The organism is Paraburkholderia bannensis NBRC 103871, assembly GCF_000685015.1.
GTDB lineage: Bacteria > Pseudomonadota > Gammaproteobacteria > Burkholderiales > Burkholderiaceae > Paraburkholderia > Paraburkholderia bannensis.
Genome location: NZ_BAYA01000005.1, coordinates 453,528 through 551,665, shown reverse-complemented (window position 1 = coordinate 551,665; position 98,138 = coordinate 453,528). Strand labels below are relative to the sequence as shown.

The following is a 98,138-nucleotide window of genomic DNA, read 5'->3' as shown; positions in this document are numbered from 1 at the left end:
TGCTGCCTTGATAACGAGCGCGCCGAGGTCGGGCGCCGCCACCTTCGCCAGCGAGCCGCCGAACTTACCCACCGCCGTGCGTGCGGCCGAAACGATCACAATGTCAGTCATTTTCCATTCCTGCATTAAAGAAACTTACTGGGGAAGCTGCATCGAAAAAGCTGAAGCGCGTGCGCATGAACGTCACGCTCGCGACACACTAATTAGCGTGTCTGCATACCGTTACACACAGATGACAAAACAGGGAACATACGCGGAGAACCTGCGTCATGACGATGCGACGATGCGCGTTGATTTGGCACGGGCTTTTAAATCGAAGCTGAAATAGGCGCGGCGCAACGCGTGACGATGCGACCGCGCTTTTGTTCCTGAATGTCCTGGAGGACAAATGCAATAACGATTATTTCGCGGCTTGAGTCGTTGCAGCTTCCTGCGTGGCTGGCTGCTGAATCGCTTTAGCAGTGATTGAATCGACTTGATTGCGTGCCGTTTCAATAGTTTGTTGCGTCAGATTACGGAACGTTTCGGCTGCATTGCCAAAAGCCGCAAAGGTCGAATTGAACGCCGAGAAATACGGTGCAGCGCCTGCGGGCGAGTTCTGCGAAACGCGTTCCGCAAAAGCCTTGGCTCGCTCCTGCTGTGCTTCGGCTTGCGCCTGTGCGGCCTGGGTGAAATCTGCCTGAGCGTGCGTCGCGATATCGAAAAGCTGGCGACCGTACGACAGGGCCTTCGCGGCGGCTTGCTGCGAAGCGCTCACATGCTGCGTGAAAAGCTCAACGGGACTGGCGGTTTGCAGCGCGCTCTTGAGGGTCGCTTCGTTTTCGGCCAGCACCGCGCGGGTGGCCTGAAGGTTCAGCGCGACAAGAGCTTCGACGCTCTTGAAGGCGGGTTGCGTCAATGCAAAGAATGCCGCGATGCCGGACTGGTAATGGGCCCGGAGATGATCGGTTGCGAAATCGTTCGTGGACTCGGTCATCGACTATGCCTCATGGTTAGAAATGCTAAATAGATTGACTGGATTCAATCGCGATCCGACGCGACTCACCAGCAGACACACAGCACTCATTCCGACATTGCTCACCACACTCACACTATCGTGGCAAAGCAATTAGAGACTTGATTCTAAGCCATGAATTTAACAATCTTATGCAACGTACAATTAGGTGAAAACCCTGAGTCGCGACAATTCGATTCGGAACGGGTTTATTTCTTGCAGTTGTCAGGCAAGCCAGCTGCACGATAGTGCATTGCGTGGTGCGTATGCGGGGTCGGGAGCGTTACCGCATGCGCAGGCCTCTCGGCTTCAACATGCGTGAATTAGCGCAATGCGAAAGAGCATTGGTTTTTGTGCAGACGAAATATCCGCCGCGACAGGAATATTCGCGAAATCGAATTGAGCTTGAGACTCAATTGATGCGAATTGGGATTGAAACGGCCCACCGTGGATGAAAGATGGGCTGCGCATACCTAAAAGGGCCGCCGGGATACTGTGCGTGCGTGAATCGCTAGCGTGCGTTGACAACGCCATTATCGAATTTCAACGCCTGCCAGTTTCCGCCACCGGGTTGCGTCGAACCGCCATCCGACGAGAAATACGTATTGGCCGCGGGAGCGTACTTATCGACGTGCGAATTAGCACGACCTGCCAGCCAGTTCGAAAAGACATCATTCGCGCCACCAGGTACAGCGGCGCGACGATGATATTTTGTTCAGGCGCCATTCGATACAGAGTCGATCGCGTCGCGCCGCACCTTGTCGATGTATTTCCCCATCGCTGCTGCCGACAACAAACCAACGGCAAACGTAATGGCGAAAGCAGCGAGATGTTCGAGCGGCGAGCTATTGTTCAGCATGGTGTGAGGCTCCGTAGTCTTATGAGCGTGGCTTCGACGGACACAATACGTGCGCGTCGGAAGCCACTCTAAAGGGACGTCCGGACATTCCGTGTCTCAAGCGCTCATCAAACGAATTCCTGCGATCAGGACATGAATTGTCCGGACGCGTCGGCACCATGCGGGCATCGTCACTGCCCACATGGAGAACATGAGCGAATCGAACTCAAGCCGCCGCACACCGGCCGACATGAACGTGCGCGAGCTCGCCAGCCTGCGCCTGCTCAACGACCGCCTCGCGAAAACGGAGCGCTGGATTCTTGAACGCGCGCTTTCACACCTCATGCACTACCGTCGCCGTCGCACGCAAAGCGTGGTGCATACCCGCTTGCAGGATCTTGCGACGAACGAAGACATCGAAGTGCAAGCGCAGATTCTCTGCATCGCCACTCGCCAGGAAGCGACGCAGGAACAGGTGATTGCGCTACTCGACGGTCGCGTCCTGCTTGATCGCCGGCCCGAATACCATCAGGATGCCGAACTAAATAAAGCACCCGTTCCCCATCCTCTTGCCGATCTGCACGCTTGCCGCCTCTTCGACGAACTGCGCCTGAAGCATCTTGCCGACGACTGGAGCCGGATGCTCGCCATCGACGCGATCCGCGTCGAATTCTCCGTCGTGCAACGGCGCGCCGAGCACTGGACGGCATGAGCGCGGCGCGCTTGCCCGCCCAGGCGCCGCAACACGCGAGCCCCTATGCGGTGCGCGATCTCGACGCCGCCATCGCGCACCTGGAAATCGCCGTCAAGGCCGACGCACGCGCGGGCGTCTTCGGTGCGCGTTACTGGCTCGAACGCGTGCGCCAGGCCAGGGCGACCCCAGGCATTGTCATCGCACAGGCACGCAGGCTGGAGCGCCTGCAAAAACAGCTAGGCGAGCGCCTGACAATGTGCGCCAAGACCGTTCACGGACTGCCGAGCACGTGACCATTCACGGTCGTGCCATACATCGAATAAGGCGTGTCGTGATACTTCGCGCGCGTTTGCGCAACCGATCCCGTGTAGCGCGGATCCTGCGGGCGCTCGTGGCTGTCCATGAAGGTCGCGACGTCCCATGCCTCCTGGTCGGTCAACGTCCCACCCAGACCCAGCGGCATGTTCGCCTTGATGAATCCCGCCGCATTCTGGACTTCGTGCATACCCGCGCCCCAGTTGAACGACTGCGCGCCCCATAGCGGCGGGAACACGGTCTGCCCGTTGCTGCGCTGCCCCTGGCCGTTCTCAGCGTGACAGACGGCGCAGTGCTGTGCATAGACCGCGCCGCCGCGCGCGTAATCGGCCTTTTGCGCAGGTGCGGGCAGCTTCGGATAGCCGCGTCCTGCGAGCTTGCCGCCCACCGGCGCACCCGTCGAAAGCCAGTAAGCGTAGCTTTCGAGCGCGACCAATACCGGGTCGCCAAGCGGCGGCGCCTTACCGTTCATGCTGTAGTTGAAGCAGCCTTGCAGGCGCTCCGCGAAAGTATTCACGTGGCCGTTCTTGCTGCGATACGCGGGATAGGAAATATAGGCGCCCCACAGCGGGCCTGCGTCGGCTTTGCGGCCCGCGTCGAGATGGCAGTTTGCGCAGGTCAACGTGTTGCCCACATATCGCGCGGCGAACTGGCCCGTATGCATAAAGATCTGTTCGCCGAGTTTCACCTGTTTGCCGAAATCGCCTTCGGGAAAGCTGTTTTCGGCGGGCGGCTCGAACGGCGCGGCGTACGCATTCACTGCGCAGAATAGCGCGGCGATCGCCGCTGGTTTCAAAGCGTTCAGGACGAAGCGTTTCATTGTGTTCTCCCGCGCTATTTCATTGCCTGCTGCGCGTAGTACTGCGCGACAGCCTGAATATCGGTATCGCTGAGTTTGCTCGCAATCGCCGGCATCAGGGCGAGCGGCCCTGGCGCGCGCTTGCCGTTTTTCCAGGCGTTGAGTTGCGCTTCGATATAAGCGGCCGGCTGCCCCGCCAGCGGCGGAAACGCCGTGCCGACGCCCGCACCGCCTGGCCCATGACATTGCACGCAGGCGGGCAGATCCTGCTGCCAGCGTCCGCGTGTGGCGAGCCACGCCCCCGTGTCGGTGGTGGCGGCGTCGGCGGTGTCGTGCGTGCGGATATCCTTCGGCGCGGGCAGGCTGCTGAAATACTGCGCCACGGCCTCGCGACCTTCGAGCGCCATGGTCTTCGCGAACGGCTGCATGATGCTGTTTTCGCGCGTGCCGTCGGCGAAGGCGGCAAGTTGCGCCGCCAGATACGTCTCGCTCAAGCCTGCCAGGCGTGGAAAGCCCGCCGCCGCGTTGCCTTCGCCATTCGCGCCGTGGCAGCTGATGCAAGCGGGAATGCCTTTGGCGGTGCCTTGCGTCGCAATCGTGCGGCCCAAGGGCGAGATCGACGGCGTCTCCGGCTGCGCGCCCGTCGCTGCGCTCGCGGCCATCGCCAGCATCGCGGCCAGCACGATCGGGCGCGCGAAACGTTTCGCGTCCATGGCGTCTCCTCGTTGGTGTCGTTAATGTCGTTGCAGCCTTGTGGGTGCCTGCATTATCGCTTGCCGCGCGGCGTTACAATTACAAAAGCAATCGCAATTGCCGAAAACAGCCCTGCATTGAAACCGCGCTTAACGTTATCGTGACCGAGCCTCAACCCGGCCTGACGCCGGGCTTCATCCTGACCCGCCACTGGCGCGACACGCCCACGCATACCGAAGTCGACTTCTGGCTCGCGACGCCCGACGGCCCGCGCCAGTTGCGCCTGCGTGCACAAACGTCGGTGGCCTTCGTGCCCGCCGCGCAAGGCGATGCCACGCAGCGTGCGCTCGAACGCGAAAAAGGCGTCGAGCTGCGCCCGCTCGAACTCAAGGATTTTCGTCAGCGTCCCATTGTCGGCCTGTATGCGCCGCAATACCGCCAGCTTTCCGGCGCAGCGAAACGCCTGACGAAGGCGGGCATCGACGTCTATGAAGCCGATATCCAGCCGCCCGAGCGTTACATGATGGAGCGCTTCATCACTGCGCCCGTGCTGTTTCGCGGCACGCCGGATCCAACCGGCCTGCTGGTCGACGGCGAGATGAAGCCCCATGGCGACTACCGTCCGTCGCTGCGGCTGGTATCCCTCGATATCGAAACGAGTGCACAGGGCGAGCTTTATTCGATCGCGCTGGAAGGCTGCGGCCAGCGCCAGGTCTATATGCTCGCGCCGCAAAATGGCGACGCCGTTGCGCTCGATTTCGACCTCGAATACTGCGAGAGCCGCGCGCAGATGCTCGAATGTCTCAACGCGTGGATGGCGCGCCACGATCCCGATGCGATCATCGGCTGGAATCTCGTGCAATTCGATCTGCGCGTGCTGCACGCGCATTCGCAGCAATATGGCGTGCCACTGCGGCTCGGACGCGGCGGCGCGGTCATGGAATGGCGCGAGCACAGCATCAACCAGAATCACTATTTCGCGGCGGCAGCGGGACGGCTCATCATCGACGGCATCGAAGCGTTGCGCTCGGCGACCTGGAGCTTCCCGTCGTTCAGCCTCGAATACGTGTCGCAAACGCTGCTCGGCGAAGGCAAGGCGGTCGACAATCCCTATCAGCGCATGGACGAAATCCAGCGCCGCTTCGACGAGGACAAGCCCGCGCTCGCGCGCTACAACCTCAAGGATTGCGAACTGGTCACGCGCGTCTTCGAGAAAACCGAGTTGATGGCGTTCTTGCTGGAACGCGCTTGCGTCACGGGTTTGCCCGTCGACCGCAGCGGCGGATCGGTGGCGGCGTTCACGCACCTGTATCTGCCGCGCATGCATCGGCTCGGCTATGTTGCGCCCAATCTTGGCGACGTGGTGGGCGAGAACAGCCCCGGCGGCTTCGTGATGGATTCCCGGCCCGGGCTTTACGATTCGGTGCTGGTGCTCGACTACAAGAGCCTGTATCCGTCGATTATCCGCACGTTCCTGATCGATCCGGCCGGATTGATCGAAGGCTTGCGCGCGCCCGACGACGAACATTCAGTGCCTGGTTTTCTGGGCGCGCGTTTCTCGCGCACGATGCACTGCCTGCCGGAAATCGTGCGCCAGGTGTGGGAGGGGCGCGAAGCCGCAAAGCGGCAAAAGAATGCGCCGCTTTCGCAGGCCTTGAAGATCATCATGAACGCGTTCTATGGCGTGCTCGGATCGACCGGTTGCCGCTTTTTCGATCCGCGCCTGGCCTCGTCGATCACCATGCGCGGCCACGACATCATGCGCCGGACACGCACGCTGATCGAGGCGCAAGGCTACGATGTCATTTACGGCGATACCGATTCGACCTTTGTCTGGCTCAAACGCGCGCATTCGGAAGAAGACGCGACGCGCACGGGCCGCGAACTCGTCGCGCATGTGAACGCGTGGTGGAAGGAAGAATTGCAAAAGCAATTCGGACTCCAGAGCGCGCTCGAACTGCAGTTCGAGCGCCATTACACGCGCTTTCTCATGCCCACCGTGCGCGGCGCGGAAGAAGGCAGCAAAAAGCGCTATGCGGGCCTGTCGCTGGCGAAGGACGGCAGCGAAGAAGTCGTATTCAAGGGCCTCGAAACGGTTCGCACCGACTGGACGCCGCTCGCGCAGCAGTTCCAGCGCGAGCTCTACCGCCGCGTATTCATGCGCGAGCCGCATGCGGACTATGTGCGCGACTACGTGCGCCGCACGCTCGCCGGGGAATTCGACGATCAGCTTGTGTTTCGCAAGCGCCTGCGCCGCCCCTTGAGCGACTATCAGCGCAACGTCCCGCCGCACGTGCGCGCCGCGCGCGTCGCCGACGAATACAACCGCGCAAAAGGCCGCCCCTTGCAGTACCAGAACGGCGGCTGGATCAGCTACGTGATGACCGCCGCTGGGCCGGAACCGCTTGAAACGCTGAGCGCGCCACCCGATTACACGTTCTATCTGACGCGCCAGTTGCAGCCGGTCGCCGATGCGATCCTGCCGTTCCTGCGCGAAGCATTCGAGACGCTGGTTTCGGGGCAGGCAAGCCTGTTTTAAAGCGCCTTTAAGCGAGCCTCAAGCTTCTCGCGCACGTCCGGCCATTCATCGTCGATGATGCTAAAGCGCACCGAATTGCGTTTGCGCCCATCGGGCATGATGCGCTCGTGCCGCACAATGCCTTCCTGTTTCGCGCCCAGGCGCAGGATCGCCGCGCGCGACTTCTCGTTCAGTTCATCGGTGGTGAATTGCACGCGTACGCAGTCGAGCGTTTCGAAGGCATAGGTCAGCAGCAGGAACTTCGCCTCGGTGTTGATCGACGAACGTTGCGCCGACGCCGCCAGCCACGTATGGCCGATTTCCAGCTTGCGGTTGGCGCGGTCTACTTTCCAGAAGCGCGTGCTGCCCACCACCCGTCCCGTTGCGCGCGCAACGATCACGAACGGCATGACCGTGCCCGCACGTTCGCCTTCGAGCGCCCTGGCGATATAGGCGGCCACCGCCGCCGGGCCCGGCACCACCGTGACTTTCAGGTTCCAGAGTTCGCCGTCGGCGGCGGCTTCGATCAGTGCCGGTGCATCGGTTTCGCGTAGCGGGCGCAGTTCGACCGTCGTGCCGGTCAGCGTGGGGGTGGTGTTCATCGAATACGAATTGAGGAAGTGTCAGCGGGCGCGCCATCGTCGCGGCGCAGCAGGCGTCCGGCGTTGGCGATCACGACGAGCGTGCCCACGTTATGGAGGATCGCGGTGGCCACCGCGCTCAGCGCGCCGAGCGCCGCGAGCGCGATCACGGCCACCGTCCAGCCCAGGCCAATCGCGGCATTGGTCGTCGCAATGCAGCGGCATGCACGGCCCAGACGGATGCAATCGGGCAGGCGCCGCAGGTCGTCGGCGAGCAGCACGACATCGGCGGAGGCCACGGCGATATCGACGCCGCGCTCGCCCATCGCCACGCTGGTCGAGCCGGCCTTGATCGCCAGCACGTCGTTCAGGCCGTCGCCGACCACGAGCGGATGGTGGCCCGCGTCGATCTCGGCGAGCACATAGTCCAGCTTGTCGTGCGGCAGCGCCTGCGCCACCACCGTCTCGATGCCAACTTCGCCCGCGAGCCGCCGCGCGACGCTTTCGCGGTCGCCCGTCACCAGCGCTTCGCGCGCGATGCCGAGCGCGCGCAGATCGTCGAGCGCGGCGCGCGCCTCGGGGCGCAGCGTATCGGCGAAACCGAACCACGCGAGCAGGCGGCCATCGAGCGCGAGACCCGCGCAAGGGCCGTCGATTTCGGCGGGCGCGGCGGGCAGCACGTTCACATGCTGCGCGAGCAGATCCGCACGGCCGAGCACCGCGACGCCTGCGGATGTCTGCGCAATCACGCCAAGGCCGCGCAATTCGCGCGCTTCGTCCAACGGCGTGGCGTTGACGGCGGCTTCACGCACCAGCGCGCGGCAGACCGGATGCGCGCTGCTCATCGCCAGGCGCGCCGCCAGTTCGCGCGCCTGCGCTTCATCGACGCCCGGCTGCCATATGGCGCGCGTCAGGCGCAATTCACCGTGCGTGAGCGTGCCGGTCTTGTCGATCACGAGCGAATCGATTTCGGCGATCTTGTCGAGAAACGCCGTGTTGCGAAACAGGATGCCGCGCCGCGCGCCCGCCGCGATCCCCGCGATGGCCGTCGAGGGCGCCGCCAGCACCAGCGCGCACGGGCAGGCCGCGACGATCACCGCCAGCATCGCCTGCGCATTGGCGCTCGTGAACCAGACAATCGCCGCGATCAGCAGCACCAGCGCGAGATAGACGTCCATGTAGCGTTCGAGCGCCTGCGTGATGGGCGGCTTGGCGGCCTCCGCGCGCTGCATCAGCTCGATCACCTTGCCGAGCGTCGACGCCTTGCCGACCTGCGTGATCTCGATGCGCAGCGGGCCGTCCAGGTTGATCGCGCCGCCGTAGACGCTCGCGCCCTCGCCCGCGTCCTGCGGCAGCGATTCGCCGGTGATGGGGCCGTTGTCGATGCTGGAGCGTCCCTGGCGCACCACGCCGTCCGCGGGAATGCGCGCGCCCGGCAGCACATCGACGAGATCGCCTTCGCGGATCGAGTCGTAGGCCACCTCCTCGATCGCGCCCGTCGCGCTCACGCGGCGCACCTTGCCCGACGTCAGGCGGCCAAGCGCGCGGATCGCTTCCTGCGAGCCGAGCACGCTGCGCTCTTCCAGCGCGTGGCCGAAGGTCATGACGATGGGCAGCAGCGCCGCCGTCGTCATGTCGCCGACGGCCCACGCGCCCAGCATCGCGAGCGCGATCAGGCGGTCGGTCACGCCGTGCAGGCTCGGCGACTTGAGGCTGTGCCACGCGCCCGCGAACACGGGCGGCGCGACGACCAGCGAGGCCGCCGCCGCGAGCAGTTGCGCGAGCGTCGCGTCGCCACGCGCGCCCGCAGGCGAGAGCCACGGCCACGCGAGCGAGAGCAGCAGCAAGCCGCCCGCGAGCAAGGCAAGCAGCGTGTGGCGCGTGATCGCGCGGCGTTCGGCGGCGGATAGCGCGAGTGCGGAGACATCCTGCTGGTCGGGCGCGTCGTGAGGTGCGCCGTCCAGATCCACGCTATCGACGCGCTGCCCGAGCGGTTCGTACGGTGTCGTCATGGTGCGTGCCCCGGCAGGACGAGACTCGACGCATCGTTCGGATCCAGCGTCGTCACGCGCGCCGCCTTCGCCAGCACGGCCTGCACGCGGTCGCGATAGGCGCGCGCCACCAGCCCCGGATCGTGGTTTTCCGCCAGCGCGGCTTCGAGCTGCGCAATCGTCGAGGTCTCGGACTGCGCCTTCGCCACGCGTTCGGCGGCGCTCGCCTGGGCGTCCTGGACGACGCGGTCGGCGTTCTGCTGCGCGCCCTGGCGCGTCCTTTCGGCGACGGTGCGCGCGCGTGCGACGTCGCGCTCGGCGTTCTGCATCGAGTTCAGGACGGCATTGAACGCATCGATAGCCGAGGCGGGAAACGCGGTCTGCACATCGACGCGCGCCACTTCGATGCCGAGCCCCGCGTGCGCGGCGGCGAGCGCGTCCAGATGGTGCTGGATCGCGCGCGCCAGGTCGCCGCGCAACTGCTCGCGGCGCACGGCCATTTGCTGGTCGGCGGCCACCATTTCCGGGCGCGCGACCAGGATCGCGTCGAGGTCGCGCTGCGCCGCCGTTTCCACCACGGCGGCGGACACCACGCGCTCGATGGCGGCGTCGAGATGTTCGAGCTGCAAGGCGTAGGCGTACGGGTCGCTCACGCGGTAGAACAGCGTCGCGCTCAGTTGCACGACGCCGTTGTCGCCGGTCAGCACGTAGCCGGAACCGGCTTCGGCGTCGCTGTCGAGGCCCAGCGTCGCCGGTGCGCCCGGGTCGCGGTCGAGCGACGTCACGCGATGCTCCACCACGCGCTGGCTGCCCGGCACGAGCTGCACGTCTTCGAACGGGCGCGGCCAGGCGACCAGCAGCCCCGCGCCCTGCTCGCGCACATAGGCGCCGAAGCGCGTCACGACCGCGCTGCTATCGGCGGGAATGCGGCGCACGTTCGAGCACGCCCAGACGAGCGCGGCCACCACCGCCAGCACCGCGACGAACCAGAACGACAGGCGCACCGTCTGCGCGCCCGGGCCGAGCGTGGGCTGAAGTTCGGGCGCGCTCATCGGCTTTGTCCGTGGCTTTGTTCGTGGCTGCGAGCGGGCGGCGCCGGCGTGGCAGCGTTGCCCGCCGGCGCGCCCATGCCCGGCGGCCCCTGCACGAGCGCGCGGAACGGCGCGGCGTCGGTGCGCAGGATCAGGTTGGTGTTCGTGTTGACGACCGTGCCGAGCGTGTCGAGCGAGCGCAGCATCGTATAGAGCTGCGGATCGGCCGCGTAGCTCTTGCCGTAGATGGCCGCCGCGTCCTTGCGCGACTGCGCCTCGATATCGGCGGCTTTCACGTTGGCGTCGGCGATCAGCACGCGCGCGTCGCGGTCGGCGTCCGAGCGGATCTGCGCGGCCTGGCGGTTGCCTTCGGCGGTGCGCTGCGCGGCCACGGTTTCGCGTTCGGCGCGCATGCGCTCGACCGTTGCCGCGAGCGTCACGGCGGGCAGCGTCAGGCGCTCCAGCCCGACCTGCACCACGTGCACGCCATACGCGGCGTAGACCTGGGCGTCGACCTGGCGGCGCAGCGCCTCCTCGAATGCGCCGATGCGCACCTGGCCGGGATCGGTATTGACGAGCGAAGCGAGATCGAAGCCCGCCGAAGTCGTCTGCAACGCCGAGCCGACCAGCGAGCGGATCTGCCGCGCGGCTTCGTCGGGTTCGTTGCGCACCGCGCGCACGAAGCGGCCGATGTCGCTGGCGTTGGCGGGCACGCGCCACGCCACGTAGGCCTGCACGATGATGCGCAGGCCGTCGCGGGTGCCGACGTCCTGCAGGCCGCTCGACGTGGTGTGCAAGCGAAGATCGACAGGCACGGCTGCTTCGATGGGCGCGGGCAGGCGCCACGCGAGCCCCGGTTGCAGCAGCACGCGCACCGGGTCGCCAAAGCGCGTGACCACGGCCGCCTCGCCCTCGCGCACCTGCACGAAGCTCGCGACCACCAGCGCGACGACCACGCACAGGGTCGCGAGCGCCACGCGCAGCGCAAAGCGCGGACGGTTCACCGGCGCGCCGGGCTGGCCGTGCGAATGGCCGTGGTGATGATGGTGGTGGTGGCCATCGTGCCCGTCGTGCCCGTCGTGCTTGCCGCCGTGTGTGTGCATGAAACCCACGTTCAGATCACCTTGCTCAAGATTGATTGCTTTCAATGCCGCGCTCGCGCGTCATCGCTTACCACGCGGGCTGCACGCCTTTGCCCGTCACGGGCGTAAGCGGGCGCAAGTCGAAAGTCGCGCGATTGCCGCTCGCGAGCCGATCGTCGATGACGGTCAGGTTCGCGTTACGCAGGCCCTTTTGCAGCGCATGCAGGTAGTACTCGAAGGCGAACGCGGGGCCGCCCAGGCCCTGCGCGATCACATCGGCGTCGAAACCGGCCTGCTGCACGCGCGCGGCCGCCAGCGAGTCGGCGCCGTTCGCGCTGCCTTGTGCGATGGCCTCGATCGCCTCGCGCTGCGCGCCGCCCACGGTGGCCGCCGCAAAGCCGCGCGCCTCGACCACGCTCGCGTCGGCGCGAATCTGCGCGGCCTGCACACCGTGATAGGCGGCCGCCGCGCCTGCCGGGGGATGCACGCTCTCGATCACCACGGCGACGACTTCGATGCCGCCAATCGCGCGGTCGAGCTCGTGCTGCACGACGCCGCGCAAGGTCGCGGCCATCGCGGTCTGCGGCGTGTCGAGCAGCGCGGGCAGCGTGCGCGAGGCGAGATAGCGCACGACTTCGCGGTTCGCGATCGCGCGCACGGTCTGGTCGAGATCGACAGCGCGATAGAGCGCGGCGCGCGCCGCCGCGTCGGACAGACCGATGCGGTAGTCGAGGCGCACATCGGCGCTGACAATCTGGAAAGCCTGCTGGTCATTGCTCGTGCCCGCGATCACCTGGGTGGTTTCCCACGGATGCGCGACGTCCCAGAGGCGGTCGAGCTGCGGCGGCGTGCGGCCATCGGCGGGAATGGTCGCCGAGGTCGCCGAGGCGGCTGAGGTCGCGATTGCGGGCGCGGCACGCTGGCCCGAAGTGGAATCGCCTCCTGCGCTCCCGGAAACGATCAGTTGATGGATCGCGCCGTTGTCGATCACGCGCGCACGGCCGAACGGCCAGGGCAGGCCCACATGCAGGCCCGGCTGCCAGACCGCCGCCGGTGCGCCGAAGCGCTCGTACACGGCGCGCTGGTCAGGGCCAAGAATCGTCACGCCGCCGAGCAGCCAGCCCGCCAGCACCATCACCCCAAGCGTCAGCGGCAGGAGGCGCGCGAAACTTTGCAGCGCCCAGTTCTGGCGCAGATCGATGCCGTAGCGCGCGCGCAATTGCTCGTCGAGCGCTGCAAGCGGGCGGGCGTGCGGACGCAAGGCCTGCGCAATCGTGCTGGCGAGCGTCCATGTTTCATCGGGCTGCGGCACCGGCGCCGAGAACCACGCCCAGGCGGCGCGAGCGGCCAGTTCGATCGCGACCGCGCCGCTCAATGCGGCGACCAAGCGCACGAGCCACGTCGGGGACATCGCGGCGTAAGCCGTCAGCGCTACCGAGGCCGCCGCGCCCAGCGCCGCGACCAGCAGCACGCGCAGCAACGCCGTCAGAGCCAGCGCCGAAGCCGAACGCTTGCCCTCGTGCGTGTAGATGCGCTCGACGAGCAGCACGCCGAACGCCAGCGCCAATGAGCCAGCGCCCGCCACGAACTGCGGCGCCTGCGCAGGGGAGGCCATGCCCTCGAAGGCAGGACGCAACCACGCAAGCGCCACGAAAGCGAGCGAAGCGAGCGCCAGCAGCGGCACGGCACAAGGCCGCCAGGGCAAGGCGCGCAGGAGCGTGTGAACATCGGCTTGATTGGCTTGCGTGTCTTCAGTGGCTTCGGCTTCCTGCTCTGCGCCTTCACCCTTGCGCTTGCGACCGTCATGCTGAAAAGCCAGCCGGGCCAGTCCAAGCAGCGTTTTCGAAAGCGGTGCGCGTTCGGCAGGAGCCGCTTCGATACGCTCGGCATAAAGCCGCGTGCCGAGCACGGCCATCAGGATATCGAGGTTCGCGCTCGCCAGCACGGCACACCAGCGCCCATCGAAAGGCAGAGCCGGCACCAGCGCCAGTACGCCGAACACCACGGCCAGCCCCAACGCACACGCACCGAGCCGGGTCTCACCCTCGCGTGCGGCGAACCACCCGTGAGCTTCACGATTCTCGCGCGCTGCGTGCTGCACCATCAGGGCTCCTTACAGGGAATTTACGACGATTGCATTTGCATAAAGCGCTTGACGTTGCTTGGCCCAGGCGCGCCCCAATGTATCGCGCTCGATTCGGAAACTCAACCGTGGCGCGCGCGAGCGGCCTGTCCGGCGGGCCTGTCGCGGTCATACGGCACAGCCGCACCTATGCGCCAGGAATCGGCGCACAATACGCCGGATAAGTCGAAAACACCGAATACGTCGAATACTTCGCATACGTTGAATACGCCGATCCATCGTGCGGTTGATGACGACGGAACGGCCACGCGCGGCGGCACACGAATCGCCACCTGCCCACAACGACAACGACGCATAACAGGACGCACGCTACTCATGGACGGCTTGCTGATCGCACCGGCGACACGCAGGCAGGCGCTCATTGCCAGTGCCTGCGCGCTCGCGATACTGCTTACGCTCGCACTGGCCGCGCCGCGCGCGCACGAGGCGCTGCCCGCTGTCGCCCCGTTCATGCCGATGTGCGCGCTCACTGTGTTCACTACGTCGGGTATTGCGGCATTTCTGCTCGGGGCGCGCTTCGCCGCCACGCGCGTGCCGATGCTGGGCGCGCTCGGCGGCGCCTATGCGTTCACGGCGATTGCCGTCGCGCTGCAGTTACTGATGTTTCCTGGCGTTTTTACGCGCAACGGTTTGCTGGGCGCTGGCCCGCACAGCGCTGCCTGGATGTGGATTTTCTGGCACGCGGGCTTCCCGCTGCTGGTGATCGTCGCCGAACTGGTGCGCACGCGCGCGGCCGCCGACGCGGCGCCAACCGTCGCGCCCCGGGCGAGCGCGACGCGCGGCTGGCTGCTGATCGCCGCCCCCGCTGCGGTGGCTGCGCTGCTCGGCGTGCTGGTGACGCAAATCGATCTGGTCGAACCATGGCGCGCATCCACGGCCGCACCGCTGTTGCAGCAGCCGTCCAGCCTGGCCACGCCACTAAGCTCATCTTCAGGCTCATCACCAGGCTCCCCTCTGGGCGCGCACCTGATCGCGAACCTGGCGGGCCTCGCGATCTGCGCGCTCAACGTTGCCGCCATCGCCGTGGTGCTGCTCAAGGGGCGGCTGCGCCTCGTGCTCGATTTGTGGATCGTGGTGGCGCTGCTGGCGTCGTTCGTCGATGCCGCGCTCAATACCTTGAGCATCGAGCGCTTCACGCTCGGCTGGTACGTCGCGCGGATATTCAGCATGCTCGCGCCGGGCGTGCTGGTATGCGTGCTGGTCTGGGAAGTCACGGCGCTCTACCGGCAGCTTGCGGAGGTGCACGCATCGCTCGTGCGTACCTCGGCGCGCGATGCGCTCACGCGCGTCTACAACCGCAGTTACTTCGACACACAGTTCCTGCTGACCTGCGAGCGCGCGGCCCAGAACGCGCAGCCGCTCTCGCTGGTGATGATCGACGTCGATCACTTCAAGCGCTACAACGACGCCTACGGCCATCTGCAAGGCGATGCCTGTCTCGCCGCCGTGGCCGGTGCGCTCGCACGCGCGCTGCGCCCCGGCGACTTCGTCGCGCGCTACGGCGGCGAGGAGTTCACGCTGGTATTGCCGGATACGGATGCGGCGGAAGCAGGCGTCATCGCGGAACGCGCACGCGCGGCCGTCGTCGAGCTGATGATTCCCACGCCTGCGGCCAGCGGCCAGATCACGGTCAGCGCAGGCTGCGCGACGAGCGGCCTGGCGGACATCGAGGTCACGCCGACCGCCTTGATCGAAGCCGCCGACACGGCGCTCTATGCGGCCAAGCGCGCGGGCCGCAATCGCGTCGCCTTCGCTCATGCGAATGGGGCGTCGCTGGCGTCGCCGCTTTCTGGCTGACGACGCCCAGCGCATTTGAGCCTGAAAAGCTCCGCTGGGTTTCGCTGGGCTTTATTGCGCGACCGGGCCCGATCCCGGCGGCAGATGCGCGAGCGGATCGACCGCATGGGTGCCCTCGCGCATTTCGAATTGCAGCAGCGCCTGGCCGCCGCTGCGCGTGCCCATTTCGGCGATGGTCATGCCCTGCGTGACCGCATCGCCTTCGCGCACGAGGATCTTGCGGTTGTTGCCGTAGGCGGTGACGTAGCCGTCGTCGTGCTTGACGATGACCATGAGGCCATAGGACTTGATGCCGCTGCCCGCGTAGACCACGCGCCCTGCCGCGACAGCCTTGATCGGCATGCCCGCGCGTCCGGCGATCTCGATGCCGCGCGAGCCGTCCACGCCAAACTCCTGCACCACCATGCCGCTGACGGGCCAGATAAACGGCGCGGCGTGTGCCGTCGCCTGCGCCTGCGTCTGTGCACCCGACGCAGACGCAGCGCCCGGCGCGTTGCGCTGCAACGCACTCCAGTCCGGCGGCGCCACGCGCAGCAGTCTTGCCACCTGCAAGGTCGCACCGGCTGCGAGACCATTCCAGTGCGCGATGTCCTCCGGCTTGCGCCCGAAGCCATAGGCGACGCTGTTGAGCGTATCGCCGGGTTGCACGCAGTAATAGCCTGCGACCGCGTTGCTGCAACTGGCCGTGAAGAGTGTCGTATCCGCGTCGCCCTGGAACGCCGCGCACCCCGACAGCGCCGCGCTCGCGACGAGCAATCCTCCCCATGCCGCCAGGCCCCATCGCGTACTCGTGCTCGATCTCATTAATTCGTCATCCTGCATGCTTGATTGAGCCGGGCATTATGGAAGAAGCGCGCCAGTTTCTATCCTGGTAACAGGCGCGCTCCTTGATGGCGCGCATGCAAATCACGGCTTGAAGTCGGCGGACTCAAGCGGCTGGGCGCGGTCGGCCACAGAGTCATTGTTGTGCTGCGGCTGGGCTTTCGTGTAGGCGTGGTGAGTGGTGCGAGCGGTGTGGTGATGCTTGCCGCTGTGATGACGATGATGCGTGGGCGCCGAGGTTTCCTGCGCAAACGCAGCCGTGCAGGCGAACAAGGCAAAGCTGGCGAAAAGAATGCGTTTCATAGCGGTTCCTGCCGTTAGAAGGTTGAAGCCGACCCTTCTTCGATGGGCCGACTTCCGCATAAACGCCAGCACGACGTCAGAGTTGACGATGTCACGTCGCCCCTGACAATGCTTTACAACACTGCCTAAAAACCGATCAGAACACGCCGAGCACCAACCCCGCCGCGAGGCCCGCGCCGAGTTCCGCGCAACGCGCAAGATCGTCTGCGCCGATGGTCTTGGGCGCGAGAATGCGCTCGGGCGTCTGTGCATGGGTGCAGACGATCAGGCCATCGGCGACGGACTTCAGCCGCCAGCCCGTGGCGATGCGATCGATCTGGCGCAGGGCGTTCTGGCCGTCGCTGCCCGCGCAGACCATGACCGCGTAAGGACGGCCGTTGACGCGATCGAGTGCCGCGTAATAGCAGCGGTCGAAGAAGTCCTTCATGAGGCCGGAGATGGCCGCGAGGTTTTCGGGCGTGGCGAAGAGATAGCCGTCCGCGACAAGCACGTCGGCGGGTTGTGTTTCGTGGGCGCGTTGCAGCCGGATGGCCAGTTGATGTTCGTCGGCCTGCTCGCGTGCCGCGGCGGCAGCGGCCTCGGCCATCTGCTGCGTGCCTCCGGTCATCGTGTGATAGACGATCAGCAGCGTCTTCATGGTTACAGGCTCATCGATCCGCCAGCAAGCCGGGTTGGCAGGCCGCGCGCAGCGATGATACCGCGCGGCTCGTGCAAGCCGCTTCTGCAAGCCGCTCATGCAAGCCGCTTCTGCAAGCCGCTCATGCAATCGCGTACCATGCGCCCATGCCTACCTATATCGCTCTCTTGCGTGCCGTGAATGTTGGCGGCACCGGCAAACTGCCCATGCCCGAGCTGCGCGCGATGTGCGAGGCGCTCGGCTTCACGAACGTGCGCACCTATATCGCGAGCGGCAACGTGGTGTTCGAAAGCCGGCTCGCGGCGGCAAGCGTTAAAAAGCGGCTCGAACAAAGCCTGGAAGAGTACGCAGGCAAACCTGTGGGCGTACTCCTGCGCAACGCCGATGAAATGGCCGCGGTACTCGCCGATAACCCCTTCGCCGACGCGCCGCCCGAACGCACTGTCGCGATCTTCCTGGACGCCGCACCGCCCGCCGATGCGCTCGACAGGCTCAGCGGCCACGGCACCGAGCAGCTTGCGCTGGGCAAGCGCGAAATCTACGTCTATTACCCCGACGGCATCGGCCGCTCGAAGCTCAAGATTGTCTCGGGCAAGGACGGCACGGCGCGCAACATGAACACCGTGGCCACGCTCGCGCAATGGGCATCGGAATGATGCGGATCCAGGCAGATCGCGGCGGATCGAGGTGGATTCACCCGCGCCGCATCGCACGCAGCATAACTGTCACGCAACGCGCCTACGATGGCTCGTTTCTCTAATGGAGACGTGAAAGATGTCGCTTCCTTACGGCTATGCGAAGGGCAAGATCGTGAGCGCGCCGCAGCTCAAGTCCATGCGGCGGCCTCATGAAGTGCAGTACCACCTGCACTTCGGCGTCTCGGTTGCGGGCGCGCAATGGGACGTCGCGGTGAACGTCGGCACGACCGACGCGGACGACCTGCTCAAATACAAGCTGCTGTTCGACTTCCGCCATGAGGTGCTGGCGACGCTGAAGGAGGCCGCTTCGGGCTCGCAGGATCTGACAGGCCAGAGCGCGCTGCCCGCCATCGATTTCGAGCGCAGCGATTTTCTCGCCAACACCGGCAACTGGCGCGACAGCGACGTGATGGACGGCACCGAAACCGTCGAGCCCGTCGCCACGCTCAAGCGTCTGCTGGAGCGCGCGCAGCAGGCGGGCAACGACGTCTACGTGTTCGGCCGCTTCTATAGCGAGGGCGACGGCGTGCACGACGTCCACATGAACCAGGGGTCGAAGGGCTCGTTCATCCATCGTCCCGGCGACGACAGCAACGATCACAACGACATCTGGCAGGACGGCGCGCTGCTCGTCGATCTGGGCGAGCCGCAATGGGCGCTTTATGTCGCCGCGTTCGACCAGCAATGGGTGCCCACCGACAATCTGGGCAACCCCACGGCGGATTCGAAGCCGATTTCGTAACCGCGCTGCCGAGTCAACGCGCGCTCAGTCGATATTCGCGAGCGCGCGTTTGAGCGCCTGCACGGCGCTCGCGCTCGTCGCGCCCTGGCGTGCCGGGAAAAAACCCAGTTCGACACCTTTGCTGTCATCCGTCGTGAACGCTTCGCGGCACGACGCATGCACCTCGCTCGCGCCAACGGCTTGAACGATGCGCGCAACATTGGCCGCCGATACCCCGCTTCCCGGCATGATGCCGATGCGGGCCGCCGCCTGGCGCTCCAGTGCGACGAGATGCGCGAGGCCGTCTTCCGCGCGTACCGCGCCGCCTGACGTGAGGATGCGCTCGAAGCCCAGCGCGACGGCTGCTTCGAGCGCGGCCGCCGGATCGGGCACGAGGTCGAACACGCGATGCAGCGTCGCGCCAAGTCCCAGTGCGCGCGCCCGCAATGTTCCCAGCAACGTCACGTCGAGCGCGCCATCGGGAAGCGCCGCGCCGAGCACGACGCCCGCGAGGCCCGCAGCGCGCACGGCGTCGATTTCGGCTTGCATCGCCGTAGCGTCGGCGGGCGTCCAGGCAAACGAGCGCGCGTGCGGACGGATCATCGCGTAGACCGGAACCGGCGCGCGCGCGGCTGCCGCGATCAGCCCCGGCGTGGGCGTAAGGCCGCCCAGGTCGAGCGCGGAACACAGTTCGATGCGATCCGCGCCGCCAGCAATCGCGGCTTCGAGACCCTCGGGGCTATCGACGCAGACTTCGAGCAATACAGGCATTTTGATCCTCGTTTTCCAGCGTATTTACGATTGCCGCGCGAGCCACGCCGCGCCGGTCAAGCCGCCCTCGTCGCGATAACGGCCCGGCACGACGAGCGGCTGTTCGCGCCGGATCAGCACGCGCGCGCGTACGGCCAGATCGAGCTTCTCGATCAGCGCGCCCGCCGAAGCAAGCCCGCCGCCCACGGTCACCACGGAAGCGCCCGTGACGTTCACGACCGCCGCGAGCGGGTCTGCAACCAGTTCGCGCCAGACGTCGAGCGTGCGCGTCGCGGCGGCATCGCCTTGCTGCCACGCTTCGAGGATCGCATGACTGCTTTTCGTTGCGCCATGCAGGTGCGCGTGCAGGCGTTCGATGCCGCGTGCGCCGCCGATGGTATCGACGCAGCCGGTTTGCCCGCAGCCGCACGCAAAACGCGGCACCGCCAGCGTTTCGCCGTCGATCGTACATTGCGTGTTCACGATCGGCCCGTGGCCCCACTCGCCCGTCACGCCGCCCGCGCCGCGGATCAAGCGGCCATCCGCGACCAGGCCGCCGCCCACGCCCGTACCCAGCACCGCGCTGAACACCACGCGATGTCCCGCGCCCGCGCCTGAAACGGCTTCGGCGAGCGCGAGGCAATCGGCGTCATTGGCGGCGTACACGGCGCGATCCAGACGCGCTGCCAGTTCGCTCGCCAGCGCGCGGCCCGTGATGCAGGGAAGATTGGCGGAGAACGCCACGCCGTCTAGCGGATCGATCAACCCGGCGATGGACAGCGCAAGCGGCGCGCGCTGGCGCACGGTGTCGAGATGCGCGTGCGCGGCGAGCATCGCGGCCAGCGCATCGGCGAATTGCGGCCAGTCGCGCGCGGGCGTCGGCTGCTTCGCGAGTGGCGTGAGCGAACCGTCGGGCGCACAGGCCGCGAGGCGCATGAAGGAACCGCCAATATCGGCGGCGTAGAGGGGGGCTTCGTTCGAGGAAGTGACGGTGTCGGGCATCGGGCGCTCATCGGTCGCGAAGGACAGCAAAGCGCCCGCGCAAAATGCACGCGCCGCCGGAAGACCTCCAGGCGGCGCGGCAATTTACGCGGGCGCTGACTCGCCCCGTACTCTACGCGTCCTTACGCGGTGGCGCGAGGCGCGCATTGCGCGACCACTGCGCGAATGCAAGCAATCGCGTGATCGACGTCCTGCGCCGTGGTGTAACGGCCCAGGCTGAAGCGCAGCGTGCGGCTGGCCGCTTCGGCGCTCAGGCCGATTGCGCTCAGCACATGCGAAGGCGCGCCCGAAGCCGAGTTACACGCCGAAGTCGACGACACGGCCAGGTCGGCGGCCAGCATGAACGGGAAGAAGCCGTTCGAGTCGAGGGTGAGGCTCAGCGTGTGGGGGATGCGGCGCGCGTTGCGCGCGTTCTGCGTGACGATCTCCAGGTCGCGCACGCCGTCGAGCAACTGCTGCGCAAGCTGCGCGATGCGCTGCGTGTCGGCGTCCATCAGTTCCTTCGCCAGCGCGCAGGCCGTGCCCATGCCGACGATCTGGTGCGTCGCCAGCGTGCCCGAGCGCAGGCCGCGCTCGTGGCCGCCGCCGTGCATCTGCGGCGCGATGCGCGCAGCGGCTTCGCGGCTCACGTAGAGCGCGCCAATGCCCTTGGGCCCATACACCTTGTGCGCCGACATCGACAGCAGGTCGATGCCCATCGCCTTCACGTCGATCGGCGTCTTGCCCAGCGCCTGCGCCGCGTCCACGTGCAGCAGCGCGCCCGCTTCATGCACCAGCGGCGCAATGGCCGCGATATCGGTGAGCGTGCCGATTTCGTTGTTCACCAGCATCAGCGAAACGAGGCCGGTGTCCGGGCGCAGAGCGGCCTTTACGGCAGCGGCGGTGATATTGCCGTCGGCGTCCGGGCGCAGATAGCTCGCCTGCATGCCACGCTGTTCGAGGCTCGCCATGGTGTCGAGAATCGCCTTGTGTTCGAGGCAACTCGTGACGAGATGGCGGCGCGTGGCCGTTTCGGCGAACCCCTTGAGGGCGAGATTGTTCGATTCGGTGGCGCCCGACGTCCAGACGATCTCGTCGGCCGATGCGCCGATCAGCGCCGCGACCTGCGCACGGCCCTGCTCCACGAGCGCGCGCGCCTTCACGCCCGCCGCGTGCGAGCTGGAGGCCGGATTGCCGAACGCGCCGTCCATGCCGAGGCACTCGCACATGGCCGCGATCACGCGCGGGTCGGCCGGCGTCGTCGCCGCGTAGTCGAAGTAATGCAGGTTGTCGCCCATTCTGTTTGCCCGTATTCGTCTGGATTGCGTCTGAATGCGTCTTGAAATTACGTCTGGAATGGGGATCTATGCTACGTGGCACCTTGTAGAAAGTGGTTCCAAATTAGGGGCCGCTTTCGCACTGGCGAAGAATTATTTTCTCTTCGCCACGCTACAGCGAAAAAACGGCTGCTGCGGCGTACCCGTTATGACGTCGCTGCCTGCTGTGCAGCTTCGCCCAGGTGTTCCGTATGCATCGTGTTCAGGCGCGACAGCAGGATGCCGTAGCCGGTCAGGTGGCCCAGATAAACGCTCGTGTAGACGCCCGCCGCAGGCAGGGCTTCGACCAGCGCATGAAGCGACGACATCGGCAGCGGCCGCATCGTCAGGCCGGGGCGCTCGACGCGCAGATCGGCGACTTCCGCAAGCTGGCGATGCGCTTCGACGAGGCGCCCGAGTCCCTGGCGGAAATCCGCTTTCCATTGCGCATTCAAGGTCTCGAATTGCGCGTTGAAGGTATCGAAGGTCTCCAGGAAGTTGACCACCGAATCGAACAGTTCGTGATAGCACCAGAACAGCGGCGTGCGCGCACGATTGCGTTGCAGATGCGGCGAGACCCACGATTGAGCGAGATCGGCCTTGAGCAGGTCGTGCGCTTCTTTCAGGTTGCTGCTCGATTTGCGCAGCGCGGCCGTGGCCGTGCGCAACTGCGAGCGGTCGAGCGTGCCGCTGGCAATCCCGTCGAGCAGCGCGAGCGCGCGCTCATTGCCTTCGTTGACGAGCGTATTGGCCCAGTAGCCGTGATCGGGCGGAAACACGATCTGCTGGATGATGAAGCCGAGCAGCATGCCCAGCACCACGCCGATCAACCGCTGCTCCAGCAGCGGAATATGTTCGCCGGTATAGAGCACGAGCGTCATCGGCACGGTGATGCTGGTCATCTGGAACACCGACGGCCTCACGCGCACGATCGCGAAAATCACGATCGGCAGCAGCAATACGCCGAGCCAGAGATGCGGCGCGGTCAGCCAGATCAGCAATGTGCCGATGGGCATGGCCACCAGGTTCGAGGTGACGCGCTTATAGAAATAGCCGCGCGCGGCGGAAATCGAACTCCCCAGCGCCAGCGTGAGCATGGTCGAACCGGCCAGCGCGACGGCGGCATCGGGATAGCCGTAGTGATAAGGAATCGCGAAACCGATCCACATGCCGAGCGTGAGCTTGGTGTATTTCGCCATTTCGGACAGGGAGAAACGCGCGAGCGCGCGGCGAAATGGCGTGAGCGGTTTATGAACGTAGGAGTTGGGCGTCATGGCGGCAAACGGAGTCATCCGGCACTGGCGTGGCAAGGCCGTGCTTTAAAACCGACATGCTAATCGACCCGCAAACGTTCCTGCGAACTTGCGTGCAGTTTTGCGCAGCCTTAAACGCGATTCATTGTTAGTAAATGGCAAGGTGCGTGTCAGCATTGAAACATCTACTTACTCTTTAAATTGTCAGACGATTCGGTTTAAATTCCTTTTAAATCAGCGTTTTCCCGCATTCGAATAGCTTGCGATTTATTTTCAATTTCTTTCGAGTTTTTATCCCTTACCGTCATGCCAACTGTTTGACGTTCGCAATGCGAACTGCTTTTGCGAACCTTTATCAGGCAATTTTGAGTTGGGGTAGGCCCATGACGATAACAACGCGCGTCTCTATCTGTCTGCCCACGTGCGATCGCCCGGATCTGCTGATCCGCTGCATTGAGTCGTGTCTTGCGCAGACGCATTTGAATATTGAAATCGTGATCGGCGACGATTCGCCCGACACCCACACCGGGCAATTGATCGCCCGGCGCTTCGCGGGCGATGCACGCATTGTGTACCGGCGCAATGTGCCCGCGCTCGGCCAGGCGCGCAATGTCGCGAGCCTGTTCGAGCGCGCGACGGGCGACAAGATCCTGTTGATCCACGACGACGATTTTCTGCTCGACCACTGTATCGAGCGGCTGCTGGCGCAATGGACGCTGCATCCCGGCATCGAAGTCGCGTTCGGCAATCAATATGAAACCGATGCGGATGGCCGCATCGATTACGCGTCGAGCCGGCGCATGAATCACGCGTATCACCGCACGCCGCAAGCCGCTGGCGTGCAGCCGCTCGCGGGACGCACGGGCATCGTGCAGATGTTTCCGAACAACGGCTGGCTTGCGGACGCCGCGCTCGTCAAGCGCGTCGGCTACGGCGACGGCGACAACCAGCAATTCGCGGTGTGCTGCGATTTCGTCTTTGGCGTGCGTCTATGTCTGGCCGCGCGCGGCGTCTGTTTTGTCGACGACTATGTCTCGTGTTATCGCAAGACCGAGTTCTCAGTGTCAGCGGCAACACGTCAGACGCCCAGCGCTTCGTCGCTCGCCGCCTGGCATTTTCTCGAAGCGCTGGCCTTGCCGCCCGAACTCGAACCGGCGCGGCGACTCGCCCTGCGCCGTCTCGCGCCTATCGTGGTTTCGCTGCTCGCGCGCAACCGCCAGGCGCGCGCCGGTCTCAATCTCGCGCTGACGCATCTGTATGCGTACCGGTTCGGCTTGAGCATGCGGCTCTACTATCACCTGCTGATGATCTGGAAAGGCGCATGGCTCGCGCGACGGCCCGCGCCCTTGCCTGTCCCCCTGTTCGACGGCGAGGAACAGGTCGTCGATGTCACGCGCACCCGCATTCCGTGATGCGCTGGCAGTGCTTCGGTTCCGCGACATTCGAGCGTACATTTGATCGAATCACGGTGCGGCATTCAGCTTAAGCGCAGCTTTCGTGCATTCCCGCTAGTATGTCGATCCGATGTCTTGATCGCGGCCGCGTCTGAACCCGGCGCCACCCTGATCGGATCAGGACTAAAACCAGGAGCACGATAAATGTCTTTTCGCATGACGATGTTGGCGGCCGCTGTTATCGCCGCAGGTGTAGCCAGCGCGAGCGCGCAAGCCCAGGTCGCGGGCGCACAACCGCTGAGCGTGACGGTCGAGCAATCGCAGGCGCTGCTCGAAGGCTGGAGCGTGAAGAAGAGCGTGCTCGGCAAGGCCGTCTATAACGACGACAACGCGAAGATCGGCACGGTGCGCGACCTGATCGTCGCGCCGGACGGTTCGGTGTCGGCGGCGATTGTCTCGGCGGGCGGTTTCCTCGGCGTCGGCGTGCATGATGTCGCCGTGCCGATCGCGGCGCTCGACGTACGCAACGGCAATCTGTACCTGCCGGGCGCCACCAAGGAAGCGCTCAAGGCCACGCCGGCGTTCCAGTACGCGAAGATCGATTCGCCGCCCAAGCCCAAGCGCGTCGACAGCAACACGAAGCCCGCGCAGTAAGCCTGCTGTTCATGAAGCGTTGCGCTCGCTCGGGCGCAACGCTTCACTCACTTCACCCCGCTTCACCCCGCATCACATCACGTCACCTCACCCCGCCGCAATTCCCTCCTCGCGCAGTTCGATCCCCGTCCATACGCCCGTCGCGGACAGCTCCTCGATCAGGTCGCAGATCGTGCGCCGCACCGCCAGCGAAGCCGAACTCACTGGCAACGCATTCGGCCAGCAGATGCTCGCCGGCCGCCGGATCACCGGATCGACGATACGCCGCGTTTTAGGCCGTTCCGCGCTCGCGCGCAAAGCTAGCGCCGACGACGGCAGGATCGTGCACGCCGCGCCCGATTGCGCCGCCGACAGCAGCATCGGCAGCGAATCGATATCGGCGATGATGTTCAGCGGCACCTGTTCGCGCGCGAAGGTACGCTCCAGCAGCAGCCGCAAGCCGTTCGACACGCCGGGCGCGACCATCGGCACGTCGGCGAGCGACGCGAGCGTGCAGGTGCGCGCACGCGCAGGCACGCCCGGCTCGCCCATCAAATACAGTTCTTCGTCCAGCACCGGCAACGCCGAGATGCCAGGCGTCGCCGTATCGCGAAACAGAATGGCCAGGTCGAGCCGGCCGTTCGCGAGCAACTCGTTCAGGTAGCCGCTCATGCTTTCGAAGAATTGCAGGCGAATGCCGGGAAAGCGCTCGCGCACGCGCCTGAACACCGGCATGGCGAGCACCGACGCCATCGTCGTCGGCAGCCCGATGGCGACCGTGCCCGATTCCGCGCCCACGCCCTCACGCACTTCCTGGCGCAACTGCTCCATCTGGTGCAGCACGAGCCGCGCGTGGCGATACAACGCCTGCCCGGCCGCCGTAGGCTTCACGCCCTGCGGGCTGCGCACGAGCAGCGGCACGCCCAGGTCGTCCTCCAGTTTGGCGACCTGCTGGCTCAGCGACGGCTGCGCCACGAAGAGCTTTTCCGCGGCCTTGCCAAGGCTGCCGTAGTCGACGATGTTGACGAAATAACGAAGCTGACGAACGTCCATGGGCCCGGCTCTCGATGCGAGGGTCATAGGATACCCTTATGACCGGCACATTCAATCCATATTTCCGCGTGCCGGAGCATTCGCATACAGTCGCCTCATTCAGATTCGAACCATTCGAACTATTCGATGCGCCGCCTCAAGGGCGCAGGAGACGGCTATGCAAACATCCACGACCGAGTCGGCCCTGTCCGTCAGCGACACCATTTCCCCTGCTCCCGCCGCCGCCCTGGCCGCCACGCTCGATTGCAGCAGCGCGCCGGGCAAAGGCGACGCCCTCCCGCCGCTCTGGCACTGGCTCTACTTCTGGTCAACCGCGCCGCAAGCCGATCTTGGCCCCGACGGTCATCCGCAAAAAGGCGGCTTTCTGCCCGACCTGGGCCTGCCGCGCCGCATGGCGGCGGGCGGGCGCATCACGTTCAACGCGCCGCTGACGATCGGTGCACAGGCCGAACGCGTCTCGCGCGTGCTGTCGATCGAGCACAAGGAGGGCCGCAGCGGCCGCCTGGCGTTCGTGACCGTCGAGCACGAAATCAAGGCCGACGGCGTGACCGCGATCCGCGAGGAACAGGACATCGTGTATCGCGAGGCCGCGCAACCTGGCCAGGGCGGCCAGGCCCAGGCGAAGCCCGTACCGGCGCCGGCCGACGCCGACTGGCGCCGCGCGATCACGCCCAGTGAAGTCCTGCTGTTCCGCTATTCGGCGCTGACCTTCAACGGCCATCGCATTCACTACGACCGCGATTACGCGCGCAACGCCGAAGGCTATCCCGACCTGGTCGTGCATGGCCCGCTGATCGCCACCTTGCTGCTCGATTCGCTCGCGCGCGCCCTGCCCGGCGCCGTGGTGCGCGAATACCGCTTCAAGGCCGTGCGGCCGACCTTTCTCGGCCACGGCTTCAGCGTGTGCGGCCGCCGCAGCGACGACGGCAAACACATCGAACTCTGGGCCCAGGATCACGAAGGCTGGCTGACGATGTCGGCGCAAGCCGTGCTGGCCTGAATCCCTCGCAAGTCTTCACCGAATCTTCAAAGCATCTGGACGGAACACCCGCAATGACCGAAACGAACGATCAATACCAGGATATCCGCGACGCCGTGCGCGATCTGTGCAGCCAGTTTCCGGACGAGTATTTCCGCAAGATCGACGAGACGCGCGGCTACCCCGAAGCATTCGTCGACGCGCTCACGCAGGCAGGCTGGCTCGCCGCGCTGATTCCGCAGGAATACGGCGGCTCGGGCCTGGGCCTCACCGAAGCCTCGATCATCATGGAGGAGATCAACCGCAGCGGCGGCAATTCCGGCGCGTGCCACGGCCAGATGTACAACATGGGCACGCTGCTGCGTCACGGTTCGGAGGCGCAGAAGCGCCACTATTTGCCGAAGATCGCGTCGGGCGAGTTGCGCCTGCAGTCGATGGGGGTGACCGAGCCGACCACCGGCACCGACACCACGAAGATCAAGACCACGGCCGTGCGCAAAGGCGACCGCTACGTGATCAACGGCCAGAAGGTGTGGATCTCGCGCGTGCAGCACTCAGACCTGATGATCCTGCTTGCGCGCACCACGCCGCTTTCGGACGTGACGAAGAAAAGCGAAGGCATGTCGATTTTCCTCGTCGACCTGCGCGACGCCATCGGCAAGGGGCTCACGGTTCAGCCGATCCTCAACATGGTCAATCACGAGACCAATGAGCTGTTCTTCGACAACCTCGAAATCCCGGCGGAAAACCTGATCGGCGAGGAAGGCAAGGGCTTCAAATATATTCTCGACGGCCTGAACGCCGAGCGCACGCTGATCGCCGCCGAATGCATCGGCGACGGTTACTGGTTCATCGACCGCGTGACGAAATATGTGAAGGATCGCCAGGTATTTGGCCGCCCGATCGGCCAGAACCAGGGCGTGCAGTTCCCGATCGCGCGCGCGTTCGTCAACATCGAAGCCGCCAACCTGATGCGCTTCGACGCCGCGCGCCGCTTCGACGCCCACGAGGCTTGCGGCGCGCAGGCCAATATGGCGAAGATGCTGGCCGCCGACGCTTCATGGGAAGCCGCGAATGCGTGCCTGCAGTTCCACGGCGGCTTTGGTTTCGCGTGCGAATACGACGTGGAGCGCAAGTTCCGCGAGACGCGTCTTTATCAGGTCGCGCCGATCTCGACCAACCTGATTCTTTCGTACGTCGCCGAACACATGCTCGGCCTGCCGCGTTCGTTCTGACCGTTTCGAGGAGACACTCATGCGCCCTCTCGAAGGCATCAAGGTCATCACGTTCGAACACGCGATCGCGGCGCCGTTCTGCACGCGCCAGCTCGCCGATCTGGGCGCGCGCGTCATCAAGATCGAGCGTCCCGGCGTAGGCGATTTCGCGCGCGGTTACGACGAGCGCGTGCACGGGCTCGCCTCGCATTTCGTCTGGACGAACCGCTCGAAGGAAAGTCTCACGCTCGACGTGAAGCGCGGCGAGGCGCAGGAGATCGTGCACAGCCTGCTCGCCGACGCCGACGTGTTCGTGCAGAACCTCGCGCCTGGCGCGACGCAGCGTCTCGGGCTGGACTACGAGGCACTGCGCGAACGCTATCCGCGCCTGATCGTCTGCGATATTTCGGGCTATGGCAGCGACGGCCCGTATCGCGACAAGAAAGCCTATGACCTGCTGATCCAGAGCGAATCGGGCTTCCTGAGCGTCACCGGCACGCCAGATGAGCCCGCCAAGGCCGGCTGTTCCATCGCCGACATTTCGGCGGGCATGTACGCCTATTCGAGCATTCTTGCGGCGCTGATCGAACGCGGCAAGACCGGTCGCGGCAAGTGCATCGACGTGTCGATGCTCGAAAGCATGGTCGAGTGGATGAGCTTTCCGCTCTACTACGCGTTCGACGGCCAGACGCCGCCGCAACCCAACGGCGCGGCGCACGCGACGATCTATCCATATGGGCCGTTCAAGGCGGGCGACGGCAAGTCGGTGATGCTCGGCCTGCAGAACGAGCGCGAATGGAAGCAGTTCTGCGACACCGTGCTGCGCCAGCCCGAACTGGCCGCCGACGAACGCTTCAGCACCAATAGCCGCCGCGTCGCGCATCGCGAAGCGCTAGGCAAGCTGATCGAGGACGAGTTCGCGCGTCTTACGGCGCATGACGTGGTCGAGCGGCTGGAAGCCGCGAAGATCGCCAACGCGCATATCAACGACATGCAGGCCGTATGGGCGCACGAACAACTCGCGGCGCGGCAGCGCTGGACGCAAGTTGGCACGCCTGCGGGTAAGATTCCGGCGCTGTTGCCACCCGGCATGACGCAAGCCGACGATCCGCGTATGGATCCTGTCCCCGCGCTTGGCGAACACACCGATGCGATCCTCAAGGAACTCGGCTACGACGAGGCGCACATTCGCGCATTGCACGAAGCAGGCGCAGTCTGAACACGCAATAGAAACCGCTGTAAATAGCGCTGCAACCCGCGCTGCAAACCACGCTGCAAACAAGACGTAAAAGAATACGCAACAGAAAGCCGTCATCGCCGAACCCGAGCCGCGCACAGAAGCAAAAACACATTCGCGGCCGCAACGTAGCAGGCACCTGCGCGCTCTTTCCGGGCGCGCAGGCGGCATCACAAAGGAGACACCTTCATGCAGCACTCGGTCAATGCCGCCGGTCGCCTCGACCGGTTACCCATTTCGCGGTTTCATTGGAAGATACTCGGCCTCATTGCGGGCGGCGCGTTTCTCGACGCCTTCGACATCTATCTTGCCAACGGCTCGGTCGCCTCGATGGTCAAGGAAGGCTTCACCGACCTGCATCATGGCGCGATGTTCGTCTCGTCCACCTTTGTCGGCATGATGCTGGGCGCGTTTATCGCGGGCTGGCTCGGCGACCGGCTGGGGCGGCGCTATTCGTATCAGCTCAATCTCGCAGTGTTCGGCCTCGCCTCGATTGCCGCGTGCTTCGCGCCCAATATCGAATGGCTCATCGCGCTGCGCTTCATCATGGGCCTGGGACTGGGCGCCGAACTCGTCGTCGCGGCGGGCACGCTCGCGGAATTCGTGCCGCCCGCCACGCGCGGCAAATGGGTGTCGCTGCTGGCGATCATCACCAATAGCGGCCTCTTTGCGGCGCTCGCGGCGGGCTACTGGATCATTCCGCATCTGGGCTGGCGCTATATGTTCGCGGTAGCGGGCGTGGGCGCGCTCGTGGTGTGGTTCCTGCGCCATCGCATGCCGGAGTCGCCGCGCTGGCTCGAATCGGTCGGCCGCCTGGATGAAGCCGAAGCGACGCTCGCGGCCATCGAGCGCGAAGTAAGCGCACAGGTCGGCGAATTGCCGCCCGTGCAGCGCGCCGTCGACCTCCATAAGGGCAAGGTGCCGATCAGCGCGCTGTTCGTGCGCGGCATGCGCAGCCGCACGTTTGTGGCCGCGATCACGGCCATTGGCGTGAACGTGGGCCTCTATGGCTTTATCGCGTGGCTGCCGACCTTCTTCGTCGCGCAAGGGCTGTCGATCGTGAAGTCGCTGGGCTTTGTGTTCGTGATGTCGGTGGGCTCGCCGGTGGGCGGCTTGATCGGCTATGCGATCGCAGACCGCGTCGGGCGCGCGCGCGGGATCCTGATTGCGTCGGTCGTGAGCGTCGTGCTGGGCTGGATCTACGTGACGCTGCGCGAGCCGGCCGCCATCATGCTGGTGGGCTTCTGCCTCGTGAGTGCGATCTACACGATCTGCACGCTCGGCCTGTTCGGCTATATCCCCGAGCTGTTCCCGACCGAAGTGCGCCTGCGCGGCACGGGCGTAGCGGGCACCTGCGGACGCGCTTCGTCGATCGTCACCCCCTGGCTCGCGCTGATGCTGTATGAGCGCTTTGGCGTGTCGGGCGTGATCGCCATGGTGAGCGTGGTGCTCGCGGCGCTGTGCGTGGCGATTCTCGCGCTGCGGGTGGAAACCAGTCGCGCGGCGCTGGAAGATATCCAGCCCGAAGCCGATGCCGAAGCCTTCGCAAGCGGAGCAACCGGTGTTACGGTCGCCGGTGGAGCGAAGGCGCCTTGAGCGCGTAGCGTGTAGCGCATCGCTCGACGCGCGTGTCCGAAGGAATGCCGCTTCGTTTCGACGAAGCGGCATTTTTCATTTATAGCGCGCTGTTTATAGCGCCTCGCGTGCTCATGCGAGCGTGGGCGGCAGCTTCTGCAACTGCGCCTCCAGCACCTTGACGAAGTGGCCCGCCAGCAGCGACGGCGCACTCTGCGACGACGTCGCAAGACTCACCGTCACACTGACCGCCGGCACGAACGGCTTGATGAGCACCTTTTGGGCGAACGTGCCGGCGACGAACGGCGTGACCACGCCTACGCCGTTGCCGCTCGCCACCATCGCGCAGACCGTGATCGACGACGATGTTTCGATCGCGAAACCCGTTTCGATTCCGTTTGCCTCCAGCAGCGCCTTGAGAGTGAGCGTGATCGCATCGCTGCTTGCCAGCGATATCAGCCGCTCGCCGCGCAGCATCCCGATATCCACGACGGCTTCGTTTGCAAGACGATGGCCATGCGGCAACACGCAGACAGCCGGCAGGGTCTTCATCGCCATGACGTCGAAATCGCCCTCCACGAGCGTGCCGGTCGTGAGAATGAAATCGAACAGCTCCTGACGCAGCAATTCCATCAGGCGCGGCGTTGCGTGCGTATTGATGATGAGGTGCGCGTCGGCAAATCGCTCGCAAAAAACTTCGACGACGTCGGGCAGCACGCCCAGCGCCAGCACCGGCGTGCAGCCGATACGCAACGTCCCCGCTCCCGAGCGACGCAACATCGCAATGACGGTTTCAATCTGCTCAAGCCCTTCGAAATGCTTCTGGATGGTGCGATAAAGGAGCATGCCTTCGCGCGTCGGCCGCAAGCGGCCCTGGTGTTTTTCGAGCAGGTTGAGGCCGGAGAAGTTCTGCAGTTCCGCAAGCCGTCGGCTGATCGACGGCTGGGTCGTGTTCAGCATGGCCGCCGCGCCGATGGTCGTGCCCGTTTGCATGACCGCGCGAAACGCCTGGAGCTGCGGAAAGTTGAGCGGTCTGGTCATAGCGTTGGGACGCCGTCCCCGATGGATGTCTTCCAGAACGAACAGGCGCTGTATATCGGAATTGAATAGCCCATCGACAAAGAAGAATTATGCGAAACCGCCCTGCCTGGCCATGATTCTCGCTCTGACGGATAAAGACGGTTCTTTTCAATGCCTATGGCAATTAGAAGGCTTTGTTACGCGACTCCTCAATTGACGATCCCGATTGGCGCTCCCGTGTTCTCAGCAGTTCATAGCAAAGTCCGCACGGCGCCAGCGGCGAAGCGTTCTTGCCGGCTCTATAGCTTATTAACATTTCTCCGATTGTTTGCAGGATTTCGGCTCGCTAATGTGCCGTCTTGAATGCCTGATTAGAAAAAACTCATCGATCGGCATGCCAGTTTCTCAACTATTTCATTTGCGATTTATTCGCATTCAAATCAGAAAAAACGTAAAGCACATGAATGGTCGGACTATAAAAAAACCATTCTTTCGATTAGCTTCCTGAAAGGCTCGACCCATGGAAATCAACGAATCGAAACCATCGAGGCTTCATCTCGCCACGCGTCTCGATATGAGTGCGTTCGCCGATCGCCCCGCCACGCACATTGGCCTGTTCGAACGTGCCGGGCTGCATGGCGATTTCCTGCGTGACGTGCTCACGAGCGCCGCTTATACCTGCATCGAAATCAGGACTATCGATGAACTCGCAGCGATGCTGCAACGTGGCGCGCTCGACCTGCTCATCGTGACCGGGTTCGAGCGCGACGGCTACGGCATCGAAGCGCTGAACTGGATGCGCGGACACGTCGCGCCTGAACTACCGGTATTGATCGTCGGCGAGCCGGGCGAAGCAGATACCGAATCCATGGCGCTCAACGCCGGCGCTGACGATTTCGTCTTGCGCTCGCGATCGTCCGAGGTGCTGGTCGCGCGCATCGGCTCGCTGTTGCGTCGCTCGCATCGTCCCAGGCCGATCCAGCTTGAACGCTACGGAGCCTACGAGTTCGATGCGGGCCGCGGCGTTGTCACGCTGCATGGCAGTGCGGTCACGCTCACGCAGCGCGAGTTCGACCTGGCCAGGCTGCTGTTTCGCCATCAGGATGCGCCGCTGTCGCGCGCGCAGATTTTCGAATCGGTGTGGCACCAGTCTTTCGGCGTGTCCTCGCGCACCGTGGATACACACATCTGCTGGCTGCGCTCGAAGCTGAAATTGAACCCGGGCAACGGCTACGTCGTCACCTCAGTGCATGGCTACGGTTACCGGCTCGAATGCGTGCTGGACGCGTCATAACGTCGGCACACACGCCCTCACGCCCTCACGCTCTCACGCTCTCACGCCCGCGTACGTAGCGGGCGTGCCCCGCACACTCAAAGGCGGTCGAGCCGATAGCCGCGTCCATGCACTGAAGTCAACCGGTAGCCGCTTTCGGGCACGAGATGGAGCTTCGCGCGCAGGCGGCTGATCTGCGTATCGACGCTACGCATATTGACGTCGAGTTCGCCCTGCCAGATCAGGTCGAGAATATGCTCGCGCGAGAGCGTCGTACCGATGTGCTGATAGAACAGCAGCGCGAGCCTGAACTGGCGCACGGTCAGGTGTATCAACGTGCCATTGCGCGAAACGCTGCACGCAACGGGATCGAACTCGAACGCGTCGGTGCTCGCGTCGGCATGGTCGAGTTGCAGCATGCGGGCACGGCGCAACACCGAAGCCACGCGCGCACACAGCACGACAGCTTCCACCGGACGGTTCAGGCAGGTGTCCGCGCCGGCATTCAAGGCGCTGACTTCGTCGCGTTCGGCGGCAAGCGAGGTCACGTAGAGAACCGGAACCTGCGTGGAGACGATGGCGCGAACCGTGCTGAGCACGCGGATCCCCGTCATGTCCGGCAACGCGTGATCGATCACCAGCAGGTCGAAGGTCTCGCGGCGCAACGCACTCAGCAACGCGCTACCCAGCGCAAAGTGATGGCACACGCAGCCAGCGCGAGGCAAGGTGCGCGAAGCGAGTTCCACGAATTCGGAATCGGCGGTCAGTATGGCAAGTCTCATCAGTCAAGCTCTTCTTTTTTACCTGGAGTCACCTGTTCACTGCTGAAAAAAAAGCCAGTCGGATACGCGCATCCAGACTGGCAAATGAAGTTGGTCATAGGTGAGGGGGAGCACCAGAATCCACGACCAACTTCGGGCTTCGTGAGTCCGCGCGTACGCTCCCGGCAAGCGCAGTGACCTCCAATATTCAGCTGCATTGCAGCCTTGATTTGGACTGCGCACGATTGCTCCAGGAGCCGTCTTATTATTAAGCAAAGCGGCCGGATGGGTTGTTAAATCATGTCACATGGACAGGCCTGGCCGCGCCCCCGCAAGACAGGCGTGACCACGACACATATAAAGGATGACTAATTAATTCAGGAAGGCGTTTTATCGAGGAGGAATCGAGGATGACAAAACGCCTTGTTTTACCAGCGCAACAGGCGCGGGCCGAGCCACGCGCCAATCGCCGCGGGCAATAGCATGCCGATGGCGTACCAGATGCTCCAGAACGCCGGGCTCATCTCCGGGCAATGGACGCAGTACGCGATGGTGGCGAGCGCGCTCGCAAAGAGTCCCGCTGCCGCGCCCGCAAGACGTGGACGCGTGGGCGCCAGTCCCTTCGCTGCCCAGAACACCGCAACGAAGGTCGGCACCGACAGCAGCAGGATATTGAACGGACAGGTGCGCCACGACAGGCCGAGCATCAGTGGCACGCGCTCGGCGGGCGCGGCGGTGTCAAGCGTGGCCCAGCCCGCCAGCCACACGACGACGAAGGGCGCGACCACCAGCGCCCACGCGTAACCGCCCCGCACGCCGGGCCGCCCAAGGCGGCTCACGGTCAGCGCCGCCGCGATCGCCACGGCCAGAGGAAACGCGATCTTGGCCCAGAAAATAGGGGTCTGCGCGACATCCATCAGGTCGCGGCGCACGCCAAACACAATCGCCACCAGGATGAGCGAGCCTGCGAGTCCGAGCGGCAGCGCGCGCGCGAAGCGGCGCAAGGCCGCCTTGCGGTCTACACGCGTGACGCCGGTGGACAGCAGCGTGATGAGATCGTCGGTTTTCATTGCGCCCCCCGGATGCGCGCGGCAAGCGCCTTCAGGCCGCGATGAATGCCCACCTTCACCGCCGATTCGGACAGCCCCGTGAGCTTCGCGGCCTCGACCACCGAGCGCCCCTCCAGCTTGACGTGCACGATCGGCAGGCGCTGCTTGTCGGGCAACTGGTCGAGCAGCTTGCCGATGTCGCGGCGCGCCTGCGCCGGTTCGTCGTCGGCCTGCGCGAACAGGTCGGTGTGATCGTCGAGCGGGTCGTTGAGCGATTCGCGCCGGGAGCGCGAGCGAAAGAAGTCCATCAGCTTGTAGCGGGCAATCGCGTGCACCCAGGCGGTCAGCGGTTCATCGGGACGCCACGTGTGGCGCGCGTTGTGCACGGCGAGCAGGATTTCCTGCACGAGATCCTCCACATCGTCGTGCAACTGCGGGATGCGCCGGCGCAGATACGCGCGCAAATGGCGCGTGAGCTCCTGCAGAAAAGTGCGATACGCGTCGGCATCGCCTTCGAGGCCGCTCACGAACAGCGCTTTGAGACGGATTTCCGCTGGGTACAAAGGGCGTCCTGGGTCGTCGCGACGTTGGGAGGACGCGCCCGCGACGGCGTGCCTGCCGGCGTTCCCGCCGGGTCGGGGCGCGATCGGGTGAGGGTAGCCGAAGCTGTCCTGCGCCGCAATAGCGCTCACGGCGTGACCCTGCGGGCCGGAGTCGTCCGCCTGGGGCCACTGCGCTGCACGATTCGCCCAGTTCACGTTCGAATTCCCCTGTAGTGTGGCAGTGCCGATCACACACGAGACTCATGCGCGACTCATGCACCGCACGGCTTGCCCACTTAATTCGCTCGCGGCGGCCAGCGGGTTACAGGCCGGGCGAAATTCTTTCGTCTGACGATCCGACTGGTGGCTCTACCGAACTCACACTTCGTGGATCTTTCAAGGAGCCACATACCGGGTTACCTTAGTGAATCATCGGCGCAGAGGGCTGCGCCCACGCGACGTCACCGTCACACGACCGGAGCTTGTGAAGCATGGCAGCGAGAACCAACGAACATCAGCAACCCATCGGCGCGGCGCTGGACAGCTGGACGCCCCGCGAGCGCCCCGCGCGCGTGACCATCGAAGGCGAGCGTTGCCGCATCGAGCCCGTCGATGTGGAGCGGCATGCCGCCGATCTCTTCGAAGCCTATAGCGCCGCGCCCGACGGCAGCGACTGGACTTACCTCTTCGTCGGCCCGTTCACCGATTTCGAGTCGTTCCGCGCCTATCTCGCCAGGGCCGCGGCCTCGGAAGACCCGCTGCATTACGCCATCGTCGATCGTGCGAGCGACAAGGCCGTGGGCACCTTCGCGCTGATGCGCATAGAGCCCGCGCACGGCGCGATCGAAGTCGGCAGCGTGACGTTTTCGCCGCTGCTCAAGCGCACGGCGATCTCCACCGAAGCGCAATACCTGCTGATGCGCTACGTCTTCGACGAGCTTGGCTACCGCCGCTACGAGTGGAAGTGCGACAGCCTCAACGCGCCGTCGCGCAAGACCGCGCAGCGCCTGGGCTTCCAGTTCGAAGGCATTTTCCGCCAGGCCGTGGTCTATAAAGGCCGCAGCCGCGACACCGCCTGGTTCGCGATCGTCGACCAGGACTGGCCGCAGGCGAAGCGCGCGTTCGAGACCTGGCTTGCGCCCACCAACTTCGACGCCGAGGGCAACCAGCGCGCCTCGCTCGCGAGCCTGCGCGATGCATGAGCCGTTCGTGATCCGCGACCCCGCGCCCGCCGACCGCGCCGACTGGTTCCGGCTGTGGGCGGGCTACAACGCCTTTTACGCAGCGGGCGTCGCGCCCCAGATCAGCGAGCGCACCTGGCAGCGCATGCTCCACACCGATACCGGCCTGTTCGGCCGGATCGCCGAAGTCGACGGACGGGTGATGGGTTTCGCCCTGGGCGTGCTGCACGAGGGCACGTGGGTCGACGCGCCCATCTGCTATCTGGAAGACCTGTTTGTCGACCCCGACGCTCGCGGCAAGGGCATTGGCCGCGCGCTGATCGCGGATCTGGTCGCGCTGGGCAGGCAGCGCGGCTGGTCGCGGATCTACTGGCACACGCGCCAGGACAACCCGGCGCGCAAGCTCTACGACGAATTCACCCCCGCCGACGACTTCGTGCGCTACCGCCTTTCACTCTGACCCGCGTTTCACCCGTGAAACCGAGGGTTTCACCTAGCTGTCAATCAGAAAAACTGATTGCGAGCATCAATTTAATGCGTTTCCCATAAGCGTTCTGATGCGGCAAAGTGTCATCTCCGCGAATGGAGTGATCTCCTTGAACCAACGCATCGATCCGTCCCTGCTTGCCCCGCCCGACCTGTCGTTCGCGACGCTCGACTCGGGCGTCGTTCTGCCGTACCTCGAACGGGGCACCGGCGAACCGCTGCTGTTCGTCCACGGTTCGCTCTGCGATTACCGCTACTGGGCGCCGCAGCTCGACGGCCTCGAAGACGACTTCCGTTGCATCGCGCCGAGCCTGAGCCACTACTGGCCGGCCGCCGACGCCTGCATCCAGGGCGAGTTCGGCTGGGAAAGCCACCTGCACGAACTGGCCGAATTCATCGTCGCGCTGGGTCTGGAGTCGGTGCACCTCGTGGGTCACTCGCGCGGCGGCAGCATTGCCTATCACCTCGCTCGCCGTTATCCGCGTCTCGTGCGCACGCTCGTCCTTGCCGATCCGGGCGGCCCGCTGCGCCGCCTCGAAGACGACGACGACGTCCTGCCGCCGGCCACCAACGCGCTGCGCGCGCGCGCGGCCGACCTGATCGGCAACGGTCAGCTCGAAGACGGTCTGGAACTGTTTGTGGATTCGGTGAGCATGCCCGGCGCGTGGCGCAAGAGCCCGCACGGGTTCCGCGAAATGGCGATCGCCAACGCGACGACGCTGCCCAAGCAGCTCGACGATCCGCTGCCCGCCTACACGCGCCGCCCGGCCGCCGACATCAAGTGCCGTACGCTGCTGATCGACGGACAGCGCAGCCCGCTGATGTTCCGCAACAACGTCGAAGCGCTCGACGAGTGGATCGACTACGCGCAGCGCGTGACGATGAAGGGTGCGACGCACGGCATGAACGCCACGCACGCCGATCTCTTCAACACGCACGTGCGCAACTTCATCTACGAAGGCCGCTAAAGCCTGCCAGGCGCGCGCGACCTTCCAGCGCGCGCCGTCCCCCGCTTCAAGCGCTTATTTGGCAAACAGCTGCCCGATATCCTTGAACGCCTTGAATTCCAGCGCATTGCCGCACGGGTCGAACAGGAACATCGTCGCCTGCTCGCCTACCTGCCCCTGAAAACGGATATACGGTTCGATCACGAACTGCGTGCCGAACTCGCGCAGGCGCTGCGCCAGCCCCTCCCACCGCGCCCATTCCAGTACCACGCCGAAATGCGGTACCGGCACGTCATGGCCGTCCACGGCATTGGTGTGCGCGGCTTCCTGCGAAGCAGTTTTCGGATGTTCGTGAATCACGAGCTGGTGCCCGAAAAAGTCGAAATCGACCCAATGCGTGCTCGAACGCCCTTCTTCGAGGCCGAATACGCGGCCATAGAAGTCGCGTGCGGCGGCCAGGTCGTAGACCGGAATCGCCAGGTGAAACGGCGAAAGACTCATGGTGTGCTCCTCTTCGTGTGCTGAATGTGCTCGGTGCCGGGCAATCTTAGGGCGCGCGGTTGAAAAATAAAATCAATATATAATTTCTCGATTCATCAAGGATTTTTGTGAATGATCCGCGAACTGAAGACGCTGCTTGCCGTGGCAAGTGAAGGCACATTCGCCGCTGCGGGCAAGCGCATCGGGCTGACCCAGGCCGCCGTGAGCGCGCAGATGCAGCGTCTCGAAGCCGAACTGGGCTTCGCGCTGTTCGAGCGCGAGGGACGCAATGCGCGCCTGAATGCGCGGGGGCACCAACTGCTCGTGCAGGCGCAGGAGGTGTTGCAGCTCTACGGCAATCTCAGCACCGTAACCGTGGATCCTGCTGCCGTTGTGCGCGTGAATATCGGCGCGATTGCGTCAGTGCAACGCGCGTTGTTGCCTGATGCGCTCGCCGCGTTTCATCGGCAGTTTCCGGGCGCGCATACGCGGGTGATTCCGGGGCTGTCGATGGAACTCGTCAATCTCGTCGATGCGGGCGAGCTCGATCTGGCCGCGATCATTCGCCCGCCCTTCGCGCTCCAGAGCGACCTGCGCTGGAGCCCCATCACCAGCGAGCCGTTCCGCCTGATTGTGCCGCGCGCGCTGAAAGGCAGCGACTGGATGACGTTGCTCGCGCAACAACCTTTTATTCGTTACGACCGCGCGTCGTTTGGCGGCAGACAGGTCGACCGTTTTCTGCGGCGCATGCAGATCAGGGGGCAAGAGGTGTGCGAACTCGACGAACTGGAGGCCATCGTAAAGCTCGTTGGCAACGGCGTGGGCGTGGCGCTCGTTCCGCAGACCGCGACGTACCGGCGCTGGCCAACGGACGTGCGCGCCATCGATCTCGGTCACCACACGTTTCATCGCGATATCGGCATCGTGCATCGCGACGCGCTGCAATTGAGCGAGGCGGCGCGGGGGTTGCTGGGGCTGATCGTCGGTCAATCGTCCAGCCAGACGTCTTCGTAGCCCTCGTCGTCGATGATGAAGCGCACGCCCGGTGGCAGCGCAAGGTAGTCGAGCACGCGCGGCAGGCGTGCTGCCAGATGCTCGACATGCAGCGGCTGATAAAAGTCCGGTGCGTCCGAATACTCGCCGCAATGGATAAACCAGCCGATGTTGCCGCCTTCCGGCAGCGGCAGCCGCGTGCCGTACACCGGCATGCGTCCCAGCGAACCGATTGCTAGCGCAACCATCTCTTCAGGCCGTGTCCAGGTCAGTCCGTATTTTTGGCACATCGCCTGCTGGCGTTCGCGCAGGGTGCAACTGGCTTTGTCATTCATGAACAGGTGGCCCCGTCATTGTCTTCGACCGTCGGGCCGTCCCAGCCGTCGAGATACTTGATCAGCGAGTCGCTGACGTTCAGCACGCGATCACGGTAGAACAGATGCATGGTTGGCGTGCGATTCGCGGGTAGCGTGCCGTCGTGCGCGCGTGCGAGCAGGCTGTTCAACACCACCCGCATGCCAAGGCGATTGGTGCCGAATACGGTCTCGCCACATGTCGCGCAGAACGCGCGCGACATACGCTTTGTCGGGTGCTGGAACACCTTCGGCGCGCCGTGCGCCACGACGTTTTCACTTGCCCAAGCCGTGGCGGAAAGCATCGGCGTTGCATAGAAGTCGCGGCAGGTTCCGCAGTGGCAATTCGCACGCGCCGCCGGCTCTCCGATCAGATCGACTTTGATCGCGCCGCACAGGCAGGCAAGTTGGCAGGAATCGGTCATGGTGGGTCTCCGTGGATTGTGTACGCACAGTGCGCGCGATTTGACCACGTTTCACTCAATCGCCCTCCTTTGCGCGCCACGCGCCCATAAAAAAACCACGGCGCGCTTCACAGCGCAACCGTGGTTTTTGCGGTCAAACGCCGCGATGTAGCGGTGTTTCAGCCGCCCAGCGCCGGATCGCTATAGCTCGGATGACCCGTTTCGACGTGACCGGCAATGCGGCGCACAAAGGTCGAATCGCTATCGACCGTAATCGTCAGGTCGTACCAGCCATAAGCATTGCGCAGATCCAGATAGATCTGCTCGGTATCGCCGCCGCGCACCGTGTGCTGGATCTTCGTGCTGGGGTCATACGCGTTGACGATGGTGAACTGGCAACGCGAGCCGCCCACGTTCTCCAGGCGCAGTTGCAGGTTGCCGTTCGCCACGTCGTAGCCTTCGGCCACTTCAGGACGCGCCGTTTCGCCGTGACCGAACCAGCCCGTCGACGTCTGCTTGCCAGCGAAGCGGCGCAGGAAGCCATTCGGCCCATGCACGGTGAAATCGTAGGCACCGGTCGCGCCGATCGTCAGGTGGTCTTCCAGGCGCTTGCCCGCTTCGACCGTGTAGGTCAGCGGCGCATCGCTGCTGCCCGTCGAGTAGACGAGAAACACCGCGCCCGCGCGGCCCGTGTTGATGAAGTGCGCCTTGGCCTTGCCAGTCGAAGCGTTCGCGTTGAAACGCACGAACAGCTCATAAGGCAACGCGCGCGCAGGACGCACCCCGCTCTCCTGCTTCGGCACGCTGCCGACCAGCGGCGGCACCGGCACGTAGTCCGGATGGCGGTTCTTGTCGGGCGGCGCGTAGCCGGTCGTCGACGGCAGCGTCGGCAGCGCGGCGTTGGGCGTGGCGAAGTTGAACGCGGAGGTCAGGTCGCCGCACACCGTGCGACGCCACGGCGTGATGTTCGGCTCGGCGAGATCGTGATGCGCGCCAAAGCGCTTTTCGATGAAGCGGATCACCGACGTGTGATCGAAGGTCTCCGAACACACCCAGCCGCCGCGCGACCACGGCGAGACCACCAGCATCGGCACGCGCGGCCCGAGTCCATACGGGGCCGACGCGTACTTGCTGCTGCCGGGGAAAATCTCGTTGGTCGTATCGACCGTCGACAGGCCATTCGCGCTCGATGCGGGCGGGAACGGCGGCGCAATGTGATCGAAGAAACCGTCGTTCTCGTCGTAGTTCACGAGCAGCACGGTCTTGCTCCACAGATCGGGATTCGACGTGAGGATCTGGAGCACCTGGTCGACGTACCATGCGCCGTAATTCGCGGGCCAGTTCGGATGCTCCGTATAGGCTTCGGGCGCGACGATCCACGACACCTGCGGCAGGGTGTTGTTCGCCACGTCCTGCTTGAGCACGTCGAAATACGTGCCGCCCGCAAGCACGTTGGTGCCGGTGCGGGCGCGGTCATAGAGCGGGTTGCCCGGCTGCGCGTTCTGATATTGATGGAAGTACAGCAGCGAGTTGTCGCCGTAATTGCCGATGTACGGGTTGTCGCCCGTCCAGCCCCACGAGCCCTTCGCGTCCAGGCCTTCGCCGATGTCCTGATAGATCTTCCACGAGATGCCCGCGTTCTGCAGCACTTCGGGGTAGGTCGACCAGCCGTAGCCCGCCTCGGCGTTGTCGACCACCGGGCCGCCGCCGCTGCCGTCGTTGCCCACCCAGCCCGTCCACATGTAGTAGCGGTTCGGATCGGTCGAGGTCAGCGTCGAGCAGTGATACGCATCACAGATCGTGAAGGCGTCGGCGAGCTGGTAGTGGAACGGGATGTCGTCGCGCGTGAGATAGGCCATCGTGGTCGTGCCCTTGGCGGGCACCCACTGGTCGTAGCGGCCGCCGTTCCAGGCAGCATGCGTGGTCGGCCAGTCGTGCGGCAGATCCTGGATGAACTGCAGACCCAGGTTGGCGGCCGTCGGGTGGAACGGCAGCACTTCGCCCACGCCAGCAGCCAGCGGCTGGTTCCACACCGGCTTGCCGGTGGGCAGCGTGATGGCGCGCGTGTCGCCGAATCCGCGCACGCCGCGCAGCGTGCCGAAGTAATGGTCGAACGAACGGTTTTCCTGCATCAGGACGACGATGTGCTCGACGTCACGGATGCTGCCCGTGCGGTTGTTCGCGGGAATCGCGAGCGCGTTGCGGATGCCTTGCGGCAGCATCGTCAGGGCGGTGGCCGAACCGGCGCTCATCGCGGCGGTGCGGAGAAAGTCACGGCGGCTTCTCGAAGTCATGTTGTGGTTTCCATCTTCAGGTTGAGAAAGCACGCGCGACGCCGCGCCGTCACGAACAACGGCAGGCGGCGCGGGGTCGCGCGGCCGGGTGCAGTTCTTTCAATCGGCGGTGTGAATCTCGGGTGGGGCGAGCGGCGCATCGCTGGCTACATGCGCGCCGCTGGTGCTGCTGAAGCTGTCCGCGCCGCTCGCGCTGTCGGGTGCTGCTGCGCGTGCGGGCGAGCGAATGACCTGCGCGGTGATGGCGCTGCCGTTCGCACTGTCCGGGAGATTCGAGGGCGTGGAAAACGCGCCGGCAAGCGGTGCGGCGCCCGGCTGCTGGGCGGACGTTGCGCTCAGTGCGGGCATGGGTTGCGTTTGCGCGAGCTCACGCGCGGCGCTCGTGGTGAGCGCAACGCGTGCGTCGTCGCCGCGATCGCTGCATGCACTGGTTGCGCACGCAACCCATGCAGCGATCGCGCTGACGAGCAGCACGTCGGGCAGGCTCAAACGTTTGCGCGGCGCGTTCCGCAAATGCAGGCGCGCCGGCACGAATTCGACCGTCATCGAAGTCTCCGAACAATAGAGGCACAACAACGGCTCGAGGAGGCGGCCCGAGCGTCGCCTTAACGCTGGGAAAGCAGCGGTAAGGCAGCGATGAAGCATAGCGACTACGCTTTTAAGTTTTATGACGCATGACTGAAAACGCCTTTCAATAACAATGCTTTCAGAACGTAATAAAACTCAAGGCACGCCAATTGCAACCGCTAACGCGCACAATGGAAAAGCATGTCGCGAGTTTGAATACGTCAATGCAAAGGGGACGCCGATGACCAGCCACGCAGTCAGCAAAAAGAAAACTCACCAGGCGGCGAAAAGCGGCAAGCGCGGCAAGAAAGAGAGCGCGCTGATTCTCGATTCGGAAGATGCACAGCCCGCAGCAAAACGTGCAAGGAAACTACCGAAGCCCGACCAGCGCCAGGCCATTCTCACCGAGCAACGCCGCCTGAAAATGGCGCGCTCGCCGCACGCCTACGTGCGAGGCAATACCGAGCAGTTCTACGAATGGATCGTCGAGGCGAACGGCGGATCGCTGCCGCGCGGCCCCGCAATCTGGATTTGCGGCGATTGCCATACCGGCAATCTCGGCCCCATCGCGAATCAGGAAGGCAAGGTCGAAATTCATATCCGCGACCTCGACCAGACCGTGATCGGCAATCCCGCGCACGACCTCATCCGGCTCGGGCTGTCGCTGGCGACGGCGGCGCGCGGTTCGTCGCTGTCGGGGCTGACTATCGTGCACATGATGGAAGCGCTGGCCGCCGGGTATGAATCGGCATTCGAGACGAAACGCAAAAAGCCCGAATTGCCCGAGCGTCCCGAGCCCGTCCATCTGGCGATGAAGCTCGCGGTGCGTCGTTCGTGGCGCCATCTCGCCGAAGAACGCATCGAAGACCTTCGCCCCACCATCCCGCTCGGCAAACGCTTCTGGCCGCTCACGCGCGCGGAGAACAAGGCAATTGCGTCCCTCTTCGCCGATGAGGCCATCGCGAGCCTGCCCACCGGCCTGCGCGGGCGCAACGACGCCGGTGAAGTCGAGGTGCTCGACGCCGCGTATTGGGTGAAGGGTTGCAGTTCGCTCGGGCGCTTGCGCTACGCCGTGCTGCTCGACGTGGACGGCGGCGTGATCGAAGGCGACGACCTCTGCCTCATGGACATCAAGGAAGGCGTGAAGGCCGCCGCGCCGCGATACGAAGAAGCGTCGATGCCGCGCGATAACGCCGAGCGCGTGGTGGAAGGCGCACGCCATCTTTCGCCGTTCCTGGGCGAGCGTATGCGTGCGGCGCGCCTGCTCGATCGCGCGGTGGTGATACGCGAATTGCTGCCACAAGACCTCAAGCTCGAAATCGACGAACTCGACAAGGACGATGCGCGTAAGGTCGCGTTCTATCTCGCCGCCGTGGTCGGCAAGGCGCACGCGCGGCAGATGGATCCGCCCACGCGGCGCGGCTGGCTTGCGGAGCTGCGGCGCAATCGCTCGAAAACCATCGATGCGCCGCTGTGGCTCTGGAACAGCGTGGTGCAACTGGCGAGCAGTCACGAAGCCGGTTACCTGGAACACTGCCGGCGCTACGCCACCGGCGTGAACTAGGCGCGCGCCTTTTAAGCCTCGATGCGCCCGTAACCGCCGCCGCCCGGCGTTTCGACCACGAACACGTCGCCCTCGGCCATCTCCACGCTCGCGATATGGCCGAGCGCCACGACCTCGCCGCCTGCGCGCTCGACCCGGTTGCTGCCCGCACGCCCCGCGTGGCCGCCCGCAGCGCCGAACGGCGCATGGATGCGATTGTTCGAGAGGATGGAAGCGGTCATCGGCGCGAGAAAACGGATGCGTCGCACCGCGCCGTTGCCGCCGCGCCAACGTCCGCCGCCGCCCGATTGCGCGCGGATCAAATGCGATTCGAGCCGCACGGGATAGCGCCATTCGAGCACTTCAGGGTCAGTCAGGCGCGAGTTCGTCATATGCGTCTGCACGGCGTCCACGCCGCCAAACCCTTCGCCCGCACCGCTGCCACCCGCAATCGTTTCGTAATACTGATATTTTGCGTCGCCGAAGGTGAAGTTGTTCATCGTCCCCTGGCTCGACGCCACGATGCCCAGCGCGCCATAGAGCGCATTCGTGATCGCAGACGAGGTCTCCACGTTGCCCGACACCACCGCCGCCGGATAGACGGGATTGAGCATCGAGCGCTCGGGCACCGTCACGGTCAGCGGCTTCAGGCAGCCTGCGTTGAGCGGGATATCGTCGCCGACGAGCGTGCGGAACACATAGAGCACAGCCGCCATGCACACGGCTTTCGGCGCGTTGAAGTTGTTCGGCAATTGCGCCGATGTGCCGCTGAAATCGATCGACGCACTGCGCGTCCTTGCATCGACGCGAATCGCCACTTCGATCACCGCGCCATTGTCCAGTTCGTAGCGGTACGCGCCGTCCTTAAGCGCGTCGATCACGCGGCGCACCGCTTCTTCCGCGTTGTCCTGCACGTGCTGCATGAACGCGAGCACGACGTCGCGGCCGAATTGCGCGACCATGCGGCGCAACTCGTCCACGCCTTTCTGGTTGGCGGCCACCTGGGCGCGCAGGTCGGCCATATTCTGGTCGATATTGCGCGCGGGATAGCGGCCCGACGCCAGCAACACGCGCGTTTCGCGCTCGCGCAGCACGCCCGCCGACACGAGTTGCCAGTTGTCGATCAGCACGCCCTCTTCTTCGATATGCGTCGAGGCCGCGGGCATGGAACCGGGCGTGATGCCGCCGATATCCGCGTGATGGCCGCGCGAACCCACGTAAAACAGGGGCTCTGCGCAACCGTCGGCGAAGACGGGCGTGATGACCGTCACGTCCGGCAGGTGTGTGCCGCCGTGATACGGATCGTTGAGCATGAATACGTCGCCGTCGCGCATCGCACCGCGATTACGGTCGATGACGGTCTTGATGCTCTCGCCCATCGACCCCAAGTGCACGGGCATGTGCGGCGCGTTGGCGATGAGGTTGCCAACGGCGTCGAAGATCGCACACGAAAAGTCGAGACGCTCCTTGATGTTCACCGAATAAGCCGTGTTTTGCAGGCGCAACCCCATTTGCTCGGCAATCGACATGAAGAGGTTGTTGAAGATTTCCAGGCGCACGGGATCGGCCTCGGTGCCCATCGAGCGGCGCGTGGGCAACGCCTCGACGCGCGTCATCACCACATTGCCTTGCTCGGTCAGCGCAGCCTGCCAGCCTGGCTCGACAACGGTCGTGCCGTTCTTTTCCGCGATGATCGCGGGGCCGTCGAGCACGTCGCCTGCCAGCAGCGTATCGCGCTGGTAAAGCGCGGCGTCGTGCCAGCGGCCGCTCGAATAGAAGCGCACGTTTGCCGCCACGGACGGCGCGCGGCCCGCCTCGCGCGACGCGAGCGTGGCCGTGACCGCTTGCGCATCGGCGTGACCGATCGCCTCGACTGACGCCAGCTCGACGACGAGCGGCGTATCGGGCATCAGGAACGCGTAGCGTTGCCGGTAAGCGGCTTCGAAAGCCGCGCGCATCGCATCCACGCTGCCCGCATTCACCGCAAGCGCCGAATCGGTGCCCTGATAACGCAGATGCACGCGGCGCGCCGTGCTGATGCGTGCGGCGTCCACCCCCTGCTCGCGCAACGCGCTCACCGCTTCTTGCGCAAGTCCATCTAGCACGCTTTCCACGTTTGCGAGCGATGCGTCTTCCAGCACGATTTCCAGCGCACGTTCGCGCATCGCGGTCTGGTCGGCAAGTCCCATGCCGAACGCCGACAGCACGCCCGCGAAGGGATGGGCAAACACGCGGCTCATGCCCAAAGCGTCGGCCACGCCGCACGCATGCTGGCCGCCCGCGCCGCCAAAAGTCGTTAGCACGTACTGCGAAACATCATGGCCCCGCTGCACGGAGATCTTCTTGATGGCATTTGCCATGCTGCCAATGGCAATTTCCAGGTAGCCTTCGGCGATTTCTTCCGGCGTGCGCCGCTGGCCGGTCGCAGCGAAGATCGTGTCGGCCAGCGCATTGAAGCGCTCGACAACGGCCTCTCGATCGAGCGCTTCGTTCGCATGCGGGCCGAACACGCGCGGGAACCAGTCGGGCTGAATCTTGCCGAGCATGACGTTGCAGTCGGTGACGGTCAACGGGCCGCCCCGCCGATACGCGCACGGGCCGGGATTCGCGCCCGCGGAATCCGGGCCGACGCGCAGTCGCGCGCCATCGAAGCCCAGCACCGACCCGCCGCCCGCCGCGACCGTGTGAATGCTCATCATCGGCGCACGCATCCGTACGCCCGCCACCTGCGTTTCGAACACACGCTCGAATTCGCCGTTGAAATGCGAGACGTCGGTGGAGGTGCCGCCCATGTCGAAGCCGATCACGTGATCGAAACCCGCCGCCTGCGCCGCGCGCACCATCCCGACGATGCCGCCCGCCGGCCCGGAGAGAATCGCGTCCTTGCCCTGGAAGCAGTCGGCACGCGTCAGGCCGCCGCTGCTCTGCATGAATTGCAGGTTGACGCCGGGCATTTCGCTGGCGACCTGGTCGACGTAACGGCGCAGGATCGGCGAAAGATAGGCGTCGACCACCGTAGTGTCGCCACGCGACACCATCTTCATGAGCGGCGAGACTTCGTGCGAGACCGAAACCTGCGTGAAGCCGATGCGTCGCGCCAGCGCGGCGAGCGCGCTTTCGTGCGCGGTGTGGCGATAGCCGTGAATCAGGACGATCGCGAGCGCACGGATGCCCGCGTCGTAGACTTCGCGCAGCGCCGCTTCGGCGCTGTCTGGATCGAGCGGTTCGACCACTTCGCCTTGTGCGCCCACGCGCTCGTCGATCTCGACGACGCGTTCATAGAGCGCTTCCGGCAACGCGATGTCGAGATCGAACAGGCGCGGCCGGTTCTGGTACGCGATGCGCAGGACATCGCGGAAACCGCGCGTGGTCACGAGCGCAACCGGTTCGCCCTTGCGTTCGAGCAGCGCATTCGTGGCAACGGTCGTGCCCATCTTGACCATCTCGACGTCGCGCGGCGTGATCGGTTCACCGGCGGCCAGACCTAGCAGGTGACGGATGCCAGCCACGGCGGCGTCGCGATACTGCTCGGGATTCTCCGAAAGCAACTTGTGCGTCGTGAGCGTGCCGTCCGGGCGGCGCGCAACGATATCGGTGAACGTGCCTCCGCGGTCGATCCAGAACTGCCAGCGGGAAGGCGTGCATGCGTCAGGGACTTGATCGTGATTCATGGTGCGCTTTCTATAAGGATGACGAAATAATATCGATCGAAAACAGGCCCGCTCGCGGCGAGCCCTGAAATTCAGGCGGTTTCGAGTTCGCGGCCGCGCGTTTCGGGCAACGTGAGCGCTGCGACGATCAGCACGCCGTAGGCGGCGACGGCGAAGATGCCGATGCTCGTGCCCAGACCGAACTGCTTCGACAGCGAGCCGATCAGCACGGGAAACAGCGCCCCGATCGCACGGCCCACGTTGTAGCAGAAGCCCTGCCCCGAGCCGCGCACGCGGGTCGGAAAGAGTTCGGTGAGGAACGCCCCCATGCCCGAGAAAATGCCGGAAGCGAAGAAGCCGAGCGGGAAGCCGAGCCACAGCATCGACGCATTCGTGAGCGGCAGCGAGGTGTAGGCAAAAGCAATCGCCATCGACCCGACCGCGAACAGGATGAAATTAGGCTTGCGGCCAAGACGGTCGGTGAGCCACGCGCTCGACAGATAGCCGACGTAGGAGCCGACAATGATCATCGCGAGATAGCCGCCCGTGCCCATCACCGTGAGATGGCGCTCGGTCTTGAGGAAGGTCGGCAGCCAGGTCGTGATCGCGTAATAGCCGCCTTGCGCACCCGTCGTCAGCAGCGCGGCGCGCAGCGTCGTGGAGAGCAGCTTCGGCGAGAAGATTTCCGTGAAGCGCGGCGCATCGTTCGACGCCTGCTGCGCAAGCTTCGACTGCTCAAATACTTCGGGTTCCTTGACATACCGGCGGATCACCAGGACGAGCAGCGCGGGCACGAGACCGATCAGGAACAGCGCGCGCCACGCGATTTCCGGCGCCATCACCGAGAACAGCACGGCGTAGAGCAGCGCGGCAATGCCCCAGCCGATTGCCCAGCCCGACTGCACGAGGCCCACCGCCTTGCCGCGGTCGCGCGCCCGGATCACTTCGCCGATCAGCACCGCGCCCGCCGTCCACTCGCCGCCGAAGCCGAAGCCCATCAGCGCGCGGGCCGCGAGCAACTGGTGGTAGTTCTGCGCGAGACCGCACAGGCCCGTGAACAGCGCGAACCACAGCACGGTGAGCTGCAGCGTGCGCACCCGGCCGATGCGATCCGAAAGAATGCCCGCGATCCAGCCGCCTAGCGCCGACGAAAGCAGCGTCATGGTGCCGATAAATCCCGCGTCGCCGAGCGAAATGCCCCAGGTCGCGACCAGCGTGGGGATCACGAAGGACAGCATCTGCGTGTCCATGCCGTCGAGCATGTAGCCGACCTTGCAGCTCCAGAATGCGCGACGCGCACGCGGGCCTGCTTCGGCGTACCAGGAAAGCTGCGAGCCGCCGCCGTCTGCGGCCGTCTCGCCCGCGCTCGCTGCGAATGTCTTGCTGTCCATCTGTCGCTCCTGTTGATAGACGCGTGGGGAAAACCTGGCGTTGCGCGGACTAGAACACGGCCAGCGACGCGTTGGTGATGTCGGTCATCAGCATGTGACCGGGGGCGTGCGCAATCGCAAGCGGAAGCTTCGCGGCCATCAGCGCCGTTTGGGGCGTCACGCCGCACGCCCAGTAGACCGGCAGCTCGCCGGGCCGGATCGTCACCGCATCGCCAAATTCAGGCTGCGCGAGATCGGCAATGCCCAGCTCCGCCGCTTCGCCGATATGCACGGGCGCGCCGTGGACGCCGGGAAAGCGGCTGGTGATCTGCACCGCGCGGATCGCGTCGGCGCCACGCAGCGGACGCATCGACACGACCAGCTCGCCACCGAAGACACCCGCGCGGCGGTTCGCGATGTGCGTCCGGTACATCGGCACGTTGCGGCCTTCTTCGACATGACGCAGCCCGATGCCTTCCTTCGCGAGCATCTGCTCGAACGAGAACGAGCAGCCGATGGCGAACACCACGAAATCGTCCTGCCACAGGGCCTCGATCGAGTCGACGCAATCGCTTAGTACTCCGTTACGATAGACGTTGTAGGCCGGAACATCAGTGCGAATGTCGATGTCACGGCCCAGCACCGGCACGCGGAAATCGCCGGGCTCGCCAACGCCCAGCAGCGGGCACGGCTTCGGATTCGCGTGGCAGAAACGCAGGAAATCGTGGGCGAACGCTGCGGGCAGGATCGCCAGATTGGCCTGCGCGTAGTCGCCGCAATGACCAGCGGTCGGGCCTCGGAAATCGCCGTGTCGAACGGCCTGGCGGAATTCATACGGTGTCATGGGTGAGGTCAGCTTTTATCGGGTGGAAGACGATGCGTCATGAGTCGTTTGCTATAAGACACAGCTTAGAAAAGAAGAAAATTTGACGCCAACTAGTTTTTTTAGCCGTCCACGAATAGAATTTCTTAACGAAAACGCGGGTTTTCCCGGATCCCGTCGCCTTTTTTGAAGCGCTTTGTGCGCGCCCCCGTCCATGAACACACGCTTTCTGGAGACCTTCGTCACGCTGGCGAAGCTGCGCAGCTTCCGCACGACGGCCAGCGCGCTGCACGCGACCCCCGCCGCTATTTCGCAGCGGCTGAAGGCGCTCGAAGAGGAGTTGCAGACCGTGCTGGTCGATCGCGACAGCCGCGAGTTCCGGCTCACGCCGAATGGCGAATACCTGCTGGGCTATGCGAAGGCCGTGGTGGAGGCGACTCGCCAGTTGCAGGCCGCCGCGTCCAATGAAGGCGCCATGCGCGGCAAGCTGCGCCTGGGCGTCATCGAAACGGTCGTGCATAGCTGGCTCGCGGACTACATGCGGCGCCTTGCCAACGACTATCCGCAGCTTGAAGTCGAGCTTGCGGTAGACGTGAGCGTCGTGCTGCAACGGCGCTTGATGGCCGGCGAGCTCGACCTGATCGTGCGCGTGGAAGGAAGTGATGAGGAATCCGTAGTATGTGATGCGCTTGCTAACTATCCTGTGCACTGGATCGCGCGCGCGGGGCTGTTGCCGCTCTCGCGCAGCGGACTCGCCAGGCGCGTGTTGCGCCAGCCGATCCTCACTTTCGGGCGCGGAACTGCGCCGCATCGTGCGCTGGAAGATATCGTCGGCAAGCTTGCGCTCGCGAACGGCGTGCCGCTCTCCGAGACGCGGATCACCGGATCGCCGTCGATTTCGGTGATCGTGCAGCTCGTGCGCGACGGCTTCGGCGTGGCGGCGATTCCGCGCCTGTTTGTCGACGACCTGATCGCGCGCGGCGAAGTGGTCGAACTGCCCCTGCATCCCTCGCCGCCATCGATTGTCGTTTCGATGTCGCGGCGCACCGACGCCCCGCTATTCGTCCATGGCGCCGCCAACGCCGCGCGCGCCGCGTGCCACGACTATTGCGAGCACGGAGACCGGCGCTTGATCGAGCGCTTGTGAGGTGAAGCTGGCGACGGGCCAGGCAAGCGCGCTGATAAACTGGCGCGTCCGCGCGTGGAGCACGCGCATCGCCCTCCGTTCGCCGCTTTAAAGACCTTCGCATGATCGACTCGTCCGCCATCGCCCACGCACTCGCCGGAAAAGGGATCGTCGCGGACGACAGCCAGCAGCGGGCGATCGACGCACTGTGCGCCCTGCTTCACGGCAAACGCAGCGAAGCCGTCAAGCGCGAACATCGCGGCGTCTATTGTCACGGCCTGCCCGGACGCGGCAAGAGCCTGATCGTCGACACCATCTTCGCGCTCGCAACCTGCGCGAAGCGGCGCATCCATTTTCATCAGTTCATTCGCGACATCAATCGGCTGGTTGTGCAGGCGCCGCGCAGCGATGACCGGCTGGGCGATGTGTCGCGCGCATGGCTCGATGGCGTCGACCTGCTCTACTTCGACGAATTCCATGTGCACGATATCGCCGATGCATTCTTGATCGGCCGCTTCCTGGAAACCGCGCTAGAGAGCGGCACGCGCATTGTGCTGACCTCGAACTACGCGCCGCGCAACCTCCTGCCCGATCCCGAGTTTCACGAGCGTTTCGAGCCGACCATCGCGCGCATCGAGCATCATTTCGACATCGTCGCCTTTGACGGCCCGCGCGACTACCGCGAAAACCGTGTCGAGTCGACACAACTTCGGTACTTCTCGCCGCTCGACGGGACGCGCGAGGCGCTGTGGACGATCTTCGCCGACTACGAAGCGCAAGCGGCCATTCATCCGGCCGATGTTGAAGTCGCAGGGCGGTCGCTGCCGGTCACGGCGGCGGGCAAGCAAATAGTGTGGGTCGATTTCGATGCGCTGTGCGGCACGGCCCGCTCGCACCTGGACTATCTCGCGCTCGCCGAGCGCTGGCGCGGCGTGATTCTCGACCGGCTGGAGACCTCGATGCTCCAGCGCCGCGACGTGCTGCAACGCTTCGTCTGGCTGATCGACATTCTTTACGATCGCAAGCACGCGCTGTTCATCGCGTCGGATTTGCCGGTGCGCGCAGCACTCGAAGGGCTCGATGGCGCGCACGATGTGTCGCGCACCACTAGCCGGTTAGCAGAAATGCAATCGGGTGGTTACGCGATCGAGCTTGAACGCGCGCATCGGAAATCGCACCTGGCGGACGCGGCGAAGTAATCAGCTTCGCGCTCCGCTGCATTCCCCACGCGCGGGCGCGCCCCGCGCCGTTTTTTCATCTGTTGTACAGTCCCTCGAACTCTGACACGAAGGACTGACAACACGATGGACGCCCTCTCCCGCTTTAAACCTGTCGCGCTCGAACACGCGAGCCGACTCATCAATCACGGCCCGACCGTTCTGATCACGAGTTCGCATGGTGCACGTCACAACGTGATGGCTGCCGCCTGGTCGATGCCCGTCGAATTCACGCCACCGCGCATCGCCGTGGTGATCGACAAGAAAACTTTCACGCGCGAGTTGATTCACGCGAGCGGCACTTTCGGCATCTGCGTGCCTGGCGCTGCGGCGATGGATCTGACTTTCGCAGTTGGGAGCGTCAGCGGACGCGACGCGGACAAATTCAAACAGTTTGAGATCGAGGCGGTACGCGGCCCGGTACTCGGCTTGCCATTGCTTGAGCACGGTATTGCCGCGTGGATGGAATGCAAGCTGATCCCCGAGAAGCACACCGAGGACGCGTACGACACCTGCTTTTGCGAGGTCGTATCGGCGGCAGCGGATCCGCGCGTTTTCAACGGCGGGCACTGGATCTTCGACGACACGAATCGTGACCTGCATACGATCCATCATCTGGGCGCCGGCAATTTTGCGCTCGCGAGCAATGCGGTGAAGGCTGGAACGCTTGGTGGGTAAGGCTTTCGGGCGGATTTGAAGCGGCCGCGGCGGCTTGATGGCCGCTGTGGCTCGGCTGGTCGTTTATTCGATTAACTACAAAATACGTAGTGAAAGATACGAATTGGAGCGCTTTGAACCTGATTGAGGGATCTAGCCTGAGGAGGCTCGGATTTTGGGGCGGGAGAACGTGCCTCAGCGTGAAACATTTGGCAGCGAGGCAATTTTATAGGGCGCAAGACCTTGTTGCATAAGGATTTTACCGTTTTATTCGATTTCAGGCGAATGTTTCACGCCGGGTGGATTCTGGTTTGATTCGGTGCTTGAGATAGCCGGGATTGGGGAGAAATTCACGGGTTCTGAGGGTTGTTGTAGCGCTTCCCGGGTCGTGCGGGCGACGCGAAGCACCTAAAGCGCGTTGAAGGCGTGAAGCGTGGGCCGCCGCGGCGGTCTCAGTCACTATGCGGTTCGTATTCGCTTGGCTGTCCCGGTGCTAGATAGTTTTGAATTCGTGCTCATTTTATCGGTTAGTTGCGTTTATGACGTATTGATGGTTTTCTGCGATCCGGGTTGGGTACAGATGCCGTGCAGGCGTGCTCGGATATCAGCTCCATTCAATTGCGATGCGAACACAATTGCTCCTGTCGGTCAGAGCACGATCCGCCATTAGCAATGCAACTTCGGAGAGGACAGCCGCGCTTGCGCTACGGACGTCTGAGGTTGCCATGCAGGTATTGCCAGGTGCCGCGATTGCCGGCCGTAATCAGGTTCGATGCGAACTCCGGCTTCTGATTGATATACGCGACAGTCCCCAGAGAAGAGACAGGACGGGATGCCCTACTGCTTCAGTGGCGAGTTCGGGCTAAGGATATGCCGCAAGACTCACGTGGCGAGACCGTAGCTGCCTTTGCAAAGTCCAGATGAGGCGTCTCAATACCTCGATGAACCGGCCACGCCTATCAAACTCGCTGCGATAGATTTGCTTCGCAACCGCTCCTTAGCGTTTCCACTGAGGTGTTGCGCGTGCGGCGCCGCAAGGCGCGACCAGGTGGTCAAACGCTGTCCCGCCGAAGTTGTGTCGAGTCGACACACAGCCCGACGCACAATATGGAACGGCGACACTCTCGGAACGCGCTGACGTAGAGCCTGATCGCACTGCCCTACTGGCTACGCGACGTGTTCGTCTGATCAGGGGATGGCGCGATATGGTTGCCCGCGTCGCTGTTGAATCGACACCGACTTCTGCTGACGTCTGGGCAAAAGGCTTGCAGTAGCGACGAGGTAAAGGTTGATGCGCCAATCGCCGCTTGACGAGATCGCCTCTCGCTACGGAATGCAGAGCAGGGTTGAAAATCCTGAAATGTGTCGAGTCGACACATTTCGAAATCCTGGGCTCAGCTAGAGCTGCGCCGATGTCCGACGCGCTTCTCCGCCTTTTGTTGGCGCGAAGATCCCGGCACGGAGCACGCCCGCCGCAGACACTCTCCCCTCTCCTGCGAAGCGGCACAGGCGCTCGCTCGCAGCTAAGCGATCGCAGCAGGCTAGGTGACCGTACAGCCACCCAGCCGCCGCAACCGCAACGCCCTTATCAAACATCGGCTACTTGCGGGCCCTCGTAGATCTCACAGGTCGTTCGCCGTTGCTTATAGCCTGAGAAACTCCCGGGAGACTCAGGCAGGCATCGATCCAATTTCTCGCCATCGCGCTTACGTCTCAGGCATCAGCTAGTTGTCATAGGCTCGACGCCGCTGGACATCTCAATCGCACTTGTTTGCACGTCAGGCCGCCCTCGTCACCTTTGTTGCCAGCGGCGCGCACCTCCTGGCAGGCCCCTACTCCGGGCGATGTCTCTGTGTCGACTCGACACAGAGCACACCTTGTCACTTCAGCGTTCGGCAAGCGATTTTTCAAATTGGGCAACACGGACAGCGCCATGCACTGATCACCTCAAGCCGCCCCCCCTCCTCGCCCGTGACAACGAGATCCACCCGCTTATGGCTGGGAGTTCCAGCGTCGAGGATGCCAAATCGCAACGCTTCGACTTGTAGAAATTCTCGACGCGCACACCAGCCTACCCAGCCACCGATTGATTGCGTGTGTCGACTCGACACACGCAATCAACTTGCTCCACGGAGCCAGCTCGCGATTCTGTATGCGCAGGGGCAGGCAAGCTATGCAGATGGGCTTTAGTCATATCCGAAGAGGCACGCTGCGAAACCAACGGCACCACATCGCGTGGCCACCTTCAGACAGATACGATGGCCTCCATACACTAAACGGCTTCGCGCGCATTGACCGTCGAAAATCTATCGTGTGTCGACTCGACACACGAACGCGTCACTCAATTGAACATCGCCGGTGCTCACCCCCCCTGCCCCAGTGCTGCACGCCCTAATTCATCGTGCATTGCTTCGCACATCATCACGAACTCGACTCGCCGCACCGCAACAACAGTAGCCCCGAATCCCAAGCTGATTGACCGACGATCCACCAGTTGGCCCAAGCAGGAGACGCGCTGTGTCGACTCGACACACAGCGCGTCACATCCGATCCATCGACACGCATGCTCGCGGCCCCACAACCTCCGCACCCCATCGCTCGGCGCAACGATCGCTCACCCCAACGTGTGTCGACTCGACACACGACCTATGGCGAAGCCGTCTGTGTCGCCTGCTTGCTGTGTCGACTCGACCCGCGACGCGTCACACGACCCATCGAGGCGTATGCTCACGGCTCCACACTCAACCTACCCACGCTATCGCTCAGCGCAAAGATTGCCCCACCTCCACCGTGTGTCGACTCGACACACGGCCTATGGCGAAGCATTCTGAGTCTCCTGCTCGCTGTGTCGACTCAACGCACAACGCGTCACACCCGATCGCGGCGTATGCTCACGGCTCCACACTCAATCTACCCACGCCGTCGCTCGACGCAAAAATCGCAGCGCAACCGTGTGTTGACTCGACGCACAGCGCGTCACACGGCCCATCCAAGCGTACGCTCACGACTCCACAGTCAACCTAACCACGCCATCGCTCGGCGCAAAGATCGCCCCACCACCGTGTGTCGACTCGACACACGGCCTAAGGCGAGGCTTCCTGAGTCGTCTGCTCGCCGTGTCGACTCGACGTTCAATACGTCACACGCCCCATCGAAGCTTATGCTCACGGCTCCACATCCAACCTACCCACGCCGTCGCTTGACGCAAAAATCGCAACCCAACCGTGTGTCGACTCGACACACGACTTAAGGCGAAGCCCACTGTATCGCCTGCTCTCTGTGTCGACTCGACGCACAGCGCGTCACACGGCCCATCCAAACGTACGCTCGCGACTCTACAGTCAACCTAACCACGCCATTGCTCGGCGCAACGATCGCCCCACCTCCACCGCGTGTCGACTCGACGTTTAATGCGCCACACGCCCCATCGAAGCATATGCTCACGGCTCCACACCCAACCTTCCCACGCCATCGCTTCTCGCAAAGATCGCCCCCACCATGTGTCGACTCGACACACGACTCAACGCGAAGCCCACTGTGTCACCTGTTTGCCGTGTCCACTCGACACAGCCATCTCGCCCCGCGACCCGACGAAAAAAAAGCCCGCTTTCGCGGGCTTCTCCAAAAATCCAGACCTTCAACAGCGCATCTCAACCAGGCTTCACATTGAACAACTGGCTGATGAGTTCCCGAATCTGCGTCTCCTGCGCATCCGAAAGTACCCCCGTCTTAAGCTTCACCGTGAAGCTATTGGTGTCCTTCGTGATGCTGCCGGCGTGGCTCTTCCCGGAGAAAATCTTCTCGATGCTCCGCTCCGAGACGCTCTGCTCGCTCTCGCTACGGTTCGACTGTGCACCAATCGCCGCCGCCAGTTTTCCCTGATCGAGCGTGCCTGCCACCACCGCGGGCCACAGCTCACGCGCGGCGGCAAGACCAGCCGCGCCATGCTTCTTGATCGCCGAAACGATCTCATCGGCAGCCGACCCACCGAGCAGGCGCGGGTTCAGATCGAGGTCACGCCGAATAAAGTCCGGCAGTTTGTCGAACGAGAGGAAGCGATAAAGGCCCTTGCGCGACATACCCAGCGCCTCGGCCATGCGCGTGCGCGTCGGGAACTCCTGCTCAGCGCGACGCAGCGACTGACCGATTTCATAATCGGTCAGATCCTCACGCCCCACGTTCTCAACCAGCGCAAGCACCGCCATATCCTGGTCGGAGCATTCGATCACCGACGCGCGAATCTCTTCGGCATGCAGAATCACGTGCGCACGCAGACGACGCTCACCTGCAATCAACTGGTAACCATGATCCGCGCGGCGCACCACAACGGGCTCGACCAGCCCGACTTCGCGGATCGACTCCGCAAGTGAGGCCAGCCCCTCGTCACTGAAGATCTTGCGCGGTTGCCACGGATTGGGCTGAATCGCGCTCACCGGCAACAGCAGCTTGTCGCTGTTGGTTTCGAGTTCCTGGATGCGTTGCTGAGCAACGGCGAGCGCACCCAGCATCCCGGGCCCGGTCTTGAACGCGCTGCTGCGACGCGGTTCCGGTGCCGCCGGTGCAGGACGTTCGGTGGTCTGGCGCTCGGATGCAGAGCCGAGTTCGGCGGTCTTGGCCGCCATCTTGTCGCGGAACGAACTCATTTCCCGGCCCTCCATTGTTCAACGTAAAGATCATCGATCCAGCGCACGTAATCGGTGAGCGGCTGCCGGACACGCGCAACCGTCTTGTCCGCGAGATCGCCCTTGCTGATGTCGAATACCGTCGCCATGGCCAGTGCACCGTTGCTCATCGCCGAGCTCGCCGGAACCTCCACCGAACTCACCCAGTCCTTATAGGTGCGCTGCACCCACGAACGCACAACCGGCGCAGACGAGGTCTTGCCGTAGTCGACCTTCGACAGCAGCACCGAGACGAAGTCATAGGTCTTCTCGTCGCCGCGCTCCATGATCGTGTGCGCGAGATCGGAGAAAAGACTCCAGAACGAGACCGAACTGATGAAGTCGAGGCTTTCCGGCACCAGCGGCATGACCATCGCGTCGGCTGCCATCAGCGCGTTGATCGTGAGATACGACAGCGACGGCGCCGTATCCAGGATGATGTAGTCGTAGTGTTGACGCAGCGTCTGCACGCCTTCGCGCAACAGATCCCAGAACTTGAAGCCCGGGTTCTTGATCACCGTACCGGGAATATGAAATTCCGCCGAGAACAGCGTCGGGTGCGCCGGAATGACATCGAGGCCATCCCAATAAGTCGGCTGGACAAAATTCAGCAAGCCGCCTTCCATTTGCGGGTCGTAAATGTACGGCAGGACGGTGCTGTCCTCCGTCACTTCCTTTTCCGCGTAGAGACCGCAGAGCTCCGTCAGCGAGGCCTGCGGGTCAAGGTCGATCAGCAACACGCGGCGCCCGCGCAGCGTGAGACCTTGCGCAAGACACATCGTCGTCGTGGTCTTGGTCGAGCCGCCCTTGAAGTTGGCGACCAGAATGACCTTGCCATCGGCGTCGCGCACGCCCGTATGCAGTGGCGTCTGATAAATATCCGAAACCTGCTGAACCCAGACACGTGCTTCGGGCAAGGTAAACACGCGGCTGCGGCCCGAACCCTGCGCCTCGCCTTGGGGCAAGCCTTCGCGCGTCGCCAGCAGGTTATTGAGTTTGATCCGGTCGATACCGCACATCTCCGCGACCTGCGCCGAGGTAAACGTCGGCGCCATCTTGCGCGGCTTCGGTGCCAGCATCATTTCCCGAAGTTCTTCTGACAGAAGACCCGCCTCTTCCGCGAACTGCGTTACTGCCGAAAGATCAACGCGTCGGTCAATTGATGGAAATTCGATAGTCTTTGCCATTAATACGCTTTTTATCGGAATTTGGATAAAGCGTAGAATACAGGAAAAGCGTATCGAAACACACTGATTGAGACCGCTTTAAGAAAAAAATGACCTTTTTATTCGCGTTTTGACGGCCTCCCGAGGGTTTCTCCAGCCCTTGGCCTATCCCAGATAGCCAAGCCCGCCACGGGCCGTTTAGGTGCCTTTCCGTCGACCTGCCTATTTTTTAGGCAATTCGCTTGTGTATTCTGCGTGCACAAGCGTCGCGCGTCAGAAAAATGACGCCGAACGCCAGCTTCGCATTCACCGCTGGTAGCAGTACAAACCTCCTTGACTACAGAGGTCACGTTTTTTGTGCACTTTTGCTCATTGGTGTAAGCAGCCGCCTACACGATGGAAAGCCGGTAACGGATTTTGTGCCTTGCGCACTTCCGTAAGAACGGCCAGTAGAGATTGGAACACAAAAAACGTTACCCCAATCCTGGCAGCACTCCCCTACTACTGCATTTCTAAAGAAATGCACAAAAACCGTGACCGTCGATTTGTGTTTCTGCAAAAACAAACGGGAAACCGCTCAGACAGATCACTGGATTGCGCTGCGCTCGAAACGAGAGGCCCCGCGTTCGCACAAAAATCGTTACCTCATCGTCCATTCTCGATCCGAGCGCGCCTGAATCGACTAGAAGCACGCCGTGCACAAGAAACGTTACCGAGCCATTCGGCAAAGGCCCCCGCACAAAAACCACTACCGTCGACGCCTGTACACGTGCTCGCACAAAAACCGTTACCCGAGTCGCCCTGACAGCCGAAAAATATCGGCCTCAATCGAGGACAGTGGGTGCTGCACATTAACCGTTACCTTCGATCCAGGCTCATGCACACAAAACGTTGCCTTCTATTTAGCCAATCCTGCTGATCTCTCACCGAGTAAACCCTGACATGCTCAAAAACCAGGCAAATTGGCGTCCTTAGTGCTGGTTTCGTTTCGGGTCACCCCAAATTCCCCCACTCCTGCAAGCCACTCAGCGCAGCTTTTCACGCGAAGCATCTCTTTTTGTGCGGGGTTGGTTTGTTTACTTAAAAACAAAAAACCCACTAACCCACTAACGTAGGCGCTCGAAACCTTTGATTTCAAAGGCTTGGGGCTGAAAAGCAACGGTCTGTGTGCAAGAAGCATTGTTTTATGTGCACCAGAGTGCCGTTTTTTGTGCAGGTGATGCAGAGGTCTATGTGCAGTTCGGCACGTTTTTTGTGCGAGCGATTCTGTGAGGCCTGTTTGAGGTAACGTTTATTGTGTTGACTTGTGTAAACGGAGTGATAGAGTCCCCGCCAATATCGACGGAGAGCACACGAATGTCGGAGGACAGCGGACGCAGGACGACGACCCAGCAAATGTCGCTCGGGTTGTTCGAAGAGATGTCCGGGCAGCCAATCAGCGAAAGCACGCGAGAGATCGGCTTTCAGCGCAACAACGTTTTCGTTGCCATCAACGGGCTTGGCCTGTCGTCGCGGCGTTTCATCGACGCTGCGTACTTCATCGCCGCGCAGGAGCCTGTGCCGCATGAGACCTACGACGTCGACCTCAACTACTTCAAGTGGCTGATGCGCTACGAGAGCCGCAATGTGCGGCATCTCCAGAGCGTCATCAAGGAAGCGCAGCGGGTGCTGATCGAAGTCACGGACACGCCGCCGGAGCGCGCGCCCAGCGAGGACGACCAGTGGATTTCCGAGCAGTTGATGGGCAGCGTGAAGATCGGCAAGGGGCGCATCCAGTTCCGCATTCCGCCGCTGATGCTGCGCCATATCACCGGCCCGGAAAAGCACCATTGGCTGAACCTGTGCATCACGGCGGCGTTCTCGCAGACGTTCGCGCGCGCGATCTACGACTACGTGCAGCCCTACGTCGCCGCCGGCCTGACCGACTGGATCGAGCTCGACGTCATGCGCCGCTGGCCGGGCAAGCTCGGTTCGAGCGCGTCGGAGTTCAAGCACTTCCGGCCGAAGTACCTGGATCCGGCGGTCAAGCAGATCAACGAGCTGTCCGATATCGACGTGAGCTACGAGACGCGCGCCGATTCGGAGACCTCGCGCAAGATCAACAAGATCCGCTTCCGTCTCAAACGCAAGGACACGGTGGCGGCGATGCTAAGCCGTCAGCCCGATGCGCACGACCTCCTGCTCACGCTCAAGGAGGAGTTCGGCCTGAGCAACAAGCAGTTCGACGTGATCGCCGAGCATCGCGTGAACTGGACGGACGAACGCATCCAGCAGGCGATCGAATACACGCGCTTCCGCCTGAACCAGGGCAAGGTGACGAAGAGCCCTGCCGGCTACCTGATGAAGGCCCTGAGCCACAACTGGCAGGTCTCGGAGGCCGAACGCAAGATGGTTGCGATCCAGAGCGAGCTCGCCGCCGCAGTGGACGCCGAGGAAACCGCCAAGGTTGCCGTGACCACCGCCGTGAAGCAGAGCATCGCCGCGCGCGACGAAGAGGCGCGCACGCGTCGCAACGACGAAGTGCAGCGTGGTCGCGAGCACTTCGAATCCGCCGATGAGAAGACCCGCAAGGAACTCGTGCGCCTCTACATCGCCTCGCAGGCCGGCAAGCTCATGCTGCGCCGCCTGAAGCTGGAGGCGGGCGCATTGTCGGACGTGAACATCCTCAACCACTCCGATCTGTCCTGGTACTTCGGGCAGTTCGTGTACGGCAAGCTCAAGCAGACCGGCCTGTGAGCGTGTAGCAAGCGGGTGCGTTCCTGTGCCGGTTTTCACGCCGCGCGCGTGACGGTTTCGTCGCTCGCGCGGCTGCCCGGCAGCTTCAGGCCGCATCGTTTGCAGGCAAAATCACGCTGCCGATGGGCCTGGGTGAATATCGTCGCTGGATCAATGACTTGGGCGTTTCGTCCCTGAGGTTGCCAACATAGTTATCCCCGATTTCTGTGGATAACTTTTACGCTGAATCATCCCGATCTCTACCTGCTGCGCGTGTGCACCAACCCGCCGCAACAAGCCCGCGAATTACCTGGCAATCCTGATGAGTTCACGCGGCAACGACCAGCGTTTCCGTTGCGCCAGCACCCAGCATCGTGCCGCGGCAGCGCTGCGTGCCGCAGCGGCAGGCGTATTCGCGCTGCGCTTCGCTGTCCACCTGCTCGTCGATCTCCAGTGCGTAATCGATGAACAGTTCCTCGCCGGCCGCAATGTCGCGGGTCGTTTCGATAAACACGCGTCCGTCGCCCTCGACGGCCTCGCAGTTCGCCGTGCATGCGTGATTGAGCCAGCGTGCGCCATTGCCGCCGCGTCCTCCGTCGATCACGCGACCGTCCGAAAGCCCGAACAGGAACGTATGCCCCGAGACTTCGCGCCGCTCGTTCCAGCGCGCCGCCTCGCGCCATGTGGTGACCATGCCTTTGTATTCGAAGATGCGCTCTCCTGCCTGTAGCGCACAGAGCGCGAACACGCCTTTGCCATGCACCGGCGATTGCCGGACGGACACACGCTTCATGATCGCAGCACCTGGAACGAAGACGGCGACGGGAGTGGAGTCGATACGGCGCAGCCCTTGCCGCGCCTCACGTTCGCGCCGAGTATAAGTCGAGAAAATAGTCGCGAATATGACGTTTCGAATATGCCGATGCGGCGTCGTGACCGGCTTCGAGATATTCCTGCGTGCCCCTGCGCGGCAAAACTGTTTGACGCGATCGCTCTGACAGCGTTACGATGCACGCACGGTCAAGGGACAGACCCACGACCGCCAATCTCTTGAGGGAGCCTCATGAGCAAGAATACCCAGCATTTCGACGCACTGATTTTCATTGGCCGTTTCCAGCCGCCGCATCTTGGTCACCTCGATGTGCTGCGCCGCGCGCTCAGCCAGGCGACACGCGTGTGCATCCTGATCGGCTCGACTGACCGCCCCCGCACCATCAAGGATCCGTTCTCGTACGAAGAACGCCGCCAGATGATTCTCGCGCTGCTCGATGAAGACGAGCGCAAGCGCATCGTCATCGCGCCGGTGCAGGATTCGACGTACAACGACGGCGACTGGCTGCGCTGGATCCAGGACGCCGTGGCGTCCGAACTGGGCGACACGACGGGCCGCCGCATCGGTTTGATCGGCCATGAGAAGGACGCCAGCTCCTACTATCTGCGCATGTTTCCGCAGTGGGAGTTCGTGGAAACGGAGGCGACCGAGGATATTTCGGCCACCGAGATTCGCGAGCAGTTGTTTGCGGAGCGCAACAACAGCTTCGTCTCGTGGGCCGTACCGGCGCCCGTGCATGACTGGCTCGAAGGCTTTCGTACGCGGCCCGAATTCGCGCAGCTGAAGTCGGAAGCCGAATTCATCGCGGGCTATCAAAAGGCCTGGGCCGCAGCGCCGTATCCCGTGACCTTCGTCACCGTCGATGCGCTCGTGGTGCACTCCGGCCATATCCTGCTCGTGCGTCGCCGCAGCGAGCCGGGCCGCGGCCTGTGGGCGTTGCCGGGCGGCTTCGTCAACCAGGACGAGCGGCTCGAAACCGCCTGCATTCGCGAACTGCGCGAAGAAACCGGTCTCAAGCTGCCTGAGCCCGTACTGCGCGGCTCGATCAAGGATCGCCAGGTCTTCGACCATCCCCAACGCTCGCTGCGCGGGCGCACCATCACGCACGCGTTCCTGTTCCACTTCCCGGTGGGCGAGTTGCCGCGCGTGAAGGGCGGCGACGATGCCGACAAGGCGCGCTGGGTGCCGCTCAACACGTTCGCGCGCATGCGCGACGTGATGTTCGAGGATCACTTCGACATCGCCTATCACTTCCTCGGGAAGCTCTGAGCGCGCGTCCAGTCGCGCTCACGTAACTGTTTTTTCCCCGCTGGGACAGACCCGGCGGGCTCTCAACGGCATAGAGGAGCTCTAGCCATGCAAGCCCAATTCGACTCGTTCGCCTCCCTTCTCTCCAATCCGGTTATTAATACGGACTCCTACAAGGCGTCGCACTTCGTGCAGTATCCGCCTGAAGCGACGGGCATGTTTTCGTACATCGAATCGCGCGGCGGACGCTACGATCGCACCGTGTTTTTCGGCCTCCAGATGCTCGCGAAGGAATATCTGTGCCGGCCCGTCACGGCGCAGATGATCGACGAAGCGAAGTGTTTCTTCGCCGCGCACGGCGAGCCGTTCAACGAGACGGACTGGCGCTATATCGTCGAGCAATATGACGGCTACCTGCCGCTGCGCATCCGTGCCGTACCCGAAGGCTCGGTCGTGCCGACGCACAACGTGCTCATGACCGTCGAATGCGACGATCCCCGGGTGTTCTGGATTGCTTCGTACGTCGAATCAATGCTGCTGCGCCTCTGGTATCCAATCACCGTGGCGACGCAAAGCTGGCACCTGCGCAAGACGATCGGGCGCTACCTGCGCACGACCAGCGACGATCTCTCGCAATTGCCGTTCAAGCTCCACGACTTCGGCGCACGCGGCGTATCCAGCGCGGAAAGCGCCGCAATCGGCGGCGCGGCGCACCTGGTGAGCTTCATGGGCTCCGATACCGTGCTGGGCGTGATCGCCGCAAACCGCTTTTATCACGCGGAAATGGCGGCGTATTCGGTGCCCGCTGCCGAGCACAGCACGATCACGTCATGGGGCCGCGAGCGCGAAGCCGACGCCTATCGCAACATGCTCGCGCAGTTCGGCAAGCCGGGCGCGATCGTGTCGGTGGTGTCCGATTCGTACGACCTGTTCGCGGCGCTCGACATGTGGGGCGGCGAGCTGAAGCAGGCAGTGCTCGACTCGGGCGCGACGCTCGTGATCCGGCCCGACTCGGGCGAGCCCGTCGATATCGTGATGAAGACGGTACGCGCGCTCGATGCGTCGTTCGGCTCGACGCTCAATAGCCGTGGCCGCCGCGTGTTGAATACCGTGCGCGTGATCCAGGGCGACGGCGTGGACGAGGCCTCGATCGAAGCGATCCTTGCCGCGCTCGACGATGCGGGCTATGCCGCCGACAACGTCACCTTCGGCATGGGCGGCGCGCTGCTGCAGCGCGTAGACCGCGATACGCAGCGCTTCGCGATGAAGTGTTCGGCGATCCGCCTGGGCGACACGTGGACGGGCGTGCGCAAGGATCCGGTCACCGACAGCGGCAAGCGATCGAAGATGGGGCGGCTCACGCTGCTGCGCAACCGCCGCACCGGCGACTATCGCACCGCCACGCTGCCGCTCGCATGGGAAGACCGCATGCTCGAACGCGACTGGGAAGACGCGCTCGAAACCGTCTATGAAAACGGCCGCCTGTGCGTGGACGTGACGCTCGATGCGATCCGCGAGCGTGCGCACGCCGACGAAGCCTAAGCATCGACGAGGTGAAGCCTGCGCCCGGAGCCTGGCTCCAGGTGCAGGCGCAGGCGCGAAGCGCTAGGCGTCGTACTGCAAGGTCAGCAGATTGGCGTCTCTCGCGAGTTGCCAGCCTTCGCCGCTGCGCCGGAAGACGGAAAGCGCGCTGCCGCCGCGCCGCATGGCCGAGCCGCCTTCGCGCCCGACGACGCGCACATCCAGCTCGCTGCGGCACCATGCGAGGTCGCCCGACACTTCCAGTTCCTCGACCACGCCCGTCGATTCGATCCGATGCGTGGTCAACACGGCCTTGAGCGCGTGCACGAACGCGTCGCGGCCACGCATTGGCGGCTGCCCCGCCACGAGGAAGAGCACATCCTGCGTCATGAGTGCAGGCAGCGCGTCTACATCGCCTGAGTTGGTGGCGGCGTGCCATTGCGCGATTACGTCGCGGATGCGGATTTCGTCATCGGTCATGGTGCGTCTCCTGTGCATGCCAGGCCACCAGATTACCCTGCCTGCGCGCACAATGCGGTAGATTCACCGCGCGTTACACGATCAGGAGAAGCCGATGCAAGACCCTCAAGCCGATGCCCGCGCGTTGCCGCGGGCATTGCTCGCCGCGCTGGACGGCGATCATCTCGACGAACATGCGGACGAAGCGATCCGGGTTTCGACCGTTGGCGCGGACGGCTGGCCGCATGGCGCGCAACTGAGCGTCGGCGAAGTGCTCGCGCTCGACGCCCACACGCTGCTCGTGGCGATGTGGCCCAACTCGAATACGGCGCAGAACATGCGCCGCGACGGACGTCTCACGCTTTCCCTTGTCCACGATGGCGCACTGCTGGAGATCCGTGCGCGCGCGAGTCTCGTCGCCGAACAGCAGACCGCGCTGGCCCTGAGCGTATTCCGCCTGCAGATCGACAAGGTGGACGTCCATCGCGCGAAATATGCCGAGGTGCTGAGCGGCGTGACGTTCCGCCTGTTTGAGCGCGATAGTGTCATCGCACGCTGGCGCGAGCAGATCGGGATGCTGCGCACGCACGTCTAGCCCGTTGCAAATCCGGTGCTATGCAGCCGTGCAGGATGCACAAATAACGTTACCTTCAGCGCCTTACCCGCCTCGCGCCGCTGCGCATCTGGCGCGTTGAAAACATCACATTACTGCGATGCCCGCAATGCACTAGTGCGTACCTTTGCATTTATCGTAAAGCGCCGGGTCATTATGATTTGCCGGCGTTGTTCAGGCGATGAACAACGCTGGTCTCCAAACCGACTTCGACCTCCGCTTGCGCAAAGGCGGAGGTCTTTTTTTTGCCTGATTCTATATTCCTGGTAATTGACGCAATAGATCGTTGTGCATCTTTGCGCGTTTCAATTTTCCCTATTTCGTAAATAAAGCATTGCGCTGTCAGTGTGTAAACAAATATTTCAATGAATTTATAATCCGCCGGGCGTGCGATTCGGCGCTTTAAAGATTCAAACATTCACGCGCGCCAGAATCAGAAAAACGAAAGAGTGAGGAAATGCGAAAAAGAAGATTGCCTCTCGCCGTTCTCATTGCAGGGGTGTGCCTCGGTTCGACCGCCGCGCGCGCGGATCAATGGGGCGTTCAATTTGCCGGCGGCGTCGCCGACCATGACGTGAAGAAAGCCGATCTGGGTGTCGTCTGGGATCCGGGCTGGCAGTGGTGGAACATCGGCGGCTACCACTTCACGGTGGTGGGCGAAGGCCACATAGCCTACTGGGACATCCGCGAAAAACCGTCCGCTAACGCGAACATCTGGGAGTTCGGCTTCACGCCGGTGTTCCGTTTCATCAAGAACTCGGGCTATATCCGGCCATTCATCGAAGCGGGCGTGGGCGTGCGACTGCTCTCGCATGTGGATGAAACGCCTGACCGGAGCTTCTCTTCGTCGTTCCAGTTCGCGGACATGGTCGGTGTAGGCGCGCAGTTCGGCGAGCACCAGAACTACCAGGCAGGCTTTCGCTTCCAGCACCTGTCGAATGCCGGACTCAAGCATCCGAATCCCGGTATCAATTTCAGCCAGATCTACGTGCAGTACAACTTCTAGGGCCTGGCCGCATCACCTGCGCGCGCCTGCATTCATACGCGGCGCGCGTTTTCTATTTTCTTCGCCATATCGTTGCTTGCGCAACGAGTTATGCGCGCATCCTATTCGTACCCCATTACAGAAAGATTAATCGTTTAAACGATTCCTGCAACGCACAGGGTACGAAAACGAAACAAATAAACTAAAGACGCCATAAGCCCATGATGAGGGCGTGACGAATATACGGGTATTTCCTTTCAAATCCCTTCTTAATTGCCGGAATCGCAACGGTGTTTGTTGTGATCGAATGCCACCGAACGATCCATTCGCCTCTATGATTAGTCGCGACGTTTTACCGCAGCTCAGACATGAGGACAGCATGGATCTAGCACAAATCCGCCGCGAGGCGTTTGCAATGCCGGTACACAATCCCGCGTATCCGCGCCCGCCGTTTCGCTTCGTCAATCGCGAATACTTCATCATCACCTACGAGACCGATCCCGATGCGCTGCGCGCCATCGTGCCGGAGCCGCTCAAGCCCGAAAACAATCTCGTGCATTACGAATTCATCCGTATGCCGGATTCGTCGGGTTTCGGCGACTACACCGAAAGCGGCCAGGTTGTCTCGGTGCGCGATCCGCAGGGGCGTCTGGCGAACTACACGCATTCGATGTATCTCGACGACGAAGGCCCGATCGCAGGCGGCCGCGAGATCTGGGGCTTCCCGAAGAAGCTCGCACGTCCGGTGCTGGGCGTGGACGGCAACGACACGCTGCTTGGCACGCTCGACTACGGCACGCAGCGGATCGCGACGGGCACGATGGGCTACAAGCATCACGTGCTCAATAACGAAGACGAGCGCCGCAAGCTTGCCGACACGCCCAACTATCTGCTCAAGGTGATCCCGCATGTGGACGGCACGGCGCGCATCTGCGAGCTCGTGCGCTTCTATCTGCGCGACGTCACGGTGCTGGGCGCATGGAGCGGCCCGGCGGCAATCGAACTGCATCCCCACGCGCTTGCGCCGGTCGCTGACCTGCCCGTGCGTCGTGTCGTGGGTGCACGTCATGTGATTGCGAATCTCACGCTGGACATCGGCGAAGTCGCATTCGACTACCTGGCGCAAAGCACCGATGACAACGCCAGCGCCGCGACGTCGGCGCGCCAGAGCGACGCAGAACCCGCGCTCGCCTGATTTTTAACCAATACAGTAAGGATTACTTATGTCGTTGAAGGACAAGGTGGCCGTTATTACCGGCGCAGCAAGCGGGATTGGCGAACATTGCGCGCGTACCTTCGCGCAGCAGGGCGCGGCGGTCGTGATCGCCGACCTGAACCTCGCCGCGGCGGGCAAGGTTGCCGACAGCATCAACGCGGCGGGCGGCAAGGCGCTTGCCGTGGCGATGGACGTCACCAACGAAGAAGCTGTGAACGCGGGCATCGAAGAAGCGGCCAACGTATTCGGCGGCATCGACGTGCTGGTCTCGAATGCGGGCATCCAGATCATCGCCCCGGTCGATGAATTCGCCTTCAGCGACTGGAAGAAGATGCTCGCGATCCATCTGGACGGCGCGTTCCTCACCACCAAGGCCGTGCTCAAGCACATGTACGGCAGCGGCAAGGGTGGCTCGATCGTGTATATGGGCTCGGTGCATTCGCATGAAGCCTCGAAGCTCAAGGCCGCGTACGTGACGGCGAAGCATGGCCTGCTGGGTCTTGCGCGCGTGGTGGCGAAGGAAGGCGGCCCGCGCGGCGTGCGCGCCAACGTCGTATGCCCCGGTTTCGTGCGTACGCCGCTGGTCGACAAGCAGATTCCGGAGCAAGCCAAGGCGCTGGGCATTTCGGAAGCGGACGTCATCAAGAACGTGATGCTGCGCGAAACCGTGGACGGCGAATTCACGACGCTCGCGGACGTCGCCAACACGGTGGCCTTCCTCTCGGGCTTCGAGTCCAACGCGCTGACGGGGCAATCGGTGCTCGTCACGCACGGCTGGTCGATGCACTAAGGAGGCGTCCATGCGCAGCAGCAATACAACCGCCCATCAAGAGCGCAAACACCCGCGCAAGCCGTTTGAGCTGCCGCGCTACGACGAAATCGCACTCGTCCTGCAAGGTGGCGGCGCGCTCGGCTCCTATCAGGCTGGCGTGTTCGAAGGGCTCGCCCAGGCCGGCGTCGAGCCGCACTGGATCGCGGGCGTGTCGATCGGCGCGCTCAATACGGCGATCATCGCGGGTAATGCGCCCGATCAGCGTGTCGCCGCGTTGCGTGGATTCTGGGAATCGATCTGCCACCCGCTGGACTGGTTCGGCAATCTCGGCGCGCTCGCGCTGCCGCTGTTCGGCCACAACGACCTCGCGCGCCGCTGGGCCAGCATGTGGGCCGCGGGCCGCGCGCTCACCGAAGGCCAGCCGGGCTTCTTCGCGCCGCGCCGCCCGCTGCCCGTTGCGGGCTGGCAGAAGGCGCAGCCCAGCGCGGTGAGCTACTACGACACCGCTGCGCTCAAGGCGACGCTGCAACGTTTCGCCGATTTCGACCGCATCAACGACGGCCCGACGCGCGTGTCCGTGGGCGCGGTGAACGTGCGCAGCGGCAACCTGGTGTACTTCGACAACACGAAAATGCGCCTGGAACCCGAGCACTTCATGGCTTCGGGCGCGTTGCCGCCGGGCTTCCCGGCTGTCGAGATCGAAGGCGAATACTACTGGGACGGCGGCCTCGTTTCGAACACGCCGCTCACGGAGGTGCTGCGCGATGCCGACCACAAGGACACGCTGGTTTTCCAGGTCGATCTATGGAGCGCCAACGGCAATGTGCCCGCCGACTTCATGGACGTCGCCGAGCGCGCCAAGGACATCCAGTATTCGAGCCGCACGCGCGCCATCACCAACATGCTCGCCGACCGCCAGAAGCACGCTCGCTTCATCAAGGAGCTGCTGGAGCACGTGCCCGCCGAAGCACGCCGTAGCGACCCGCTGTTCCGCCTGGCCGAAACCGTGGCCGACGGCTCTTCGATCAACGTGGTGCATCTGATCTACAAGAACAAACCGTATGAAGGCCACTACAAGGACTACGAGTTCAGCATCGATACGATGGAGGAGCACTGGTCGAGCGGACTGGAGGACATTCGCGCGTCGTTCACGCATCCCGACTGGTTCGCGGTGCCGAGCCGCGAGCAGGGCTTCGTGACGCACGACATCCACCGTCGCGCGGGCGAAGTGCCGGAGTCCGACCGCAACGACCTGCCGACGGCGCACGAGCCGGTGGACGTGAAGCTGCCTGCGTAGGCGGCGCCCGTCCACGCCAGGCCGTTACCTCACGCGGCGAGCGCGTTTTCGCGTTCGCCGCGTTTTTCTTGAGCGCGCAGCAAGCCCTGCTGCATGTCGTAGCCCGACGGATGCTGATAGACGCGCAAACCGAACTCGGGCAGCACGGCGATCAGATGATCGAACAGGTCTGACTGGATCGCTTCGTATTCGACCCACGTGGTGGTGTTGGTGAAGCAATAGAGCTCAAGCGGCACGCCTTCGGCGCTGCTCGGCAACTGGCGCACCATGCAGGTCATCTCGCGATGGATGCGCGGGTGGCGTTGCAGGTATTGCTCCACGTACGCGCGGAACGTGCCCAGGTTCGTGAGCTGGCGACGGTTCGCCGTGCATTCGCCAGCGCTGCCCAACGCGCCGTTGAATTGCGTGAGCGCATCGCGCTTGTGCGCCAGATAGTCCTGCAACAGCGTGAAGCGCTCAAGCCTCGCGAGCTCCTGCGCTTCCAGAAAGCGCACGCTGGTCGCATCGATAAAGAGCGCGCGCTTGATGCGCCGCCCGCCCGCTTCCGTCATGCCGCGCCAGTTCTGGTAGCTCTCCGTGATGAGCTTCCAGGTGGGTATCGTGATGATGGTGTGATCGAAATTCGCGACCTTCACGGTATTGAGCGTGATGTCGATGACGGTGCCGTCCGCGCCCGCGCTGGGCATCGTGATCCAGTCGCCGATGCGCAGCATGTCGTTCGACGATAGCTGCACGCCCGCCACGAGACCGAGGATCGTGTCCTTGAAAATCAGCATCAGCACCGCCGACATTGCGCCAATGCCCGACAGCAGCAGGCCGATCTGCTTGCCCGTGGCGTCGCCGATCACCACCAGCGCTGCGGTGATGAACATGACGAGCTTGACCAGTTGCATCGCGCCCTTGAGCGAAAGGCGCGGCTGATCCTGGCGCGTGGTGCGGTGCGCATGCTCGAACGCAGACAATGTGGCGCTGATCGTCATGGTCACGAGCATGACGATCAGCGCGAAGCTGACCTTGTCGACGGTCTGTGCGATCGCATCGGGTACGCCCGGCACCATGCCGATACCCAGACGGATCACCACGAAGGGCGTGACGCGGCTAAGCCATTTAAACGCGCCGAACTCGAACAGTGCGTCGTCGATGCGGGTCGTGGAGCGCTGTGCGAGGCGCGCGACGACGCGAAACAGCAGGAAGTGGACGGCGGCGCTAAAGACGCCCGCGGCGCCCAGCAAAACGAGCGAGCCAACCAGCGGCTCAAACCAGACTTGATTCACATTCATGGGGTGTTGCGGATTCCTTTTCTCGAAGCCATTTGAAGCGATTTGAAACGGGGTTTAAAGCAGCATTTGAAGCGTACTAAAACGAAACCGGCGCGGATAAAGCGTCGCGCCGGAAATCGTAGGGTACTTGAAAGGGACAGCGCGCGCGAGTCTGGGTTCCGCGCGCATGTGCTTCGGAATGTCGCTGCGTGTCGCCGAGTGTTGCCGAGTGTTGCCGAGTGTCGCCGCGCTTTAAACGAAAGGCGGCTCGCTCTGCCAGTCGAAAAAGTCCGGCATGTCGGTGGAAACGCGATTTGGAAACGCGGCAGGGCGCTTTTCCAGAAATGCGCTGACGCCTTCGGCGGCGTCCGCCGAGCGTCCGCGCGACTGGATCGCGCGGCTGTCGAGCCGGTGCGCTTCCATCGGATGACTCGCGCCCGCCATGCGCCAGATCATCTGGCGCGAGATCGCTGCCGAGACCGGCGCGGTGTTGTCGGCGATCTCGCGCGCGAGCGCCCATGCGGCGGGCAGCAGGTCGTTCGGCGCGTGCACGGAGCGCACGAGGCCGCGTTCGAGCGCTTCGTCGGCGGTAAAGACGCGGCCCGTGTAGCACCATTCGAGCGCCGACGAAATGCCCACCACGCGCGACAGGAACCACGACGATGCCGCTTCCGGCGTAATGCCGCGCCGCCCGAACACGAAGCCGAACTTCGCGTCGCTCGACGCAAGGCGGATGTCCATCGGCAACTGCATCGTCATGCCGATGCCGACCGCCGGCCCGTTGACCGCGGCAATCACGGGCTTGAGGCTGCGGAAGATGCGCAGCGCCACGCGTCCGCCGCCGTCGCGATGCACGGTCTCCACGCTCGTGCCCAGGCGCTTCGCGTAATCGAAGGTCTCGCCGCCCGAGGACAGATCCGCGCCTGCACAGAACGCGCGTCCCGAACCGGTGACGATCACGCAGCGCACGGCATCGTCGGCGTCGGTGGCGTCGAAGGCGGCGATCAGCTCCTGCATCATCGTCGCCGTGAAGGCGTTGAGTTTCTCGGGGCGATGCAGCGTGATAGTGGCGATGCCGTCCTCGACGGCGTAGCGCAGCGTCTCGAACGAGGGCCGGGTAGTGTCGGTCATGATGTCCTCAGTATTGGGGCGGTTCGGATGCCGGGGAAAAAACCGGCGCGCGTTTCTGCAGGTTCGCGGCCACGGCTTCGCGCTGGTTCGCGCCGCCGATCAATGCGGCTTGCTCGATCGATTCGGCCAGCAGCGTCGCGGCCGCATCGCCTTGCGCGGCGACGTGCAGCAGGCGCTTGGCGGCGCGGATCGCATCGGGGCTGCGCTGCGCAATCTCGCGCGCCGTGGCCAGCGCCTGCGCGTGCGGATCGTCGCAAACACGTGTCGCGAGACCCAGTTCGAGCGCTTCGCTCGCGCTCACCACGCGCGCCGAATAGATCAATTCGCGCAGCCGGTCATCGCGCACGAGGCCGCGCGTGAGCACCATGCCGCCCATGTCGGGCACGAGGCCCCACTTCATTTCCATCACCGAAAGCCGCGTATCGGGCGCGACGAAACGCAGGTCGGCGCCCAGTGCGAGTTGCAGGCCACCGCCGAACGCCACGCCATGCAGCGCGGCGACCACGGGCACCGGCAGTTCGCGCCAGAGCATGCAGATGTGCTGCGCGTAGTTCGACAGGCCGTGCGTGCGCACGGCAATCGGCGTCTTGCGGCCCACCTCGTCGAGCGCGGCCATGCTCTCCAGATCGAGGCCCGCGCAGAATGCGTTGCCGTTGCCGGAGAGCACGACGGCGCGCAGATCGGCTGCGCGCGCGAGGCGCTCGCCTGCTGCAAGGATCGCGTCGAACATCGCGGGGCTGAGCGCGTTCATCTTGTGCGCGCGATTGAGGCGCACATCGGCGACGCCGTCTGTGATGTCGATCTCGACGAGTGAGGTCGTATCCTGGGTCATGCCAACTCCTGTTGTGTCGTTTGTGTCGTTTGTTTCGTGTGTTGTCTGCGTGTTCACCACGTATCGACGAAGCGCCTGCCGGAGCGCTCGCGATCCGCAAAACCGTGGCTCGCGTTGAGTCCGCGCATGAGCCAGCGGCGCGTTTCCGCCGGGTCGATCACGCCGTCGATTTCGAGGAAGCTCGCCATGTTGATGGCTTTGCCGTTGCGGTAGGCGTCGGCGACCATGCGCTCGAATTGCGCCTCGCGTTGCGCGGGGTCGTCGATGGCCGCGAGTTCCTTCGCGTAGCCCAGCCGCACCGCGCCTTCCAGCCCCATCGCGCCGAATTCGCCGCTTGGCCAGGCGATCGTGAAGAGCGGCGCGTGAAAGCTGCCCGCCGCCATCGCCTGCGCGCCCAGGCCGTAGCCCTTGCGCAGCACCACGGTGAAGAAGGGCACGCGCAGGCTCGCGCCCGCGACGAACATGCGCGAGACGTGCCGCACGGTGGCCTGTTTCTCCGCCTGCGGGCCGACCATGAAGCCCGGCGTGTCGCACAGCGAGAGCAGCGGCAGGCCGAAAGCATCGCAAAGCTGCATGAAGCGCGCGGCCTTGTCGCCTGCTTGCGCGTCGATTGCGCCACCCAGATGCATCGGATTATTCGCAAGCAATCCGAACGGTTTGCCTTCGATGCGCACCAGCGCCGTGATGAGGCCTGGCGCGAACGCACGGCGCAATTCGAGCACGGAGCCCTGGTCGGCCAGCATCTCGATCACGCTGCGAATGTCGTAGACACGCAGGCGGTTCTCGGGAATCGCGGCGCGCAGCAGGCGTTGATCGGCGCAAGTCCAGTCGGCCACCGGCCCCTGAAAATAGGAGAGATATTGCTTTGCGGCCTGCACGGCGGCGGCTTCGTCGTCCACCAGCACGTCGATCACGCCATTGGGCGACTGCACGCTCGCCGGGCCGACTTCCTCGGGCGTGAACTTGCCCAGGCCGCCGCCTTCGATCATCGCGGGCCCCGCCATGCCGATGCTCGCGTTGCGCGTGGCGATGATGACATCGCAGCAGCCGAGCAGCGCCGCATTGCCCGCGAAGCAGCGGCCCGACACCACGCCCACGAGCGGCACCTGGCCCGAGAGCCGCGCCATGCTCGCAAACGTGCGGCAGTCGAGACCCGCGACGCCCACGTGATCCGTGTCGCCCGGCCGCCCGCCGCCGCCTTCCGCGAACAGGACGAGCGGCAGACGCCATTGCTCGGCCAGTTGCAGCATGCGGTCGGTCTTCTTGTGGCTCATCATGCCCTGCGTGCCCGCGAACACGGTGTAGTCGTAGGCGATGGCCATGCAGCGCGCGGCCTCGCTGCCCACGCGCGCGGCGTTCACCGTGCCGATGCCCGCGATCAGGCCATCGGCGGGACTTTGTGCAATGAGGTCGTCCAGCGCGCGGCGGCCACGTTGCGCGGCCAGCGCGAGCGCACCGTATTCGACGAAGCTGTCCGCGTCGAGCAGATCGTCGAGGTTTTCGCGCGCCGTGCGCTGGCCCGTTTTGCGGCGCTTCGCGACGGCGTGCGGGCGGCGCTCGTCGCGCGTGAGGGCGTGACGCTCCAGCACTTCGGCGAGATCGGCGCGAATGTGCGAGAGATCGTGGCTTTCCTCGGTGTGCACGTGTGCGGCGGCGATGTCGGCGGGCTCGATATACACGAGCGCTGCGCCGTCGAACACGGTGTCGTTCGGCGCGACGGCCAGCGCGCGGACGATGCCGCTTTGCGCGGCCTCGACGACGAACTCCATTTTCATCGCTTCGAGCACGGCAATCTGCTGCCCGACCGCGACCGCGTCGCCGGGCTGCACGTCGAGGCTCACCAGCACGCCCTGGCTCGGCGCGACGAGCGGCACGCAGCCTGGCGGCGCGGCTTGCGATTCCGGTTGCGCTAAAAGCGCGTCACTGGAAACGCCGTCACTTGCAGCATCAGCGCGGAAAAAACGCTCCGGCTGCACGTCGCTTGAGGCCGACAGCAACTCGCCGATATGGCGCTCGATGAAACGCGTATCGACCGCATAGTCCGGCAATTCCGCGCGCCGCAACAGCGCCTGCAAGAAGCCGATATTGTTCGCGACGCCTTCCAGCCGGAACTCGCCCAGGCCGCGCGCGGCCCTGCGCAGCGCGCCCGGAAAATCGTCGGCATGCGCGATCAGCTTGGCGATCAGCGAATCGTAATTCGGGCTGGTGGCGTAACCCGCATACCCGTAGCCATCCACGCGCAGGCCTGCGCCGCTCGGCGGCTCGTAGGCGCCTAGCACGCCGCCTGCGGCACGCGCGCTGCCATCGGCCTGCATCGCCTCCAGATTCACGCGCGCCTGCACGGCGTAACCGCGTACGGGCGGCGGATCGGCAAGCTTGAGATCGACGAGCGTCGCGCCCTGCGCGAGCGATAGTTGCGCGCGCACCAGATCGACGCCGGTGACGGCCTCGGTGACGCAATGCTCGACCTGCACGCGCGGGTTCGCTTCCATGAAGACGAAATCGCCGCGCGCCGTATCGACGAGAAACTCGAACGTGCCAATGCCGCAATAGTTCACCGCCCGCGCGAGCGTGAGCGCGGCGTCGATGATCGCGCGGCGCAGCGTGGCGCTTAAGCCCGGTGCGGGCGCGATTTCGATGACTTTCTGGTGCCGCCGTTGCAGGCTGCAATCGCGTTCCCACAGATGGCTCACCCGCGCACCGTCGCCGACGATCTGCACTTCGACGTGGCGAGCGTGCTCGATCAGGCGCTCGACATAGAGCGCGCCGTCGCCAAAAGCCGCGCGCGCTTCCGATTCGCAGCGTGCGAAGGCGTCGTCGAGGCTGGCGCTGTCGCGCACCGTCCGCATGCCGCGCCCGCCACCGCCCGCGAGCGCCTTGACCATGATCGCGCCATGGGCGGCCAGAAACGCGCGCGCTTCATCGAGCGTGGTCGCGTGGTTCGTGCCTGCCGCGAGCGGCACGCCGCAGCGCGCCGCGAGTTCGCGTGCACGGGCCTTGTCGCCGAACATGCTGAGCACTTCCGGCGACGGGCCGATAAATCGCAGGCCCGCGTCCTCGCAGCGCTGCGCAAAATCGGCGCGCTCGCTCAGGAAGCCGTAGCCCGGATGCACGGCGTCGCAGCCGTGGGCGCGCGCGGCCTCGATCAGCGCATCGATGTCCAGATACGCCGCCGCGCCACGTCCGGCGAGCGGCACGGCAACGTCGGCGCGACGCACGTGCAGTGCGCGCGCGTCGTCCTCGGTATAGACGGCGACGCTGCGCAGTCCCGCTTCGGCGAGCGCGCGCGCGATGCGAATGGCGATTTCGCCGCGATTGGCGATCAGCACCGCCTTGATCGGCGGCTTCAAAGATGTCGTCACAGCAGTTTGTCCAGTTCCTGTTTCCTGACCTTGCCGGTCGCGGTCATCGGCAATGCGTCGATGACGCGGATTTCCGGCACCTTGTAGACGGCCATCGACGCGCGGCACCACGCGGCGAGTTCGCCCGCGTTCGCGCCGCTGCCTGGCTTGAGCACGACGAAGGCAATCGGCTGCTGGCCGCGCGTTGCATCGGGCCGCCCGATCACGGCGCTGCCGAGAATCGCCGGATGCTGGCCAAGCAGCGCCTCCAGTTCGCTCGGGAACACGCTCATGCCGTTGACCTTGAGCATCTCCTTGCGGCGGCCCAGATAGCGGATAAAGCCTTCATCGGTGAAGGTGGCGAGGTCGCCCGTGTGGAGCCAGCCGTCGCGCAGCGCTTCGGCGCTGGCTTGCTCGCGCTGCCAGTAGCCCTTGAACAGCGAGGGCGAACGCACGCACAGTTCGCCTTCGCTGCCCGGCGGCAGCAGCGCCCCACTGGCGAAATCGCAGATCTTGAACTCGGTGCCCGGTACGGGCAGGCCCACGAAAGTGGGTTGCGCGCGCAGATCGGCGTCCTCCTCCTGCATGCCGAGCGTGAAGGTGTCGCAGGTATGCGTCTCGGTCATGCCGTAGCTGAACTCGTAGAGCGTGCAGCCCGTGAGTTCACACCAGCGCTGGCGATAGTCGCGCGTGAGCTTCTTGATGAACGAGATCGCGCCCACCTGGCGCAGCGAGGTGTAATCGAAGTCATGCGCGCGCGGGTGGTCGAGCACTTCGGCGACGCTGTCCACCAGCATGCCGCAGTGGCTCACGCGGTAATGCTGGACGGCGCGCATCCAGGCGAGCGGCTCCCAGCGTGTGAGCAGCACCAGCGCCGCGCCCGCGAACACGGGAAAGAGCAGGCCCGCGTTTTCGCCCGCGATCCAGAACTCCGGCAGGAAATTGAGGAACACGGCGTCGCGCCCGGCGCGCAGCGCGACCGGCATGAAGCTCGCGCAGGTGTAGAGCATGTCGCCGTGCGTGTGGATGCAACCCTTCGGCAGGCCTGTCGTGCCGCCCGTGTAATTGAGCGCGGCGATGTCGTCGAGTTGCGGCTCCCAGGCGGGCGCGGGCTGGCTGACTTCGTCCAGCGCGCCCAGCAGGTCGATGGCGTTGCCGCTCGCGCATTTCGATGCGCGCACAACGTCCGGCAGCGGCACCGGCGCCGCGTCGCCGGCTTGCGCGCCGCGCATTTCGCCCACGCTGGTGGCGATTACCGAACGCAGTCCGCATTCGTCGCGCACCGCTTCGACGACCGGCAGCAGTTGATCGCCGCAAATCACCACCTGCGCGCCGCTGTCCTTGAGCTGGTAGCCGAGTTCGAGCGCCCTCGACAAGGGGCTCACTGGCGCATGCACCGCACCGAGCTTGAGGATGCCATAGAACGCGATGTGCATTTGCGGGCAATTGGGCATGAAGACGGCCACGCGCTCGCCCGGCTTCACCCCCAGTTCAGCGAGCAGCGCGGCGCAGCGGTCGCTGAGCGTGTCGAGTTCGCCGTAGCTCAGCGTGCGGCCGTAAAAGTGCAGGGCGGGGCGTTGCGGATCGCGGCGCGCCCATTCGCGCAGGTACGCGCTCAAGGGCCGCCGCCCCAGCGGATACTGCGGCTCGCGCGGCGTGCCCGCAGGCCATGCGCGCGCCCAGAGCTCGTGCAGATGCGCCAGATAGTCGTGTTCGTTCATCGGAAGCCTCGCGGGTGCGGCACAGTCGGCACAGTCGGCGGAATTGGTGAATTCGGCGGATTCGGCGGATTGCCTCGCGCGGTGATTCGCCGCTCTGCGGGCAATGCGCGCTACAGCAGGGACTTCGGAGCAGACCATCCATGATGTGCACGATTGCCGCTTCACGCGCCTGCGGTTTTTCCCGGTTGACATTAGCGAACGCTCGTGCGATTTATTGCGATACCGCGGACGTCAGCCGCGTTCGTGTATTCCCTCTGCATCACCCGATAACTCGCCCATTCCCGTGTGAGACGAAAGGAGACAACGCATGGAGTCGAAGAACGTTCCCGAAGTGGCCGAACTGCTGGAAGATTCGCCGAAGAACTGGGGCAAGTGGGGCAGCGACGACGAAGTCGGCTCGCTCAACTACCTGACCCAGGCCGAGGTGCTGCGCGGCGTCGCATCGGTGCGCTCGGGCAAGACCTTTACGCTGCAGATCCAGATGGGCCACCCCAAGGGCGACCCGGTCTGGCCGGGACGTTCGCAGGCGCGCCGCATCAACGTGATGGACAAGGGCCATTACATGTGCGGCAAAGGCCCGCTGTTTCCGGGCCTTGCCGAATACGCCGACGACATGATGATCATGTACCTGCAAGGCTCGACGCAGTACGACGCGCTGGGTCACGTCTGGTACGACGACCAGCTCTGGAACGGCTACGACGCGAAATCGACCATTGGCGGTCTCGACAAGGCCAGCGTGCTGCCTATCGCCGAACGCGGCGTAGTGGGGCGCGGCGTGCTGATCGACATGGCGCGCCATCGCGGCAAGGACGTGCTCGATCCGGGTGAAACCTTCACGCACGAAGACCTGCTCGCGGCGGCGAAAGCGCAGGGCGTGAGCATCGAAAAGCGCGACATCCTCGTGATCCGCACGGGCTGGATCGGCTCGTTCTACGAGCGCGACCAGGCGAAGTTCTACGAGAATTTCGTCGAACCCGGACTGACGCACAGCCGCGAACTGGTCGACTGGTTCCACAAGATGGAGATTCCGAACCTGGTGACCGACACCATCGCGAACGAAGTGACCGTCGATCCCGTGTCGGGCGTGGCACTGCCGCTGCATAACGCGCTGATGCGCAACCTGGGCGTGACGCTCACGGAGATTGCGCAGCTCGATCCGCTCGCCGCCGATTGCGCCGAAGACGGCCAATGGTCGTTCCTCTACACGGCTGCACCGCTCAAGGTGGTGGGCGGCAGCGGCGCGCCGGTCAATCCGGTGGTGGTGAAGTAGGCGTAGCATCGCCTGCCTGATGTCGATACGGCGCGCGCTGGCGGCTTTCGCTGACGTGCGCCGCCCTCTCGCGTCGATTCTGCCGGAGCGCTCATGACGCCCTATGCCAGCAAGCCGTGGCTCGCCCATTACGCGAGCGGCCACACGCCGACGATTGCCCAGGACTATCCCGACGCATTGAGCCTGTTTCGCGCCGCCGTCGCGCGTGCGCCGGACAACAAGGCGCTGCTGTATTTCGATGGTGCGCTGACGTATGCCGAACTTGACCGGCAGTCCGATGCGCTTGCATGTGCGTGGCTCGAACGCGGCCTCGTGCGCGGCGACCGGGTCGCGATCTATCTGCAAAACGTGCCGCAATTCGTGATCGCGCTGGTGGCGGCATGGAAGATCGGAGCGATTGCAGTGCCCGTCAACCCGATGAACCGTGCGCGCGAGTTGCGTGTGCTGCTCGCGGATTCGCAGGCGCGCGTGCTGGTGTGCCATGGCGTGCTGTATGAGGAAGTCGTGCGCCCGCTGCTGGCGGAAGAAGCGGATCGCGCCGCGCGTAGCGAAGCGCATGTCGCGCCGCAGGTCATGACCACATCGGCGCTCGACTATCAGACGCGTAACGATGCGCGCCTTTTCGCGGGCATGACGCGCTCCGCCGCGCATGCAGGCGCCGAAGACTTCGCCGCTGCAATCGACGCGCACCTCGGCCAGAAGCCGCCCGCCATCGAACTCAGTGGCGACGATCTCGCCATGCTCGTCTACACCTCGGGCACGACGGGCGTGCCCAAAGGCGCGATGAACACGCACGGCAACGTGGCCTTCAACGCGCAGGTGTATCGCGACTGGGTCGGCCTGCGCGAAGGCGCACCGATCCTTGGCGTCGCGCCGCTCTTTCATATCACCGGGCTGGTCGGCCACGTGGGCGCAGCGTTTATCTGCGCGGCGCCGCTCGTGCTCGCGTTCCGCTTCGAACCGGGCGTGATTCTCGACGCCATCGCCGAACACAAGCCCGAATTCACCATCGGCGCAATCACGGTCTTTATCGCGCTGATGAACGATGCGCGCGCGACGCGCGAGCATTTCGCGTCGATGCGGCGCATCTATTCGGGCGGCGCGCCCATTCCGCCGAGCGTGATCGAGGCCTTTCGCACGCGCTTTGGCCACTACATCCACAACGGCTACGGCCTCACCGAAACGAACTCGCCCACGCACGTCGTGCCGGTCGGCAGCGATGCGCCTGTCGATCCCGCCTCAGGCACGCTGTCGATCGGCGTGCCGGCCTTCAACGTGGAGTCGTATATCGGCGACGAGTCGGGGCAGCCGCTCGCCGTCGGTGAAGTGGGCGAGATCATCTCGCGCGGGCCGATGGTCGTGCCGGGCTACTGGAACAAGCCGCAGGAGAGCGCGAAAGCGATTGTCGATGGCTTCTTTCGCACCGGCGATGTCGGCTTCATGGACGAGCAGGGCTGGTTCTATCTCGTTGATCGCAAGAAGGACATGATCAACGCGGGCGGCTACAAGGTCTGGCCGCGCGAAGTGGAGGACGTGCTGTACACACATCCGGCCGTGCGCGAGGCGGCAGTGGTGGGTGTGCCCGACAGCTATCGCGGCGAGACCGTGAAGGCGGTGGTGAGCCTCAAGCCGCAGGCCAGCGCGACGCCGGAAGAACTGGTCGAGTTCTGCAAGGCGCGCATGGCGGCGTACAAGTATCCGCGCATCGTTGCGATCATCGACGAGTTGCCGAAGACGGTGACGGGCAAGATCTTGCGGCGGGAATTACGGGGCTGAAGCGGCGAGGCTGAAGCGGCGACGCGTGCCAGCCGCAGGCACACCATAGGCACGGGCTATGACCGGCAAAGTTAATCGATAGTTGGTGTTCGAAGCGATCTCACGGTGTAATGCGTCATCGAATTGCGCGCAATGACAGCGTGGAGGAGCAAAAGTGAAAATCGTGGTGCCGGTCAAGCGTGTTGTCGACTACAACGTGAAGGTGCGCGTGAAGTCGGATGGCACGGGCGTGGATGTCGCCAATGTGAAGTTCTCGATGAACCCGTTCGACGAAATCGCCGTGGAAGAGGCGGTGCGCCTGAAGGAAGCGGGCGTGGCGACGGAAGTGATCGCCGTGTCGTGCGGTGTCGCGCAGGCGCAGGAGACGCTGCGCACGGCGCTGGCCATCGGTGCGGATCGCGCGGTCTTGATCGAATCCGATGACGAATTGCAGCCGCTCGCCGTGGCGAAACTGCTGAAAGCGCTGGTCGACCGGGAACAGCCTTCGTTGATCGTGCTTGGCAAACAGGCCATCGACGACGATTCGAACCAGACGGGCCAGATGCTCGCCGCGCTGGCGAACCTGCCGCAAGCCACCTTTGCTTCGAAAATCACGGTTGCCGATGGCCGCGTGACGGTCGAGCGCGAAGTCGATGGCGGTGCGGAAACCCTGGCGCTCTCCTTGCCCGCAGTCGTGACGACCGATCTGCGCCTGAACGAGCCGCGCTACGTCACGCTGCCCAACATCATGAAGGCGAAGAAGAAGCCGCTGGAAACGATCAAGCCCGCGGATCTGGGCGTCGACGTTGCGCCACGTCTGAAGACGCTCAAGGTTGCAGAGCCGCCCAGGCGCAGCGCAGGCGTGAAGGTTGCCGACGTGAATACGCTGGTCGCGAAGCTGAAGACCGAAGCCAGGGTGCTGTGAGGAGGGCGAAATAAAATGACGAATCTGCTGGTAATTGCTGAACACGATAACGCAAGCATCAAGGCCGCAACGCTGAACACGGTCGCTGCGGCACAAAAGATCGGCGGCGACGTGCACGTGCTGATCGCGGGTCACAACGCACAGGCGGCTGCCGATGCGGCTGCGAAGATCGCAGGCGTGTCGAAGGTGCTGCTGGCGGACGCGCCGCAGCTTGCGCAAGGCCTCGCGGAAAATATCGAAGCGACGGTTCTGGGCATCGCGAAGAACTACTCGCACATCCTGGCGCCTGCAACGGCTGCGGGCAAGAATGTCACGCCGCGCATTGCCGCGAAGCTCGACGTCGCGCAGATCAGCGACATCACGGCGGTCAATGCCGTGGATACGTTCGAGCGGCCGATCTACGCGGGCAACGCGATTGCCACCGTGCAATCGGTCGATCCGGTCAAGGTCGTCACCGTGCGTACGACGGCATTCGACGCGGCTCCCGCAGAAGGGGGCAACGCAGTCATCGAAACGATTGACGCAGCCGCCGACAACGGCAAGTCGCAATTCGTGGCGCGCGAAGTCACGAAGCTCGACCGCCCCGAACTGACGAGCGCGAAGATCATCGTCTCGGGTGGCCGGGGCCTCGGCAGCGGCGAGAATTACACGCAAGTGCTGGAGCCGCTCGCCGACAAGCTCAACGCAGCGCTTGGCGCGTCGCGCGCAGCCGTCGATGCGGGCTTCGTGCCGAACGATTATCAGGTCGGTCAAACCGGCAAGATCGTCGCGCCGCAGCTCTATATCGCCGTGGGCATTTCGGGCGCGATCCAGCATCTCGCGGGCATGAAGGACTCGAAGGTGATCGTCGCGATCAACAAGGACGAAGAAGCGCCGATTTTCAGCGTGGCCGATTACGGTCTGGTCGGCGACCTGTTCTCGGTCGTGCCGGAGCTTGGCCATGCCCTCTGAACATCGCGACGAAGCGGCGCTGAGCGCGTTCTCGCCGCAATCGTATCTGTTCGTGCCTGGCAGCCGGCCTGAGCGCTTCGAGCGCGCGCTGGAAAGCGGCGCGGACGCCGTCATCATCGACCTTGAAGATGCGGTGGAGCCCTCGGCCAAGGAGGCGGCGCGCGAGAACATCGCGAACTGGGTCTCGCGCAGGCACCCGGTGCTCGTGCGCATCAATGGCCGTGCGACACCCTGGTTCGAAGCGGACGCGAAGCTGGGCGCGCTCGACGGCGTGGCCGGCATCGTGCTGCCCAAGGCCGAAAGCGCCCAGGACGTCACGGCGACGGTCGCGCTTGCGCGCCGCCGCGTGAACGTCTATCCGCTGATCGAAAGCGCGCTGGGCATGTGGGGCGCGATGGCGATTGCGAAGGCGCCGTGCGTGAAGCGGCTGATGTTCGGCACGCTCGATTTCATGGCCGAAATGGGCATGCCCGACGACGGCGAACCGCTCAATCACTATCGCAGCCAGCTTGCGTTGATTTCACGCGTGGCGGGGATCGACACACCCGTCGATGGCGTGACGCCCGATATCCACGATATCGCGCGTATCGAGCGCGATGCGCTCAATGGCAAGCGACTGGGGTTTGGGGCGAAACTCTGCATTCATCCGAAGCAGGTCGAGGCGGTGCACAGCGTGTTTCGCCCCAGCGAACAGGATCTGGCGTGGGCAGCGCGCGTGGCGGATGCGGCAAACGAAGCGGGCGCCGGTGCGATCACGGTGGACGGCAAGATGGTCGACCGGCCGGTGCTGTTGCGCGCGCAACGGATCCTCGCGCTGGCGGCGGCGCTCAAGGGGAGCGGGGGATAGGCAGGGATGGCGGAGAAGCTCCGCCATTTACTCCGTCGCCTGCGCCCCCTCGCGCGGCAACACAATCCGTATCACCGCTTCGCCATCGGCAAAGCGGCCCGTGAGCGTGCCGTCATGCCCTTTGACGATGGCCTGCGCGATATACAGCCCGAGCCCCAGGCCGCCGCGATTGGCGGGATTGTCGAGCGAGCCGCTCTTGAACGGATCGAGCAGGCGCTCGAACGGAACCGTCGGCTTCTCCAGCAGCCGGTTGCGAATCTCGATGCACGGATCGCCGTTCACGAGCGTCGCCGTCAGCGTGACCGGCGCGCGCGTGTCGCCGTGCTTGCGCGCATTGCCCAACAGGTTCGCGATGGCCTGCGCAAGGCGGTCGGCGTCGATATGCGCGTCGCCCAGGTCGGAGCCCAGTTGCATCTCCAGCGCCATGCCCGGATGCGCAAGACGCGTCTGCTCCGCCACCGACTCCAGCAATTCGCGCAGCCCCACGTCGACGCGCTTCAGGCCCAGCCCCATGCCCGAGCGGATGCGGCTCACGTCGAGGATATAGCCGATCAGCGACTGCATGCGCCGCGTCGAGCCTTCCACGCGCTTGACAGTGTCGTTGCCCGAGGCCAGGCCGCGCCCCATCAGCAGCATCGCCATGTTGATGGTCTGGATCGGGTCGCGCAGATCGTGGCCGAGCGTGGCGAGCAGCGTCGTGCGGGCGCGCTCGGACTCGCGCATCTGCACGAGCGCGATTTCCTGCAGAATCGAGCGCAGTTCGCGCGCGGCCAGCTGATCGAATTCGCTCCAATCGCGGCTGCGGCCCGTGACGGTCTGCTTCCAGACTTCGAAGGAGCCGCGCGGCGTGAGACGCGGGCCGTTCGGCCCTTGCGCCACGACCTTGTCGGGCGGCCCCGCCCAGTGAATCGTTTCGACCAGTTCGTCGCGCAGCCAGACGATGGTGATGCGGCTGTCGCCGAGCATCTGGATCGCAAGGCAGCCCGCCACACGGCCAACGGCCAGCCCTTGCGCAAGTTCGTGCGGCAGGGCTTCGCCCACGCATGCGCTCGCGAATTGATCGACGCGTGTGTTCGCCACGTGCTGTGCGAGTTCGAGCAGCGTTTCGCGGCTGGTTGCCGTGGGCTTGCCGCGCATCACCACGTCGTTGTCCACCACCAGCGCCACGGCCTCGCAATCGACCAGCGCGGCGATTTCGGGCGCGGCGCGCACGAGACCGGCGATCGGCGATTCGGCCTGCGCGAGTTCGCCAGCGATGCGCGTGCGCAGTTCGTGGATGCGGCGATCGGCTTCGGCGCGGTGCTGCGCCTCGATCTGTGCAATCAGGATCGAGACCACCTGGGTCAGCACCGTCGACGAGAGCCGCACGGCGTGCGAGGCGCGATACGGCGACATGTGATGGCACGCGAACAGGCCCCACAACTGCCCGTCGCGCACGATCGACACGCTCATGGACGCGGCCACGCCCATGTTGCGCAGATATTCGAGGTGGATCGGCGAGACGCTGCGCAGCACCGAATAGCTCAGGTCGAACGGCACGCCCGACTGGGGATGCACGGCCGGTTCGATCGCCACGGCTTGCGCGTTGACATCGGCGATCTGGCGGATCGGGTTGAGCACGTAGAGGCGGCGCGCCTGCTGCGGGATGTCGCTGGCGGGATAGCGCTGCTGGAGATAGGGCGTGAGATCGTCGCGTTTGGCCTCGGCGATCACCTCGCCGCTGCCGTCCGCCATGAAGCGGTAGCCCATCACGCGGTCGAAGCCCGTCATCGCGCGGATCGCTTCGGCGGCGGCCTGCAGCAGTTGCGGCACGTCGTCGTGGCGCGCGGCCTGCAAACGCTGGATGGCGCGCTGCGCGAACAGCGCAAACTGCGTGGCGGCCGGCGATTTCAGGCTGATCTGCTCGAATTCGACCACCAGCGTGTCGCCCGACCAGTGCATGATGAGGTCGAAGCGCTCGCCGGTCACGCCCTTGCATTCGACGCTCTCGCTCGTCATCTCGTGATCCGCGAGCGCGGCGCGGATCGTCTGGCGCGACAGCGGACTTAGATGGGCGTCGGTGATCGATTCGCCGATTTCGGGCACCGCGCCGAGCCACGCGAGCGCGTTGACGCTGCGCGCGATGAGGCGGCCATCGGCGTCGAAGCACAGCAACGCACCGTGCGGCTGGATGCGGCCCAATAGATGAATGGGCTCGCTGTCGCAGTTCGCGACGATTTCGTTGATCTCGGGCTTGTCCACTTCGTGATGAGGTTCGCGCTGTGTTCGGGTGGAAGGCCTGCCGTAATGTTCCGCGTATTGTCCGCGAAGCCGCCGCGGTTTGCCAGTTCGATCGCGCACTCAAGGCGAGCCGGCGGGGGCCGGCGCTGCGGGCGTTGGGGCCGCGCTACTGCTCGCCGTTGTCCACGCCGTCGGGCGCGCCCAGCAGGGTGCTGAGCGTCTGCAGCAGCTTGCGCGCGGGATAGGGTTTGTCGAGGAACGCCGCGAACAGCGTCGGATGCGCGCGCGCCGACGCGCCCAGCGCCGCGCTCGACAGGATCACGGGAATATGGGCGAGTGCGGCGTTCGCCTTGAGGGCGTACGCCAGTTCGAGGCCCGACATGGCGGGCATCATGTAATCGGTGATGACCGCGTCGGGCACGACGCGCCCGATGAGGTCGAGGCCTTCCACGCCGTTACGGGCGACATGCACGATATAGCCCGCGTCCTCCAGGAAGAAGGCGAGAAAATCGGTTATCAGGGTTTCGTCGTCGACTACAACGATGGTCGTCATTCCGGCTCACTCTTGTTGCCTGCCGCAAGCCCGTAGGGCTGACTCAATGGCGCGGCGGCGACTGCTCTCAGAGGGAAGGTTTGTCGGAGACCCCAGCGCTGGCGTCCCTGATCAGTACCGAGGCGGCATCTGGAATGATGAGCTTGGTCAGCGCGGGCGCAAACGCGCTGTCCCGAATCTTGATCACCTTCATCCCCTGATACAGCGCGTCGTCAGCCTCTTCGAGCTGCATGCCGATGACGTTGTCGAACAGGCTCAGCGCCTCGGGCGAAGCGGTGTTCATCGTGGTCGCGCTCAACTCCTTGGTCTCCCATGTGCAGACAGTCGTCACGTCCATGACGCGCAGCTGGTTGGTGAGCGCGGCCAGAAACTCGGTGAACCGGTGGCTATCGACGCTCGCCCGCTCGAAACCGGCAAGACCATCGATAACGAGCCGCCGCACTTTGCGTGCCCGCACCGCGTCGAGCAGCTGGTAAGCGAGACTGTCGATGACGTTTTCGGTGAGCGGGTTCCACAGCACGGTCAGCGCGCCCGACGCGACCAGCGCATCCATGTCGATGCCCAGTGCCGCCGCCTTGCTGGCCAGACGCGCAGGCGTCTCGTAGAAACCGAAGTGCAGCGCGGGCTCTTCAGGCGTGGCGAGGCGCAGGAAATTCAGGCCGAAACTGGTCTTGCCGCTGCCGCCCGGGCCCACGACTGCCGTCGCCGAATACGCGGGCAGGCCGCCCTTGATGCGGATATCCAGCTCGTCGACGCCCGACGAGACGCGTTCGCTGGGCGCGTGATCCTGCCCCACGGGGCGGCCATAAAGCGATTCGAGGCGCGCAAACACCGTAATGCCCGCATCGCTGATTTCGTAGTGATGCAGCCCGCCCAGCGACGCGCTGCCGCGCGATTTCGACACGCGCATGCGGCGCACCGTGCGCGAGCCGAACAGTTCTTCTTCGAGCTGCAGCACGCCGTCGACCATGGTGTGCTCGGGGCTGGATTCGTCGATGCGCGCGCTCGTGAGGAACAGCACCGTGCAACCGCTGAATGCCGCGTGGCCCTGCAATTCGGCCACGAAGGCCTTCACGTCGAGCGAGCTGTGCGTGCTTTCGCGCGCGTTGAGCAGGCCGTCGAGAATCAGCATCGTCGTGCCCTGGCGCGCCATTTCCTTGCGCAGCAGGTCGACGAGCGCGCTCAGTCCGTCGACACGCAACGTGCGAAAGAGGCTCAGGTAGGTGACTTCCTTGCCGACGAGTTCCGCGTCATAGAACGCGAGCGCTGAAAGCGACTGGAACAGACGGTCGTGCGATTCGGCGAGCAGCGTGATGTAGAGCACCTTGCCGCCCTGTCTGGCCTGCGCGAAGGCAATCTGGTTGGCAAGAATGGTTTTGCCGGCGCCGGGCCGCCCCTGAAGAATGTACGCGGAGCCGGCGATGAGGCCGCCGCCCAGAATCGGGTCGAGCCCGGGTACATCGCTGTGCAAGCGCGTCAGAGTCTGATGCATCGCGTGAACTGATTCGTCGAAGAGGATGGCCGGACGTCCGGCAGGATCCCGCGCGCGCTCGCGGCGGGATCCTGCATTATGCGGCAAAGGGCCAGCTCATGGCGACTGCATCAGCGCTTGCAAGCCTGTGTGCGGGCTTTAACTGAGCGACCCCATGCTTGATTGCTGGTAGTTCTGCAGGCCGACCTTGTCGATCAGGCCAAGCTGCGTTTCGAGCCAGTCGATGTGATCTTCGGTGTCGTCGAGAATCTCGACAAAAATCTCGCGCGAAACAAAATCGCGCACCGATTCGCAATAGACGACCGCTTCCTTGCACTGCGCCTGCGCAATGTACTCAAGCTTCAGGTCGCATTCGAGCGCTTCTTTCACGTCCTCGCCCACCATCAATTTGCCCAGGTCTTGCAGATTCGGCAGGCCGTCGAGCATGAGAATGCGCTCGATGATCTTGTCGGCGTGCTTCATCTCCTCGATCGATTCGTCATACTCATGTTTTCCGAGCGCATTGAGACCCCAATGTTTGTAGAGCCGTGCGTGCAGAAAATATTGATTGATCGCCGTGAGTTCGTTCTTCAGCTCGGCGTTCAGGAGGGCAATGACTTGAGGATCGGATTGCATGAAGTCTCTCCAGATCGATTTTTCAGATCTTTGGCGTGGGGTCGGTGAGATGCATAGAGAGAGGATAGACATTCAACGCGCTTACTGCATGAACGTGAGTGGCAACGATATGCATTCTCTTTTCCCGCTTCTTCCCCACAGCGCGGCTTCGTATTAATCGGTTCAGTCCCTCAGCGCTGGCGGCGCACCTTGCGAGCGCCTTTCGTGGTTAGGGCTATGATCGTGCGCCTGGACGCAGGTTTTTCTGCCGGGAGAAAACGATGGCTGAACTGGTGACGTGCCTGTGGTTCGACGAAGGCCGTGCGCGCGAAGCGGCGGAGTTTTACGCGGCGACCTTTCCCGATAGCCATATCGACGCGAAGAACGTTTCGCCGATCGAAGGCATCGGGCAGGGCGACGAGTTGACCGTGGAATTCACAGTGCTCGGTAAACGTTTCGTAGGCCTGAACGGTGGCTCGAACTACAAGCCGAACGAGGCGGTCAGCTTCATGGTGCTGACCGATACGCAGCGGGAAACCGACCGTTACTGGAATGCAATCGTCGGTAACGGCGGCGTGGAGGTGGCGTGCGGCTGGTGCAAGGATCGCTGGGGCTTCGCGTGGCAGATCACGCCCAGGCGCCTGCTCGAACTCGTCAACAGCGCCGATAAGGATGAGGGCCGCCGCGCGATGGAAGCGATGATGCAGATGAAGAAAGTCGATATCGCGGGCATCGAGAAAGCGGCGGCGGGGAAATAACGCTCGCTTACATGGTGGCGTAGTTCGGGCCGCCACCGCCTTCCGGCGTGACCCAGACGATGTTCTGCGTCGGATCCTTGATGTCGCAGGTCTTGCAGTGCACGCAGTTCTGCGCGTTGATCTGCAGGCGGTCTGCGTTTGAATCGTCTTTCACGAATTCATAGACCCCGGCTGGGCAAAAGCGTGCTTCCGGGCCGGCGTACTTCGTCAAATTGATGCCGACCGGTACAGTCGCGTCCTTGAGCGTCAAATGCGCGGGCTGGTTCTCTTCGTGATTCGTGTTCGAGATGAACACCGAAGACAGCCGGTCGAACGTGAGCTTGCCGTCAGGTTTTGGATACTCGATCGGCTTGCATTGCGAGGCGGGCTTGAGCATCTCGTTGTCGCGATGCTGGTGATGCAGCGTCCACGGCACGTTGCCGCCCAGCAGTTTCTGCTCGATGCCGACCATCAGCGTGCCCAGGTACAGGCCCTTGCTCATCCACTGCTTGAAGTTGCGCGCCTTGTACAGTTCTTCGTGCAGCCACGACTGCTTGAAACCTTCCGGATACGCCGCGAGTTCGTCGCCCTGACGGCCCGCCTGCACGGCCTCGAAAGCCGCGTCAGCAGCCAGCATGCCGGTCTTGATCGCCGCGTGGCTGCCCTTGATGCGCGAGGCGTTCAGGAAGCCCGCATCGTCGCCGACCAGCGCGCCGCCCGGGAACACGAGCTTGGGCAGTGACATCAGGCCGCCTGCCGTGATCGCGCGTGCGCCGTACGAGACGCGCTTGCCGCCTTCCAGATACTTGCGGATTTCCGGATGCGTCTTGTAGCGCTGGAATTCCTCGAACGGCGAGAGATACGGATTCGTGTACGCGAGACCGACGACAAACCCCACCATCACCTGGTTGTTGTCGATGTGGTACAGGAACGAGCCGCCGTACGTATCGTTCTCCAGCGGCCAGCCTGCGGTGTGGATCACGAGGCCCGGCTTGTGCCTGGCCGGATCGATCTCCCAGAGTTCCTTGATGCCGATGCCGTAGACCTGCGGGTCGGCGTCCTTGCCCAGCTTGAACTTCTCGTTCAATTGACGTCCGAGGTGACCACGCGCGCCTTCGCAGAACAGCGTGTACTTCGCGTGCAGCTCCATGCCGAGCTGAAAATTCTCGGTCGGCTCGCCGTCCTTGCCGATGCCCATGTTGCCGGTCGCGACGCCCTTGACCGAGCCGTCATCGTTGTACAGGACTTCAGCGGCCGGGAAGCCGGGGAAAATCTCGACGCCCAGCGCCTCGGCCTGCTGACCCAGCCAGCGCGTCACGTTCGCGAGGCTGATGACGTAGTTGCCGTGGTTCTTGAAGTTGTCGGGCAGCGCCCAGTTGGGCACGGACTTCGCACCGGTTTCGGAGAGAAACAGGAACTTGTCTTCCGTGACCGGCACGTTCAGTGGCGCGCCTTGCTCTTTCCAGTCGGGGAAGAGTTCGTTGAGCGCGCGCGGATCCATCACGGCGCCCGAGAGGATATGCGCCCCGATTTCAGAGCCTTTTTCCAGCACGCACACGCCGATCTCGGCGCCTTTTTCGGCTGCCAGCTGCTTCAGACGGATTGCCGCCGACAGCCCGGCCGGGCCGCCACCGACGATCACGACGTCGTATTCCATCGACTCGCGTGGGCCGTATTGCTCGATGAGCGCTTGCGTCGTCATCGGCATGCAGCCTCCGGCACCGCATCAAGGGCGATCGACGCTAGCTGTGCGCCAGGGCCGGAAGGCCGCAGCGCCAGTTCTTCGGGACGTCCGCTGATCCAGAGCGCGTGCAGCGGCGGCAGCGTCACGCCGCGCAGCAGCGTGCTTTCGACGCTCCATTGCCCCGCGAGGCTCACCAGCAGATGCGTCGTCGCGGGCGTCACATGCATCGAATGCGCGGCGACGCTTACGCGTGCGCGCGCCACGCCGCGTTTGCACATCACATTGAGCACCTTCACAGGCCGTGCAGGCAGGTTCACCCACACATGCAGGTCGCCCGAAAAATGCACCGGCTGGCCCGCGCGCGCGAGCAACTGGCCGTCCTGCGAACGCAGGTCGATCATGCCGTCGTCGATGGGCAAAAGCGTGCGGTCGTAGCCGTGAAACTGCGAGAACTTCGCTGCGCCATCGAGCGTCGCGATGCTCACGCGCCACGCTGCGGCGCCGCCCTGTTCCGGGCCGCGCGCGAGCGTGCGCGTCACGCCGCCGCCGTTTGCCCACGGCTCGGGCGCAAGGCGTGTGCTGTCGATGAACCGCACCGCGGTCATGGCGTCGGCGGCCTGGGAGGCTTCGGCTGACATCGCTGGCTGGCGGGCGTTCATGCGCGCGACTCCATTGCGCCGACCACGTCGAACAGGTCGCCCACGAGGCCCACGTCGGCGACCGAGAAAATCGGCGCATCGGGATCCTTGTTCACGGCGACGATGAACTTCGAGTCCTTCATGCCCGCGAGATGCTGGATCGCGCCCGAGATGCCGAACGCCACGTACACATCGGGCGCGACGCTGCGACCGGTCTGCCCGACCTGCGCGGCGTTGGGCGCGTAACCGGCATCGACGGCGGCGCGAGAAGCGCCGAGCGCTGCGCCCAGCGAACCGGCGAGACGGCCAAGCCGTGCCATGTTGTCGAGCGAGGCAAGGCCGCGTCCGCCCGCGATCACCACGCGCGCGCTGCCGAGATCCTGGCCGCTTTGTTCGGCGGCGCGACGCTCGATCAGGCGCGTGCGGGCGAACGGTGCGAGCGGCGCGAGCGCGACGACCTCCGCTGTGCCGCCTTCGGCAGCAACGGGCGAGAACGACGTCGTGCGCACCGTGGCGAACGTGCAGGTGGTTGCGCTTGCAACGGTCGCGATCACGCTGCCCGCATAGAGGCCGCGCACGAACTGCGCGCCTTCGCGCAGTGCGATCACATCGGCGAGAAACGCGCCGCCGGTGAGCGCCGCTGCACGCGGCAACGCGGCGCGACCCAGCGCGCGATGCGGCGCGATAATCGTCGAGTATTGCGGTGCGAGCGCCTGCAATTGCGCGGCGACCGTTTCGGGCGCGAGCGTTTGGGCATCGCCTGCCGATGCGCTCAGCACGCGCGTCACGCCGCTCACTCGCGCGGCGGCAGCGGCACTCGCAACATCGAATACGAGCAGGTCGACGGGTTGTCCCAAGGCGCTTGCCGCGCCAATCGCGCGCAAGGTTGCATCGGATACCGAATCAATCGAGGCGGCTTCGCGATCGGCCAGAACCAGCGTTCTCATCGTCATGCTCCTGCGGTTTCAAACACACGTTGACCGGCCAGCGCATCCAGCAGCGCCGCAATGCTTTCCACCTTCACGCCAGGCTCGCGCACGGGCGGATCGTTGAGCGTGAGCACGCTGCTCTGCGCATCGAGCGACGCGCCGCTCGCCGCCGCTTCGCGCGTGGCGAGCGGCTTTTGCTTCGCCTTGACGATGCTCGGCAGCGTTACGCGGCGCGGTTCGGCCAGGCGCAGGTCGGCGCTCACCACGGCGGGGCCGTCGAGCTGCCAGGTGGAGGTGCCCGCATCGTCGCCGCAGCTCACGCGCCAGCCGCCATCGACGGCGTCGAGCGCGCTCGCGTTGAGCGCCTGCGGCCAGTCCAGCAGCGCGGCGAGCATCGCGGCCACGCCGCCGATATCGCCGTCGATGGCCTGCTTGCCGCACAGCACGAGGCCGTAGTCGACCTCGCTCATATGGGCCGCGACCAGTCGCGCCACGGCCAGCGAATCGAGCGTGGTCGTCGCCGCGCCCGTGTCGATCAGCACGGCATCGTCGGCGCCCATCGCGAGCGCGGTGCGCAGCACGTCCTGGTGCGTGGGCAGGCCGCAGGTGAGTACGGTCACGTGCGTCGCGACGCCGGCTTCCTTGAGTTGCAGCGCTTTTTCGAGCGCGCATTCGTCGAACGGATTGAGCGACATCTTCAGCCCGGTCGTGTCGATCGCACCGGCGGCGCTCAGGCGTACGCGCACGTTCGGATCGACCACGCGCTTGACGGGCACGAGAATGCGGATAGTCATGAGTGTTCTCCTGTCTGCCTGGGTGCTGTCAGGACACCGCGCCCAGACCGTACTTGCCGGTCAGGAGCTGGCCGCTGGCGAAGCGCGAGAGCGCATAGGGTTCGAGCGAGACATCGGTGGGCAGGCCCAGTGCATGTTGCGCGAGCAGCTTGCCGATGCCCGGCGAGAGCTTGAAGCCGTGTCCCGAGAAACCGAAGCCCACGGTCAGGCCCTCCACGTCGCCGACGCTGCCGAGCACCGGGTTCCAGTCGGGCGTCACGTCGTACACGCCCGTCCACGACGAGGCAAGACCTGCGGTCTCGTAGGCCGGGAAATGCTCGGCGACCTGCGCGCCGACTTCGGCGACATAGTCGAGCGAGATCTCGCCCTGCTCGGTTTCGGGCGCGTTGAGCGTGTCGCCGACGACGCCTTCGGAGACCAGCATCTGGCTGCCGCCGTAGCTGCGGAAATACAGCATGCCCGCCGAGCCGAGATCCTTGAACGCGGGCATCGCGAAGGTATAGGGCGCGGCGTCGCATTCGAGCGCGAGCACAGTATGGCGCTCGGGCTTGACGGGCAGCGGCACGCCGATCCATTCGGCGAGTTCGGGCGTCCAGATGTTCTGCGTGCTGATGAGCGTGCCGCAGCTGAAATTGCCTGCCGTGGTTTCGACGCCCACGACGCGGCGGCCTTCGCGAACCAAACCGGTCACACGCGTGCCTTCCATGATCTTCACGCCGCGACGGCGCGCGGAGCGGGCGAAGCTCGTCGCCACGAGATAGGCGTCGGCGAAACCGGCTTCGGGTTCGAAGCCGATCAGCGCGGCGTCGTCGAAAGTCGCGATTGGCAGGCGTTCCTGCGCTTGCTGGCGGTCGAGCAACTGCACCTCGATGCCCATGTCCTGCTGCGCGCGCAGCGACGCGGCGAGCGGATCGAGCTTGTCGCCTGCGGGCGCGGCGATCATATAGCCGCACTTGACGAGACCGCACGAGGCCTCATCGTCGCCGAGATAATCCGCGAAATTATTGAACGCCCACCACGACGCGCGGGCGAGTTCGACGTTCTGGCGCACCGAATAGTGCGTACGCAGCAGGCCGGACGATTGCGAAGTGGTGCCGGCGCCGATGGTGCCCTGATCGACGACGAGCACGCTTTTGGCGCCGAGTGCGGCGAGATGGTGGGCGACGGACGTGCCGATCACGCCGGCGCCGATCACGACATAGTCATAGTGGCTCATGGGGCCCCCGTGGGTGGACGATGGAACGGATTCTGGCTCCGCCTTGCGCCACGCTTTTTTGTATTAGGCAAACTTATGGACGACGAGCGCGATTGCTCATCCTCGGCGTGAACGGTGCAGGGCGCGGCATGATGGTGTCCAGCGCGGTGCATGTTTCCGGTCTATTTTTGGAGATGACATGAGACGCACCCAGGCGCCTATCGATTTGAACGCCTTGCAGGCTTTTCTTGCGGTGTGCGAGACCGGCTCGATGACGGGCGCGGCGAAGCAACTGGGCGTGAGCCAGAGCGCGGTGAGCCAGGCGATTGCGGCGCTGGAGCGCGACCAGGGCGTGACGCTGTTCGATCGGGAGAGCCGGCCGCCGCGGCCGAACGTTGCGGGGCGGGCGTTGCTGGAACTGGCGGGGGCGTTGCTGGAGCACGCGCAGATGGTGAGTGCGCGGATTGGCGATGCGTCGAATGCGGGCACCTTGCCGGTGCGGTTGGGGTGTGTCGATTCGTTTGCGGCCACGGTTGGGCCGGAGTTGATTCGGGCTGTCTCTGGGTCGGCGCGGCAGATTGCTTTGTGGTCGGGGTTGACGCCGGGGTTGAGCAAGCAGTTGCACGATCGTGAACTGGATATGGCTGTGTGTACGCAGACCACGCTTAACGATGCGCGCATTGTCGAGGTGCCGATTTTTTCCGAGGCTTTTGTGGTGGTAGTGTCGAAGGCCTGGCTTGCGCAGCGGCGTAATGTCGATTGGCGGACGCTGGCGCTTGAGTTGCCTTTGATTCGGTATACGGCCAGGTCGGTGATTGGGCAGCAGGTTGAGCGGTATGCGCGGCATCTGGGGATCAATAGCCCCAGGCGGTATGAGTTCGATGCTACCGATCCGCTTTTGAGTCTCGTCGCTGCGCGGCTTGGGTTTGCGATTTCTACGCCGCTTTGTTTGTGGCAGGCGCGGCATTATTTGCCGGAGATTGCGGTTTTGCCTTTGCCGGCTGGGCGGCTGGGGCGGCGGGATTTTTTCCTGCTGCATCGGCAGGGGGAGTGGGAAGCGTTTGGGCAGGAAATTGTTACGCTTACCCGGCGGGTGCTTGATGGGACTATCAGACCGGCGCTTTTTAAGGCGTTGCCTGAGTTGGGGGAGGATGCGATTTTGTAGTTTTTTTGTTTTTGCTTTTGTTGTTGGGTTTGTTGGCATTTCCTTGAGTTCGCGTCGGTCTATTAGCGTTGCCCCTGTGCGGGGCGGCACTTACTTTCTTTGCCGCGGCAAAGAAAGGTAAGCAAAGAAAGCCGCTCAAACCGCCAGTGTGACGCAGTCCACCACGCGCCCACCAGGGGAGTGGTGACTGGGCATTGCTCGCATCACTCGCCGTATAACGGATAGGCGGCACCCGCACCTCCGGGGGCGCAAGCGCCCCGTTGGGCATAACAAAAACCCTTGGTTTGCAGGCATTTTCGTTCCCGCCGTCGCAGCAAAAACAGTGGGTTTCCCTTGCAGACCTTGCCGTTGCGAGCGTAGCGAGCAACGGGATGTGCGGGCGTCACCACTTTGTTGTGTGGCGCGAGAACCGAGCGCTGCCCAGTCACCACTCCGTTTATGGGCGAGAGGTGGACTGCGTCACACTGGCGGTGTGAGCGGCTTTCTTTGCCTACTTTCTTTGCCGCGGCAAAGAAAGTAGGTGCCGCCCCGCACAGGGGCAACGCTAATAGACCGACACGATCACAAGGAAATGCCAAAACCCTCACAAAGCGCGCCAACAGAAAACGTTCATAGCAACTCGAAAAACGAGGATCAAACCCAAATGACCGACTTATATTCGCTTGAACGCGGCGCGGCGCCGCTTGTGATTTCGATACCTCATTTAGGCACTCAAATCCCAGCAGCCCTTCGCCACCTCTACACAGAAGAAGCGCTGACCCTAACAGACACAGACTGGCACCTCGACCGCCTATACGCCTTCGCACGAGAGCTAAACGCGACGATTATCGGCGCAAAAATCT

Annotated in this window: 83 protein-coding genes and 2 pseudogenes (1 of these 85 only partly in view); 36 read left to right on the top strand and 49 right to left on the bottom strand. The window is 64.1% G+C overall.

Features of this window, described 5'->3' with window-relative positions:
* From BBA01S_RS46780 to BBA01S_RS47530, 3 genes are all read right to left on the bottom strand, one after another.
* Nucleotides 1-111: thiolase family protein (locus BBA01S_RS46780; protein ID WP_156965915.1), on the bottom strand; the 111-nt coding region annotated here is incomplete at its 3' end.
* 289 nt (nucleotides 112-400) lie between these two features.
* Nucleotides 401-976 (bottom strand): TIGR01841 family phasin, encoded by a 576-nt coding sequence (phaP, locus tag BBA01S_RS11265; RefSeq protein WP_027816527.1) that lies wholly within the window; start codon nucleotides 974-976, stop codon nucleotides 401-403.
* Between the two features lie 733 nt (nucleotides 977-1,709).
* Complete coding sequence (locus tag BBA01S_RS47530; RefSeq protein WP_167336007.1) at nucleotides 1,710-1,853, bottom strand: hypothetical protein; 144 nt, start codon at nucleotides 1,851-1,853, stop codon at nucleotides 1,710-1,712.
* 190 nt (nucleotides 1,854-2,043) lie between these two features.
* Here BBA01S_RS47530 and BBA01S_RS11255 point away from each other — a divergent pair, with 190 nt between their 5' ends.
* The gene (locus BBA01S_RS11255) at nucleotides 2,044-2,544 is read left to right on the top strand and encodes a hypothetical protein (RefSeq protein WP_042296723.1); all 501 of its coding nucleotides are present in this window, start codon (nucleotides 2,044-2,046) and stop codon (nucleotides 2,542-2,544) included.
* Complete coding sequence (locus tag BBA01S_RS40905) at nucleotides 2,541-2,819, top strand: hypothetical protein (RefSeq protein ID WP_042296722.1); 279 nt, start codon at nucleotides 2,541-2,543, stop codon at nucleotides 2,817-2,819. Before BBA01S_RS11255 ends, BBA01S_RS40905 begins: the two co-directional genes overlap by 4 nt.
* On the opposite strand, the gene BBA01S_RS11245 is transcribed toward BBA01S_RS40905, so the two are convergent.
* Both BBA01S_RS11245 and BBA01S_RS11240 read right to left on the bottom strand, forming a co-directional pair.
* The gene (locus BBA01S_RS11245) at nucleotides 2,798-3,661 is read right to left on the bottom strand and encodes a c-type cytochrome (protein ID WP_084162059.1); all 864 of its coding nucleotides are present in this window, start codon (nucleotides 3,659-3,661) and stop codon (nucleotides 2,798-2,800) included. The two genes, BBA01S_RS40905 and BBA01S_RS11245, sit on opposite strands and share 22 nt — an antisense overlap.
* Nucleotides 3,662-3,675: 14 nt before the next feature.
* Nucleotides 3,676-4,353, bottom strand: a complete 678-nt coding sequence (locus BBA01S_RS11240; protein ID WP_027816524.1) for a c-type cytochrome — start codon at nucleotides 4,351-4,353, stop codon at nucleotides 3,676-3,678.
* 140 nt (nucleotides 4,354-4,493) lie between these two features.
* Here BBA01S_RS11240 and BBA01S_RS11235 point away from each other — a divergent pair, with 140 nt between their 5' ends.
* Nucleotides 4,494-6,872 carry a DNA polymerase II gene (locus tag BBA01S_RS11235; protein WP_245641470.1) on the top strand — a complete coding sequence of 793 codons (2,379 nt, stop codon included), beginning with the start codon at nucleotides 4,494-4,496 and terminating at the stop codon, nucleotides 6,870-6,872.
* Here BBA01S_RS11235 and BBA01S_RS11230 read toward each other — a convergent pair.
* The 5 genes from BBA01S_RS11230 to BBA01S_RS40895 are packed head-to-tail and all read right to left on the bottom strand — an operon-like array spanning nucleotide 6,869 to nucleotide 13,640.
* A complete protein-coding gene (locus tag BBA01S_RS11230) occupies nucleotides 6,869-7,453 on the bottom strand; it encodes a GNAT family N-acetyltransferase (protein ID WP_027816522.1) in 585 nt (194 codons plus the stop codon). The genes BBA01S_RS11235 and BBA01S_RS11230 overlap by 4 nt on opposite strands.
* Nucleotides 7,450-9,444, bottom strand: a complete 1,995-nt coding sequence (locus tag BBA01S_RS11225; RefSeq protein ID WP_027816521.1) for a heavy metal translocating P-type ATPase — start codon at nucleotides 9,442-9,444, stop codon at nucleotides 7,450-7,452. The genes BBA01S_RS11230 and BBA01S_RS11225 overlap by 4 nt, the downstream gene beginning before the upstream one ends.
* Nucleotides 9,441-10,475: an SPFH domain-containing protein gene (locus BBA01S_RS11220; RefSeq protein ID WP_027816520.1), complete on the bottom strand. Its 1,035-nt coding sequence runs from the start codon at nucleotides 10,473-10,475 to the stop codon at nucleotides 9,441-9,443. The genes BBA01S_RS11225 and BBA01S_RS11220 overlap by 4 nt, the downstream gene beginning before the upstream one ends.
* Complete coding sequence (gene hflC / locus BBA01S_RS40900) at nucleotides 10,472-11,602, bottom strand: protease modulator HflC (protein ID WP_245641469.1); 1,131 nt, start codon at nucleotides 11,600-11,602, stop codon at nucleotides 10,472-10,474. Before hflC ends, BBA01S_RS11220 begins: the two co-directional genes overlap by 4 nt.
* Nucleotides 11,603-11,624: 22 nt before the next feature.
* On the bottom strand, nucleotides 11,625-13,640 hold the full coding sequence (locus tag BBA01S_RS40895; RefSeq protein ID WP_245641468.1) for an SPFH domain-containing protein: 2,016 nt from the start codon (nucleotides 13,638-13,640) through the stop codon (nucleotides 11,625-11,627).
* Nucleotides 13,641-13,994: 354 nt separating this feature from the next.
* On the opposite strand from BBA01S_RS40895, the gene BBA01S_RS11205 reads away from it, so the two are divergent.
* Nucleotides 13,995-15,476: a sensor domain-containing diguanylate cyclase gene (locus BBA01S_RS11205; protein WP_027816519.1), complete on the top strand. Its 1,482-nt coding sequence runs from the start codon at nucleotides 13,995-13,997 to the stop codon at nucleotides 15,474-15,476.
* Between the two features lie 51 nt (nucleotides 15,477-15,527).
* Here the strand turns inward: BBA01S_RS11205 and BBA01S_RS11200 are convergent, their stop codons facing one another.
* The 3 genes from BBA01S_RS11200 to BBA01S_RS11190 form a co-directional block, all read right to left on the bottom strand.
* Nucleotides 15,528-16,280 (bottom strand): peptidoglycan DD-metalloendopeptidase family protein, encoded by a 753-nt coding sequence (locus tag BBA01S_RS11200; protein ID WP_042296721.1) that lies wholly within the window; start codon nucleotides 16,278-16,280, stop codon nucleotides 15,528-15,530.
* Between the two features lie 102 nt (nucleotides 16,281-16,382).
* Entirely contained in the window at nucleotides 16,383-16,601 is a 219-nt protein-coding gene (locus BBA01S_RS11195) for a hypothetical protein (protein ID WP_027816517.1), read from the bottom strand.
* Between the two features lie 136 nt (nucleotides 16,602-16,737).
* A complete protein-coding gene (locus BBA01S_RS11190; RefSeq protein WP_027816516.1) occupies nucleotides 16,738-17,238 on the bottom strand; it encodes a flavodoxin family protein in 501 nt (166 codons plus the stop codon).
* 146 nt (nucleotides 17,239-17,384) lie between these two features.
* On the opposite strand from BBA01S_RS11190, the gene BBA01S_RS11185 reads away from it, so the two are divergent.
* Both BBA01S_RS11185 and BBA01S_RS11180 read left to right on the top strand, forming a co-directional pair.
* Complete coding sequence (locus BBA01S_RS11185; RefSeq protein ID WP_027816515.1) at nucleotides 17,385-17,894, top strand: DUF1697 domain-containing protein; 510 nt, start codon at nucleotides 17,385-17,387, stop codon at nucleotides 17,892-17,894.
* 118 nt (nucleotides 17,895-18,012) lie between these two features.
* Nucleotides 18,013-18,678, top strand: a complete 666-nt coding sequence (locus tag BBA01S_RS11180) for a DUF2278 family protein (protein WP_027816514.1) — start codon at nucleotides 18,013-18,015, stop codon at nucleotides 18,676-18,678.
* A gap of 24 nt (nucleotides 18,679-18,702) precedes the next feature.
* Here BBA01S_RS11180 and BBA01S_RS11175 read toward each other — a convergent pair whose 3' ends face one another.
* The 4 genes and pseudogenes from BBA01S_RS11175 to BBA01S_RS11160 all read right to left on the bottom strand — a co-directional run bounded on the left by BBA01S_RS11175 (nucleotide 18,703) and on the right by BBA01S_RS11160 (nucleotide 22,978).
* A complete protein-coding gene (locus tag BBA01S_RS11175) occupies nucleotides 18,703-19,428 on the bottom strand; it encodes a copper homeostasis protein CutC (RefSeq protein ID WP_027816513.1) in 726 nt (241 codons plus the stop codon).
* A 24-nt stretch (nucleotides 19,429-19,452) separates the two neighbouring features.
* On the bottom strand, nucleotides 19,453-20,409 hold the full coding sequence (locus BBA01S_RS11170) for an ROK family protein (protein ID WP_027816512.1): 957 nt from the start codon (nucleotides 20,407-20,409) through the stop codon (nucleotides 19,453-19,455).
* A gap of 131 nt (nucleotides 20,410-20,540) precedes the next feature.
* A pseudogene (locus BBA01S_RS40890) lies at nucleotides 20,541-21,686 on the bottom strand (cysteine desulfurase family protein); the annotation flags it as partial.
* Nucleotides 21,687-21,871: 185 nt separating this feature from the next.
* Nucleotides 21,872-22,978, bottom strand: coding sequence for an aromatic acid exporter family protein (locus BBA01S_RS11160; protein WP_027816511.1), 1,107 nt, complete (start codon nucleotides 22,976-22,978; stop codon nucleotides 21,872-21,874).
* A 362-nt stretch (nucleotides 22,979-23,340) separates the two neighbouring features.
* Here BBA01S_RS11160 and BBA01S_RS11155 point away from each other — a divergent pair, with 362 nt between their 5' ends.
* Nucleotides 23,341-24,369 (top strand): glycosyltransferase family 2 protein, encoded by a 1,029-nt coding sequence (locus BBA01S_RS11155; protein ID WP_027816510.1) that lies wholly within the window; start codon nucleotides 23,341-23,343, stop codon nucleotides 24,367-24,369.
* Nucleotides 24,370-24,555: 186 nt separating this feature from the next.
* Nucleotides 24,556-25,005, top strand: a complete 450-nt coding sequence (locus BBA01S_RS11150) for a PRC-barrel domain-containing protein (RefSeq protein ID WP_027816509.1) — start codon at nucleotides 24,556-24,558, stop codon at nucleotides 25,003-25,005.
* An 87-nt stretch (nucleotides 25,006-25,092) separates the two neighbouring features.
* Here BBA01S_RS11150 and BBA01S_RS11145 read toward each other — a convergent pair whose 3' ends face one another.
* Nucleotides 25,093-26,037: a LysR substrate-binding domain-containing protein gene (locus BBA01S_RS11145; protein ID WP_027816508.1), complete on the bottom strand. Its 945-nt coding sequence runs from the start codon at nucleotides 26,035-26,037 to the stop codon at nucleotides 25,093-25,095.
* 157 nt (nucleotides 26,038-26,194) lie between these two features.
* Here BBA01S_RS11145 and BBA01S_RS11140 point away from each other — a divergent pair, with 157 nt between their 5' ends.
* The 4 genes from BBA01S_RS11140 (at nucleotide 26,195) to BBA01S_RS40885 (ending at nucleotide 31,063) form a co-directional block, all read left to right on the top strand.
* Entirely contained in the window at nucleotides 26,195-27,037 is an 843-nt protein-coding gene (locus tag BBA01S_RS11140; RefSeq protein WP_027816507.1) for an FAS1-like dehydratase domain-containing protein, read from the top strand.
* A 53-nt stretch (nucleotides 27,038-27,090) separates the two neighbouring features.
* Complete coding sequence (locus BBA01S_RS11135) at nucleotides 27,091-28,251, top strand: acyl-CoA dehydrogenase family protein (protein ID WP_027816506.1); 1,161 nt, start codon at nucleotides 27,091-27,093, stop codon at nucleotides 28,249-28,251.
* A 19-nt stretch (nucleotides 28,252-28,270) separates the two neighbouring features.
* Nucleotides 28,271-29,449: a CaiB/BaiF CoA transferase family protein gene (locus tag BBA01S_RS11130; protein WP_027816505.1), complete on the top strand. Its 1,179-nt coding sequence runs from the start codon at nucleotides 28,271-28,273 to the stop codon at nucleotides 29,447-29,449.
* A 207-nt stretch (nucleotides 29,450-29,656) separates the two neighbouring features.
* A complete protein-coding gene (locus BBA01S_RS40885; RefSeq protein ID WP_042296718.1) occupies nucleotides 29,657-31,063 on the top strand; it encodes an MFS transporter in 1,407 nt (468 codons plus the stop codon).
* A 111-nt stretch (nucleotides 31,064-31,174) separates the two neighbouring features.
* Here BBA01S_RS40885 and BBA01S_RS11120 read toward each other — a convergent pair whose 3' ends face one another.
* Nucleotides 31,175-32,083 (bottom strand): LysR substrate-binding domain-containing protein, encoded by a 909-nt coding sequence (locus tag BBA01S_RS11120; protein WP_027816504.1) that lies wholly within the window; start codon nucleotides 32,081-32,083, stop codon nucleotides 31,175-31,177.
* Nucleotides 32,084-32,582: 499 nt separating this feature from the next.
* On the opposite strand from BBA01S_RS11120, the gene BBA01S_RS11115 reads away from it, so the two are divergent.
* Nucleotides 32,583-33,356, top strand: a complete 774-nt coding sequence (locus BBA01S_RS11115) for a response regulator transcription factor (RefSeq protein WP_052391726.1) — start codon at nucleotides 32,583-32,585, stop codon at nucleotides 33,354-33,356.
* 77 nt (nucleotides 33,357-33,433) lie between these two features.
* On the opposite strand, the gene BBA01S_RS11110 is transcribed toward BBA01S_RS11115, so the two are convergent.
* From BBA01S_RS11110 to BBA01S_RS11100, 3 genes are all read right to left on the bottom strand, one after another.
* Complete coding sequence (locus BBA01S_RS11110; protein WP_027816502.1) at nucleotides 33,434-34,117, bottom strand: response regulator transcription factor; 684 nt, start codon at nucleotides 34,115-34,117, stop codon at nucleotides 33,434-33,436.
* A gap of 407 nt (nucleotides 34,118-34,524) precedes the next feature.
* On the bottom strand, nucleotides 34,525-35,166 hold the full coding sequence (locus BBA01S_RS11105) for a DUF1109 domain-containing protein (RefSeq protein WP_027816501.1): 642 nt from the start codon (nucleotides 35,164-35,166) through the stop codon (nucleotides 34,525-34,527).
* The gene (locus BBA01S_RS11100; RefSeq protein ID WP_027816500.1) at nucleotides 35,163-35,708 is read right to left on the bottom strand and encodes a sigma-70 family RNA polymerase sigma factor; all 546 of its coding nucleotides are present in this window, start codon (nucleotides 35,706-35,708) and stop codon (nucleotides 35,163-35,165) included. Before BBA01S_RS11100 ends, BBA01S_RS11105 begins: the two co-directional genes overlap by 4 nt.
* Nucleotides 35,709-36,178: 470 nt before the next feature.
* On the opposite strand from BBA01S_RS11100, the pseudogene BBA01S_RS48625 reads away from it, so the two are divergent.
* Both BBA01S_RS48625 and BBA01S_RS11085 read left to right on the top strand, forming a co-directional pair.
* Nucleotides 36,179-37,328: pseudogene (locus BBA01S_RS48625) on the top strand (GNAT family N-acetyltransferase).
* 136 nt (nucleotides 37,329-37,464) lie between these two features.
* Nucleotides 37,465-38,322 carry an alpha/beta fold hydrolase gene (locus tag BBA01S_RS11085; RefSeq protein ID WP_027816497.1) on the top strand — a complete coding sequence of 286 codons (858 nt, stop codon included), beginning with the start codon at nucleotides 37,465-37,467 and terminating at the stop codon, nucleotides 38,320-38,322.
* A 54-nt stretch (nucleotides 38,323-38,376) separates the two neighbouring features.
* Here BBA01S_RS11085 and BBA01S_RS11080 read toward each other — a convergent pair whose 3' ends face one another.
* Complete coding sequence (locus BBA01S_RS11080) at nucleotides 38,377-38,802, bottom strand: VOC family protein (RefSeq protein ID WP_027816496.1); 426 nt, start codon at nucleotides 38,800-38,802, stop codon at nucleotides 38,377-38,379.
* Nucleotides 38,803-38,913: 111 nt separating this feature from the next.
* Here BBA01S_RS11080 and BBA01S_RS11075 point away from each other — a divergent pair, with 111 nt between their 5' ends.
* On the top strand, nucleotides 38,914-39,795 hold the full coding sequence (locus BBA01S_RS11075) for a LysR substrate-binding domain-containing protein (protein ID WP_027816495.1): 882 nt from the start codon (nucleotides 38,914-38,916) through the stop codon (nucleotides 39,793-39,795).
* Here BBA01S_RS11075 and BBA01S_RS11070 read toward each other — a convergent pair.
* The 4 genes from BBA01S_RS11070 to BBA01S_RS11055 all read right to left on the bottom strand — a co-directional run bounded on the left by BBA01S_RS11070 (nucleotide 39,768) and on the right by BBA01S_RS11055 (nucleotide 43,371).
* On the bottom strand, nucleotides 39,768-40,109 hold the full coding sequence (locus tag BBA01S_RS11070; protein ID WP_042296715.1) for an immunity protein Imm33 domain-containing protein: 342 nt from the start codon (nucleotides 40,107-40,109) through the stop codon (nucleotides 39,768-39,770). The two genes, BBA01S_RS11075 and BBA01S_RS11070, sit on opposite strands and share 28 nt — an antisense overlap.
* Nucleotides 40,106-40,552: a GFA family protein gene (locus BBA01S_RS11065; protein ID WP_027816493.1), complete on the bottom strand. Its 447-nt coding sequence runs from the start codon at nucleotides 40,550-40,552 to the stop codon at nucleotides 40,106-40,108. Before BBA01S_RS11065 ends, BBA01S_RS11070 begins: the two co-directional genes overlap by 4 nt.
* A 158-nt stretch (nucleotides 40,553-40,710) precedes the next feature.
* Complete coding sequence (locus BBA01S_RS11060; RefSeq protein ID WP_027816492.1) at nucleotides 40,711-42,825, bottom strand: phosphocholine-specific phospholipase C; 2,115 nt, start codon at nucleotides 42,823-42,825, stop codon at nucleotides 40,711-40,713.
* Nucleotides 42,826-42,924: 99 nt separating this feature from the next.
* Nucleotides 42,925-43,371: a hypothetical protein gene (locus BBA01S_RS11055; RefSeq protein ID WP_027816491.1), complete on the bottom strand. Its 447-nt coding sequence runs from the start codon at nucleotides 43,369-43,371 to the stop codon at nucleotides 42,925-42,927.
* A 262-nt stretch (nucleotides 43,372-43,633) separates the two neighbouring features.
* On the opposite strand from BBA01S_RS11055, the gene BBA01S_RS11050 reads away from it, so the two are divergent.
* A complete protein-coding gene (locus BBA01S_RS11050; RefSeq protein ID WP_084162057.1) occupies nucleotides 43,634-44,956 on the top strand; it encodes a DUF2252 domain-containing protein in 1,323 nt (440 codons plus the stop codon).
* A gap of 11 nt (nucleotides 44,957-44,967) precedes the next feature.
* On the opposite strand, the gene BBA01S_RS11045 is transcribed toward BBA01S_RS11050, so the two are convergent.
* From BBA01S_RS11045 to BBA01S_RS11035, 3 genes are all read right to left on the bottom strand, one after another.
* Nucleotides 44,968-48,606 (bottom strand): hydantoinase B/oxoprolinase family protein, encoded by a 3,639-nt coding sequence (locus BBA01S_RS11045; protein WP_027816489.1) that lies wholly within the window; start codon nucleotides 48,604-48,606, stop codon nucleotides 44,968-44,970.
* A 71-nt stretch (nucleotides 48,607-48,677) separates the two neighbouring features.
* Nucleotides 48,678-49,976 carry an MFS transporter gene (locus BBA01S_RS11040; RefSeq protein WP_027816488.1) on the bottom strand — a complete coding sequence of 433 codons (1,299 nt, stop codon included), beginning with the start codon at nucleotides 49,974-49,976 and terminating at the stop codon, nucleotides 48,678-48,680.
* A 49-nt stretch (nucleotides 49,977-50,025) separates the two neighbouring features.
* Entirely contained in the window at nucleotides 50,026-50,799 is a 774-nt protein-coding gene (locus tag BBA01S_RS11035; RefSeq protein WP_027816487.1) for a putative hydro-lyase, read from the bottom strand.
* A 193-nt stretch (nucleotides 50,800-50,992) separates the two neighbouring features.
* On the opposite strand from BBA01S_RS11035, the gene BBA01S_RS11030 reads away from it, so the two are divergent.
* The 3 genes from BBA01S_RS11030 to BBA01S_RS11015 all read left to right on the top strand — a co-directional run bounded on the left by BBA01S_RS11030 (nucleotide 50,993) and on the right by BBA01S_RS11015 (nucleotide 53,799).
* Nucleotides 50,993-51,925, top strand: coding sequence for a LysR family transcriptional regulator (locus BBA01S_RS11030; RefSeq protein WP_027816486.1), 933 nt, complete (start codon nucleotides 50,993-50,995; stop codon nucleotides 51,923-51,925).
* 101 nt (nucleotides 51,926-52,026) lie between these two features.
* Nucleotides 52,027-53,103, top strand: a complete 1,077-nt coding sequence (gene zapE / locus BBA01S_RS11020; protein ID WP_027816485.1) for a cell division protein ZapE — start codon at nucleotides 52,027-52,029, stop codon at nucleotides 53,101-53,103.
* Between the two features lie 105 nt (nucleotides 53,104-53,208).
* On the top strand, nucleotides 53,209-53,799 hold the full coding sequence (locus BBA01S_RS11015; protein ID WP_027816484.1) for a flavin reductase family protein: 591 nt from the start codon (nucleotides 53,209-53,211) through the stop codon (nucleotides 53,797-53,799).
* Between the two features lie 3,629 nt (nucleotides 53,800-57,428).
* On the opposite strand, the gene BBA01S_RS11010 is transcribed toward BBA01S_RS11015, so the two are convergent.
* Entirely contained in the window at nucleotides 57,429-58,421 is a 993-nt protein-coding gene (locus BBA01S_RS11010; protein ID WP_027816483.1) for a ParB/RepB/Spo0J family partition protein, read from the bottom strand.
* Entirely contained in the window at nucleotides 58,418-59,626 is a 1,209-nt protein-coding gene (locus tag BBA01S_RS11005; protein ID WP_027816482.1) for an AAA family ATPase, read from the bottom strand. Before BBA01S_RS11005 ends, BBA01S_RS11010 begins: the two co-directional genes overlap by 4 nt.
* A gap of 1,335 nt (nucleotides 59,627-60,961) precedes the next feature.
* Here BBA01S_RS11005 and BBA01S_RS11000 point away from each other — a divergent pair.
* Complete coding sequence (locus BBA01S_RS11000) at nucleotides 60,962-62,341, top strand: replication initiation protein (RefSeq protein ID WP_027816481.1); 1,380 nt, start codon at nucleotides 60,962-60,964, stop codon at nucleotides 62,339-62,341.
* A 307-nt stretch (nucleotides 62,342-62,648) separates the two neighbouring features.
* On the opposite strand, the gene BBA01S_RS10995 is transcribed toward BBA01S_RS11000, so the two are convergent.
* On the bottom strand, nucleotides 62,649-63,113 hold the full coding sequence (locus BBA01S_RS10995) for an SET domain-containing protein (protein ID WP_042296711.1): 465 nt from the start codon (nucleotides 63,111-63,113) through the stop codon (nucleotides 62,649-62,651).
* Between the two features lie 270 nt (nucleotides 63,114-63,383).
* On the opposite strand from BBA01S_RS10995, the gene BBA01S_RS10990 reads away from it, so the two are divergent.
* Both BBA01S_RS10990 and BBA01S_RS10985 read left to right on the top strand, forming a co-directional pair.
* Nucleotides 63,384-64,421, top strand: a complete 1,038-nt coding sequence (locus BBA01S_RS10990) for a bifunctional nicotinamide-nucleotide adenylyltransferase/Nudix hydroxylase (protein ID WP_027816479.1) — start codon at nucleotides 63,384-63,386, stop codon at nucleotides 64,419-64,421.
* An 87-nt stretch (nucleotides 64,422-64,508) separates the two neighbouring features.
* Nucleotides 64,509-65,942 (top strand): nicotinate phosphoribosyltransferase, encoded by a 1,434-nt coding sequence (locus BBA01S_RS10985; protein ID WP_027816478.1) that lies wholly within the window; start codon nucleotides 64,509-64,511, stop codon nucleotides 65,940-65,942.
* Nucleotides 65,943-66,005: 63 nt separating this feature from the next.
* Here the strand turns inward: BBA01S_RS10985 and BBA01S_RS10980 are convergent, their stop codons facing one another.
* A complete protein-coding gene (locus BBA01S_RS10980) occupies nucleotides 66,006-66,401 on the bottom strand; it encodes a YybH family protein (protein WP_027816477.1) in 396 nt (131 codons plus the stop codon).
* A 94-nt stretch (nucleotides 66,402-66,495) separates the two neighbouring features.
* On the opposite strand from BBA01S_RS10980, the gene BBA01S_RS10975 reads away from it, so the two are divergent.
* A complete protein-coding gene (locus BBA01S_RS10975) occupies nucleotides 66,496-66,975 on the top strand; it encodes a pyridoxamine 5'-phosphate oxidase family protein (RefSeq protein WP_042296709.1) in 480 nt (159 codons plus the stop codon).
* Nucleotides 66,976-67,147: 172 nt separating this feature from the next.
* Here BBA01S_RS10975 and BBA01S_RS46775 read toward each other — a convergent pair whose 3' ends face one another.
* A complete protein-coding gene (locus BBA01S_RS46775; RefSeq protein WP_156965914.1) occupies nucleotides 67,148-67,411 on the bottom strand; it encodes a hypothetical protein in 264 nt (87 codons plus the stop codon).
* A 39-nt stretch (nucleotides 67,412-67,450) separates the two neighbouring features.
* On the opposite strand from BBA01S_RS46775, the gene BBA01S_RS10970 reads away from it, so the two are divergent.
* The 4 genes from BBA01S_RS10970 (at nucleotide 67,451) to BBA01S_RS40880 (ending at nucleotide 71,263) form a co-directional block, all read left to right on the top strand.
* The gene (locus BBA01S_RS10970) at nucleotides 67,451-67,999 is read left to right on the top strand and encodes an acyloxyacyl hydrolase (protein WP_027816475.1); all 549 of its coding nucleotides are present in this window, start codon (nucleotides 67,451-67,453) and stop codon (nucleotides 67,997-67,999) included.
* Nucleotides 68,000-68,357: 358 nt separating this feature from the next.
* Nucleotides 68,358-69,173 carry an acetoacetate decarboxylase gene (locus tag BBA01S_RS10965; protein WP_027816474.1) on the top strand — a complete coding sequence of 272 codons (816 nt, stop codon included), beginning with the start codon at nucleotides 68,358-68,360 and terminating at the stop codon, nucleotides 69,171-69,173.
* A 28-nt stretch (nucleotides 69,174-69,201) separates the two neighbouring features.
* The gene (locus BBA01S_RS10960) at nucleotides 69,202-69,984 is read left to right on the top strand and encodes a 3-hydroxybutyrate dehydrogenase (protein ID WP_027816473.1); all 783 of its coding nucleotides are present in this window, start codon (nucleotides 69,202-69,204) and stop codon (nucleotides 69,982-69,984) included.
* A 10-nt stretch (nucleotides 69,985-69,994) separates the two neighbouring features.
* Nucleotides 69,995-71,263 (top strand): DUF3734 domain-containing protein, encoded by a 1,269-nt coding sequence (locus BBA01S_RS40880; protein ID WP_042296706.1) that lies wholly within the window; start codon nucleotides 69,995-69,997, stop codon nucleotides 71,261-71,263.
* Nucleotides 71,264-71,292: 29 nt separating this feature from the next.
* Here the strand turns inward: BBA01S_RS40880 and BBA01S_RS10950 are convergent, their stop codons facing one another.
* The 5 genes from BBA01S_RS10950 to BBA01S_RS10930 all read right to left on the bottom strand — a co-directional run bounded on the left by BBA01S_RS10950 (nucleotide 71,293) and on the right by BBA01S_RS10930 (nucleotide 79,547).
* Complete coding sequence (locus BBA01S_RS10950) at nucleotides 71,293-72,543, bottom strand: mechanosensitive ion channel family protein (protein WP_027816472.1); 1,251 nt, start codon at nucleotides 72,541-72,543, stop codon at nucleotides 71,293-71,295.
* 231 nt (nucleotides 72,544-72,774) lie between these two features.
* Entirely contained in the window at nucleotides 72,775-73,653 is an 879-nt protein-coding gene (locus tag BBA01S_RS10945) for a crotonase/enoyl-CoA hydratase family protein (protein ID WP_027816471.1), read from the bottom strand.
* 7 nt (nucleotides 73,654-73,660) lie between these two features.
* Nucleotides 73,661-74,485, bottom strand: a complete 825-nt coding sequence (locus BBA01S_RS10940; RefSeq protein ID WP_027816470.1) for a crotonase/enoyl-CoA hydratase family protein — start codon at nucleotides 74,483-74,485, stop codon at nucleotides 73,661-73,663.
* 53 nt (nucleotides 74,486-74,538) lie between these two features.
* Entirely contained in the window at nucleotides 74,539-77,847 is a 3,309-nt protein-coding gene (locus BBA01S_RS10935) for a carboxyl transferase domain-containing protein (protein ID WP_245641467.1), read from the bottom strand.
* Nucleotides 77,844-79,547, bottom strand: coding sequence for an AMP-binding protein (locus BBA01S_RS10930; RefSeq protein ID WP_027816468.1), 1,704 nt, complete (start codon nucleotides 79,545-79,547; stop codon nucleotides 77,844-77,846). Before BBA01S_RS10930 ends, BBA01S_RS10935 begins: the two co-directional genes overlap by 4 nt.
* A gap of 307 nt (nucleotides 79,548-79,854) precedes the next feature.
* On the opposite strand from BBA01S_RS10930, the gene BBA01S_RS10925 reads away from it, so the two are divergent.
* The 5 genes from BBA01S_RS10925 to BBA01S_RS10905 all read left to right on the top strand — a co-directional run bounded on the left by BBA01S_RS10925 (nucleotide 79,855) and on the right by BBA01S_RS10905 (nucleotide 85,295).
* Nucleotides 79,855-80,817 (top strand): cyclase family protein, encoded by a 963-nt coding sequence (locus tag BBA01S_RS10925; protein ID WP_027816467.1) that lies wholly within the window; start codon nucleotides 79,855-79,857, stop codon nucleotides 80,815-80,817.
* A 93-nt stretch (nucleotides 80,818-80,910) separates the two neighbouring features.
* Nucleotides 80,911-82,593, top strand: coding sequence for a class I adenylate-forming enzyme family protein (locus tag BBA01S_RS10920; protein WP_027816466.1), 1,683 nt, complete (start codon nucleotides 80,911-80,913; stop codon nucleotides 82,591-82,593).
* A 154-nt stretch (nucleotides 82,594-82,747) separates the two neighbouring features.
* Complete coding sequence (locus tag BBA01S_RS10915) at nucleotides 82,748-83,497, top strand: electron transfer flavoprotein subunit beta/FixA family protein (protein WP_027816465.1); 750 nt, start codon at nucleotides 82,748-82,750, stop codon at nucleotides 83,495-83,497.
* A gap of 15 nt (nucleotides 83,498-83,512) precedes the next feature.
* Entirely contained in the window at nucleotides 83,513-84,448 is a 936-nt protein-coding gene (locus BBA01S_RS10910) for an electron transfer flavoprotein subunit alpha/FixB family protein (RefSeq protein ID WP_027816464.1), read from the top strand.
* The gene (locus BBA01S_RS10905) at nucleotides 84,438-85,295 is read left to right on the top strand and encodes an HpcH/HpaI aldolase/citrate lyase family protein (RefSeq protein ID WP_027816463.1); all 858 of its coding nucleotides are present in this window, start codon (nucleotides 84,438-84,440) and stop codon (nucleotides 85,293-85,295) included. Before BBA01S_RS10910 ends, BBA01S_RS10905 begins: the two co-directional genes overlap by 11 nt.
* Before the next feature lie 27 nt (nucleotides 85,296-85,322).
* Here the strand turns inward: BBA01S_RS10905 and BBA01S_RS40875 are convergent, their stop codons facing one another.
* The 4 genes from BBA01S_RS40875 to bfr all read right to left on the bottom strand — a co-directional run bounded on the left by BBA01S_RS40875 (nucleotide 85,323) and on the right by bfr (nucleotide 90,175).
* Nucleotides 85,323-87,536, bottom strand: a complete 2,214-nt coding sequence (locus tag BBA01S_RS40875) for a GAF domain-containing protein (protein ID WP_042296703.1) — start codon at nucleotides 87,534-87,536, stop codon at nucleotides 85,323-85,325.
* A gap of 145 nt (nucleotides 87,537-87,681) precedes the next feature.
* Entirely contained in the window at nucleotides 87,682-88,068 is a 387-nt protein-coding gene (locus tag BBA01S_RS10895; RefSeq protein WP_027816462.1) for a response regulator, read from the bottom strand.
* A gap of 67 nt (nucleotides 88,069-88,135) precedes the next feature.
* Entirely contained in the window at nucleotides 88,136-89,560 is a 1,425-nt protein-coding gene (locus BBA01S_RS40870) for an RAD55 family ATPase (RefSeq protein WP_042296701.1), read from the bottom strand.
* A 138-nt stretch (nucleotides 89,561-89,698) separates the two neighbouring features.
* Complete coding sequence (gene bfr, locus BBA01S_RS10885) at nucleotides 89,699-90,175, bottom strand: bacterioferritin (protein ID WP_027816461.1); 477 nt, start codon at nucleotides 90,173-90,175, stop codon at nucleotides 89,699-89,701.
* A gap of 260 nt (nucleotides 90,176-90,435) precedes the next feature.
* Here bfr and BBA01S_RS10880 point away from each other — a divergent pair, with 260 nt between their 5' ends.
* On the top strand, nucleotides 90,436-90,912 hold the full coding sequence (locus tag BBA01S_RS10880) for a VOC family protein (RefSeq protein WP_027816460.1): 477 nt from the start codon (nucleotides 90,436-90,438) through the stop codon (nucleotides 90,910-90,912).
* A gap of 7 nt (nucleotides 90,913-90,919) precedes the next feature.
* On the opposite strand, the gene BBA01S_RS10875 is transcribed toward BBA01S_RS10880, so the two are convergent.
* The 5 genes from BBA01S_RS10875 to BBA01S_RS10855 are packed head-to-tail and all read right to left on the bottom strand — an operon-like array spanning nucleotide 90,920 to nucleotide 96,152.
* Nucleotides 90,920-92,593: an electron transfer flavoprotein-ubiquinone oxidoreductase gene (locus BBA01S_RS10875; protein WP_027816459.1), complete on the bottom strand. Its 1,674-nt coding sequence runs from the start codon at nucleotides 92,591-92,593 to the stop codon at nucleotides 90,920-90,922.
* On the bottom strand, nucleotides 92,590-93,234 hold the full coding sequence (locus BBA01S_RS40865) for a HutD/Ves family protein (RefSeq protein WP_052391725.1): 645 nt from the start codon (nucleotides 93,232-93,234) through the stop codon (nucleotides 92,590-92,592). Before BBA01S_RS40865 ends, BBA01S_RS10875 begins: the two co-directional genes overlap by 4 nt.
* A complete protein-coding gene (locus tag BBA01S_RS10865) occupies nucleotides 93,231-94,160 on the bottom strand; it encodes an electron transfer flavoprotein subunit alpha/FixB family protein (RefSeq protein ID WP_027816458.1) in 930 nt (309 codons plus the stop codon). The genes BBA01S_RS40865 and BBA01S_RS10865 overlap by 4 nt, the downstream gene beginning before the upstream one ends.
* A gap of 2 nt (nucleotides 94,161-94,162) precedes the next feature.
* Nucleotides 94,163-94,936 carry an electron transfer flavoprotein subunit beta/FixA family protein gene (locus BBA01S_RS10860; RefSeq protein WP_174479165.1) on the bottom strand — a complete coding sequence of 258 codons (774 nt, stop codon included), beginning with the start codon at nucleotides 94,934-94,936 and terminating at the stop codon, nucleotides 94,163-94,165.
* A gap of 28 nt (nucleotides 94,937-94,964) precedes the next feature.
* Entirely contained in the window at nucleotides 94,965-96,152 is a 1,188-nt protein-coding gene (locus BBA01S_RS10855) for an NAD(P)/FAD-dependent oxidoreductase (protein ID WP_027816456.1), read from the bottom strand.
* A gap of 178 nt (nucleotides 96,153-96,330) precedes the next feature.
* Between BBA01S_RS10855 and BBA01S_RS10850 the strand changes: the two genes are divergently transcribed.
* Nucleotides 96,331-97,296 (top strand): LysR family transcriptional regulator, encoded by a 966-nt coding sequence (locus tag BBA01S_RS10850; protein WP_027816455.1) that lies wholly within the window; start codon nucleotides 96,331-96,333, stop codon nucleotides 97,294-97,296.
* A 643-nt stretch (nucleotides 97,297-97,939) separates the two neighbouring features.
* Nucleotides 97,940-98,138: the beginning of an N-formylglutamate deformylase gene (gene hutG / locus BBA01S_RS10845; RefSeq protein WP_027816454.1), read on the top strand. Its footprint extends 611 nt past the window's final position; only the first 199 of its 810 coding nucleotides appear in the window; it begins with the start codon at nucleotides 97,940-97,942; the stop codon falls past the right edge of the window.

Excerpts from the sequence above, each read along its gene's own strand:
- phaP (WP_027816527.1), bottom strand. The coding sequence starts at position 976 with ATGACCGAGTCCACGAACGATTTCGCAACCGATCATCTCCGGGCCCAT.
- BBA01S_RS47530 (WP_167336007.1), bottom strand. The coding sequence starts at position 1,853 with ATGCTGAACAATAGCTCGCCGCTCGAACATCTCGCTGCTTTCGCCATT.
- BBA01S_RS11255 (WP_042296723.1), top strand. The coding sequence starts at position 2,044 with ATGAGCGAATCGAACTCAAGCCGCCGCACACCGGCCGACATGAACGTG.
- BBA01S_RS40905 (WP_042296722.1), top strand. The coding sequence starts at position 2,541 with ATGAGCGCGGCGCGCTTGCCCGCCCAGGCGCCGCAACACGCGAGCCCC.
- BBA01S_RS11245 (WP_084162059.1), bottom strand. The coding sequence starts at position 3,661 with ATGAAACGCTTCGTCCTGAACGCTTTGAAACCAGCGGCGATCGCCGCG.
- BBA01S_RS11240 (WP_027816524.1), bottom strand. The coding sequence starts at position 4,353 with ATGGACGCGAAACGTTTCGCGCGCCCGATCGTGCTGGCCGCGATGCTG.
- BBA01S_RS11230 (WP_027816522.1), bottom strand. The coding sequence starts at position 7,453 with ATGAACACCACCCCCACGCTGACCGGCACGACGGTCGAACTGCGCCCG.
- BBA01S_RS11225 (WP_027816521.1), bottom strand. The coding sequence starts at position 9,444 with ATGACGACACCGTACGAACCGCTCGGGCAGCGCGTCGATAGCGTGGAT.
- BBA01S_RS11220 (WP_027816520.1), bottom strand. The coding sequence starts at position 10,475 with ATGAGCGCGCCCGAACTTCAGCCCACGCTCGGCCCGGGCGCGCAGACG.
- BBA01S_RS40895 (WP_245641468.1), bottom strand. The coding sequence starts at position 13,640 with ATGGTGCAGCACGCAGCGCGCGAGAATCGTGAAGCTCACGGGTGGTTC.
- BBA01S_RS11205 (WP_027816519.1), top strand. The coding sequence starts at position 13,995 with ATGGACGGCTTGCTGATCGCACCGGCGACACGCAGGCAGGCGCTCATT.
- BBA01S_RS11200 (WP_042296721.1), bottom strand. The coding sequence starts at position 16,280 with ATGAGATCGAGCACGAGTACGCGATGGGGCCTGGCGGCATGGGGAGGA.
- BBA01S_RS11195 (WP_027816517.1), bottom strand. The coding sequence starts at position 16,601 with ATGAAACGCATTCTTTTCGCCAGCTTTGCCTTGTTCGCCTGCACGGCT.
- BBA01S_RS11190 (WP_027816516.1), bottom strand. The coding sequence starts at position 17,238 with ATGAAGACGCTGCTGATCGTCTATCACACGATGACCGGAGGCACGCAG.
- BBA01S_RS11185 (WP_027816515.1), top strand. The coding sequence starts at position 17,385 with ATGCCTACCTATATCGCTCTCTTGCGTGCCGTGAATGTTGGCGGCACC.
- BBA01S_RS11180 (WP_027816514.1), top strand. The coding sequence starts at position 18,013 with ATGTCGCTTCCTTACGGCTATGCGAAGGGCAAGATCGTGAGCGCGCCG.
- BBA01S_RS11175 (WP_027816513.1), bottom strand. The coding sequence starts at position 19,428 with ATGCCTGTATTGCTCGAAGTCTGCGTCGATAGCCCCGAGGGTCTCGAA.
- BBA01S_RS11170 (WP_027816512.1), bottom strand. The coding sequence starts at position 20,409 with ATGCCCGACACCGTCACTTCCTCGAACGAAGCCCCCCTCTACGCCGCC.
- BBA01S_RS11160 (WP_027816511.1), bottom strand. The coding sequence starts at position 22,978 with ATGACGCCCAACTCCTACGTTCATAAACCGCTCACGCCATTTCGCCGC.
- BBA01S_RS11155 (WP_027816510.1), top strand. The coding sequence starts at position 23,341 with ATGACGATAACAACGCGCGTCTCTATCTGTCTGCCCACGTGCGATCGC.
- BBA01S_RS11150 (WP_027816509.1), top strand. The coding sequence starts at position 24,556 with ATGTCTTTTCGCATGACGATGTTGGCGGCCGCTGTTATCGCCGCAGGT.
- BBA01S_RS11145 (WP_027816508.1), bottom strand. The coding sequence starts at position 26,037 with ATGGACGTTCGTCAGCTTCGTTATTTCGTCAACATCGTCGACTACGGC.
- BBA01S_RS11140 (WP_027816507.1), top strand. The coding sequence starts at position 26,195 with ATGCAAACATCCACGACCGAGTCGGCCCTGTCCGTCAGCGACACCATT.
- BBA01S_RS11135 (WP_027816506.1), top strand. The coding sequence starts at position 27,091 with ATGACCGAAACGAACGATCAATACCAGGATATCCGCGACGCCGTGCGC.
- BBA01S_RS11130 (WP_027816505.1), top strand. The coding sequence starts at position 28,271 with ATGCGCCCTCTCGAAGGCATCAAGGTCATCACGTTCGAACACGCGATC.
- BBA01S_RS40885 (WP_042296718.1), top strand. The coding sequence starts at position 29,657 with ATGCAGCACTCGGTCAATGCCGCCGGTCGCCTCGACCGGTTACCCATT.
- BBA01S_RS11120 (WP_027816504.1), bottom strand. The coding sequence starts at position 32,083 with ATGACCAGACCGCTCAACTTTCCGCAGCTCCAGGCGTTTCGCGCGGTC.
- BBA01S_RS11115 (WP_052391726.1), top strand. The coding sequence starts at position 32,583 with ATGGAAATCAACGAATCGAAACCATCGAGGCTTCATCTCGCCACGCGT.
- BBA01S_RS11110 (WP_027816502.1), bottom strand. The coding sequence starts at position 34,117 with ATGAGACTTGCCATACTGACCGCCGATTCCGAATTCGTGGAACTCGCT.
- BBA01S_RS11105 (WP_027816501.1), bottom strand. The coding sequence starts at position 35,166 with ATGAAAACCGACGATCTCATCACGCTGCTGTCCACCGGCGTCACGCGT.
- BBA01S_RS11080 (WP_027816496.1), bottom strand. The coding sequence starts at position 38,802 with ATGAGTCTTTCGCCGTTTCACCTGGCGATTCCGGTCTACGACCTGGCC.
- BBA01S_RS11075 (WP_027816495.1), top strand. The coding sequence starts at position 38,914 with ATGATCCGCGAACTGAAGACGCTGCTTGCCGTGGCAAGTGAAGGCACA.
- BBA01S_RS11070 (WP_042296715.1), bottom strand. The coding sequence starts at position 40,109 with ATGAATGACAAAGCCAGTTGCACCCTGCGCGAACGCCAGCAGGCGATG.
- BBA01S_RS11065 (WP_027816493.1), bottom strand. The coding sequence starts at position 40,552 with ATGACCGATTCCTGCCAACTTGCCTGCCTGTGCGGCGCGATCAAAGTC.
- BBA01S_RS11060 (WP_027816492.1), bottom strand. The coding sequence starts at position 42,825 with ATGACTTCGAGAAGCCGCCGTGACTTTCTCCGCACCGCCGCGATGAGC.
- BBA01S_RS11055 (WP_027816491.1), bottom strand. The coding sequence starts at position 43,371 with ATGACGGTCGAATTCGTGCCGGCGCGCCTGCATTTGCGGAACGCGCCG.
- BBA01S_RS11050 (WP_084162057.1), top strand. The coding sequence starts at position 43,634 with ATGACCAGCCACGCAGTCAGCAAAAAGAAAACTCACCAGGCGGCGAAA.
- BBA01S_RS11045 (WP_027816489.1), bottom strand. The coding sequence starts at position 48,606 with ATGAATCACGATCAAGTCCCTGACGCATGCACGCCTTCCCGCTGGCAG.
- BBA01S_RS11040 (WP_027816488.1), bottom strand. The coding sequence starts at position 49,976 with ATGGACAGCAAGACATTCGCAGCGAGCGCGGGCGAGACGGCCGCAGAC.
- BBA01S_RS11035 (WP_027816487.1), bottom strand. The coding sequence starts at position 50,799 with ATGACACCGTATGAATTCCGCCAGGCCGTTCGACACGGCGATTTCCGA.
- BBA01S_RS11030 (WP_027816486.1), top strand. The coding sequence starts at position 50,993 with ATGAACACACGCTTTCTGGAGACCTTCGTCACGCTGGCGAAGCTGCGC.
- zapE (WP_027816485.1), top strand. The coding sequence starts at position 52,027 with ATGATCGACTCGTCCGCCATCGCCCACGCACTCGCCGGAAAAGGGATC.
- BBA01S_RS11015 (WP_027816484.1), top strand. The coding sequence starts at position 53,209 with ATGGACGCCCTCTCCCGCTTTAAACCTGTCGCGCTCGAACACGCGAGC.
- BBA01S_RS11010 (WP_027816483.1), bottom strand. The coding sequence starts at position 58,421 with ATGAGTTCGTTCCGCGACAAGATGGCGGCCAAGACCGCCGAACTCGGC.
- BBA01S_RS11005 (WP_027816482.1), bottom strand. The coding sequence starts at position 59,626 with ATGGCAAAGACTATCGAATTTCCATCAATTGACCGACGCGTTGATCTT.
- BBA01S_RS11000 (WP_027816481.1), top strand. The coding sequence starts at position 60,962 with ATGTCGGAGGACAGCGGACGCAGGACGACGACCCAGCAAATGTCGCTC.
- BBA01S_RS10995 (WP_042296711.1), bottom strand. The coding sequence starts at position 63,113 with ATGAAGCGTGTGTCCGTCCGGCAATCGCCGGTGCATGGCAAAGGCGTG.
- BBA01S_RS10990 (WP_027816479.1), top strand. The coding sequence starts at position 63,384 with ATGAGCAAGAATACCCAGCATTTCGACGCACTGATTTTCATTGGCCGT.
- BBA01S_RS10985 (WP_027816478.1), top strand. The coding sequence starts at position 64,509 with ATGCAAGCCCAATTCGACTCGTTCGCCTCCCTTCTCTCCAATCCGGTT.
- BBA01S_RS10980 (WP_027816477.1), bottom strand. The coding sequence starts at position 66,401 with ATGACCGATGACGAAATCCGCATCCGCGACGTAATCGCGCAATGGCAC.
- BBA01S_RS10975 (WP_042296709.1), top strand. The coding sequence starts at position 66,496 with ATGCAAGACCCTCAAGCCGATGCCCGCGCGTTGCCGCGGGCATTGCTC.
- BBA01S_RS46775 (WP_156965914.1), bottom strand. The coding sequence starts at position 67,411 with ATGTTTGAATCTTTAAAGCGCCGAATCGCACGCCCGGCGGATTATAAA.
- BBA01S_RS10970 (WP_027816475.1), top strand. The coding sequence starts at position 67,451 with ATGCGAAAAAGAAGATTGCCTCTCGCCGTTCTCATTGCAGGGGTGTGC.
- BBA01S_RS10965 (WP_027816474.1), top strand. The coding sequence starts at position 68,358 with ATGGATCTAGCACAAATCCGCCGCGAGGCGTTTGCAATGCCGGTACAC.
- BBA01S_RS10960 (WP_027816473.1), top strand. The coding sequence starts at position 69,202 with ATGTCGTTGAAGGACAAGGTGGCCGTTATTACCGGCGCAGCAAGCGGG.
- BBA01S_RS40880 (WP_042296706.1), top strand. The coding sequence starts at position 69,995 with ATGCGCAGCAGCAATACAACCGCCCATCAAGAGCGCAAACACCCGCGC.
- BBA01S_RS10950 (WP_027816472.1), bottom strand. The coding sequence starts at position 72,543 with ATGAATGTGAATCAAGTCTGGTTTGAGCCGCTGGTTGGCTCGCTCGTT.
- BBA01S_RS10945 (WP_027816471.1), bottom strand. The coding sequence starts at position 73,653 with ATGACCGACACTACCCGGCCCTCGTTCGAGACGCTGCGCTACGCCGTC.
- BBA01S_RS10940 (WP_027816470.1), bottom strand. The coding sequence starts at position 74,485 with ATGACCCAGGATACGACCTCACTCGTCGAGATCGACATCACAGACGGC.
- BBA01S_RS10930 (WP_027816468.1), bottom strand. The coding sequence starts at position 79,547 with ATGAACGAACACGACTATCTGGCGCATCTGCACGAGCTCTGGGCGCGC.
- BBA01S_RS10925 (WP_027816467.1), top strand. The coding sequence starts at position 79,855 with ATGGAGTCGAAGAACGTTCCCGAAGTGGCCGAACTGCTGGAAGATTCG.
- BBA01S_RS10920 (WP_027816466.1), top strand. The coding sequence starts at position 80,911 with ATGACGCCCTATGCCAGCAAGCCGTGGCTCGCCCATTACGCGAGCGGC.
- BBA01S_RS10910 (WP_027816464.1), top strand. The coding sequence starts at position 83,513 with ATGACGAATCTGCTGGTAATTGCTGAACACGATAACGCAAGCATCAAG.
- BBA01S_RS10905 (WP_027816463.1), top strand. The coding sequence starts at position 84,438 with ATGCCCTCTGAACATCGCGACGAAGCGGCGCTGAGCGCGTTCTCGCCG.
- BBA01S_RS10895 (WP_027816462.1), bottom strand. The coding sequence starts at position 88,068 with ATGACGACCATCGTTGTAGTCGACGACGAAACCCTGATAACCGATTTT.
- BBA01S_RS40870 (WP_042296701.1), bottom strand. The coding sequence starts at position 89,560 with ATGCATCAGACTCTGACGCGCTTGCACAGCGATGTACCCGGGCTCGAC.
- bfr (WP_027816461.1), bottom strand. The coding sequence starts at position 90,175 with ATGCAATCCGATCCTCAAGTCATTGCCCTCCTGAACGCCGAGCTGAAG.
- BBA01S_RS10880 (WP_027816460.1), top strand. The coding sequence starts at position 90,436 with ATGGCTGAACTGGTGACGTGCCTGTGGTTCGACGAAGGCCGTGCGCGC.
- BBA01S_RS10875 (WP_027816459.1), bottom strand. The coding sequence starts at position 92,593 with ATGACGACGCAAGCGCTCATCGAGCAATACGGCCCACGCGAGTCGATG.
- BBA01S_RS40865 (WP_052391725.1), bottom strand. The coding sequence starts at position 93,234 with ATGAACGCCCGCCAGCCAGCGATGTCAGCCGAAGCCTCCCAGGCCGCC.
- BBA01S_RS10865 (WP_027816458.1), bottom strand. The coding sequence starts at position 94,160 with ATGAGAACGCTGGTTCTGGCCGATCGCGAAGCCGCCTCGATTGATTCG.
- BBA01S_RS10860 (WP_174479165.1), bottom strand. The coding sequence starts at position 94,936 with ATGACTATCCGCATTCTCGTGCCCGTCAAGCGCGTGGTCGATCCGAAC.
- BBA01S_RS10855 (WP_027816456.1), bottom strand. The coding sequence starts at position 96,152 with ATGAGCCACTATGACTATGTCGTGATCGGCGCCGGCGTGATCGGCACG.
- BBA01S_RS10850 (WP_027816455.1), top strand. The coding sequence starts at position 96,331 with ATGAGACGCACCCAGGCGCCTATCGATTTGAACGCCTTGCAGGCTTTT.